This window comes from Bradyrhizobium elkanii USDA 76 (assembly GCF_023278185.1).
In the GTDB taxonomy this organism is placed as follows: domain Bacteria; phylum Pseudomonadota; class Alphaproteobacteria; order Rhizobiales; family Xanthobacteraceae; genus Bradyrhizobium; species Bradyrhizobium elkanii.
This window is the reverse complement of the sequence record NZ_CP066356.1, coordinates 6,257,566-6,372,908: the sequence shown is the minus strand read 5'-3', so window position 1 is coordinate 6,372,908 and position 115,343 is coordinate 6,257,566. Positions and strand designations below refer to the sequence as shown.

Below are 115,343 nucleotides of genomic sequence, written 5' to 3'. Positions count from 1 at the left end.
CGCGCGGTCGAGATCGGCATCGTCGAACACGATCACCGGGTTCTTGCCGCCGAGCTCGAAATGCACCCGCTTTAAGGTCGGTGCGCCCTGCGCCATGATCGCCGAGCCAGTCGCGCTCTCGCCGACGAAGCCGATCGCCTTGATTGCGGGGTGTTCGGTCAACGCCTTGCCGGCCTCTTCGCCGAAGCCGTGCACGGTGTTGAGTACGCCGTCGGGGATGCCGGCCTGTTTTGCGAGTTTGACCAGCAGATCGGCGGTGACGGGCGACCATTCGGCCGGCTTGTGCACCACCGTGCAGCCGGCCGCGAGCGCCGGCGCGATCTTCCAGGTGGAGAGCATGAACGGTGTGTTCCACGGCGTGATCACGCCGACCGGCCCGATCGGCACGCGGGTCGAGATGTTCCAGTGCTCTTCCGAAGGCGTGTTGAGGCCGTCGCGGGCCTCGCCGCATTTGTCGGCGAAGAAGCGGAAATTCTCCGCCGCGCGGATCGCGGCCTTGGCCATGAAGCGGTGCGCCTGGCCGGTGTCGATGCATTCGAGCACGGCGATGTCGTCAGCGCGCGCCTCGATCGCATCGGCGACGCGATGCAGCAGCTTGCGGCGCTGCGCCGCCGGCATGTCGCGCCAGGCCTTGAAGGCCTTGGACGCAGCGGCCGCGGCACGGTCGATATCCTCGGCATTGCCGCGTGCGACCGTCGCCAGCACCGTGCCGTCGATCGGCGATTTCGTCTCAAAAGTCTGGCCGGAGGCCGCCGGCACGATCTTGCCGTCGATCACATGGCCGATCCCTTCGGCCTTCAGCTTTGAGAGCAGCGGGCCGGCGCGATCGCGGTTGGCCTGGAACACGTCGGCTGACGATTTCGCTGTCGCTTTATCCATTGACCGTCTCCACCTTCAGTGCATCGTGGATGTTGTTGCGCTTCCAGCTGGTTTCCTTGTCGTTGATCTGCATGTCGAACGACAACGCGAATTTGCTGTTGGCGAAGACCGGATCGAGATGGGCCGACAGCGCCTTGAAGATGTGCTCGCCGGCCTTCTTGCGGGTGGCGAGATCGCGGCCTTCGCCGAGCCGCAACACCATGTCGAGGAAGCCGTAATTCTCGCGGCCGTCGGCGATCGCATAGTGCTCGCATCTGACGGCGCGGACGCGGATGCCGCCGAGCGGGAAGATGCCGGTCTCAACCGCGGCCCTGCGGACCAGTTCGACCGCCGCGCCCATGTCGACGAGATCGTCGAGATTGGCGGAGTATTCAAGCGTGAAATGCGGCATGCAGCGCTCCTGCTGAAGGCGTCAGGCGAAGTGGCAGCTTACGGAACCGTACGGTCCGTAGTCAGCCTGGATGGTGTCGCCCTTGCGGGTCTCGATCGGACGGATGAAGGAGCCCGCCAGCACGACCTGGCCGGCCTCCAGCGCCAGTCCGTTCGGTGCGATCTTGTTGGCCAGCCACGCCACCGCGGTCGCCGGATGGTTCAACACGCCAGCGGCCAGGCCGGTTTCCTCGAGTTGGCCATTGCGGAAGCACAGCGCGCCGATCCAGCGCAGATCGGCATCCAGCGGACGGATCGGCCGGCCGCCAAGCACGATGCCGGCATTGGCGGCGTTATCGGCGATGGTGTCGAAGATCTTGCGCGTCGCCTTGGTCTCGGGATCGACGCGCTCGACCCTGGTATCCAGGATCTCCAGCGCCGGCACCACGAAGTCGGTGGCGTTGAGGACGTCGAACAGCGTGCAGTTCGGCCCGGCCAGGCGATGCTTCATCACGAAGGCGAGCTCGGCCTCGACGCGGGTTGCGATGAAGCGGTCGCTTGGCACCGGGCCGCCGTCGGCGAAGAACATGTCGTCGAGCAGGATTCCGGAATCGGGCTCGTCGATATTGAGCGCGCTCTGCATCGCCTTCGAGGTCAGGCCGATCTTGTGGCCCTTGACGACGCGGCCCTGCGCCACCTTCATCTCGACCCAGGCCTTCTGAATCGCGTAGGCGTCTTCGAGGGTGATGCGGGGGTATTCCAGCGAGAGCTGGCGGATTTGCTTGCGGGTCTTTTCCGCGCCGTCGAGCCGTTCGGCGGCAGCGCGGATATCGTCCTTGGAGAGGGCCATGCGTGCTACACAAAAGTGGATGTCGGGAGATGATTAACATGTTAAGTGAATTCCCGCAAACTGAATCGAGGCATGTTGCAACGCAAAATTTCGTTGCGCAGGATTAGGTAATGGCGCGCAAAAATTCGAGCGACATTCGGCCGGGGCAGGGCGACGACGCGGCGGCGCGACGGACCCCGATGCGCGAGTTCTCGCGCTCGCTGCCGATGTCGCTGCTCCGCGCGCGCGAGGCGGTGATGCGGCAATTCCGTCCGTCGCTGCGCAATCACGGGCTGACCGAGCAGCAATGGCGGATCCTGCGCGCGCTCACCGCGGTCGACGAGATCGAGGTCACCGAGCTCGCCCACATGGCGTTTCTGCTCGGTCCGAGCCTGTCGCGAATCCTTCGCGATCTCGAGGGCCGCGCGTTGATCGAGCGCAAGGCGGCGGAGAACGACGCGCGGCGCGCGGTGGTGTCGATCTCCGCCAAGGGGTTGAAGCTGATCGAGGCGGTGGCGCCGACGTCGGAGGCGATCTATGCCGAGATCACCCGGCGCTTCGGGGCGCGCAAGCTTGCCGAATTGCAGGAGATGCTGGGCGCACTGGAAGCCAGCCTGGCCGGAATGGGCTCGGCCGATGACGCCGAGGTCGAGGCTGACGAGTAGCTGCGATCATGCGCGGCATTCGCGGCTCAGGCCATGTAGGGTACGCGCGAAATCACGTTGATGGCGCGGAATTCGGCGATCCAGCCCGCAACCTTCGAGTGGGACCATTCGATGTGGCGGAGCAAGGTCGCCGCCGCGGCGTCGCCGTCCCGCGTGCGCAAAGCCTCGATGATCACCAGATGCTCGTCCATGAAGGAATCGATCTGCGGCGCGGTCAGGGCGACCTGGATGTGCTTGCCGATCACGAACGCGCAGTGGGTGCGCTTGAGGGCTTCGATCATCTCGCGATTGGCGCCGTAACCCAGGCAGCGGATATGGAGGTCGCCTTCGATCTCATCGAGTTCGCCGACGCCGACGCGGTCGCGGTGCCGGATCCCCTCGCGCAGCCGCTCCGCCATCCGGTCGAGCAGGGCGGCAGGAATTGTCGCCGTCGCGGATTTAAGGAGCAGCGGCTCGAGCGTTGCGCGCACCTCGAAGATGTCGCGGAGGCGGTCCTCGTCCAACGGCACCACGTACCAGTGCGCCTTGGCGCCCTTCTCGAGGATGCCGATCGCCTGCGCACGTAACAGCAGGTTGCGCGCCACCGTGCGCCCCACCCGGAAATGCCGCGCCAATGCGAGCTCGCTGACGCGGAAACGTCCGAACAGCGACCGGTAAATGATCTCACGTTCGAGCTTGTAGTAGAGAGTATCCCAGGCGTCGCTGCGCACGGCGTCGACGGGGCCGTCGGTCAGCCCAAACATTTCCGGCGTGATCGGAACGCGCCGAGGGTCGACCTTGCGCTTGCCGGCGATGACGCCGCGACCGTCGAACCGGCGCACCAGGCCGATATGCTCGAGCTGTTCGAAAGCCTGCCGCACCGGAGAGCGGCTGGAGCCGAACAAGGTCGCGATCGCCGATTCGGAAAGAACCGTGCCAGGTGGTACGTCACCGGCGCGGATGTGCTTTGCCAATGCGCTCTTAATCAGCGCGTAGGCCGGCTGCTTCCGTCTGGTCTGCGATTTCGCTCTTGGAATCGACATCGATGACTGCCCGCCGGTCACACTAACACGTGATCGCGCCGTGGTCGTTGGTAGCAGGCATTTACGCACCGCTGCCAACGAACTTTTGGCTATTGCGTGCAATGTGCAATCATGGTTAGCTACGTCAAACGCCAGATCGACGGTCGCCGTTGCACGTCTTGTGCGCTGCAGCGGTGCTCACGTTTGTTCGCCGCGCCATTCGATAGCTGCGGATAGGGCAACAGATCGACGCGCGTCAGCTCGTTTCAACGCAGCCGACATGCAAGTTCGGCGCACCACAGGGAGGATTGAATGAAACTGACGAGGCGTGAGTTTTCCGCCGGCTTGGCGGCAGGTCTCGCTGCTCCGGTGCTGATGCGCAGCGCTTGGGCGCAGGGTGCGACGATCAAGATCGGCATGTGCGTGCCGGTGACCGGGCCGGCGGCGGAGCAGGGGCTGTGGGCCCAGAACGGCGCCAAGCTGGCGCTCGCCGCGGTCAACAAGGCCGGCGGCGTGCTCGGCAAGCAGGTCGAGCTCGTCATCGAGGACGACCAGACCACCAATCCCGGCATCGTTCTGGCATTCTCCAAGCTCGCCGCGCAGTCCGACATCGTCGCCTTCCTCGGCTCGATCCGTTCGACCCAGGTGCAGGCGATGGCGCCCGACGTGATCAAGGTCGGCAAGCCGGTGATGATCGGCGGCACCAATCCCGATCTCACCCATTCCGGCAATCCCTGGCTGTTCCGCTTTCGTCCGAACGATAATTATTCCGGCCGCGTGATCGCCGACTTCGGCGTCAACACGCTCGGCAAGAAGAAGTGGGCGATTGTGCATTCCACCGACGCCTTCGGCACCGCAGGCGGCAAGGCGCTCACCGAAGCGCTGACCAAGCTCGGCGCGCCGCCGGTGCTCGACCAGGGCTATGCCAACCAGAGCCAGGACTTCACCCCGGTCGTGCTGGCCGTGAAGCAGTCCGGCGCTGACGTGCTCGGCACCTACTTCACCTTCGAGAACGATCTCGGCATCTTTGCCCGGCAGCTGCGCCAGCTCGGCGTCAACATTCCCTGGGTCGGCTCGCCCTCGGTGGTGGCGGTCTCCTCGACCAAGCTCGCCGGCCCCGCGCTGTTCAACACCTACGGCGTCGCCGACTTCGCCGAGGATTCAAGCGATGCCGCGAAGGCGTTCGGCAAGGCCTATCGCGATGCCTACAAGACCGCGCCCGACAACCAGAGCGCCTGGCCGTACGATGCGATCACCATCCTGTCGGCGGCGATCAACAAGGCAGGCTCGACCGATCCGAACAAGATCCGCGACGCCATCCTGGCGACGCAGAAATTCGCCGGCGCCGAGGGTGAATACAATTTCGACAAGAACGGCGACGGTCTGCACGGCTACAACGTCGTGAAGAACGACAAGGGCAAGATCGTCTACGACAAGCACATCGACTTCAACGATTGATCGCGGTTCGGCCTCTCCGGGGCATCTCGGAGAGGCCTTTCGTCCGCGGCACAATTCTCAGATCGAGCGCTCGTCATGGATCTCGTCCTCCAATTGCTCTTTACCGGCATCGGCATCGGCGCGGTCTACGCGCTGGTCGCGCTCGGTTTCGTGTTGATCTTCCGCGCCACCAACGTGGTGAACTTCGCGCAAGGCGAGTTCTCGATGGTCGCCGCCTATCTGATGGTGGTGTTCTCGGTCGATCTCGGCTGGCCTTACTGGCTGTCGTTCCTGATCGCGCTCGCCGGCATGGCGTTGTTCGGCGTCATCTTCAATCTCGGCGTCTATTATCCGCTGCGCAATCGCACCTATCTGCCCGTGATCATCGCCACCATCGGCGCCTCGATCCTGCTGTCGAACTCGGTGCTTGCGATCTATGGTCCGCAGCCGCAGGTGCTGCAGGGCTGGTTCGATACGCCCGGCATCCAGCTCGGCCCGGTCTATCTCGACAGCCAGTATCTTCTGATCATCGGTGTCACGATCCTCTTGGTGCTGTTCAATTTCTGGTTCTTCGAGAAGACGCTGCTCGGCAAGAAGCTGCAGGCGACCTCGCAGGACAAGGAGATGGCCTCGCTGCTCGGCATTTCCGTTTCCACCATGATCATGATCACCTTCATCTATTCGGCAGTGCTCGGCGGCCTTGCCGGCATCCTGGTGGCGCCGGTGCTGTTCGTCTCGATCCAGATGGGCTCGACGATTGCGCTGAAGGCGTTTGCCGCGACCATCATCGGCGGCTTCGGTGACGTCGCCGGCGCCATCGTCGGCGGCCTCGCGCTCGGCGTCATCGAGACGTTCGGCGCAGCCTATATTTCAGTGCCGTACAAGGACGGCTTTGCCTTCCTGGTGCTGATCGCTTTCCTGGTGTTTCGGCCGCAGGGCATCTTCGGCGAACGTGTCGCGGAGAAAGCATGAGCGCCACCGACAACATGATCCCCGCGCCGGCCGTGCGCTCGAAGCCGCTGATCATCCGTCATCTGCCGTATTTCATCGGCGCCGCGGTGCTGGTGGCGCTCGCCGCCGGCATGCGGTTCGACGGTTACATCCTCAACATCCTGCTGCAGGCCACGACCTTTTCGATCGCGGTGTTCGGGCTGTCGGTCGTGCTCGGCCTGTGCGGCCAGATCAACCTGGCGCAGGCCGCGTTCTTCGGCTTCGGCGCCTATGCGGTCGGGCTCGGCACCGCCGACCTGCATCTGAACTTCTGGCTCTGCCTGGCCGGCGCTTGCGCGATCACGCTGATCGCCGGTGCGTTTCTCGGCATGTCGACGCTGCGGCTGGGCGGACACTACCTTGCGATGGTGACGATCTCGTTCCAGCAGATCGTGACGCTGGTGATGATCAACGCCATCGGCGTGACCCACGGGCCGGATGGCGTCGCCAATATTCGCCGGCCGGAGCTGTTCCAGTCCTCGCAGAGCTATCTGGCCTTCTGCGTCGCGATGCTCGCGATCGTCGGTTACCTGGTCTGGCACTTGCCGGACACCAAGCTCGGTCGCGCCATGCGTGCGGTGCGCGACAACGAGCTTGCGGCCGGCGTCAACGGCATCGACGTGTTCCGCACCAAGATCTACGCCTTCGGGCTGTGCGCGTTGCTCGGCGGTCTCGCCGGTGGCCTGTTCGCCGGCGGCTTCGCCTATGTCAGCCCGGACCAGTTCTCGTTCGCGGAATCGATCGTGTTCCTGACCATGTCGCTGCTCGGCGGCGTGGCCTCGCCGATCGGCTCGGTGATCGGCACGGGCCTCCTGATCCTGATCCCGGAATGGCTGCGCTTCCTCAAGAGCGTGCCGGGACTTTATCTGGCGATCTACGGCCTGTTCGTGATTTTGATCATCCGCTTCATGCCCGACGGTATCTGGGGTTTTGTGTCGGACGCATTCACGCGTTGGCGTGCGCACACCAAGGCGCCGCCGGCCGCGGCGGCCTTGCAGCTCAAGCCGGCGACGTCAGGCGGCGATATCGTGCTCGAAGTGACCGGGCTCTCGAAGCATTTCGGCGGCCTCAAGGCGGTCGACGGCGTCGATATCGCGGTGAAGCGCGGCAGCGTGCATGCGCTGATCGGGCCCAACGGCTCCGGCAAGACCACGACGCTGAACGTCTTGTCCGGTCTCTACAAGGCGACCGCGGGCAAGATCGTGCTCGACGGCACCGACATCACCAACATGGCGCCGCATCAGCGCACGGCCGCCGGCCTCGGACGCACCTTCCAGAACATCCGCCTGTTCCGTTCGATGACCGCGCTGGAGAATGTCGAGATCGGCGCCGAGCGGCCCGGCAACACCATGATCGGGAAGGGCGAGGATGCGCTGACCGAGCGCGCCATGGAGGCGCTGACCTTCGTCGGCCTCGGCAGCCGCGCCAACGAAATGATCTCGAGCTTCTCCTACGGCCATCAGCGCCTGATCGAGATCGCGCGGGCGCTGGCGTCGAACCCGACGCTGCTGCTGCTCGACGAGCCGGCGGCCGGTCTCAACTCGACCGAGAAGCTCGATCTGCATGAGCTGCTGAAGCGCATCGCAGCCCAGGGCCTCACCATCCTGATCATCGATCACGACATGACGCTGGTCTCGGAAGCCGCCCAGCACATCACCGTGCTGAACTTCGGACGCCGCATCGCGGACGGCGAGTCCATGGCGGTGCTGCGCCATCCCGACGTCGTCTCCGCCTATCTCGGGAGCGAATGATGCCGCTGCTCGAAATCCGCAATCTCGTGGTCCGCTACGGCGAGATCGAGGCGCTGCGCGGCGTCACCATCGCCGTGGAGCAGGGGCAGGTGGTCACGCTGCTCGGCGCCAACGGCGCCGGCAAGTCGACCACGTTGCGCGCGATCTCAGGCCTCGCCAAGCCCGCCTCCGGCGACATTATGTTCGACGGCCATTCGATCGCGGGCCTCGGGCCGGAAGCGATCGTCCGGCTTGGCATCTCGCATGTGCCGGAAGGCCGCCGCGTGTTTCCGGGCCTCACCGTGAAAGAGAACATCATGCTCGGCGCGTCGAACCGGAAGGTGTCGGCGTCGCAGATCTCGCGCGAGGCCGACGCGATGTTCGACCTGTTTCCGGACATCCGCGCCTTTTCCAACGCGCTCGGTTGGACGCTGTCGGGCGGCCAGCTGCAGATGGTCGCGGTGGCGCGCGGCTTGATGGCCAAGCCGCGGCTGCTGCTGCTCGACGAACCGTCGCTCGGGCTGGCGCCTGTGATCGTGCAAGCGGTGTTCCGCATCATTTCGCAGATCAGGAAGGACACCACGGTCTTGCTCGTCGAGCAAAATGCGCGCATGGGACTCTCGGTCGCCGATCACGGCTTCGTCCTGGAAACGGGACGGATCGTGCTGGGCGGCAAGCCCGACGAATTGTGGGGCAATGAAGCCATCGCCGCGGCCTATCTCGGCGGTCATGCCAAGACCCACGCCTGACAACGTCCCGTGCTTTACTGAGCGAGCTGGTTTTTCATGGTCACCATCAAGGTCGATAATCTCATCAACTTCGTGTCCGAGGTGTTTTCCCATTCGGAGTCCTCTCCGGAAGAGGCGAAGCGCATCGCGACCTACCTGACGACCGCGAATCTTACAGGGCACGACAGCCACGGGGTGATCCGTGTGCCTGTTTATGTCAGGTGGAAGAAGATGGGCTCGATCGTACCGAACCAGACCCCTGAGGTGGTGGTGGACACGCCGTCGCTCGCGGTGGTCGACGGCAAGTTCGGCTATGGCCAGACCGTCACGCCGGTTGCGGTCAAGCTCGGCATCGAGAAGTGCAAGAACGCGGGGCTCGCCGCGGTCGCGCTGCGCAACTCCGGTCATCTCGGCCGCGTCGGCGACTGGGCCGAGATGGCCGCCGCCGAAGGTCTTGTTTCAATTCATTTCGTGACCGCGGCTGGCTCGCTGCTGGTCGCGCCTTACGGCGGCGTCGAGAAGCGCCTGTCCACGGCGCCGTATTGCGTCGGCATTCCGCGTCAGGGCCAGGATCCGATCGTGCTCGATTTTGCGACCTCGGTTGTCGCCGAGGGCAAATGCCTGGTGGCAAGCCGCGGCGGCAAGAAGCTGCCGATCGGCGCGCTCGTCGATGCCGACGGCACGCTGAGCGAGGATCCGCACGTGCTGTATGGTCCGTACACGCCGGACGGACCGCGCGACCACACCAAGGGAACTGGCGCGATCCGCGCCTTCGGCGATCACAAGGGCTCGGGTCTCGCCTTCATCTGCGAACTGCTCGGCGGTGCGCTGACCGGCACCGGCGCGACGTCGTCGGACCGGCGCTTCGCCAACGGCATGATGGCGTTCTACATCGACCCAAAGGTGATCGACACCAGCAACTTCTTCGACGGCGAAATCACCCGCTACACCGATTTCATCCGCGCCACCAAGCCGATCGCGGGAACAGATTCCGTGCTGGTTCCGGGCGATCCGGAGCGGAAAACCCGCGCCGATCGCACCAGGAACGGCATCCCCTTGCCTGACGACACCTGGGCGGCGATAGTGAATACCGCGCGCGAAGTCGGCGTCAGCGAAGTTTCTATCCAGCGGGCGACCAGCTGAAGGCTCGTCCCCCAATAAACCGCAAAGGGAAACGCGATCAATGGCAAACAAGGTCAAGCAAGTTTGGGCATCCGGCAAGGCGGTGGTGAACGCGTGGCTCGCGATTCCCTCCGGGTTTTCAGCCGAAGTGATCGCGCAGTGCGGCTTCGACAGCGTCACCGTCGACATGCAGCATGGTGTGCAGGATTATCAGTCGATGGTGCAATGCTTCCAGTCGATGCACGCCCATCCGGTCACTCCGATGGTCCGCGTGCCCTGGAACGAGCCCGGCATCATCGGCAAGGTGCTGGACGGCGGCGCCTATGGCGTGATCTGCCCGATGGTCAACACGCCGCAGGAAGCCAAGAACCTCGTCTCCTACGCAAAGTATCCGCCGAAGGGCGTGCGCTCCAACGGCCCGATCCGCGCCGGCATGTACGGCTCGGCCGGCACCTATCAGCAGACCGCCAACGACGAGATCGTGCTGCTGCCGATGATGGAGACCAAGACCGCGGTCGAGAACATGGAAGCGATCCTCGATGTTGAAGGCATCGATGGCGTCTATATCGGCCCGTCCGATCTCGGCTTCTCCTACGGCCTGGTGCCGAAGCTCGACCGCGACGAGCCGGAGATCCTCAAGATCTACGAAAAGATCATCAAGGAGTGCGGCAAGCGCGGCCTCAACCCGGGCATCCACTGCTCCGGCGCCGAGGGCGCGGTGCGCGCAATCAACATGGGCTTCAAGCTCGTGACGCTGTCGAACGAAGTCGGCCTGATGCAGGTCTACGCCAAGATGCAGGTTAACGCGACCCGCGAGAAGTCCGGCGGCAAGGCGTAACTCTATCCTCCCCCTCTTCCCGCTCTTCGCGGGGAGAGGGTTGGGGTGAGGGGCCTCCATCCGGTGATACCGTCATTGTAATTGGCAGTGTGCATCGCCCCTCACCCGGATTGCTGACGCAATCCGACCTCTCCCCGCAAAGAGCGGGGAGAGGTGAAGAAACTCCAAAGGAGAACTCCCATGGCCTCGGCACAAGTGATCCGCCTGCACGCCGACGACAGCGTCCTGATCGCGCGCGCGAGCTTGCCGCCGGGGCTTGAGGTGACCGAGGGCGTCACCACGGTCGATCGGATCCCCGCGGGCCACAAGGTCGCGATCAGGCCGATCGCGCAGGGCGAGCCGATTAGGCGTTACGGCCAGATCATCGGCTTTGCAACCCAGGCGATCGCGCCCGGCCAGCATGTGCACACGCAGAACTGCGGCATGGGTGATTTCGCCAAGGACTATGCCTATGGCGTCGACGTCAAGCCGGTGCCGAACTTCGATCTGCCGGCGACCTTCGAGGGCATCCGCCGCGCTGACGGCCGCGTCGCGACCCGCAACTATATCGGCATCCTCACCTCGGTGAATTGCAGCGCCCATGTCGCCGGCATCGTGGCCGACATGTTCAAGAAGAACCCGTTCACCGGCGACAATCCGCTTGCCGATTTCCCCAACGTCGACGGCGTCGTCGCGCTGACTCACAAGACCGGCTGCGGCATGACCCAGGACGAACCCTTGGCGCTGCTCCGCCGCACGCTCGGCGGCTATGCGCGTCATGTGAATTTCTCCAACGTCATCGTGCTCGGCCTCGGCTGCGAGGTGAACCAGATCGGCGGTCTGATGCAGGAGCAGAAGCTTGCGGGCCGGCTGCGCGCGATGGACATCCAGGAGGTCGGCGGCACCCGCAAGACGGTGGAAGCAGGCGTTGCCTTCGTGAAGGAAGCGCTCGCCGACGCCAACAAGGTCAAGCGCGAAGCGGTCCCGGCGAGCGAGCTCACCGTGGCGCTGCAATGCGGCGGCTCGGATGGTTACTCCGGCGTATCCGCCAATCCGGCGCTCGGCGCGGCGAGCGATCTCTTGGTCCGTCACGGCGGCACCGTGATCCTCTCGGAGACACCAGAGACCTATGGCGCGGAGCATCTTCTGACTCGCCGCGCCGTCAGCCGCGAGGTCGGCGAGAAGCTGGTCGGCCTGATGCGCTGGTGGGAGGAGTACACCCAGCGTGAGGGTGCGGAGATGAACGCCAATCCGAGCCCTGGCAACAAGGCCGGCGGCCTCACCACCATCCTGGAGAAGTCGCTCGGCGCGATGGCCAAGGCCGGCAGCACCAATCTCGTCGACGTCCTCAACTATGCCGAGCCCGTCACCAAGAAGGGTTTTGTGTTCATGGACACGCCGGGCTACGACCCGGTCGCCGCGACCGGGCAGGTCGCCGGCGGCGCCAACCTCGTCTGCTTCACCACCGGCCGCGGCAGTGTGTTCGGCTGCAAGCCCGCGCCGTCGATCAAGCTCGCCACCAACACGCCGATGTACAAGCGGATGGAAGACGACATGGACGTCAATTGTGGCACCATCCTCGACGGCGAGGAGAGCGTGCAGGAATGCGGCCAGCGCATCTTCGACCTCATCCTCAAGACCGCCTCGGGCCAGCCGACCAAGAGCGAGAGCTTTGATTTCGGCGGCGCCGAATTCGCGCCGTGGGTGCTGGGCGCAACGATGTAGTTTAGAGCCACGATCTAGCCTTTCACTCCGCCGTCGTCCCTGCTTTTCGCAGCGACGACAGGGAAGTACGTTGGCGAATGTAGCTTCCCGGACTACGCTACGTTCCATCCGAGCTATGGATTGGACGGAGGAAGCATGCGCGCGCGTCCCTTGGGAATTGTTGGATGCCTCGCATTTCTCGCCGCCTTGAGCCTCGGCGCCGGTTCGGCTGACGCCGCAACCATCGTGGCGCTTGGCGCGAGCAATACCTATGGCAAGGGTGTAGCGCGCAACCAGGCCTATCCCGCGCAGCTCGAAGCGATCTTGCGGGCAAAGGGATTGAATGTCCGTGTCGTGAACGCCGGCATCAACGGTGACACCACGGAAGGGATGCTGCAACGCCTGGACCGCGCCGTCCCGAACGGGATCCGCGCGGTTATTTTGCAGCCAGGCGGCAATGATCGACGCAAGGGCAGCCCTGACCGGACAGCGGATATTCAAAGTCGCCTCAGCACCCGTGGCATCGCGGTAGTCATGCTCCCGAATGGGATGCTGGGTGGACTCCCCCATCAGCCCGACGGTGTGCATTTGACCCCCGAGGGCTATCACATGCTCGCCGAGCAACTCGCCTCGCAGGTATCCGGCGCGATCGGCCGCTAGTCCCGTAGCCCGGATGGAGCCAATGGGTCGCGCGAAAATGCGCGCCCGATGACAGGCTCCGCGAAATCCGGGACTCTTGCTGCGGATGAAGACCCCGGATTTCGCTGCGCTCCATCCGGGCTACGGATCGTGAGCTGGTCGCCCAGCTGGTGGGCACCCCGTGCCCGTTGTTAGTGCTTGATGTCGACCGGTAGCAGTGTTCTGCTCAAAAAAGCTGCTGGAGCCCTCGGTCCCGTGTCGATATCAGTCGCACTGCATCACGTCACGCACTACACATACGACCGGCCGATCGATCTCGGGCCTCAGACCATCCGGCTTCGGCCCGCGCCGCATACGCGCACGCCGATCACAAGCTATTCGCTCAAGGTCACGCCCGCCAATCACTTCGTGAACTGGCAGCAGGACCCGCAGGGCAACTGGCTGGCGCGCTACGTCTTTCCGGAGAAGACCACCGAGCTCAAGGTCGAGGTCGATTTCACCGCTGACATGACGGTGGTGAATCCGTTCGACTTCTTCGTCGAGCCCTACGCCAACAGCTTTCCGTTCGAATATCCCGGCGATCTCAAGACCGAGCTCGCGCCCTATTTCGAGACCGATGAGCCCGGGCCATTGCTGGCGGCTTACCTGAAGGAGATTCCGTGCCAGGCCGACAGCACCGTCAACTTCCTGGTCGAGCTGAACGCGCAGCTGCAAAAGAAGATCGGCTACGTCATCCGCATGGAGGCCGGCATCCAGACGCCGGAGGAGACGCTTGCCGCGGGCTCCGGCTCCTGCCGCGACTCGGCATGGCTTTTGATCCAGACGCTGCGCCATCTCGGGCTCGCCGCGCGTTTCGTCTCCGGCTATCTCATTCAGCTGCGGCCGGACATCGATCCGCTCGAAGGGCCGCGCGAGGTCGAGAGCGATTTCACCGATCTGCACGCCTGGGCCGAGGTCTATCTGCCGGGCGCGGGCTGGATCGGTTTCGACGTCACCTCCGGCATGCTGACGGGCGAGGGACACATCCCGGTCTGCGCCACGCCGCACTATCGCTCGGCCGCGCCGGTGACCGGCACCGCAGGTGTTGCCAATGTCGAGTTCGGCTTCGAGATGAGCGTCAAGCGCATCGGCGAGGCGCCGCGCATCACCAAACCATTCTCCGATGAATCCTGGGCGCGGCTCGACCGGCTCGGCGAGCTCGTCGATGCCGATCTTGCGGCGTACGACGCGCGGCTGACCATGGGCGGCGAGCCGACCTTCGTCTCGGTCGACGATCTGGAATCGCCGGAGTGGAACGTCGCCGCGGTCGGCCCGACCAAGCGCGCGCTCGCCGACGAATTGATCCGCAAGCTGCGGGCGCGGTTCGCGCCGGGCGGGTTGCTGCATTACGGCCAGGGCAAATGGTACCCCGGCGAGAGCTTGCCGCGCTGGGCGTTCGGCCTCTACTGGCGCAAGGATGGCAAGCCGATCTGGAGGAATGCCGGGCTGATCGCCGGCATCGAGAATTCGCGCAAGGCCGAGATCGCGGAGGCCCAGCGTTTCGTCGAGGCGACCGCAAGCAAGCTTGGCCTGGGCGTTGACTATGTTATCCCTGCTTACGAGGACCCAGCATTCTGGCTGCAGCGTGAAGCCGGCCTGCCGGCCAATGTGACCCCTGCGAATTCGAAACTGACCGATCCGGAAGAGCGCGCGCGCCTTGCGCGGGTGTTCGACGAGGGCCTGACCACACCGAAAGGCTACGTGCTGCCGATCCAGCGCTGGACGCCGCTTGGCGATCGCGTGCCGGCGCGGTGGCGCAGCGAGCGCTGGAAGATCCGGCGCAGCCATCTGTTCCTGTCGCCCGGCGACTCGCCGCTGGGCCTGCGGCTTCCGATTGCCTCGCTCGAATATGTGCCGCCGGACGATTATCCCTACGTCGTCGAGCGCGACCCGATGGCGCCGCGCGACGCGCTGTCCGAAGAGCTGCAGCAGGCGCTGAAGGAGATTCCCGAGCCGCTGCCGGTGCGCACCGCGATGTCGATCGAGGTGCGCGACGGCGTGCTGTGCGCTTTCATGCCGCCGGTCGAGAAGGTCGAGGATTATCTCGACCTGATCGCAGCGATCGAAGCCGCTGCCGAGGAGCTGCAGCTGCGGGTGCACGTCGAGGGCTACGCGCCCCCGTTCGATCCGCGCATCGAGGTGATCAAGGTGACGCCCGATCCGGGCGTGATCGAGATCAACGTGCAGCCAGCCCAAAGCTGGCGCGAGGCCGTCGACATCACGCTTGGCCTCTATGAGGACTCCGCGAAGACGCGGTTAGGGGCCAACCGTTTCCTGATCGACGGCCGCCACACCGGCACCGGCGGCGGCAACCACATCGTAGTCGGCGGCAGCAAGCCGGAGGACTCACCGTTCCTGCGCCGGCCGGATCTGCTGAAGAGCCTCGTGCTGTATTGGCAGCGGCATCCGTCGCTGTCCTATCTGTTCTCCGGCATGTTCATCGGTCCGACCAGCCAGGCGCCGCGCATCGACGAGGCGCGGCATGACGGGCTCTATGAGCTGGAGATCGCGTTGTCGCATGTGCCGCCGCCGGGCATGGAGGCGCCGCTGTGGCTGGTCGATCGCCTGTTCCGGCACATCCTGGTCGACATCACCGGCAACACCCATCGTGCCGAAATTTGCATCGACAAGCTCTACTCGCCCGACGGTCCGACCGGCCGGCTTGGCCTCGTCGAATTCCGCGCGCTCGAAATGCCGCCCGATCCGCGGATGTCGCTCGCGCAGCAGCTCTTGATCCGTACCCTGATCGCAAAGCTGTGGCGCGAGCCGCAGCAAGGCAACTTCGTGCGCTGGGGCACCGCACTGCATGACCGTTTCATGCTGCCGCATTTCCTCTGGGAGGATTTCCTCGGCGTGCTCGCCGAGCTCAAGCAGTTCGGCTACGACGTCGAGCCGGAATGGTATCGGGCGCAGCTCGAATTCCGTTTCCCCGCCTTCGGCCGCGTCCATCATGGCGGCGTCGGCCTCGAGCTGCGGCAGGCGCTCGAACCCTGGCATGTGCTCGGCGAGGAGGGCACCTCGGGCGGCACCGTGCGCTACGTCGATTCCTCGGTCGAGCGCTTGCAGGTGAAGGCCACGGGATTCGTCGAGGGGCGCCACGTCATCACCTGCAATGGCAGGCGGATGCCGATGACCGAGACCGGCCGCGCCGGCGAGGCGGTCGCCGGCGTCCGCTTCAAGGCCTGGCAGCCGGCCTCCGGCCTGCATCCGACCATTCCCGTGCATGCGCCGCTGACGTTTGACTTGATTGATACCTGGAACGGCCGCTCGCTCGGCGGCTGCGTCTATCATGTCGCGCATCCCGGCGGCCGCAACTACGAGACCAAGCCGGTCAATTCCTACGAGGCCGAGGCGCGGCGGCTGGCGCGCTTCCAGGAGCATGGCCACACCCCTGGCAAGATCGAGACGCCGCCCGAGGAACGCACAATTGAGTTTCCCTTGACCCTCGACTTGCGGACGCCGCTCCTGCACTAATTGTGTCAAGGGGAAGTGGAATGACCGCATCGGGTGGCCAAGGCAATAGTCAAGGCAGCAGTCAGGAGAGCAGGGCCCGTCCCGGTCAGCGCCGGATGGCGCAGTGGACCCGCGACTATGTCCGGCTGCCCGGCATTCCCGACGAATATATCGCCGAGAACGGCGCGCCGCGGCCGGCCTGGGCGCGCTTCTTCGACGCCTTTGCCGCGCTGTCGCCGGCCGATATCGAGCGCCGCTTCGCCTCCGCCGACCGCCATCTGCATGAGGCCGGGGTCACCTATCGTGCGCCCGGCGATACGTCGGACCGGATCTGGCCGCTCAGCCATCTGCCGCTGATCATCGATGCGGCGGACTGGCGGCAGCTTGCCGCTGGTGTCGCGCAACGTGCGCAGCTGCTGGAAATGGTGCTGGCCGATCTGTACGGCGAGGGCCGTCTCGTTGCCGACGGCGCGATCCCTGCCGCTGCGATCGCCGGCAGCAGCGAGTATCTGCGCGGGGTCAGCGGCATCAAGCCGCCGGGCGGCCGCTATCTGCATCTTTATGCCGCCGACATCGGCCGCGGGCCCGACGGCCGCTGGTGGGTGCTCGGCGATCGCACGCAGGCGCCGTCGGGCGCGGGCTATGCGCTGGAAAACCGCTTGGTGCTGTCGCGCGCCTTTTCCAATCTCTACAAGTCGATGAATGTCGAGCGCGTCGCGCCGTTCTTCGAGGCGTTCCGCGATTCGTTGCGCGCCAGCGCTGACCGCGACGAGCCGCGGATCGGCCTGTTGACGCCCGGTGCGTTCAGCGAGACCTATTTCGAGCACGCTACGCTGGCGCGCTATCTCGGTTTCCTCCTGGTCGAGGGTGACGATCTCGCGGTCTCCGGCGACCGCGTCCACATCCGCACCGTTGCCGGATTGAAGCGGCTCGACGTGCTGCTGCGCCGGGTCGATTCCAACATGCTCGATCCGCTCGAGCTCGACGCGTCCTCCTATCTCGGCGTGCCCGGGCTCGTCGAGGTGCTGCGCAAGGGCGGCGTCGTGGTCGCCAACATGCCGGGTTCGGGCGTGATGGAGGCGAGAGCACTGCTCGGCTTCCTGCCCAATCTCTGCCGGCGCCTGCTCTCTGAAGACCTGATGATGCCGCACATCGCGACCTGGTGGTGCGGCCAGAAATCCGCGCGCGAGCATGTGCTGTCGCGGCTCGACGACTTCGCGATCGAAGGCGCCTATGGCCGCGGTGTTGCGGATTTTCCCGGCAACGGACCGGTGCTCCCGGGCGAATTGTCGACGGCCGACCGCGACCGCCTGAAGGATGCGATCAGCCATCGCGGCATCGACTATGTCGGCCAGGAGCTGGTGCGGCTGTCGACCACGCCGGTATGGGAGAACGGCCGCATCGCGCCGCGTCCATTCGTGTTGCGGGTGTTCGCGGCGGCGACGCCGAACGGCTGGACGGTGCTGCCCGGCGGCTTCTGCCGGATTGCCGATCGGGCCGATGCGCGCGCGGTGTCGATGGGCGATGGCGCGGTGTCCGCCGACGTCTGGGTGGTCTCCGACAGGGCCGTTGCGACTTCAACCTTGCTGCCGGCGGGCGACACCGTCCGCATCCGCCGCATCGCGGGCGTGCTGCCGAGCCGTGCCGCCGACAATCTGTTCTGGCTCGGCCGGTATCTGGAGCGCGCCGAGGCCACCATCCGGCTGATCCGCGCGCTGTGCACGCCGCTGCGCGATCCTGCGCGGGCGAATTCGAACGGCTCGGCGCCGGCGATGCATTCGGCCGAGCGCATCCAGCGCATGCTGGTTGCCTGGGGCGCCGCCTCGCAGACCGCGCGCGCCAATCTCGCCAGGGTCGCGCTCGAGGCGCTGCAGAGCGAGGAGAAATTCGGCTCGGCGCTATCGCTGGTGCGATCCGCGCAGCGCACGGCGACTTCGCTCCGCGAGCGGCTGTCGCCGGACGCCTGGCAGGTCATCACCGAGATGGCCGACCGGCTCGCCATCGAGGTTCATGACGACGACGGCGTCGTCAGCGCCGCCGAACTGACCCTGCAGGAGCTCGCAAGCTTCGCCGGCCTCGCGCAGGAAAACATGAACCGCGCCGCCGGCTGGCGTTTCCTCGAGATGGGCCGCCGCGCCGAGCGCGCTGTCAACACCACGCGCTTTGCCCGTCAGTTCGCCTATGACGAAGCCGGTGACGAGGACCTCGACGTTCTGCTCACGCTGGTCGACTGCCAGATCACTTATCGCTCGCGCTATCTGGTGCAGCCGCTGCTCGCACCGGTGCGCGATCTGGCGGTGCTCGACCCCTACAATCCGCGCTCGGTCGCATTCCAGGTCGCGGCGCTGAACGAGCATATCGCCGCGCTGCCGAGCCTGAAGGAGCACGGCCTGATCGAGCGACCGCAGCGGCTTGCCGTCGCGGTCGAGGCGATGCTCACAACGGCCGAAGCCTCGAGCCTCGACGTCAAGACGCTGTTCGCGCTGGAGCAGGATCTGCTCAACCTCGCCGACGCGATCGGGCTGCATTATTTCCCGCACGGACCGAACGCCAGCCGGCCGGAGAAGCTCACGGGGCTGGCGTGATCTACGACATCCGTCACGTCACGACCTATAGCTACGAGACCCAGGTCAGCTTTGCGCGGTGCTCGCTGCGGCTGGAGCCGATCAGCGGCGACGGGCAGCAGCTGATCTCGCATTCGGTCGAGATCCGTCCGAGGCCGGCGGAGCGCACCGCGCGGCGCGACTTCTTCGGCACGCTGACCGAAAGCGTCCTGATCGAGACCGCGCATCGCAGTCTGCGCATCGATGCCCGCTCGCGGGTCTCGGTGGCGCGGCAGCCGCCGGCGCGCGACGCCGCCAGCCCGCCCTGGAAGAGCGTGCGCGACGATGCGTTCGAGGCGTTGAGCCTCGATGCGGCCTCGCCGGTCGGTTACGTCTTTGCCAGCGCGCTGGTGCCGGTGCTGAGGCCGGTGACGGCCTACGCTTCTGCGAGCTTTTTGCCTGGTGGCGGCATCCTTACTGGGGCGGCCGACCTGATGCGCCGCATCCGCGACGACTTCAAATACGATCCCAAGGCAACCGTGATCTCGACACCGCTTCGCGACGTGTTCGAGAAGCGCCATGGCGTGTGCCAGGACTTTGCCCATGTGATGATCGCAGGGCTGCGCGGCCTCGGCCTGCCTGCAGCCTATGTCAGCGGCTATCTGCGCACCATTCCGCCGCCGGGCCAGCCGCGGCTGCAGGGCGCGGACGCCACCCATGCCTGGGTCTCGGTCTGGTGCGGCAGCGCGCTCGGCTGGGTCGGGTTCGACCCGACCAACGATCTGATGGTCGGGAGCGACCACATCATTCTCGCCATCGGCCGCGACTTTGCCGACGTCTCGCCGGTCGACGGGGTCATCGTCGGCGCGCGCAAGCAAAAGCTCGCCGTTGCGGTTGACGTGCTGCCGGTGGAGTGAGCCGGGATGGGCGTGCGGCGCGCTCGACCGCGCCAATGCGGCCGCGATCAGGCGACGTGCCGCTTGCCCGATTTGTCCCACCCGATCGGGCTGACGATGACGCGGTCGCGGCCTTCACGCTTGGCTTGATAGAGCGCGAGGTCTGCGGCCTTGAGCAGATCGCGCGACGTGCGCTCGTGGTCCGGGACGAGGCAGGACAATCCGATGCTGACAGTCGGCAACTCAGGCTCGGATTCCCGCGCAGCCGCCAGCTTCGCGCGAATCCGTTCGGCAATTTCCAGGGCGCCCGTCTTGCCGATGCCCGGCAGCAACACCGAAAATTCCTCGCCGCCATAGCGGGCACCGAGATCGGTTGCACGCTTGGCGCTGCTTGCGATGCACCGTCCCACGGTGGTGAGCACGGCGTCGCCGGCCTGATGCCCGTACGTGTCGTTGTAGATCTTGAAATGATCGACGTCGATCATCAGAAGCGACACCGGCGCCTTTGCGCGCATGCCACGGCGCCATTCGACGTCAAGGGTATCGTCGAGGCGACGGCGGTTGGCGAGGCCTGTCAGTGCATCCGTGCTCGCGAGGTGCGCGAGCCGGTCTTCCGCGGCGGCCCGCCGCTTGAGAGCGGCCACCAGGTAGAACATCAGGACGATCGAGAAGCCGCAGAGCGCTGCAACCACGCTGCCGATCAGCCAGAGCTGTTGCCACCAGTCGGCATAGATGCCGTCGAGCGCGAGACCCTCGGCGATGAGCAGGCGATTGTGGCCGACTGCCTGGAAAACATAGAGCCGGCTGACATGGTCGACGATCGATTTCGTGATGTAGGAGCCGGATTGTCGTGCCGGAAACTGCTTGAAGACCAGAGAGTCCTTGATGCTTTGCCCGATCTTGCTGATGTCGAACGGGGCGCGCATCAGTATGACGCCATCGCTGTTGAACAGCGCCATGCTGTCGCCGAAGCCGAAGTTCAGCTTGCGAAACAGATTGTGGAAATAGCTGAGCCGCATGCTGCCCGCGACCACGCCGGCAAAGGAGCCGTCGTCATTGTTGATGCGGCGGCTGAGGCTGATCAGATATTCGCCATCCGAAGTAATCCACGGAGCACTGATGAACAGTCCGCTGTCCGCTCGCGTCTGATGCGCCCGGAAGAAGTCTCGATCGGCGAAATTTGCGGTCCGCGGCGTCAAGGTCCTGGAATCGAGCGTGACGTCCCCCGCCGCATTCAGCACGAGGATCGAGCCGAGATCCTTGGCTGTGGCGGCGCGGTCGAACAGCACGACCTGGCGAAGCTCCGGGCTGATCTTGCCGAGCTCCGGCAGCTTGACGCCGTCGGCGACCGCCTGGAGCGAGAGGTCGTAGAGGTCGATGTTGCGGTCGATCTCGCTGGCGATGGAGGCGACGAGGTTGGTCGCACCTTCCTTCGCATGCCGATAGTCCTTGCTCGCCATTTCCCAGAGAATGGATGCGCAGATCGCCGAAAAGCAGAGAACGAGGCCGATCCCGAGCGCAAGGAGCCGTTTGGTCGGCACCGCCTTCGGCTTTGGCAAAAGCCCGTTCATTGCTCTCTTCCACTTTCCCGCGCAGTGACGCTTTCTATGGAGGCATCAAATTGAGAAATGCGACCTGAAGCGGACGCAATTTGCGTCCGAGCGTTGGGAGAGTCTTAACCATCCAGATTGCCGAAGCCCTGTCGCGGGGCCTCGCAACATCGCGCGATCCGCTCAGGTTCCGGTCCGCTGCAGGCCGTCGGCCGCGTCGCTGCGCAGGTTGCGGAAGAACTGCTCGACCTCGCGCGACAGCGTCTCGGCGGTTGCGGTCAGATCGTTCGAGGCCGCGAGCACCGATTCCGCCGCCTTGCTGGTCTGGTCCATATCATCGCGGAGCGAGCCGACATTGGTAACCAGGGTCTCGTTGCCCTGGGCGGCCATCTGGGCGTTGGCGGAGATTTCGCGCGTCGCCGCGTCCTGCTGGCCGATCGCGCTCGCGATGTTCGCGGTGACGTTGCTGATCTCGCGCACCGCCTGGCCGATCTCGCGCACGGCGGCCACCGAGTTGCGGGTCGAGGCCTGGATCAGGCCCACGTTCTCGCTGATCTCGGCGGTTGCCTTCGCGGTCTGGCCGGCCAGCGCCTTGACCTCGTGCGCGACGACGGCGAAGCCACGGCCGGCATCGCCGGCGCGGGCGGCTTCGATGGTGGCGTTGAGGGCGAGCAGGTTGGTCTGCTCGGCGATCGCCTGGATCAGGCTCAGCACCCCGTCGATGCGCTGGGTGGTTGCGGCAAGGCCCTCGATCTCGGTGATCGAGCGGTCGGTGCGCGCACCGGCCTGATCGACGGCGCCGGACGACTGCTTGACCTGGCGGCCGATCTCCTCGACCGAGGCGGAGAGTTCTTCGGCCGCGCCCGCCACCGCGGAGACGTTGCTCGAGGCCTGTTCGGTGGCGCCTGCCGCCGCCACCGCCCGGCCGCTGGCGTCCGACGCGACGGTTGCGATGGTCTGCGCGGTTTGACGCATCGTCGCTGCGTTGTCGTGCACCGCGCGGAGCACCTCACCGATCGTGCCACGGAACGCTTCGACGAAGGTCTCGATATGCCGACCGCGCGCGTCGCGAGCCTCGGACTCCTGTACGACCTGCGCGTTGAGGCTGCGATTGCGGTCCATCGCGTCCTGGAAGACCTTGATGGCGTGTGCCAGTGCGCCGATTTCGTCGCTGCGCCCGACATGGGGTACTTCGACATGGTCGGCGCCCTCGGCGACGCGCTTGATCGTCGTGGTGATCTGCGACAGCGGCCGGGCCACCGAGCGAGCGATGATCAGCACGCCGAGTACCACCACGATCAGGGCCGCGGCGCCGAGGCCGGTCAGCACCAGCGCCATCGTGCGGTTGGTGTCGGTCTCCCGCGCCAGCTTCTTGCTGCGCTCGGCATAGACCTTGGAGAGCGCCTCGAGATCCTTGTTCAGCGCGGTGCGCACATCGCGGTTGGCGTCGTTGTCGCCCCACTCCCGCCCGGCTGCGGCGCCGATCTCGATGCCGCGGCGTACCAGCTCTTTGCGAAAATCGATGAACTGCTCGATGCGCTTCTTGAACACCGCGAACTGGGCGGCGTCGTCGGCCTGCACCAGCATTTCCCAGTTCTTGACCACGCCGAGAATGCGTTCGTTGAACGCCAGCAGCCCGTCGCCGTATTTCTTCACCGCTGCCGGATCGGTCGACATGTAGATGCCGCGGGATTCCATCACCACGGCATAGACCAGTGAATTGACCCGCTCGACATTGAGTGCGGCACGGCTTGCAAGGTCGACGGCCTTGGTCAGCTCGGCATTACGCCGCGCATTGTATTCGGACAGGAAGGTGATGGCCGCGGTCAGCGCCGCAATCAGCGCAAACGTCGAGTACAGCCGGGCAGCAAGCGAGAATCGGGATGCCATTGGAGGCCGGGACATGGAGATGGGAGATGTGACGGGGGCGGGCATTGCGGGCACTCCAAGAGGCCGGGGAGTACCTTCGGCCGATTAAAGCTTATGCAAAATTTTCATGGACAATTTCTTAACGCGCGAGATTTGTGCAGCCGCAGCCGTTAAAATCTGTAAATAATCCCAATGCCTTATGGGCCGCTTTGAGGCTGCCGGGTGCTCGCGGCTTACAGCCGAGCCGATGATGCGCCGCCGTCACCGGCAACGGCGCCAGCATGCGGGGCGAAGCCGATGGCACGCCTTTCGCAAAGAGGTGCTAGATTGCGCTGTCCCAGCCCGCGACGAACCTCCCATGCTCTATCGTCACACCATCGACGCCACCAATTACGCATTCGACGATCTGCGCATCCTGCTTGCCAAGGCCTCGCCGCCGCGTTCAGGCGACCGCCTGGCCGGCATCGCGGCCGACAGCGCGGAGGAGATGATCGCAGCCCGGCTTGCGCTGGCCAATGTTCCGCTCAAGCAATTCCTCGATGAGCCTGTCATCCCCTACGAGGCTGACGAAGTCACCCGCCTGATCCTCGACAGCCACGACGTTGTCGGCTTTCTGCCGGTGTCGTCGCTCACCGTCGGCGGATTCCGCGACTGGCTGCTGTCGGATGCCGCCAGCGGGGAAGCGATCAAGAGGATCTCGCGCGGCATCACGCCAGAGATGGTTGCGGCGGTGTCGAAGCTGATGCGCAACCAGGATCTGATCCTGGTCGCGAAGAAATGCGAGGTGACGACCCGCTTCCGCAACACCATCGGCTTGCGCGGTCGAATGAGCACGCGGCTGCAGCCGAACCATCCTTTCGACGATCCCAAGGGCATCACCGCCTCGATTCTCGACGGGCTGCTGCTCGGATCGGGCGATGCCTGCATCGGCATCAATCCGGCGAGTGACGATCCGAACGTGATCGGTACGCTGCTGCGGCTCCTGGATGACATCATCACGCGGCTCGAGCTTCCGACGCAGGGCTGCGTGCTGACCCATGTCACGACCACGCTCGGACTGATCGGGCAGGGGGTGCCGGTCGATCTCGTGTTCCAGTCGATCGCCGGCACCGAGGCGGCCAATCGCAGTTTCGGCGTCGACCTCTCGCTGCTGCGGGAGGCCCGGGAAGCCGGGCTGTCGCTGCGCCGCGGCACGGTCGGTGACAATGTGATGTATTTCGAGACCGGGCAGGGCTCGGCGCTGTCGGCCAATGCCCATCACCAGGTTGACCAGCAGACGTGCGAGGCGCGGGCCTATGCGGTGGCACGCGCGTTCGATCCACTGCTCGTCAACAGCGTGGTCGGCTTCATCGGTCCTGAGTACCTCTATGACGGCAAGGAAATCATCCGCGCCGGGCTCGAGGACCACTTCTGCGGCAAGCTGCTCGGCCTGCCGCTCGGGATCGACGTCTGCTACACCAACCATGCGGAAGCCGATCAGGACGATATGGACAATCTCCTGACACTGCTTGCGGCCGCCGGCGTGAACTTCATCATGGGCGTGCCGGGCGCGGATGACGTCATGCTGAACTATCAGTCGACATCGTTTCACGATGCGCTCTATGTCCGCGACCTGTTCGGCCTGAAGCGGGCTCCCGAATTCGACGACTGGCTCGCGCGCGTCGGCCTTGCCGGGCAAGACTTTCGCCTCCTTGCCGACGCGGGGCGGCTGCCCGATCTCGCTGCCACGCTGCTGACCTGAGGGGGATAGCGAAATTCTGCAGAGCAACTATCTCGCCGATGTGACGTTAGTAAGTGCCACAATGTTGAAGAATTTCTGGCCCAGCGTTCCACGCCATGGTTAGATTTGCGGGTGCTTCGGGGTCGATTGATGAGAGCTGAGGGCATAAAGACAATTCGGCGTATCCTCTGCGTCTTTCCGCGCTATACGTCGTCCTTTGGGACCTTCGAGCACGCCTACCCCCTCACTGACGGCGTCAAGGCGTTCATGCCGCCGCAGGGCCTGCTGCTGATCGCCGCATACCTTCCCGAGAACTGGCCGGTGCGTTTCATCGACGAGAACCTGCGTCCGGCGACGGCGGAGGATTTCGAGTGGGCGGATGCCGTGTTCGTCAGCGGTATGCACATCCAGCGCCAGCAGATGAACGACATCTGCCGTCGCGCGCATGACCATGACCTTGTGGTCGCGATCGGCGGCCCGTCGGTCAGTGCTTGCCCGGACTACTATCCCTCATTCGACTACCTCCACGTCGGCGAGCTCGGCGATGCGACCAATGAGCTGATCAAGCGTCTGGCTGATGATACCAGCCGTCCCGACGAGCAGGTGGTGCTTAAAACCATCGACCGTCTGCCGATGACGGATTTCCCGCTGCCGGCCTATGAGCTCGCCGAAACCAAGAAGTATTTCCTCGGCAGCATCCAGTTCTCCTCGGGCTGCCCCTATCAGTGCGAGTTCTGCGACATCCCCGGGCTCTACGGCCGCAATCCGCGCCTGAAGTCGCCGCAGCAGATCATCGCCGAGCTCGACAAGCTGCGCGCGTGCGGTGCCACCGACACCGTCTATTTCGTCGACGACAATTTCATCGGCAACCGCAAGGCGGCGAGCGAACTGCTGCCGCACCTGATCGAGTGGCAGAAGCGCACCGGATATGTCACGCGCCTCGCTTGCGAGGCGACGCTCAACATCGCCAAGCGCCCCGAGATCCTGGAGAAGATGCGCGAAGCCTTCTTCGTGACCATCTTCGTCGGCATCGAGACGCCCGATCCCGACGCGCTAAAGGCCATGCACAAGGATCAGAACATGATGGTTCCGATCCTCGAGGGCGTGCGTACCATCAATTCGTTCGGCATGGAGGTCGTCTCCGGCATCATCATGGGGCTCGATACCGACAAGCCCCAGACCGGCGACGCGTTGCTCTCCTTCGTCGAGGAGTCGCGGATTCCGCTGCTCACCATCAACCTGCTGCAGGCGCTGCCGAAGACGCCATTGTGGGATCGGCTCGAAAAAGCCGGGCGTCTGATCGATGACGAGGGCCGCGACTCCAATGTCGAGTTCCTGCTGCCCTATGAGGACGTGGTCAGCTCCTGGCGCAAATGCATGGAAGTTGCCTACGAGCCGAATAAGCTGTTCGCGCGCTATTTGCATCAATGCAACTACACCTATGCCAATCGCATCAAGGTGCCGGTCAGCCCGGAAATGAAGAGCTGGGCCAACATCCGGCGCGGCCTGATCATGCTCCGCAACATCTTCTGGAAGGTCGGCGTGCTCGGCGACTACAAGCGCGTGTTCTGGAGGTTTGCGCTCGGCCGGCTCAAGCGCGGCGACATCGAGGGGTTGATCTCGGCGACGCTGGTTGCGCATCATTTGATCACCTTTGCGCGTGCAGCCTCCAGCGGCCGGCAGAACGCCTCGAACTACTCGATCCGGCTGCGCGAGGCTTCCGTCCCCGCCGAATAACAGCATGACGACACCGCCGGCGCCCTTGTCCCCCTCGCTTGCCGATCTGCGCGAGCTCACACCGGCGCGCGTCGGTCTCGGCCGGTCCGGGGCCAGCCTGCCGACCGATGCGCTGCTGTCGTTCACGCTCGACCATGCCCGCGCCCGCGACGCCGTCCACGCCGCCTTTGACGTCAGCGGGATTGCGGCCGGTCTTGCCGGCCTCGGCATCACCCCGCTTGAGGTGTCGAGCCAGGCGCACAGCCGGCGCGACTATCTGCGGCGGCCCGATCTCGGGCGCATGCTGGATTCCGATTCGCGGCGCTCGGTCGAGAGCAGCGGCATCGCCGCATGTCCCTGCGCCATCGTGATCGGTGACGGTCTGTCGCCGACGGCGGTCAATGTGCATGCCGTCGAATTGATCCGGCATCTCGTGCCGCGCCTTGCGGCCGACAACATCGACGCCGGCGCGGTGATCGCAGCGTCCGGCGCGCGGGTCGCGCTCGGGGACGAGATCGGCGCCATCATCGGCGCGCGCATGCTGGTGATGCTGATCGGCGAACGGCCCGGGCTGTCCGCACCCGACAGCCTGGGCGCCTATCTCACCTTCGCGCCGCGAATCGGCCTCACCGACGCCGACCGCAACTGCATCTCCAACATCCACCACGCCGGACTGAGCTATGCGGAAGCCGCATTCAGGATTTCGTGGCTTGTGCGCGTGGGCTTGGCACGCCAGATCACAGGGGTCGCGTTGAAAGATGAAAGCGGCGGTGGATCGTCGAAGAATGCGCTACCAGGGTGTGACAAATCAGATACTTAATGGCTGATATCGGCGGTTCCCCGTCGATTTCCCTCGCCCCTCGCGCTTGCGAGCAACGGGGTGGGCAGGTAAAACCGGCGCCGGTCAATATTCGCGTGTTTTCAAGGACTAGCGCCGATCAGTTGCGCTCACCCGCCTCATTCGCGCCCCTAGACCCAAGCTAGACAGATTGAGCCGTTTTCAGAACTGGACAGGGCATGCTCGAAAAGAATTCCGAAAGTCAGGTCCACGTCGAGAAGATCGAAGAGCCGCGGTCGGGCCTCAGCATCGCGTTCGGGATCGAGCGTCTCGGCCTGATCCCGATGCGGGCGCCGATCCTGTCCTGCGTCGTCCTCGTTCTGTTGCTGATCGGCGCGGTGTTCGGCGTGCACCGGATCAAGATCGACGACTCGCTGTCGCAGCTGTTCCGCTCCGACTCCAAGGACTACAAGCAATATGAGGCGGTGACCAAGCGCTTCCCGGCGACCGAGTTCGACGTCCTCGTCGTGGTCGAAGGCAAGACGCTGCTCGCCCGCGACAATCTCGAAAAGCTGCGCGACATGGTCACCGACCTGCAGCTCGTCGAGGGCGTGCGCGGCCTGGTGTCGCTGTTCTCCGCGCGCCAGGCGCCGGAGCCCGGCAAGCTGCCGGCGGCGCTGTTCCCGAATGAACTTCCCGAGGGTGCGGCCTACGACAAGTTCGTCGAGACCGTCAAAAGCAACGAGATCATCCGCGGCAAGCTGCTGTCGGAGGACGGCACGCTCGCGCTGATCGTGCTGTCGCTCGAGCCCGAAGTGGTCGGCAGCAACAAGCTCAGCAAGGTGGTCGGCGACATCAGGAAGATCATGGCCGACGATCTCGGCGGCAGCGGGCTCAATGCCCAGCTGTCCGGCGTGCCGGTCATGCAGCTCGAGATCCGCAACGCGGTCGAGCGCGACGGCCTGACCTACAACATCCTCGGCATCCTCGCCGGCTGCATCATCGCCATCATCTTCTTCCGCAAGATATCCTTCATGGTGGCGGCGGCGTTCCCGCCGATGATCGCGATCCTGCTCGCGCTCGGCGGCCTCGGCTGGGCCAATTTCAATCTCAACATGTTCCTCAACGTGATGACGCCGCTCATCATGGTGATCAGCTTCTCCGACTCGATGCAGCTGACATTCGCGGCGCGCGACCGGCTGATCGCGGGGCAGGACAAGTTCACCGCGTTCAAGAATGCGGTGCTGGTAGTCGGACCGGCCTGCGTGCTGACGCACGGCACGGCCGGAATTTCCTTCATCGCGCTGCAGTTTTCGGATTCCGACCTGATCCGCAAGTTCGGCGAGGCCGGGCTTGCGGCGACCATCATCGCACTGATCGCGGTGCTGTCGCTGGTGCCGGTGTTCGGCGTCCTGTTCGTGCGCAACGAGAAGATCTTTGCGGTCAAGTTCCAGAGCGCGGATGCCGGCGTGCAGGCGCTGCGCAATTTCTGCTATTGGATCGCGGTGCGCATGGTCGGCCGTCCCGGGCTGTTCAGCCTGCTGGCGCTGATCGTGGTCGGCGGCCTCGGCATCATCTACGCCAATCTCGAGCCGCGCTACCGGCTCGCCGATCAGGTGCCGGACAAGCGGCAGGCGGTGGCGGCGTCGAGCCGGCTCGACGCCAAGCTGACCGGCGCCAATCCGGTCGATGTGCTGATCGAATTCCCCAAGGGACAATCGCTATACTCGCCGGAGACCTTGAAGACGATTGCCGATGTCCATGCGATGGTCGAGGACTCTGCCGGCGTCGGCAACGTCTGGTCGCTGGAGACCTTGCGGCGCTGGCTCGCCGAAAAGGCCGGCAGCAATGATGTCGCGACGCTGAAGGAATATGTCGACCTGATCCCTGAACACCTGGTGCGCCGGTTCATCGACAAGAATCAGGATGCTGTCGTGGTGTCGGGCCGCGTCCCGGATGTGGACTCGAGCCAGTTGCTTCCGGTGGTGAACAAACTCGATCATTCGCTAGACAAGGTGCGCGCCGAGCATCCCGGCTACGAGATCGCGGTCACGGGTCTGTCGGTGATTGCCGCACGCAACAGCGCCAGCATGATCGAGAAGCTCAACCACGGCCTCACCATCGAATTCCTGCTGGTCGCGATCTTCATCGGGCTCGCGTTCCGCTCGATCGTGGTGATGTTCTCTTGCATCCTGCCGGGCATCTTCCCGGTGGTGCTGTCGGGCACCGTGCTGTGGCTGCTCGGGGAGGGGCTGCAATTCGCCAGCGTTGTGGCTTTGACGGTGTCATTCGGCCTCGGCCTCAGCGCCACCATCCACTTCCTCAATCGCCTGCGGCTCGAGACCAAGCCGGGTGTCACGCCGGAACTTGCGGTGGAGCGCGCCACCGTCCTGGTCGGTCCTGCGCTGATCCTGACCACGGTGGTGCTGGCCTGCGGCCTCGTCGTCACCGTGTTCTCAGACCTGCCGTCGCTGCGCCTGTTCGGCTGGCTCAGCGCATTCTCGATGGTCGCAGCCTTGGTCGCGGACCTCTTCATCCTGCGGCCGACCTCGATGTTCCTGATCAATCTGTCGCAAAAGCTCCGCGGCAGGGGCGGCCAGCCTGCGCCGATCGAAAAGGCCTGATCGACGAGCAATCAAAGAGCCGCAGCAAAAAGGCCCGGTTCCGAAGCGTTCGGAACCGGGCCGTTGTGTCTTGTGGGCGCAATCGGCCGGGAGCGTCAGCTCTTCGTCATCGTGATCGAGACGCCGCGAATCTCGCCCTTGGAGTCGATCTGTACGACCTGCTTGGAGCCGTTGGTCTGCAGGTTCAGGTTCGCGGCAAAGCCGGACGCCTCGACGAACACGTCGATCCGCCCGCCGCCCGCGGTGCCCTGCAGATTGCCGAAGATGTTGCGGCTCGCCTCGCTCCAGTTGCCGGAGATCCGGTCGCCCTGGCTGGTGACGTCGCTGGAGAGGTCGAACTTGTAGCTGTCGCTGGCGCAATGCAGGGACTGTTTAAGGCTCATGCCCGATGGCGCGACCTTGTAATCCGCCTTGCAACGAATCCGTTCAGTCGTGCCGTTGGACAGCGCCACCGTGCCCGTTCCGGTCCACGAGCCGGCAAAACCGGCAAACGGCCCGCTGGCCTGGGCGTGGACGGCAGAGGCAGAGAGCATCAGTGCGGCGCCGACGCCCACAGCCCTGAGAGCCTGACCATAAAGGCTGGAACCAAACAGTTTCATTGTGAATTTTCCCATCAAAATCAACGCTTCCTACGCAAGAAAACGTCTCGCCGCATCGAAGGTTTAGTGTCACCGAAGAATGTTAGGTTCAAACGACAGAAACGGCGCGCGGCGCCGATATTGTCATCGAACAGAATCAGAAACCGTCGGCTTCGTGACGGCATCTAGCTTTGCGCAACTGCTGTCCGCAATAGCCGAGCGCGACAAAGTGATGGCACGAATCGTCATTGCGAATCAATGGCTTATGTAGGGGTTTACAGCGCCGCAAATTTAGCCGCATTTAACGGTGCTTGTCGTCAATCCGTTGCCGCGATACGTGGCGTCTGCAATCCCCAAAATCCGTCCCGGCCGTGCCGAAGCGCTTTTCGGGAACAGATTTTCTGCTGTCGGAAATGAAGGAATACGATGCGTAAATTTCTCTTGGCTCTTGCCCTGTTGTCGATCCCGCTCTCGTCCGGCGCCTTCGCCCAGCAGCAGACGCGCGGGACACCCGATGAGCAGAAGGCCTGCACGCGCGACGTGCAGCGTCACTGCCGCGCCGTGATCGATCAGGGCGATTTCACCATTCTCGCCTGCCTGCAGCAGAACCGCACCAAGATCAGCGCCGCCTGCGACCAGGTGCTGAAGACCCACGGCCAGTAAGGCCGCTTCAGGTCCCATGGACCGCTGCAAGGCCCGTGCTCGGCATCTGTGCCGGCCACGGGCTTGGTATGCTGGCGGTCACAGACAGCATTGGTTTTGGTGGCGTATTCCCCTATATGGGGCTCGCAAATCCCCCCGCATGCGCTGACCTCTCGCGCCTGCGTCGTGCCATGACCAGTGTAGCCCAAATTTCCCATGACCACCGCGAGCGACCTGCGATCCGGAAAGACCCACCGCGACGAGAATTTTCCGGTCGCGTCGTGGATCATTCATCCGCGGCATCGTGCCCTAATCCTGGCCTTCTATAATTTCGTCCGCACCGCCGACGATATTGCCGATCACGCCACGCTGCCCGCCGAGGAGAAGCTGCGCTACCTCGACCTCATGGAGGCCGAGCTGCTTGGCAATGGCGACACCCAGAAGGAAGCGGTCAATCTGCGCCGCGCCTTTGCCGAGCGCAGCATGCCGCCGCGGCACGCGCTCGACGTGCTGGTGGCGTTCCGCCTCGACGTCACCAAGCTGCGCTACGAGAACTGGGACGACGTGATCGATTATTGCCGGTACTCGGCGATGCCGGTCGGGCGGTTCATGCTCGACGTGCACGGCGAGGATACCTCGACCTGGGCGGCGTCGGACGCGCTCTGCGCCGGGCTGCAGATCAACAACCATCTGCAGGACTGCGGCAAGGACTACCGCAACCTGAACCGTGTCTATTTGCCGCGCGATGCCCTGGCCGCCGTGGGCGCGACCGTCGAGATGCTCGGCGAGGCGAAGTCGCAGCCGGCCCTGCTCAAATGCCTGCAGGCGCTCGCGGTGCGCACCGAGGCGCTGCTCGACCAGAGCAAGTCGCTCGCCGCGGAGGTGAAGGATTTCAGGCTGGGGCTCGAGATTTCCGTGATCCAGGCGTTCGCCGACAAGATCGTCAACATGCTGAAGGTGCGCGATCCGCTCAGCGAGCGCGTGCATCTGAGCCCGGTCGAATTGCTGCTGCAGAGCCTCGGCGGCGTCGCCGGCGAGACGGCGCGGCGTGCGACCGGACGGCGCGCGGTCTCCAAGACGGCGGCGGGCGCATGAGCGCAGAGGCGGCGGCCAACGCAAATTACGGAAGCACCGCGTCGGGCAGTTCGTTCTATGCCGCGATGCGCATCCTGCCGCACGCGCAGCGCGAGGCGATGTTCCAGATCTACAGCTTCTGCCGGCAGGTCGACGACATCGCCGATTCCGACGGCCCGCGGCCGGAGCGGCTGGCCGCCCTGCAGCAGTGGCGCGACGATATCGACGCGCTCTATGAGGGACGTCCGCCGGAGCGCCTGAAGGACTATGTCGGATCGGTGAAGACCTTCGGCCTGAAGCGCGAGGATTTCGTCGCGATCGTCGACGGCATGGAAATGGACGTGCCGCAGGATATCCGCGCGCCGGATCTTGCGACGCTCGATTTGTATTGCGATCGCGTCGCGAGCGCGGTCGGCCGATTGTCGGTGCGCGTATTCGGTCTGCCCGAAGACGATGGCATCCAGCTCGCGTACCACCTCGGCCGCGCGCTGCAGCTCACCAATATCCTGCGCGACATCGACGAGGATGCCGGTCTCGGCCGGCTCTATCTACCGCGCGAATGGCTCTGGCACGCCGGCATCACCAACAACGATCCGGCCCGCGTCACCGCCGACCGCGCGCTGCCTAAAGTGTGCGCGCCGCTGGCCGAGCGGGCCAGGATGCATTTCCAGAAATCCGACGAGATCATGAAGCGCAATTCGCGCCGCGCCGTGCGCGCGCCGCGGATCATGTCGAAATACTACCGCGCGATTCTCGATCTCCTGATCGCGCGCGGCTTCGCCGCCCCGCGTGCGCCGGTACGTGTGTCCAAGGCCGCCAAGATCGGCATCCTTCTTCGTTACGCGATCATCTGATGCAAAAGACCGTTCATATCATCGGTGCCGGCATTTCCGGCCTCTCCGCGGCCGTGCGCCTCGCCAATGGCGGCTACAAGGTGTTCGTCCATGAGGCGACCCAGCAAGCCGGCGGCCGCTGCCGCTCCTATTTCGACGCCGCCACCAATCTCACCATCGACAATGGCAACCATCTGCTGCTGTCGGGCAATCGCCATGCGTTGAGCTACGCGCGCGCGATCGGCACCGAGGCCGGCCTCGTCGGGCCAGCGCGCGCGCAATTTCCGTTCGTCGATCTTGCCAGCGGCCAGCGCTGGCAGCTCGACCTCGGCGATTCCCGCCTGCCGCTGTGGGTGTTCGACGAGGCGCGCCGCGTTCCCGATACGACCCTGCGCGACTATCTCGCCTTGGCGCCGCTGGCCTGGGCCGGCACCGGGGCGCTGGTCGGCAACACCATTCCCTGCAAGGGCACGCTGTATGACCGCCTGGTGCAGCCGCTGCTGCTCGCCGCGCTGAACGTCGATCCGCCGGAGGGCTCGGCCGGGCTCGCCGGCGCCATCGTGCGCGAGACGCTGCTCGCGGGCGGGCAGGCCTGCCGTCCGCTGATCGCGCGCGACGGCCTAAGTTCGGTCCTGATCGAGCCGGCCGTGAAGCTGCTGCAGGAGAGGGGCCACAGCGTCCAGTTCAGTCACGAATTGCGTGCGCTCGGCATGTCGGGTGATCGCATCAGTGAGCTTGATTTTGGCAATGGCGACAAGATCGCGCTGGGAGCCGACGATGCGGTCGTGCTCGCCGTGCCGCCGCGCGCTGCGGCATCCCTGCTGCCCGGCCTGAAAACCCCGACCAAATTCCGCGCCATCGTGAACGCGCATTTCCGCGTCGATCCGCCGCGCGACGCCGCGCCCATTCTCGGCGTGGTCGGCGGCCTCGTGGAGTGGCTGTTCGCGTTCCCGCAACGGCTGTCGGTGACGATCAGCAATGGCGACCGCCTGGTTGACATGCCGCGCGAGGAGCTCGCGCAGGCCATCTGGCAGGATATCTGCGAGGCGTCGGGCGTTTCGGGCGATCTGCCGCCGTGGCAGATCGTGCGCGAGCGCCGTGCCACATTTGAGGCAACGCCGGAACAGAATGCCCTGCGTCCGGGGCCCACGACGGCGCAAAAAAACCTGTTCCTTGCCGGCGACTGGACTGCTACCGGGTTGCCGGCAACCATCGAGGGATCGGTGCGATCGGGGGATCGCGCCGCCGATCTGGTTCTGGCCAGACGCTAGATTCGACCTGTTGGCGCGCTTTCGAGCGAAGTGATTACCGGTTCGCGTGAAGAAAGCGCGACCAAGCAAACGAGAGCATGATCCGAAGCAATCGGATCACACTCTGGAGCGGCCGCGGCTTTCGATCAGCCGGCCCGCGATGAAGAGGATATCGAGCGAAATGCTTGCGAGAGATCACAGCGTTGCAGTCGATCCGGTCGCGCTGGAGAAGAGCATCTCCAAGGCAACCGAAGCGCTGCTCGGCTACCGCCAGTCCGACGGACATTGGGTGTTCGAGCTCGAGGCCGACAGCACCATTCCGGCCGAGTACATCCTGCTGCGTCACTATCTGGCCGAGCCGATCGATGCCGGGCTGGAGGCCAAGATCGGCAACTATCTGCGCCGCGTCCAGGGCGCGCATGGCGGCTGGCCGCTGGTGCATGACGGCCCGTTCGACATGAGCGCCAGCGTGAAGTCCTACTTCGCGCTGAAGATGATCGGCGATTCCGTCGACGCGCCGCACATGGTGCGGGCGCGCGAGGCGATCCGTTCGCGCGGCGGTGCTTCGGGCAGCAACGTGTTCACGCGCTTCCTGCTTGCGCTCTATGGCGTCGTGACCTGGCGCGCGACGCCGGTGCTGCCGATCGAGATCATGCTGCTGCCGATGTGGTCGCCGTTCCACATCAACAAGATCTCCTACTGGGCGCGCACCACCATGGTGCCGCTGATGGTGCTTGCCGCGCTGAAGCCGTGTGCGAAGAATCCGAAAGGCGTCGGCATCGACGAGCTCTTCCTGGAGGATCCGAAATCGGTCCGCATGGCGCCGAAGGCGCCGCATCAGAGCCCGAGCTGGTTCTATCTGTTCCGCTCGCTCGACGCCGTGCTGCGGGTGATCGAGCCGATGTTTCCGAAGCGCCTGCGCCAGCGCGCGATCGATGCCGCGCTCGCCTTCACCGAAGAGCGGCTGAACGGCGAAGACGGCATGGGCGCGATTTATCCGCCGATGGCCAACATCGTCATGATGTACGAGGCCCTCGGCAAGGACGAGAGTTTCCCGCCGCGCGCCATCACCCGCCGCGGCATCGACAAGCTGCTCGTGATTAGCGAACACGAGGCCTACTGCCAGCCCTGCGTCTCGCCGGTGTGGGACACCGCGCTGGCCAGTCATGCGCTGCAGGAGGCGGGCGGCGACGACACCCTGGCCAAGGCCAAGCAGGGCCTCGACTGGCTGAAGCCGCGCCAAGTGCTGGAGCTGAAGGGCGATTGGGCGGTCAAGGCGCCGGACGTCCGCCCGGGCGGCTGGGCGTTCCAGTACAACAACGACCACTATCCCGATCTCGACGATACCGCGGTGGTCGTGATGGCGATGGACCGCGTGCGGCGCCACACCGGAACCAGGGAATATGACGAGGCCATCGCGCGCGGCCGCGAGTGGATCGAGGGGCTGCAGAGCCGCGACGGCGGCTGGGCCGCGTTCGACGTCAACAACCTCGAATATTACCTCAACAACATCCCGTTCTCCGATCACGGCGCATTGCTCGATCCGCCGACCGAGGATGTCACCGCGCGCTGCATCTCGATGCTGGGCCAACTCGGCGAGACCGCGGAGAGCAACAGGGCGATGGCTGACGGCGTCGCCTATCTGCGGCGCACCCAGCTTGCCGAGGGCTCCTGGTACGGCCGTTGGGGTCTGAACTACATCTACGGCACCTGGTCGGTGCTGTCGGCCCTAAATGTCGCAGGGGTCGATCGCAACGACCCGATGATTCGGAAAGCGGTCGACTGGTTGGCGTCCGTCCAGAATCAGGACGGCGGCTGGGGCGAGGACGCCGTCAGTTACCGGCTGGATTACAAGGGTTATGAAGTTGCGCCTTCGACCTCCTCGCAAACGGCATGGGCTTTGCTTGGATTGATGGCGGCCGGAGAGGTCGAAAATCCCGCTGTTGCGCGGGGGGTGGAGTACCTAAAGGCAACACAGACGGAAAAAGGGCTGTGGGACGAGCAGCGATACACAGCTACGGGGTTTCCGCGGGTATTTTACTTGCGATATCATGGCTACTCGAAGTTCTTTCCGCTCTGGGCGCTGGCGCGGTATCGAAATTTGAGAAGCACCAATAGCAGGGTGGTAGGGGTCGGGATGTGATTGTTGAGGCGGGGGCCGCCGAGACCGTGGGCAGTAGAATTGATCCTCGGCCGGTATTGATTGTGACTGGATTGGTGCAGGAGGCCCGCATCGCGGCAGGCCCCGGCATGATCGTAATCTGCAGTTCGAGCGATCCGCAGCAGCTGCGTGAGTTGCTGGCGACGCTGGATCCGACCACCTTCCGTGGCGTGATTTCGTTCGGCGTGGCCGGCGGGCTTGACCCGTCGCTCAAGTCGGGCGACGTCGTGGTCGCGACCGAGGTGATGTCGGGCGATACCCGTTTCCTGGCCGCATCCGCGCTGAACGAAGAGATGATCGCCAGTGCCGCGCTGAAGCGGCGCAGGATCGTCCGCGGCGGTCTCGCTGGCGTGGAAGAGGTGATCGCGGCGAAGGCCTGCAAGGCCGCTCTGCGCTCGATGACCGGCGCAGCCGCGGTCGACATGGAGAGCCATATCGCGGCGGCCTATGCCGCCAAAGCCGGCATTCCGTTCGCCGCGTTGCGCGTAATCAGCGATCCCGCGCACCGGGCGCTACCGGAACTTGCGAAATCCGCGGTGAAGCCGAACGGCGACATCGACCTGCGCAAGGTGCTGCGCGGCATCGCCCGCAACCCGCGGACGCTGCGCGCGCTGGTGTCGACCGGAATTGACTTCAACCGCGCGCTGCGTTCGCTGCGCAGCTGCCGCGGCTTCCTGCTCGGCAACGAGGTGTTGATGCCGGTGGAAGACGTTCTGATCACGGCGAAGGCGGCCTGATCCGCTGCGCCGGTCCGGGACCGGGTTTCTCCCCGCATCAAGCTCAACACAAAGGCCCGGTCGCATCGCGATCGGGCCTTTTGTTTTGATGCCTGAAGGTTTCGCTTACTGCCACGCTGTTCCGGTCCCGCGCGCTCAGTGGGACGTGCGCGTCGGCTGTGCGGTAAGACCCAGCGTATCCCTGTTCCTCGCGCCCCTGCGTCGCGCCGCAGCCTCTGACGGCCGCCGGCAGCGTGTCGGCGCCCCCGGAACGGCCCTGCGGCCGGAGGGCGCTTTGGTCGATGCTTGACAGGCAGGGCTATTCATCCGAAAATGAATTATGATCCTTTATTCATGAATTACGGTTCATTATGGCAATCGCTGCCGTTCGCCTCAACCAACTGGTCGAAACCAAAGCGCGCATTCTCGATGCCGCCAGGGAGGCCGTGGCGCTGAGTGGCTGGAAGGACGCCCAGATCGCCCTGATCGCCTCACGGGCCGGCGTGGCCACGGGCAGCGTGTATCGCTACTTCGACTCCAAGGCGGACCTGTACGCGCAGGTGCTCGCCCTGGTGTCCGAGCGCGAGGTGGCCGTGGTCGCCGCGATCGTCGAGGCGGAAGGATCTGCATCCCAGTGCCTGGTCGACGCAATCTACACTTTCGCGGTCCGGGCGATGCGCGGCCGCCGCCTGGCCTACGCGTTGATCGCCGAACCCTGTGAACCCGAGATCGACGCGGCGCGCCTGAAATACCGGGCGGCCCTGGCCGATCAGATCGCAAGGCTGGTCCGGCGCGGCATCGCCGGCGGTGAGTTCGTCGAGATCGACGCGAACGTCGCGGCATCCTGCGTGACCGGCGCCTTCATGGAGGCGCTGGTTGGTCCCCTTGCGCCCGAAGCGGCCCCGGATTCCGACGCGGCGAAGGCGATCGCACAGTCGATCGCAGGGCTTTCCGCGCGCATGCTGTTTCGCCACGCCACGCCTGAACTCACCCCTGTATCGCGAGTCTCCGCATGAACGCGCGCGTCCAGCCGGTTGCCGTCGCCGAAGCGCAAGGCGCTCCGTTTGCGACCCATGAAGTGCGCAATCAGGCGCGGCCGGCGCTCGGCTTCAATGCGTTCGATGACGACCGCGCGCTGAGTGGCCTGATCGCAACGATCGCGCCGTGGGCGACAGACAAGCTTTCCGCGCTAGGCGCCCATGCAGGCAGCGAATCCGTGCAGGAGGCGGCACGGCTGGCCAACGAGCACGAACCGACGCTCTTGACCCATGACCGGTATGGCAACCGCAATGATTGGGTCGAATTTCACCCGGCCTGGCATGAATTGATGGCGCTGGCGTTCCGGAGCGAGGTGCATAGCCTCGCCTGGTCGACGCCCGAACCACACGGCCATCTGGCGCGCGCGGCGCTGAGCTATCTCTGGAATCAGATCGAGAACGGCGTCGGCTGCCCCACCGGGATGGCGTACGCCGCGATCGCCGGATTCTCAGGCAAGCCGCAATTCAATTTGTGGCGGGAGCGAACGCTGGCGGCGGACTACGATCCGCGGCGGCTTCCGATCGAGGCCAAGTGTGCGGCGGTCATCGGCTATGCGATGACCGAGAAGCAGGGCGGCTCCGATCTGCGCGAGACCCAGACCACCGCGCGCTTCGTCGAGCGGGGGGCGCATGGCGAGATCTATGCGATCACCGGCCACAAATGGTTCTTCTCGGTGCCGGTGGCCGACGGATTCTACACGCTGGCGCGCACCCAGTCCGGCGTCAGTTGCCTGTTCGTGCCGCGTCTGCTGCCCGACGGCAGCGCCAACCGCATCCACATTCAGCGTCTGAAGGACAAATGCGGCAACCGCTCGAACGCGTCGAGCGAGATCGAATACCACGATACGTGGTCGATCCTGGTTGGCGAAGAGGGGCGCGGCATCGCGGAAATCCTTTCGCATGCCCATCTGACGCGGCTGGATTTCGCTGTCGGCTCCGCCGGGCTGATGCGCCAGGCGTTGAGCCTCGCCCTCAACCATGCGCAAACGCGAACGGCGTTTGGCAAGCCGACGTCCGAGCTTCCGATGCAGCGCAACGTGCTCGCCGACCTCGCGCTCGAGAGCGAGGCGGCGATGCTCGGCGCATTTCGGGTCGCGCGTGCAACCGACGAATTGCAAACAAGCGAACACGAGCGGCTGCTGGCGCGGGTCGCGACACCCGTGATGAAGTTCTGGAATTGCCAGCGCGCGCCGGCCTTCACCTATGAATGCCTGCAGGTGCACGGCGGCAACGGCTTCATCATGGAGAATCCGATGGCCCGGCTCTATCGCGAGGCGCCGCTGAATTCGATCTGGGAAGGCACCTCGAACATGATGTGCATGGACGTCCTGCGCGCCATGCAACGCGATGCGAATTGCCGGGATGCGTTCGTCGACGAGTTGCGTGCGAGCAGGGGCCTCAATCCGGTCTATGACCGAAGCACGGATGACCTCGCCGATCGATTACGTGCAAAATATCCGGACGACGGGCACGCAAGAGCGCTCGTCACCCGCATGGCGCATGCGCTGCAGGCTGCCGAGATGCTGAGACATGGCGACGCCGCTGCTGCCGATCTGTTCGTGCAATCCAGGCTTGACGCGGACGGGATGCATGTATTCGGCGGGCTTCCACCGTCGGAAGGCCTCAGCCGTATCGTCGCGCGCGCCTCCGTCATCCGACACCAAGGGCCCCAGTAACATGCGTCAGATCGAAGTTTGTGCCGTCAACGATATCAGGGCCGTCGTGGGAGAACAGGAGTGGGCAACCCGCGTCGATCTTGCGGCGTGCTACCGTCTGGTCGCGCTCTACGGAATGACCGACCTGATCTACAACCACATCAGTGCACAGGTCCCGGGGCATCACGATCAGTATCTGATCAATCCCTATGGCATGCTGTACGAGGAAATCACCGCATCGAGCCTCGTCAAGATCGACATCGAGGGCCGCACCCTGCTGCAGCCCGACCACGGCTACAACGTCAACGTCGCCGGCTTCTATCTGCACGCCCCGATCCATCGCGCGCGGCCCGACGTGAACTGCGTTCTCCATACCCACACCAGGGCCGGCACCGCGGTCAGCACGCTTGCCGAGGGGCTGCTGCCGCTGTCGCAGACGGCGATGCGGTTTCACGGACGGATCGGCTATCACGATTTTGAGGGGCCGGCGATCGATCGGGACGAATGCGACCGGGTTGTCGCCGATCTCGGCCGCAACAATGTGCTGGTGTTGCGCAATCATGGCCTCCTGGTTTGCGGCAACACGATTCCGCAGGCGTTCAATGCGATCTACTGGCTGGAGCAGGCCTGCCGGATCCAGGTCGACGCGCTCGGCTGCGGCCGGCCGCTGCATGCGCCGACCGAGATGGCGATCGGCAACACGGTGACCTGCTTTGCCGGCACCGAGATCACGCTGGACAATGAGCGCGACACCAATCCGGTGCTGAATGAAGCTGCGCAAAATCTGCAGGCCGGCTACGGCCTGCTGGAATGGCCGGCGCTGCGGCGCAGGCTCGATCGCATCGACGGGAGCTACGCGCAATGAGCAGGGCGCTGGCGGCGTTGCGGATCGGCTTCATCGGCGCCGGCCGTGTGGCGCAAACGCTTGCGCCAGCCTTCGCCCGCGCGGGGCTGAACGTCGCGGCGTTCCACAACCGCAGTGCCGATGCCGCGCAGCGGCTCGGATCCCGCATCCCGTCGGCGCTGCCGATGACGGACGCGCAGCAGGTCGTCGACAGCTGCGACATGGTTTTCCTCACCGTGAGCGATGACGCGATCCTGCCGGTGTGCCGCGATTTGCGCTGGGAGCCGCGGCACCGCGTGGTTCATTGCAGCGGCGCGACCGAACTGGCCGCGCTCGATCATGCGAAATCCGCAGGCGCCGCGACCGGCGGATTTCATCCGATGCAGATGTTTGCCAATCCCGACGTCGCGCTCGAGGGATTGCGCGGATGCACCGTCGGCATCGAGGCAGAGGGCGACTTCAGGCGTGACCTGGAATTGCTTGCGACCCGGATCGGGTGCGAACCGCTGGCGCTGCCGGCCGGTGCGCGGGCGCTCTATCATGCGTCGGCATATTATGTCGGCCCGTTCCTGATCGCGCTGCTCAAGGAAGGCGTCGAGCTCTGGAAGAGCTTTGGCGCCAGCGAGGCCGACGCGTTGCGCGCGATGATGCCGCTGCTGCGCGGGACGGTCGCGGCCGTTCTCGACGGCGGACTGGCCAATGGCATGGGCGGGTGCGTGGCGCGCGGCGACGTCGGAACGATCCTCAAGCACCTCCGGGCGCTGGACGAGGGCTTTCCTCTATCCGGCGCGCTGTATCGCGAGCTCGCTTTGCGCAATGTCCCACTCGGGATCGAGCGTGGCACACTCAGCGCGCCGCGCGCGGCGGAGATCGAGAAATTGCTTCTGCGCACGAGACTGGAAGAGCAGGCGGCATCCTGATCCAAGATGAAAGCCCGGGTTCGCTGAACCGGGGCTTTCATGTTCTGCTTTCGCTCACATCGCGCGTCAGGCGGCGGTGGAAGCCTTCGCTTGCTGCTTGGCGGCGGCGGCCGCAGCCTCGTCGCGGCGGATCTCCGAGAGCTTCTTCTGGACCTGCTCGGCGAAGATGTACTGCGCCGGACGCTGCTTCGACATGTCGATCTCGGGCGCCATCGGGCCTGATGTCCTGATGCCGCGCAACGCAACCCACATCGCCTTCAGCGGATTGTTGATCGCCGCGGTCGCCGCGGTCGGCTCGTAGCCGCAATGGGCCATACAGTCGGCGCACTTCTCGTACTTGCCGGTGCCGTAGGTGTCCCAGTCGGTGGTGTCCATCAGCTCCTTGAAGGTCTTGGCGTAGCCTTCACCCAGCAGATAGCAGGGCTTCTGCCAGCCGAAGATGTTGCGCGCCGGCATGCCCCAGGGCGTGCACTCGTATTCCTGGTTGCCGGCGAGGAAGTCGAGGAACAGGCCGGAATGCATGAAATTCCACTTCTTGCCCTTGCCGAGCGCAAAGACGTCGCGGAACAGCTTCTTGGTCTTGGTGCGGTTGAGGAAGTGCTCCTGATCGGGCGCACGCTCATAGGCGTAACCCGGCGACATCGAGACGCCGACGCCGAGCTCGGTGGTCAAGTCGAGGAACTTGGCGATCTCCTCGGCCGGATGGCCATCGAAGATGGTGGCGTTGACGTTGACCGTGAAGCCGCGGGCCTTCGCCGCCTTGATCGCCGAGACGGCGCGGTCGAACACGCCCTTCTGCGACACCGCCTTGTCGTGGTGATCCTTCAGGCCGTCGAGATGCACCGAGAAGAACAGATAGGGCGACGGCTCGAACAGGTCGAGCTTCTTCTCGAGCAGCAGCGCATTGGTGCACAGCGAGACGAACTTCTTGCGCGCCACGAGGCCGCGCACGATCTCGCCGATCTCCTTGTGGATCAGCGGCTCGCCGCCGGGGATCGCCACCATCGGCGCGCCGCACTCATCGGCGGCATCCCAGCATTCCTGCGCCGTCATGCGGCGGTTGAGGATCGCATCGGGATAGTCGATCTTGCCGCAGCCGACGCAGGCGAGGTTGCAACGGAACAAGGGTTCCAGCATCAGCACGAGCGGATAGCGTTTGCGGCCAAGCAGCTTCTGCTTGATCAGATAACCGCCGATACGCATTTCCTTGAAGAACGGTATAGCCATTAGACGATTTCTTTCTGCACTTATCAAAGGGATGTGGGTTCAGATCAGCCCGCAGTCAGTTCGGCTGGCAGCTGGAATTCGATATTCTCTTCTCGGCCCGGAACGACCGAGACCGACACCGGTCCGATCCGCCGCAGAGCCTCGATCACATCGTCGACCAAAACTTCGGGCGCAGAAGCGCCCGCGGTAATGCCGACGGCCTTCGCATCCTTGAGCCAATCCGGATTGAGTTCGCTCCCATCGGCAATGAGATAACTCGCGACACCGACCTCGGTGCCGATTTCACGAAGCCTGTTCGAGTTGGAACTGTTGGCGGCCCCCACCACCAAAATGACGTCAACCAGTTTGCTGAGGTCCCTTACCGCAGATTGGCGGTTCTGTGTCGCATAGCAGATATCCCTGATATCCGGGCCTTGAATATCTGTAAATTTTGCCTGAAGGGCCGCGATAATGTCCCTGGTGTCGTCCACGGACAGGGTGGTCTGGGTGATGTAGGCGACCGGCGCATCGCTCGGCAGCCTCAATTCCGCCACATCCTGGACGCTCTGGACCAGCAGAACCGGCCCCGGAACCTGTCCCATGGTTCCCTCGACCTCGGGATGGCCGGCGTGCCCGATCAGGATCAGGGCGCGGCCCTTCGAGATATAGCGCTTGCCTTGGTTGTGGACCTTGGTGACGAGCGGGCAGGTGGCATTGAGCACCGGCAGGTCGCGGGCTTCCGCCTCTTCCTCGACGCTCCTGGCAACGCCATGGGCGCTGAACACGGTCACAGCCTTGGCCGGCACTTCCGAGAGGTCCTCGACGAAGATCGCGCCCTTCTTCTTCAGGCTCTCGACGACGTGTTTGTTATGCACGATCTCGTGGCGGACATAGACGGGCGGGCCATACTTCTCGAGCGCGCGTTCGACGATCTCGATCGCACGCACGACGCCCGCGCAAAAGCCGCGCGGCTGAGCAAGAAACACTTCCATCGGACGTCCGTTACGCAAATTGCACCAATCTCGTTCAATGCCCTGCGGCCTTTTCGGCAACGCACTCCACACGTCGGACGTCGCAACGTCAGTTGCAATGTCCGCGCCATCACAGTTCCTGGAAGGGATCTGTGCCCCAAGCGCATGGAAATACAGCGATTTGTGGCAAAAAGGTAGCGTTTCGAGTGGGGACAGGATCACGAAGGAGGGGTGTTGGAGGTAATATAGTGTGGATTTTGGTCTCTGCGACCGTCCGTCTCCCTCACTTGTTCGTCACTTTATCGCCCACTCATGGGGTTTATACCGGCCATTCGTGGCCGTTCCTGTGGTTTGGAACCTCCTCGCCGTCCCGTCGAGGAAGATAACCAAAACAACATTAGATCGGTCCCGGGAACTCCGCTACAGAGCGGGCGTTTTCGGCCATGCTTCCCCGAGATTAGAAAGAAACGAAGTGCTGACAAATATTGTCGTCTCCGTTGTTAGGACCTGTACGCGTTTTGCCCTTCCGGTTGTGATTTTCTCTGTCCTGTTGTCGATCGGCGCCGGCTTCTACACGGCCCGCAACTTCTCGATCAACACCGACATCAACAAGCTGATCTCGCCGGATCTGGATTGGCGCAAGCGCGACAACCAGTTCGAGGAAGCGTTTGATCGCGAGCGCCTGATCCTGGCGGTGGTCGAGGCAGCGACGCCCGAGCTGACCAGCTCGGCCGCGAAGGCGCTCACCGCGAAGCTGCAGGCCGACAAGAAGAACTTCGAGGCGATCACCGCGCTCGGCTCCGGCGAATTCTTCGAGAAGAACGGCCTCTTGTTCCTGCCGACCGAAGAGGTCGGCAAGGTCGCGGGCCAGCTCGAATCGGCCGCGCCGTTGATCGAGATCATGGCCGGCGATCCCTCGATTCGCGGATTGACCGGCGCGCTCGAGACCGGTCTTGCCGGCGTCAAGCGCGGGCAGGTCAAGCTCGACAATGCCGCGCCGCCCTTCAACCTGATCTCCGAGACGGTCGAGACCGTCCTCGCCAAGGGCGACGCGACCTTCTCCTGGCGTGAGCTCACCAGCGACAAGCCGCTGACCGATTCGGACAAGCGCGCCTTCATCGAGATCAAGCCGATCATCGACTATTCGGCGCTGGAGCCGGGCAAGGCCGCAACCGATGCGATCCGCCAGGCGGCGGCCGATCTGAAATTCCCGACCGAATATCACGCGCGCGTTCGCCTGACCGGACCGGTGCCGATCGCCAACGAGGAATACGCCACCGTGCAGGACGGCGCGATCACCAACGGCATCGGCACCGTTGTGATCGTGCTGGTCATCCTCTGGATGGCGCTGCATTCCGGCAAGATCATCTTCGCCGTGTTCGTGAACCTGTTCATCGGGCTTGCCATCACCACGGCGGTCGGCCTGATGATGGTCGGCTCGCTGAACCTGCTCTCGATCGCCTTCGCCGTGCTGTTCATCGGCCTCGGGGTCGACTTCGGCATCCAGTTCAGCGTCCGCTACCGCTCCGAGCGCTTCAAGAACGACAATCTGACGCTGGCGCTGGAAAACGCCGCGCGCCGCTCCGCGGTGCCGCTGTCGCTCGCGGCGATGGCGACCGCCGCCGGTTTCCTCTGCTTCCTGCCGACCGACTACAAGGGCATCTCGGAGCTCGGCAAGATCGCCGGCGCCGGCATGCTGGTGGCGTTCGTCACCAGCATCACGGTGCTGCCGGCGCTGCTCGATCTGCTCAATCCGCCCGGCGAAAAGGAGCCGGTCGGCTACGCCTTCCTGGCGCCGCTCGATCTGTTCCTGGAGAAGCATCGCGTTCCGATCATCGTCGGCACGCTGCTGGTCACGGTCGCGGGCCTGCCGCTGCTCCATTACATGAAGTTCGACTTCAACCCGATCAATCTGCGCAATTCCAAAGTGGAATCGATCGCGACCTTCCTCGACCTGCGGAAGGACCCGAACACCGGCGCCAACGCTATCAACGTGATGACGCGCTCGGAAGCCGACGCCAAGAAGATCGAGGCCAAGCTCGAGAAGCTGCCGGAAGTGTCGCGCGTGATGTCGCTCGACAGCTTCGTGCCCGACGACCAGCCGGCCAAGCTGAAGTTGATCGGGCAGGCGGCCAGGACGCTTGGCCCCGCGCTCAACCCGGATTCTGTCGATCCGGCGCCGTCGGATCAGGAGAATGTCGAGTCGCTGAAGAGCTCGGTCGACAGCCTGCGCAAGACCGCGGGCGACGGCAAGGGGCCGGGCGCGGTGGCCGCGCGCCGGCTCGCCGACGCCCTGCAGAAGCTTGCCGGTTCGAACCAGGCGACCCGCGACAAGGCGCAGGACGTCTTCGTCGCGCCGATGAAGATCGTGTTCGATCAGCTCCGCAATACGCTGCAGGCGCAGACCGTCACGCTGCAGAACCTGCCGCCGGAACTCGTCGACAGCTGGAAGACCAAGGACGGCCTGATGCGTGTCGAGGTGGAGCCGAAGGGCGATCCGAACGACAACGACAATCTGCGCCGCTTTGCCGACGCCGTGCTCGCCGCCGAGCCGACCGCGATCGGCGGGCCGGTCTCGATCCTGAAGTCGGGCGACGTCATCGTGAAGGCGTTCATCCACGCCGGCATCCTGGCGCTGGTCACGATCGGCCTGCTGCTGTGGCTCACGCTGCGCCGCGTCGTCGACGTGCTGATGACGCTGGTGCCGCTCCTAGTCGCCGGCATCGTCACGCTGGAGATTTGCGTCTTGATCGGGCTGCCGCTCAACTTCGCCAACATCGTCGCGCTGCCGCTGCTGCTCGGCGTCGGCGTGGCGTTCAAGATCTACTATGTCACGGCGTGGCGCCAGGGCAGGACGAATCTGCTGCAGTCGAGCCTGACGCGCGCGATCTTTTTCAGCGCGCTGACCACGGCGACCGCGTTCGGCAGCCTGTGGCTGTCGAGCCATCCCGGTACCGCGAGCATGGGCAAGCTGCTGGCGCTCTCGCTCGTCACCACGCTCGCGGCGGTGTTGCTGTTCCAGCCGGCGCTGATGGGCAAGCCGCGCGAGGTCAAGGAGGAGGACATCGCCAACGACGTCACCTGACGCGCTGGCGGTTCGCTGTCGAACCGGCTTGGCGGCAGGCGCCGCCGAGCCACGATGTCAGCGGACGGTGTTCCCCGCCGACTTCCGCTAATGCGTCGGTCGCGCGATGTCCGGGAGCAGGCAGATATCGCCCACGGCGTCAGCCTGCGCATTGGCGTTGCCGGGGGCCTGCTTTTGAGCCGGCTTGGTGGCCGGCGCCACGGCGCCGGTGGTTTTCTGCGGCGCTGTTGACTTGGGCTGGGTGCCCTTCGCCGCCGGGCTGCCGGCGGCGCTCACCGGAATCGGCGGACCGACGCGGGTCCAGGTCTCGCCGCCGCACAGGAAGCCGAGCACGCAGCCCTGGATCTCGAGCTGATCGGTGCCGACGGGCTTGATGGTCGAGCTGTAGAGCTGGCCATCCTTGGCGTTGTAGACCTGACCTTCCCACGCATCGGCGCCGGCCTTCTTCTTCATGTCGATCAGGATCGGCATGCCGAGCGTCGGCCTGCTCTGCTTTGCAGGATCAGGATTGTTCTTATCCTTGCCGCCTGGGGTTTTTTCCCAGGCCACCGCACCCCACATGTTGCCATTACACTGGGCGACGCGGATGGTGGCGACACCGTCAGCGACCTTCCAGTCGCCGGTCGGGTCCGCTGCAAGCGCCGGTGATAATACGGTGGCCAAAAATAAACCTGAAAAGGCTATTGTACGCGCGAAAGTTCTTGGGCAGTGCAACATGGTCCAAACCTGTGCTTAACTGGACGATCCGAGCGGGGGTCAAAACGCCGCTAGCGAGCGTTTTAAGTTGACGAGATGGCCATCAACCGACGTATGTAACGAATGGTAAGTTCCAATCTAGACGTTTCCGAGATTTTTGTGGAGCGCGAGGGGCAGCGCGGTGCCATGCACACGCGTCACCTCAACGAGCAGCTCGTTCGCGTTCTCAAGACCATCGGCTACGACGTCGGCTTCCAAAAGGGGCAAGGCCAGTACCTCTTCGATCGTCAGGGGGCTCGTTACCTTGATCTATTGAGCGGATTTGGCGTTTTTGCGATTGGCCGCAATCATCCGGCCCTGCGCCAGGCGCTGAAGAGCGTGCTCGACGCCGATCTGCCCAATCTTGTGCAACTCGATGTCTCGACGCTCGCCGGCGTGCTCGCGGAACGGCTTCTGGAGCATGTTCCATATCTGGACAAGGTGTTTTTCGCCAATTCCGGCGCCGAAACCGTCGAAGCCGCGATCAAGTTCGCGCGCGGCGCGACCGGCCGCCCCGGTATCGTCTATTGCGGGCATTCGTTCCACGGCCTCTCCTACGGTGCGCTATCGCTGACGGATGATTCGAATTTCCGCGGCGGATTCGAGCCGCTGCTGCCGGGCTGCACCCCGATTCCGTTCAACGATCTCGAGGCGCTGGAGAAGGCGCTGTCGTCGCGCCAGGTCGGCGCGTTCATCGTCGAGCCGATCCAGGGCAAGGGTGTCAACATGCCCACCGACGAGTTCCTTCCCGGCGCGCTGGCGCTGTGCCGCAAATACGGCACGCTGTTCATCGCCGACGAGATCCAGACCGGCATCGGCCGCACCGGAAGATTCCTCGCGATCGAGCATTGGGGCATCGAGCCTGACATGGTGCTGCTGGCGAAGGCGCTGTCCGGCGGTCACGTGCCGATCGGCGCGCTGCTGACGCGCAAGAACATCTTCGACAAGATCTTCAACCAGATGGACCGCGCGGTCGTGCATGGCTCGACCTTCGCCAAGAACGATCTCGCGATGGCCGCCGGCATTGCCACGCTCGACGTCATCAAGGCCGAGAAGCTCGTCGAGAACGCCGCCAAACGCGGCGCCGAGCTCCGTCTTGCGCTGACGCGCATGGTGCCCGGCTACGAACTGATGAAGGAAGTGCGCGGCAAGGGCCTGATGATCGGCGTCGAGTTCGGTCCGCCGAAATCGCTGCGGCTCAAGGCGTCGTGGAATCTGCTGGAGACCGCCAACAAGGGCCTGTTCTGCCAGCTGATCACGGTGCCGCTGTTCAAGGATCACAAGATCCTGACCCAGGTCGCCGGCCACGGCCTCCACACCATCAAGCTGCTGCCGCCGCTCATGATCACCGAAGAGGACTGCACCTGGATCGAGAAGTCGTTCGACGACGTGATCGCCGGCAGCCACAAGGTGCCCGGCGCGATCTGGTCGCTCGGCAAGACGCTGGTCGACAACGCGGTGCGCAAGTCGGCCTAGTTTCGAACCTGTAGCCCGGATGCAGCGAAGCGAAATCCGGGGGTCTCACAGCGGGTAAGACCGTCCCCGGATTACGCTGCGCTGCATCCGGGCTACAAGACTCACCCCTCCTTGTTCGCGCGCATCGCGCCCTCGAACTTGTCGCCGAACTCCGTAAGCTCGTCGGCGCCGAGATCGCTGACCGCCCAATAATTCAAGCCGCGGTCGCTCCAGCGGCGGATGTTGAAGCCCTGCAGCGTCGAGATCTTCGCCGCCTTGCGTTCGGTGTTCGCGGTCTGCGCGACGAACAGGTTGATGACGTGCTGGCGCCGCTTGTAGACCACGGCGCCGATCTCGCGGGCGTTGACGTAGTCGAGCCGGCCGCCGATCAGCGTGAAGCCCTGCGCGGTGAGATCGATCACCGGCGGCGAGACGTCGAGCTTGCCGTTGAACCAGGGCTTGACCGTGTGCTGATCCGTCGAGATCACGTCGGTGAGGTGGCCGGCCTGCAGCGAACGCAGATGCGCCGACACGACCTCGTTCTCGATGCGCTGCTCGTCATCGTTGCGCAGCACGATCGCGACAAGGCCGGTCGCCGCCATCGCCGACACCGCGGAGCCCAGCGCGAAGCCGCGCAGCACCGAGCGCCGGGTCGGCGCCGCCTGCGCTTGTGGTTGCGGCAGTGACTTCTCGATCTTGCGGCGCAGCTCGAGCGGCGCCTTGTAGCTCAAATCGCTCTCGGCGATCGCCTGGCGGATCTCCTGATACTCCTTCATGAGCGCGGCACAATGCGCGCACCCCTCGACATGGGCTTCCACTTCGCGCGCATGGCCGGCGTCGAGTTCGCCGTCGATCAGCGCGTGGATCAGCACTTCTGCTTCCTCGCAGGTCATTTCGCTTGCTCCTGTTCCGCAAGCCAGGCCGATCGCAGCATGGCGCGGGCGCGCGCGAGGCGGGACATCACGGTGCCGACCGGCACGGCGGCGACATCGGCGATCTCGCGGTATGAAAGATTCTGGATTTCCCTGAGCACGAAGGTCTCGCGGAACGGCTCGGCAAGCGCCGCGACCAGCTTGCGCACGGTCTCGCCGTCGAAGCGGCGCAGCAGCTGCTTTTCCGGGGTCTCCGGGGCTTCATTCCACAGCGGGGTCTGCTCGCCGCCTTCGGGCAACTCCTCGACCGCGGTTGGAGCTGTCTTGCGCCTTGCGTATTCGGCGCGGCAGACATTGCGCAGGATCGCGAACAGCCACGGCTTCATCGCAGGTCCGCGGTAGCTGTCGAAATGCTTGTAGGCGCGCAGATAGCATTCCTGCACCGCATCCTCGGCGTCGGCGGCGTCGCGCAGCAGATAGCGGGCCAGCGTATAGGCGTCGTCAAGATACGGCAGCGCGGCCTCGCGGAAGCGCCGCGCCTTTTCGGGATCGTCTTGCGACGCGTTGACAACCATCGTGTTCTGCCCGGCATGTCGAGAGACGGCTCGTGCCCGGCCGGGGGCGGAGGGCCACCGGCCGGGCATGGTTGTGATTGTATGGGTTGTCACGTTACCCAACCTTGACACTGCCTGTCATGTGCGGATGCAGCGAGCAGAAATACTTGTACTCGCCGGGCTCCGTGAAGGTGAACGAGAAGGTGCCGTCGGTATCCATGGTCTTGGAGCGGAATTTGCCCGCACACACCACGGTGTGCGGGATGTCGTCGCGGTTGGTCCAGGTCACGGTCGTGCCGACCTTCACGTCCAGCTGGGGCGGGGTGAACGAGAAGTTGTCGATGTGAATCGCGGTGTCCTCGGCGCGGGCCGCCGTGACCGGCAGCAGCATGGTCGCGACCACAGCGATGCCGAAGTCGCGTCGATTGATCGAACTCATCGGTCTTGTCCCTCAGCCTTGCAGCGGCGTGTCGATGATCGCCAGCGGCTGGCTGTTCTGCTTGAAGTTGATGCTGGCGACGCCGAGCATGCTGCGCAGCTTGGCATCCTCGACCTTCATCGGGCCGGGCGAGGGGGCGGAGCCCGGCGCCGGCTGCGGGAAGGCGGTCGAACGCGCGGTGTGGAAGGTGACGTTGCCCTCGACCTTCTGCATCACCTGGTGGATATGGCCGTTGAGCACGGTGACCGAGCCGAAGCCCTTGACGTATTCCAGCGCACGGGCGCCGTCCTCGGTGCCCCAGCCCCATTGCGGATAGACCGTCCACAGCGGGATGTGGGCGAACAGCACGATCGGCGTCGACTTCGAGCGGCCCTTGAGGTCGTTCTCCAGCCATTCGAGCTGCTCATTGCCGAGATTGCCAAGGCCGCCGCCCTTGAGGTCGACGACGTTGACGAGGCCGATGAAATGCACGCCGCCGGCATCGAAGGAATAGTAGCCCGGACCCTTGGTGCCGCGGCCGTAGCGCTCCTTGTAGAGCTTGACCTCCTCGTCGATGAAATCGTGCTCGCCCGGCACGTAGTGCACGTCGAGCTTGGCCTGCGAGATGATGCGATCGGCGTCATCGAATTCGGACGCCTTCGACAGATGCGTGATGTCGCCGGTGTGGATCATGAAGGACGGCTTGACCTGCATCGCCCGGACCTTGTTGATGGCCTCTTCCAGCGTGCCGATGGTGTTCGGGTTGGCCGGCTTGTCGAATCCGACATGGCTGTCGCTGATCTGCATGAAGGTCATGCCGGGCGCCGCTTCGGCGGCCGCGGCCGAGCCGACGATGCCGAGCGAATGCGGCACGCCGCCGGTGACGGTCCACAGCATGCCGGTGCCGGCCCAGGTCATGCATTCCAGCACCTTGCGTCGGCTGACGCCTTTTTCCTCATCGCGATGGTCGTGATCGTGTCCGCTCATGGCAAGTCTCCCGTGGGCCCAGGGATTGGGTTCCGGGGAGATGATCGGCGGGGCCGGGGCTTTATTCCCGGGGCTTTGGCGGGGCCGAGGGCAGGGATGACGATTTCGTGAGGGCCGCAGCGGCCCGCATGATCGGGGGCGCAGGGGACCGCGCGACAGCTCGACGCAAGGGCAAGATGCGCAATTGAAGCGTTGGTGCTTGCAGCGTTATTGACCCGGCAAGCCACTGATCGAGCGGAGGAAAACATGGCTGACGTCACCGGCGGCTGTCACTGCGGCGAGATCCGTTACGAGGTGACCGGCGAACCGGTCGTCCATGCGCTGTGTCACTGCACCGATTGCCGGCGCCACGCCGGCCCGCCGATGGTTGGCTGGGTGACAGTTGCCGAGGACATGGTCAAGGTGACCAAGGGGCAGCTTGGCCTTATTCGTCCTCGTCGTCCGGACCGCCACGCTGCTCGATCGCGTTTCGCACGCCGCGCATGACAGCGAACGACACGAATGCCATCCTTCGCTTCTGATCATCGCTCAATGTCTTGTAGAGCGGCTCCCAGGCATCGGAGAGCTTCTTGAGATCGGTCCCGCGCTGAATCAGCCGATCTGCCCTGCGTTGCATCATCTCGACCGGATTGCTTCCACCAAGGACCTCCATCGGTCCGTTCTCCTGGAGTTCGGCAATCCGTTCCAACCGAGCCTGCCGGTTTTTCGCTCGCGCACGGATGGCATCCTCGATGGCCGGCCAGTATTTCTCCTGGTCGGGTGTCAGCTGCAAGGCGGCCTTGACGATGCCGACACGCATGTCCGTCAGGCTCTTCAGGTCGGCGGCGCTGGGTTGCGCAGCTCCGACCGTCGTGGATGTCTCTGCTGCGAAAGCGAGAGACGAGGTCGTCACCAAAAATGCAATCGCTGCGACAGCTGCGTTTCTCGTCATTGTAAGCTCCTGAGCTGCTCATCAAGGATGTCCGCGAGAACAACCGCAATCTGGTCGGCCACGGGTTGATCTAGGTCAAAAGGGGGAGGGAGCCTGAAAATATGGACGCGCTTCTGACCGTTCGGGAAATTCCGTGAGGCTCCGGATCGGCCGGTCCGGCTCAGGTCGTGACTGGCGCGGCGGTGGCGCCGGATTGAGATAGATCAAGGTTCAGCGGACCGCGGTGTTCAGAAACTGCCGTCGACCTCGTTGCGACCGGGCGGTACCATGCACCATTTGCTCAAGGAAATTCGACATAATCCACTGCTCTGGATGCTGGTCTTCGTGCCGATCGTGCTGGCGGTCGAGACGGCAGCTCCGTCCGCCCACACCGCCCTGTTTGTGCTCGCTGTCCTTGCCATCGTGCCGTTGGCCGCCCTTCTCAGCCACGCGACGGAAAGCGTCGCAGCGAAAACCGGCGACGCAGTCGGAGGCCTGCTCAACGCAACTTTGGGCAATCTGACCGAGCTGATCATCGCGATCGCTGCGCTGCATGCCGGAGAGTACATGCTGGTCAAGGCATCGATCGCTGGTGCCATCGTCACCAATTCACTCTTCATGCTCGGCGCATCATTCCTGCTCGGTGGGCTCCGCCATCACGTTCAGGAGTATAATCGCGCCGGCGGGAGGATGTACGCAGCGCTGCTGCTGATGGCCACGATTGCGTTGCTTGCGCCCTCGGCTGTTGCCGACCTCGATCCGGCGCGCGGCGAAGCCATGGCGCTGTCGCTCAGTACGGGCCTCGCTGTGCTGTTGATATGTGCCTATGGGCTCGGCTTGCTGTTCTCGCTCAAGACACACAAGGAGCTGTTCGCAAGCGAGGAGCATGGCGAAACCGGTGGCGACGGCTGGCCGATCGGATTTGCGTTGGGCACTCTTCTCGTGGTCACGGTGCTGGTTGCACTGGTCAGCGAAATATTCGTGAGCTCGGTGCAGAAAGCGGGCGAGACGCTGGGATTGAGTCCGGCGTTCGTCGGTTTCATCATCGTCGCGCTGGTCGGCGCCGCGGCAGAAATGGCGGTCGCGTTTTCCGCGGCACGCAAGAACCGTCTCGATATGAGCGTCAGCATCGCGCTCGGCAGCGCGTCTCAAATCGCCTTGTTTGTCGCGCCGGCGCTGGTGCTTCTGAGCTACGTCGTCGGTCCGAAGCCGATGGATTTGCAGTTCTGGCCGGGGGCCGTGACGATGGTCATGATCGCCTCCGTGACGTCCTGCTTCATCACCAACAGCGGACGGTCGGCATGGTTTATCGGTGCCTTGCTCGTGCTCATCTATGTGATTTTCGCCATGACCCTGTACATGGTGCCACCGGGATCGCACGGCCCGGTTTGACCAAGAGATCGTGCCAGCAACGATCCGGACGAGGGCGCGTTATTCCTCGTCGCGTTCACGCGGACCCCTGATGGCTTTTACAGCGGTAGCTCGCTCTGACCGCGCGTCCAGTCGATGATGTCGATCTGGAGCCCCCGTTTCAGAATCTCGGCCTCAAGATTGCTGGCATGCCGCTTCCATTCGGCCGTCGACCGGACCCGGAATTTTGGCTCTTCACCGTTTGCCTCGAACTCGTCGTCGGCTTCGAGCGCGCCGCGAACAGCCTCGTACATCATCTTAAGGCTCGCGTCGGTGAAGGCGTCGTACTCCATCGAGTCGTCTCCTCGGGAACGCAAATTCGAGGGACCGCCACGATGGCCATCGTGGCGTCCCGTTGCGGTCGATCCATTCAACATGGACATGCCGGTGCCTGACCGAAGCTCGACAGCGAGCCGGTGCGGTGCAATCGCATGTCCATCGACTGCTGCTCAGCCGGATCAATATCGATACGGGTACTGCGGGCAGACCATTTGCCCGTATTCATTGTAGTAGCAGCCTTGGTTGCCGTAGTAGCCATAGGCGCCATACGCGCCGGCCGCGGCCGCTGCGCCGACGGCAGCAGCACCATAGCCCCAGCCTGGCCGATAGTAGCCTCTGCCGTAGCCGGGATAGCCGGCGACCGGGCGGCCAGGGCGCCCCGCAATCGGTCGACCGGGATAGCCCGGACGCCCTGCAATCGGTCGGCCACCTGGACGGCCGGCAACGCGATATCCTCCACCGTGTACCCTTCCACCACCTACATGCATGCCACCGCCACGCATTCCGCCGCCGTGAAAACCGCCTCCGCCGCCGCGGAAGCCGCCGCCTCCTCCACGGCGGGCATAGGCGTCATCAGGAATCAGGCAGACAGCGACGAGAACCAGAGCCGCCAGAGCGGCGAGGATGCAACGAAGCATGGCGTGTCCTCCCTCACGGACGATTTTGCGAGCTGCGAAGCTGCGACAATTTCGGCGCGCGAGCTTGACGTAGATCAACGGAATGCAGCAGGGCGCGCGTTCGAAAAGGTCAGGCAGCTGTCATCAATCACGCCAGGCACAATCTGCACTTTGCTGCCGAAGCATCTTGCCTGGAATGCGAACGTGAGCCCCATGACATTTGCTTTCGCCTCGGTCAGGCGACAGCCATCGTTTCTTTGCCGAGTTCACCTGGTGTTTTTACGTCCTGCAGAACGCAGCCAAGAGGATCAACGTGCGGAAAGCGGATGTCACGTGCGCGTGCTGTGGCGCAGGTTTCCGGCGGTTGGAGCTATGGTCCGAACCGGGCGCCAAAGGTGAGTATCACTGTCCCGTTTGCGACTACTTGCTCGAGGCATTCGATGGCACCAACCTGATCGCCTATCGGCTGACGATCCAGCCGGCGCGCGCGCCGGCCCACTCGGTCAAGCCGTTCGAAGATCAGCGATAGCCGGACGATCGGTTGCCACCGGCGCGCTTCGGTTTTCGAGGTGACGGCTGACGCCATGCCTGTCCGGCCGTGTCACTGCACCGATTGGCGCCGCATCCCGGCGGGCCGTTGGCCGACCCGGTGATGGCCGCAGAGGACACAGTCAAGCTGACCCGGAGTAGATCTACCCGTCGTCGGAGCAGCCGGGAGCGGGTCGCTCGCACCCGCGTCGGATGGTCTCGGTGCTTGCTTGCTCGTGCGCCGGCTAGTTCTTGACGGCATACAGAGGCGTTCTGAACGTCAGTTGATAGGCGGGGTTCGGCACCCACATGATTTCGGCTGTGATGCCAAACAGTCGGTTGTCATTATCATCCATGCGGTCGAGATCGAGCCGCACGATCGGTTGTGCAAAGGGCTGGATCGATGCGAGGTTAAGAAGTTGCGCGCCTTCGAACGATTGCACGCCCACGCGGCCGGTAAATTTCCAATCGTTCGGCCATTGATAGTAGCCGCCGACATAGGCAATCGTGTTCGGGTTGATCCTTCCCAGCGCACTGTCGACGTCGGTTCGCGTGTATTGGAAACCGCTGAGGAAGCCTCTGGTCTCATCGGAATCGAGCGCATAGCCAAATTCGAGAATGTTGTTGAACGAGGTTGTCCCCAGCGGGCCATTGGGAATCGACTGTGTGATGGTCGATTGCAGCGTCACGGTAGGAAAGGTCCCGCCGTTCTGCTCATAAAGGTCGGCCTGGAAGCCGATGTTCCAGCTCGTGATTTGAAAGGACGAAAAGCCGGCGTTTCCGAAGTTCGTCGAACTGCCGGAGACGCCGGCATAGAGCGAGACGCTTTCGGTGACATCGACCGTCAGCGGAAAATCCATGTTGAGGGACTTCGCTGCTGGCAGGCCTGCCGGAAATGCCACACCGCCCGATGTCGCAAGCGTCTGCGTATTGAACAGCGTTGGACGTCCAAAGCCGAACGCGAGCGATCCTGCCGGTACCTGTGCGTAGATCGTCCTGAGGTCGAGATAGATCGTCGGCACTGCCGGTTTGATTGCGTCGTCGTCTGCGCCAAGGGCTGTCCCGGCAGGGAGGGTCAACAGCGCGCACGCTCCTGCCATCAGGATTGATCTGAAAGCCGAAAAGCCTTCGCTGCTACGCGGGCACGCGTCCAAGGCCAACCCCTTCGCTAGAAATGATCATCATGGTGAGGCGGGGCGATCGATATTGGTTTGTCGGCCCCTCGATCGTTGTCGAAGCTCGCGACAGGGCGGCAGGCCCACAGGAAGGACAAGTTGCTCGAAACGCACAGCATCGAGGGAGCGATGACGTTCTCACGTTCTCCTTTGCTCGCGAAACTGCCGCGGCGTAACACCGGCGATCCTGCGGAAGGCGCGGGTAAAATGGGCGGGATCCGTGTAGCCTGAAGCGAACGCAACCTCGATGATCTTGGAGTCCGTGTTTTGCAAGAGCGTTCTAGCGTTCTCAAACCGAACGGTATCCAGCAGGCCCGAATATGTAATGCCGGCGCGCGACAGGTTGCGTTGAAGGCTACGTGTACTAACGCCTGCCATTTCCGCGATCTCAGCGAGCGTCGGAAGTCCTTCGTCCAGGTAGGATGGCAGCATTAGCTTGAGTGTTTCGATGATGTCATAATTGGCAAATTCGATCTTCTCGTCCTTCGGAGGAAGATTTTCGTTCGCCCTATTGGGGAGGGCCAGGAACGAAATAGGCACGTCGATCCATGATGCTTCTTGGCCGGACAAGAATCGAGAATTTGGCCAGAATGACTGGCACGCCGGAGTCGGCGTGTAGCGAGCTTCAAAGGCGATAGTTGCTGGAGCCCAGTCCGGCCCGGCGAATTGTCGGACGACGTAAATCGGAAAAATGTTCTGAAGCCACTGTGAATGCTCGAGATGCTGAAGTCCTTTGGTTCCGGCGAGCCTGCTGCAAATTCTCACGTGATCGTCGTAGCGCTCAAGCCAGTTGCTCAAGTTTGAGTCTTCGAGCGATGCCCATTTGCAGGTCTGTTGTAGCGCGACAAGCAGTGTCGGAGAATGACCAATGAGATTCCGGGTTCTTTCGCTCAGGTGGCCGAAATGTAGCTGCCGAGCAGCATGAAATCCGAAATCATCGATGCCCTGCGATCTTCGCGCGAATTCCGCAAAGTCGATCGCAGGCAAAATTGGGACGTAATGATTGGATTTTTCTTCCAACGAGGTGGGTAGGCGAAACTTTTCCAGGAGCGAAGCGGTTGGTGCTCCAAGACTATTCAGAATGTCTGCGAAAGGACTAAGGTGTTGGCAGCGCGTCAAATGAATGTTTGCCATCGGCCGGACCTGAATTCCTACGAACTTAAGATCTTAAGTAAAAAGAGCCGCATGGGCGATAGTGCAACTACGTGCCTGCCCAACAATTTTAACGTGAGTCCAGACTATCAGGCCGCCACGTCTGTTGCCCAATTTTATCCCGCGCCATGCTTGAGAAGGGATGGTGGGCATCGGCCAATTCCATTTGACAAAAATTTTGGCGGCTGGTGGCCAGACGTGCCTTCGAAGCGCCCTTAACCTCGAAGACCGGTTTTTCTATTGAGGGACCATGGGCTTCTCGCCTGACGCCAGCCGATGAGAACCGTCCGTTTGCCTTCATCCCAGGCGATCCGTGAGGCCATTGTCGCATCACTGCGGCATGGTGACGCGGCAACCCTTGATGGCACGGCTCGTGCGCTCAAGATCAGCCGACGTACGTTGCAGCGTCATTTGGGACGCATGGGCACAAGCCATAGCGAAATACTTGCCGAGATTCGCTTGAAGGTCGCGTGCCGACTGCTCGCCGATTCAAGCAAGCGGTTGTCGGACATCGCCAAATTCCTCGGTTATACCAACGCAAGCAGCTTCAGCCGTTCCTTTGCGCGTTTGATGAAAATTCAACCCGTTGTCTACCGGAAGCAGCAACGTGCCCGCAAACACGATCCGGCAAGTCCCCGCGGACGGCCTCATGTGATTGGCCGCTGAACTAATCCGGATGATTGGCGCGAAATGGCAAGACGCGCGATTTGAATTGGCGCGAAATGCTTAGCGAAGCTGATTGCCAGATTGCGCTCCCCCAAAGGAATAACAAACATGACCCTTCGCTCAGCTCTGTTGGTATTTTGCGTCGCCGGATTGATTGCCGCTCCCCATAAGGTGTTTTCCCAGTCTGCACCCGAGAGCAAACCACACGTACCGCTTGAGAAGTCGATAGGTCAGGCAAAGCCGGAAGTCGTGCCATCGCTCTTCGTCCTCAACTCGCGCGGTGCGAGCTTGAAGGACGGGAAGCTTGTGCTGACGGGGGTTTCACCGAATGCGATCGTGTTCGCCGATCGGCCCGTGAGGGCGGCTGGTCACGATCTCACGTCGCGAATTGTCGAGGATTGGGGCAATGGCAGTGACAATTTCGCGAAGGATCCTCCAAACGCCACCGTGTCCGGGTTCAGGAAAGACGGATCATCGGTAGCCGACGCCGTCGTCGTCCTGAAATCGCCCAAGCTCGAAGGCGACAGGCTGACTTTCGATGTCGATATGCTCGAAGGTGACCTTGCCGGAGCTGATGGACCGGCGTCGATCTTTATCGACATCATCGGTCGTCCATTCACGCCGCTGTCTTTTGCCGGCGTTGCTCGCCGCACCGCCTGGCGAGGTGCTTACTACCGCGGCGCTGCAGTCGCGGGTGCGGCCGCCCTTGGAGCTGCGGCAGCTTATCCCTATTACGCCCCGCGGTGCGGATACTATCCGTATCCGCCTTGTTACTGAGCAACGCGACCGTCGCGTCACAGCCGCTCGGCCGACAGGTGGAAGATTGGCCGCGATCTAACCCGGGCACACGAGCTCACAGGAGGGGATCATGAGACGAACCGCCATGATTGCAGCATCGCTGATCGTCGCCGGCATTCAGTCGGCACACGCGCAGACAGACCTGAGCGCCTACGCCAACGCCGAAGGCTATCTGGACGTTCAGAAGCTGACCTGCGCGCAACTCGCCGGAACATGGCAGGGAGACGCCGATCTTCTCACTGCTTGGTACAGCGGTTGGTACAACGGGCTTGCGCGCAAGCACTACCTCGACATCAAGAAGTCCCGCGAGGCCGAGCATGAAGTAATCCAACATTGCAAGGCGCATCCTGATCAACTCATCATCGAGGCCATCGCAGTGGTCTTCAAGGATATGAGAGCGGCGCTCGGGATCAGGATGCAGCCCTGACCCACGGGATCGGACGCCTGTCACGGCCGGCCGACAGTCGAAGCAGCCAGGCGATTGTTTGAAGACCATTCGATTTGCACACAAGGGAGAGAACAATGGAGATCACGCGACGCAATCTTGCGCTTGGCGGAATGGGTCTGCTCACCGGAGCGGCGATAGGTCGACCAGCCGTCGCCGAGGAGGGAGCCTTCCTGGGGGTCGGTCAGGGCTTGGAGGACTTCTGGCTCGCGAGCGACGCTTACATATTCGGCTATCCATTGGTGACGATGGAGATGACGCGCAGGATCATCACCAACGTCGCGGAGCCCGTGGGCACGCGAGGGCCGATGGGCCATATCATCAAGCTGCGCCAATATCCGGACGCGTCGTTCCGTGATGTCACTGCGCCCAACGCGGACACGCTCTACACCACGTCCTTCTTCGACGTCGGGAAAGAACCGTGGGTCCTCAGCATCCCGGACATGAAGGGGCGCTATTTCCTGATGCCCATGCTTGATGGCTGGACGACGGTGTTCCAGGTGCCGGGAAAGCGCACCACCGGCACGGGAGCACAAACCTATGCGATCACCGGGCCCGGCTGGAAGGGCACGCTGCCGGATGGCGTGAGGGAGTACAAATCGCCTACCAACATCGTGTGGCTGCTCGGCCGCATCTATTGCACCGGAACGCCGGAGGACTATGCAGCCGTCCACAAGCTGCAGGACGAGTGCAAGCTCGTTCCGCTCAGTGCTTACGGCAAGCCGTACACACCACCTCCGGGAAAGGTCGATCCGTCGATCGACATGAAGACGGCTGTCCGCGAACAGGTCAATCGCATGGACGCGGTGTCCTATTTCAAGCTGCTCTGCGAACTCATGAAAACCAACCCGCCATACGCGGCAGACGCGGCCCAGCTCGCCAAATTTGCCCGCATCGGCATCGTACCCGGACGCGACTTTGACGAGACCAAGCTGAAGGCGGACTTCCTGAAGCGTGTCCCCGAGGTGTCGTTCGACAGGATCATGCTTCAGTTCAAGGTCAACAAGGCCGTCAAGGACGAGAACGGCTTTGCGTTCACGACGAAAACCGGCATCTACGGGACCGACTATCTGATGCGGGCCCTGGTAACCGCGATCGGACTCGGCGCCAACCGCCCGCAGGATGCGGTCTATCCGACCTCGCAAAAGGATGCGGATGACCGCAAGTACAATGGTGCGAACAAGTACGTCATGCGGTTTCCCAAAGGCCACTTGCCTCCGGCCGAGGGATTCTGGTCGCTCACCATGTACGACAGCGGCTACTTCTTCGTGAACAATCCGCTCAACCGATATTCGATCAGTGCGCGGGAAAATCTGAAGGAAAATCCGGACGGCTCGACCGATCTCTACATTCAGAAGGACTCGCCCGGCAAAGACAAGGAATCCAACTGGCTTCCTGCGCCCGAGGGAGATTTCATACTCATGCTGCGCATGTATTGGCCGCAGGAAACCGATCCTTCGATCATCAACGGCACCTGGACGGTTCCGGCCGCCAAGAAGATCGGGGCCTGAGAAACTGGATTCTTGCCGGCTCCAACCGGGCCGGCAAGAATCAACGTGCTACAATTTGCGGGGGCGAATCGTGCGCTCGAGCGAGCCGTACAGGTCGTTCCGCACACACCAAAGGGGGGTGTGACATGCGGCTTCGCGGTCTTTCGATGAGGCGGCAACCAAACGGGCGAGGCAAGACGCTCAGGGATGTCGGCATCGCCATGATACTGGTCATGGCGTCAGTTTCGTCTGAGGCCGCCCGGGCCGACGAGGGCGGCGTCTCATATTGGCTTCCCGGCCGCTTCGGCAGCCTCGCTGCGACCCGGCAGGTCCCCGGCTGGTCGATGGCGGAGGTCTACTATCACACCAGCGTAAGTGCATTCGGCAATGCCGCGGCGCCAGGGAAATCCAGGTCGGCAGAATCCCCGCCGCGGCAAACGTCAATCTAAACCTGCATCTCAACGCGCAGGCGGATCTCATCCTTCTCAATCCCACTTATACGTTCGCAACGCCGGTGCTGGGTGGCCAACTTGCCATCGGCGTGACCGGGCTGTTCGGGCGGTCGAGCGCGGATCTTGCGGGGACGCTGACGGCGGCCGTCGGTCCGCTGGCGACAACGCGCACCGGCAGCTTCGGCGATTCGATCACATCGGTAGGCGACCTCTACCCGCAGGCGACGCTGAAGTGGAGTGCCGGCGTGCACAATTTCATGACCTATGTAACGGGAGACGTTCCGGTCGGAGCATACAGTCCGAGCAGCCTCGCCAATCTCAGCATCGGTCACGCCGCCATCGATGCAGGCGGCGGCTACACCTACTTCAACCCGCAGGCGGGCCATGAATTTTCTGCAGTCGGGGGCTTCACCTACAATTTCAAGAATCAGGATACGCAGTATCAGAACGGGATCGACTTCCATCTGGATTGGGGCGCCTCCCAGTTTCTGTCAAAGCAGGTTTTCGTTGGCCTGGTTGGATATGCCTATCAGCAGGTCACCGATGATTTCGGCCAGCACCCTGTCCTGGGTGGCTTTCGGTCCCGCGTGGTGGGCGTTGGTCCGCAGATCGGCTTCCTGTTTCCCTTGGCGACATGCAGGGTTATCTGAATCTCAAGGGGTATGGAGAATTTGCAGCAGAGAATCGCCCGGCCGGCTGGAATTCCTGGTTGACGTTCTCGATCTCTCCGATGGCGCCGACCAGCACTGTGACGCCGACCCGACGGATCGTGACAAAATAGCAGTGTTGTGCGTGCCTTCAATTGTGCCAAGATCACGCCACGATGCGCCGCACTCGCGCGAGGCCGTCGATGCCGACCGTTCGGACGCCGGCTGGACAATCGTCGCCGCTGCCGGTTCGATACTTCGGAGGCGTGATGGCCAGGCTGCTGGGTCCAGGTCGCCAATGTCCGGCTGATTGGTTTCGGCCGCGCTAACCCGAAAGTCGAGTCGATGTTGCCGGATACGCCGTCGGTCAGTCAGCTTTCTCAAGTGATTTCTCAAGCGTCTGCGCCCGCATTTCTGCTCGGCGCATTGGCGGCTTTTATCGCGGTGCTGATTTCCCGCCTCAACCGGATCATCGACAGATCGATTTACCTGAACCAAATTTCAGATCAGGATCAGGCGAGGTGCCGGCTCAAGGCGGACCTGCCGCGTCTTGCTCGGCGCGCCACCATGATCAATCGTGCGATCTTCTGGTCCATCATGGGAAGCATCTCGATCAGCGTTGTCATCGTCGTCGGCTTTGTGAGTGCGTTCCTTCACATCCAGCACGAGCGAGGCGTTGCCATTCTCTTCCTTGTTGCCGTCGCGGCTTTCATCGTATCGTTGGTGGATTTCGCGCGAGAGGTCCGAATTGCCCTGAGCGAACTTGATCACTACGGCTAGGCGCAACGCATTGATACGTTCACGCCTTAACACGTACGCGCGGCGAACGTCGTGAGCGCTGCGACCAGCAGCTTCGGCGCTTCCTGCGCGACGCAATGGCCGGCGCCGTCGAAGGTCCATCGACTCGCATGCGGGATCAGTGCCGCGGCGCGGCCTGCCATTTCCTTATAGATCGGCCATGACTGCTCGGCGGTCGCGATGCAGACCGGGCAGGCAATGTCGGAGAACCACGGGAACGGATTGCCGCGGGCGTCGCCGGTGTAGATCTGCTCCATGGCCTGGAAGATCGGCCCGAGCAGGGCCGACTCGATTTCCGGCGTGCAAAGCAGCCGCATGCGGCCGTCGTCGAGCCGGGCAAAGCCGTGATGGACATAGGCCCACAGCGACCGTTCGGTCCATGGCGCGAAGGCCGGTGCGGCGCGCAGCCGCTGGAACAGGTCGTCGGCGCTGTCGAACTCGGCCCGGCGGCGCAGCACGCCTTGCACGGATCCGCGCGCGATGTCGCTGAGGCCGCCGGCGCGCGGTGCGCGCGGATCCATCGCGGTCGGCTCCGTGACATGCAGGCGCGCGAATCGGCCGGGCATCAGTCTGGCTGCGAGCAGCAGGTCGGTTGCGCCGGCACTGTGACCGATGCCGTCGATGTCTTGGAGGTCGAGGCGCTCCACCACCATGCGGACGTCCTCGGCAAAATCCTGGAAGTGATAGCGATTGGCCGGCGGCTTGTGGCTCAGGCCGTGGCCGCGGCGGTCGAGCGCGTAGACCGTGTAATCGGCTGCCAGCGCCTCTGCGACCTCGGTCCACACCTCCGCGACGAAGCCCGTGCCGTGCAGCAGCAGCGCCGGCGGCTTGTCGGAGGCCGGCTCGCCCCATTGCGCCACCGCAACCTGAGCGCCGGCATCGCCGACCAGAAACCGCTTCGGGGCGTTCATCGTCGTTCTATCGCGCATCCTGCAGGATCATCGCCGCGGCCTTTTCGGCGATCATCGCCGTCGGCGTGTTGGTGTTGCCTGAGGTGATGGTCGGCATCACGGAGGCATCCGCGATGCGCAGGCCGTTGAGGCCGTAGAAGCGCAGCCGCTCGTCGACCACGGCCATCGGATCGTTGGCCGTTCCCATCTTCGCGGTGCCGACGGGGTGGAAGATCGTGGTGCCGATGTCGCCGGCAGCCTTGGCGAGCGAGGCATCGTCGTCGCCGACCGAGGGGCCGGGCAGGAATTCCTCGGGATGATATTTCTCCAGCGCCTTCTGCTTCATCAGTCTGCGCGTGGTGCGGATGGCGTCGGCCGCGACCTGGCGGTCGTCGTCGGTCGACAGATAATTCGGCGCGATCAACGGCTTGTCGTCGGGAACGGACGATTTGATGCGCACGGTGCCGCGCGAACTCGGCTGCAGATTGCAGGCGCTCACCGTGATCGCGGGGAAGCGGTGCAGCGGATCGCCGAACTTGTCGAGCGACAGCGGCTGCACGTGGAACTGGATGTTGGCGCGCGAGCGCGTCGCGTCCGAGCGCGTGAAAATGCCGAGCTGCGACGGCGCCATGGTCAGGGGACCGCGGCGGCGAAACGCGTAATCGAGGCCCATCAGGCCGCGGCGAATCAAGTTGTAATAGGTCTCGTTCAGCGTGCGCACGCCGGATACCTTGTAGATCGCGCGCTGCTGCAGATGGTCCTGCAGATTATGGCCGATGCCCTGCACGTCGAGCACGATGTCGATACCGAGCGGCGACAGCCATTCGGACGGACCGATGCCGGAGCGCTGCAGCACCTGCGTGGTTCCGATCGAGCCGGCGCAGAGGATCACTTCGCCCCTGGCGCGGGCCTCGACCACCTCATCGCCCTGGCGGAACAGCACGCCGGCGGCGCGGCCGCTCTCGATGATCAGGCGGTCGACCAGCACGTCGGTCTCGAGCCGCAGATTGCCGCGGTTCAGCACCGGCTTGAGGAAGCCGCGCGCCGACGACCAGCGCCGGCCGCGCTTCTGGTTGACGTGGAAATAGCTGGTGCCTTCATTGTCGCCGGTGTTGAAATCCGGGATGCGCTTGATGCCCATCTCCTCGGCGGCATCGCCGACCGCATCGAGGATCTGCCACGACAGCCGCGGCGCCTCGATGCGCCAGCCGCCGCCGACGCCGTGATGCTCGCTTTCACCGAGGAAATGATCCTCCAGGCGCCTGAACGCCGGCAGCACGTCGCTGTAGCTCCAGCCGGTGAGGCCGAGCTGCCGCCAGTGGTCGTAGTCCGCGGCTTGGCCGCGCATCGAGATCATGGCGTTGATGGCGGAGGAGCCGCCGATCACCTTGCCGCGCGGATAAGCGAGTGATCGACCGTTGAGGCCCGGCTCGGCCTCGGTCTTGAACATCCAGTCCGAGCGCGGATTGCCGATCGCGAAGAGGTAGCCGACCGGGATATGAAACCAGATCCAGTTGTCCTTGCCGCCGGCTTCCAGCAGCAGCACGCGCGTCTTCGGATCGGCCGACAGGCGGTTGGCCATGATGCAGCCCGCCGTGCCTGCGCCGACGATAATGTAGTCGAAATCACCCTCGAGCCTTCGCGGCATGTCCTCGTTCCCGGCAAGCGTCTTTTGTTGACGTCCTTCTATAGCGTTTTCGAGCGAAGTGGAGCCCGGTTCGCGTGAAGAAAACGCGTCAATACAAGAAAATAAAACCCGGTTCTGACAGAGTCAGAACCGGGTTCTATCCAGACGCAGCGGGCCGGCACAAGCCCGGCGGCGCGTGCCGGGCGTGCGCTGGATGCTCAGGGGCGGCTCGGCTCGGCCAGTGCGACCTCATGTCTCGCGCGGGGAACGCAGACGATCAGCGTCAGCATGCCGATGCCGAGCACGGCGCCGACCAGGGCGAGCGGTGCGTAGATGCTCCCGGTTGCGACATTCATCCAGCCGATCAGGGCAGGGCAGACCGCGCCGCCGAACGAGCCGATCGCTGAGATCAGCGCAATGCCGCCGGCCGCGGCGCTGCCCTCCAGCATCGCGTTCGGAATCGTCCAGAACAGCGACAGGATCGCGAAGATGCCGATCGAGGCGACGGCAAGCAGCGTCACGGTCAGGAGCACGCTGTCTTGCGCGGCCTGCAAGGCGATGAAGCACGCCGCCGCGACGAGGCCGCAGCAGACCACGTGCCAGCGCCGTTCCCGTGTGCGGTCGGAGCTGTAGCCGATCGCCACCATGCCGATCGCGGACGCAACCGAGATCGCGCCGCTCAGCCAGCCGATCTCGGTGGTGGTCGCCACGCCGACGTGTTTCAGCAGCGTCGGCGTCCACAGCAGGATGGTGTTGAGCGAGCAGAAGAACGCGAAGTAGATGAAGGAGAGCAGATAGACGCGCGGCTCGCGCAGCGCCGCCGCGAAGCTCCGCGTGGTGCCGGGAACGGCGGCGCGGTCGCGGGCGAGGTCGCTTGCGACCTGCCGCCGCTCGTCGGCGCTCAGCCAGCTCGCGACCTGCGGTCCGTCGGCGAGGTAGAAATAGGCGGCGATGCCGAGCAGCACGGCCGGGCCGCCTTCGAGGATGAACAGCCACTGCCAGCCATGCAGGCCATGGACGCCCTGCATGTGATCCATGATCAGGCCCGACAGCGGTCCTGCAATGACGCCGCCGAGCGGCACCGCCATCACGAACAGGCTCGTCATGCGGCCGCGCACGCGGTCAGGGAACCACAGCGTCAGATAATACAGGATGCCGGGGAAGAAGCCGCCCTCGGCGGCGCCGAGCAGGAAGCGCAGCAGATAAAGGTGATACTGGTTCTGCACCAGCGCGAGCAGCATGGTGACGACGCCCCACAGCACCATGATCCGCAGCAGCGTCTTGCGGACACCGACCTTGACCAGCAGGAGATTGCTCGGCACTTCGAGCGCGACATAGCCGACCGAGAAGATGCCGGCGGCAAGCCCGAACACGGCGTCGTCGATCTTGAGGTCGTGCAGGAACTGGAGCTTGGCAAAGCCGATGTTAAAGCGATCGATGATCGCCACCGTGTAGCACGCCAGCAGGAACGGGATCAGGCGCCAGGCGATCCGTCCATAGAGCTGCGAATGAGCCGCATCCTGCATCGAAACCTCCAAGTGTAACTTTGTTTTGATTGTTAGGTCGAATGGCGCCGCGCGAGAGCCACGCTCCCTCGCCCCGTTCTTACGGGGTCGAGACGAGCGAAGCTCGCTCTCAGAGGGGTGGGGTGAGGGGCTATCTCCGCACAACGCGGTGGTAGCTGAGCCCGCGGAGACTCCCCCTCACCCGGAGCGCATTTGACGATGCGTTCCGGCCTCTCCCCGCACGCGGGGAGAGGCGAAGTGGGAGCCCCCGAGTTGCGTCCCGCCAGCCCGCCTTAGCCCGCCTTCGCGTTCGGCGGAAACTCCAGCATCGCTTCGCCGGCCGCGACCGTCTCGCCGCGCTGGTTCTGTACGGCGACGTCGACCAGCACCCAGCGCGACTTCGCGGTCGTTTGCTTGGCCTTGATGGTACCGGCCGGGCGGATGGTGTCGCCGGGCTTCACCGGCTTCAGCCAGCGCGTCTCGAGCCTGCGATGGATCGCGCCCGCGGGAAGCGCCCAGTCGGTCAGCATGCGCGAGATCAGGCCGAAATTGTTCATGCCGTGCATGATGATGCCGCCGAAATTGGTCTTGCCGAAATCGCCCTTCATGTAGTTGTCGTCGAGATGCAGCGGGTTGTAGTCGAGCGACGCATCGCAGAACAGGCGGATCGATTCGCGCGAAACCGCGAATGTCGGCCCGTCGATGGTGTCGCCGGCCTTGAGAGATTCGAAATTCGCCGTGGTCATGGTGATCCTCCTTACATCGGACGGATGGTCTGGCCGCGACCCGAGCAGATCACGTCGCCATGCTGGTTGAAGAAGACGTTGTCGTGCACCACGAACAGCCGCTCGCGCTTGATGAATTTGTCGAGCGCGCGGGCCTGCAGGGTGATGGTGTCGCCGGGGCGGGCCGGGATGTTGTAGCTCCACGACTGCCCGGCATTGACCGTGCCCGGCGAGCGCATCCAGTCGTCGGCCGGCGTGCAGGCGAACATCAAGAGGATATGGATCGCGGGCGGCGCGATCAGCCCGCCATAGGGCCCGTCCTTCGCGGCGGCTTCGTCCAGATAGATCGGATTGGTCTCGCCGACTGCGCGGCAGTACAGCGCGATCGCTTCCTGGGTGAGCTTGTAGGGCAGCGTCTTGCGCGGCTCGCCGGGGACGATGTCGTCCCATACCTTGCGCAGCTTCGCGTCTTTCCAGAAATCGGTTTCGAACGGGGTGGCCGCAGAACTTTCCGCTTGCGCCATCGTGCATCCTCCTGCTATTGAGTTCGCCAGGCGAACAATTCATTCGCTGTATGAATTCACGCTAGCGCGGTCGGGAGCCCCTGACAAGCGCGCAGAGCCGCGTCATGTGCAGGCAGCCATGCGGGCTGCGATGTCGTGAGCGCGATGACGGAATCAGCCAGGCGCCCGCCATGAGCAAAGAGAGTGACGGCTTCGTGCGCGCGATTGCGCGCGGCTTCTCGATCATCGAGGCGCTCGGCAAGCCGCCGGGGCGGCACACGCTGGCGGAGGCCGCGGACACTGCCGGCCTCAACCGCGCCACCGCGCGGCGTATCCTCGCGACCCTGGTGGCGCTGAAATATTGCGCCTCCGATGGACGCTATTTCAGCCTGCGGCCGCGCGCGCTCGGGCTCGGCCTGTCCTATCTCAACGCGCTGCCATACTGGGGTCATGCGCAGCGCGCGCTGGAAAACCTGCGCAACGAGATCGGCGAGTCCTGCGCGATGGCGGTGCTCGACGAGGACGAGATCGTCTATGCGCTGCGCCTGCCGGCGCGGCGGATCCTCTCGGCCAATCTCGGCGTCGGCAGCCGGCTGCCCGCGCATCTGGTGTCGCTCGGCCGGGTCATGCTCGCCGCGCTGCCGCCTGGCACCCGCGAGGCTTATCTCGCGACCGGGGGCTTCAGGCAGGTCACGCCGCGCACGGTCACCGATCCGGAGCGTCTTGGCGAGTTGCTCGCGCGGGTCGAAAGCGACGGCTATGCCTGGGTCGATGGCGAGCTCGATCCGGCGATCTGCGGCATCGCGGTGCCGTTGCGCGATCCCGCGGGCGCGGTGGTCGCCGCGCTCAGCGTCAACACGATCTCGGGGACGGTGAGCGAAGCCGGCGCGCGCAAGAAATTCCTGCTGCCGCTGCGCCGCACCGCGCAGGAGATCCGCAGCCAGATGCTCACCTCGGGGTAGGGAACGGCCGTCATCGACGCCTTTTCACCCGCTTCGGACCTGGGTGGCTTTCCACGCCCATGCCGAATGAATAGTCTTTCGCTTTGCTGGCCGGGTGAACTGCCAAGGAAAATCCCGGCCACGTCAAAGTGCAGATCGATTGCTCAGCTTGCCGGAGGATTGCCGTGGCCGACCCAGTCCGCGCCCCTTTCTACCACGACGGAATGCGTGAGTTGCAGGACCGCTTCGACGGTCGTCGTGTCGCCGACGGCCTCGAGAAGCATCGCCTCCACTTCGAGTTCTGGGAACAGGACCGCAAGCTCATCGAGGAAACGCGATTCTTTTTCATCGCGACCAGCTATCAGGATAGCGTCGATTGCTCAATGCGTTCCGGCGATCCCGGCTTCGTGAAGATCACCGGGCCCGATACGCTTGAATTCCCTGAGTACGACGGCAACAACATGTATCGGACGCTCGGCAACATTCACCGCAATCCGAACGTCGGGTTGTTGTTCGTACGGCTCGACGGCAAGACGTTTCGCACGCGCATCCGGGGCAAAGCGACGATCCACGACAGCGCAGAGGCGCTTGCCGGGCATCATGGCGCGAAGGTCGTCGTGCGCGTCAAATGTGAAATCTTCCCGAATTGCCCGCGCTACGTTCCGGACCTGATGGGCGCTTCAGCAGACGTACCGGCGAATCTGTACGTACCTCGGCCCGGGTACGAGCCGCCCGCTCCGGAATGGAAAAGCCGGGATTACCTCAAGGACGTTCTTTCGAAGTACGATCCGCATCGGAAACGTGACGCATAGCGACGGCCGGGAACCGCATCCGGACGAGCGATCAGGGCAGCGGTGCCATGTAAGGAATGCTGCCGACCAGAACGAACACCTGCACCGCGTTGCACAGCATGCCGCCCCAATGCAGCTGGCGCAGCCGCCGCACGGCGGTGGGATCGCCGGCGTCTCTCGCGTCCGCCTCTGCATCGAGCCGCCGCAGAAACCATTGTCGCGCCAGCACCGCGAACCCCGCGATCAAGGCGATGCCGAGCGCAACGGAAAACCGGCCGGCCGTGGCAAAGGCGAGCGTGCCGATCACGCCCGAGACAGTAAGCACGACGAAGTAGGCATTGAACATGCCGCGCAGCAGCCGCGTGACCGGCGGGACGTCGAGCTTCACAAGCAGGAACGCCGGTGCCGCCAGCAGGAAGTATCCCATCGGCACCAGCAGGATGATGGTGGAAAACAGGACCGCTTGATCCGGCGTCATGCAGCCGCTCCTTGTTGGAAGGCGAGAGGATTTCGGCGCGGAAAACCTGGGGTAGTATCTGTGCGGGATATGTCCCGCACCATTAGGCTTTGGTCGGATGCGATGATATCAGGCCTGAGGTCTGCGCAAAGTCCAGCAAGGGACGGCCTGCATCCCGTTTGCGAATGCAGGCCCCAGCCGCGAGCATGCCACATCTGTTTGGGTGGACCGGCTCTTGCATGCTAGAGATCACTTACGTCCAACCTCTGAGGCCAGAATTCTCATGCCCATCGTGAACCGCGTCGCCGATCTGCAACCCGATATCCAGGCCTGGCGCCGCGACATCCATGAAAACCCCGAGCTGCTCTACGATGTCCACCGCACTGCATCATTCGTCGCCGACCGGTTGCGCGAGTTCGGCTGCGACGAGGTCGCGACCGGGCTCGGCACGACCGGCGTGGTCGGGGTCATCAAGGGCAAGAAGGGGCCGGCCAAGGGCGACGTCAAGGTGATCGGGCTGCGCGCCGACATGGATGCGTTGCCAATTCACGAACAGACCAATTTGCCCTACGCCTCGAAGACGCCGGGCAAGATGCACGCCTGCGGCCATGACGGCCACACCGCGATGCTGTTGGGGGCGGCGCGCTATCTCGCCGAGACGCGCAATTTCGCGGGCGACGCGGTCGTGATCTTCCAGCCGGCCGAGGAGGGCGGGGCCGGTGCGGCCGCGATGATCAAGGACGGCCTGATGGATCGCTTCGGCATCGAGCAGGTCTACGGCATGCACAACGGTCCGGGGATTCCGATCGGCTCGTTCGCGATCCGCACCGGCCCGATCATGGCCGCGACCGATGCGATCGACATCAAGATCGAAGGGCTCGGCGGCCATGCCGCGCGGCCGCATAAATGCATCGATTCCGTGCTGGTCGGCGCGCAGCTCGTCACAGCCTTGCAGCAGATCGTCGCGCGCACCGTCGATCCGCTCGACTCCGCCGTGATCTCGATGTGCGAATTCCACGCCGGCAACGCCCGCAACGTGATCCCGCAGACCGCGGAGCTGCGCGGCACCGTGCGCACGCTGACCCGCGAAGTGCGCGACCTCATCGAGAAGCGCGTACGCGAGGTGGTCGACGGCGTTGCGAAGATGACCGGCGCGAAGATCGATCTGACCTATGAGCGCGGCTACCCCGTCACCGTCAACCATGAGGCGCAGACCGAATTCGCGAGCCGCATCGCGCGCGAGGTCGCGGGCGCAGCCAACGTGCACGAGATGCCGCCGCTGATGGGTGCCGAGGATTTCTCCTACATGCTGGAGGCGCGGCCGGGTGCCTTCATCTTCTGCGGCAACGGCGACAGCGCCGGCCTGCATCACCCTGCCTACAATTTCAACGACGAGGCGATCGTCTACGGCACGTCGTATTTCGTGAAGATCGTCGAGAACGCGCTGGTGGCGTGAGGGCTCTGTCGGGTCGTCATCGTTCGACGAATGCGTCATGCCCGGGAGAAGCCCGGGCACGACCACGTTAAAATGCTGCGATCCGGGTCCTTAAACGTCCCATCGCACCGGCAGCGTCACCGGACCGCGGAACACCCAGCCGCGCACGACCGGCGGCGCCTCCGCGCGGAGGCGCAGATTGCGCAAGCGCGCGAACAGCATCGGCGCCACGATCTTGCCGACGGTGAGCCGTGACACCCAGGTGCCGGCGCAGAAATGCGGTCCGGCGCCGAATGCCAGATGCGATTGCTTGGGCCGCGTCACGTCGAAGCGGTCGGGCTCGGCGAAGCGGCTGCCGTCGCGGTTCGCGGCGCCGACGCAGAGGCCGATCTGAAGGTCTTGCGGCAGCGTGATGCCGGAAAGATCGACATCGCGGGTGACGCGGCGCGGATACATGCCGATCGGCGAGATCCAGCGCACCGCTTCCTCGAGCGCGGCCGGCCACAGCTCGGGCTTCGCCAGCACGCCGTCCTTCTGCGCCGGGTTTTCCAGCAGGCCGAGCACAAGCGTCAGGATCGCATCGCGCGGCTCGTTGAGGCCGCCGCCGATGATCACCTTGATGTTGGCGCGGATGCCCTCGATCGGCATCGGCGGATCGGCATTGACCATCGAGGACAGGATCGAGGGATTGAGGTGGCTGCGGTGATCGTCGAGCACCGCGTCGATCGCGGCATCGACATCGGCGCTCGCCTGCATCGCCTTGCGCTCGACCTCGGCATCGGCGGCGTAATTGCCCGCGCCGTCGATCAGCGCCTGCGACCAGTCGGCGAGGGTCTGCCACGGCATCCTGCGAAACCCGATCATCGCCATCAGGCTGAGCGAGGCCATCGGCGCGGCAAGGGCGGAGAACAGATCGGCCTCATCGCTTGCCGAGAGGTCGTCGATCAGCCTTTCTGCGGCGCCCAATGCTCCTTGATCGTCGCCGGGCGGAACGAGGGCTCGATCGCCTTGCGGCCGATCGCGTGCTCGGCGCCGTCCTTGCGCATGAAGGTCGGCCCCATCACCTTGTTGACCAGCGAAGCCGGATTGTCGGCCGAGTAGGTCGCGGGATCGCGCTCGATCCGCATGATGTCGTCGAAGCGAGTCACCAGCGTCAGCTTCGCGGGCGCGACAAAGACCGCCGGCGCGATCTCGCGCAGGCGGCGGAAGATCGGATACGGGTCGTCGAGCAGATCCTGATACGCGATATCGGTGACGACAGGCACGGCGCTGGTCATTGGTCCTCCCGGGAGCGCTTTTTCGCCAAGGCTAGCTCCGGGTGCACGATCGCTCAATTCGATGGGATTGATCCAATCCATCGAAATATTCCATGACCCTGTGCTAGGCTGGGCCGCCAGCAATGCAGGGAGGTGCAGCATGGCGGCCAATTCCTCGATCGATCCGGTCGACATCGGGACTCTGCGGACCCTCGTGCTGGTCTATGACCTGCAGTCATTCTCCGCCGCCGCCAAGCGGCTCGACGTCAACCAGTCCACCATCAGCTATGCGATCGAGCGGCTGCGCGGCGCGCTGCATGACCCGCTGTTCGTCCGCGGCGGCAACGGCGTGACGGCGACCGAGCGCTGCGCGGCGCTGGTTGCCTGGGCGCGGGACATGATCGTCGAGATCGACGGGCTTGCCTCACGGGTGGAATTCGATCCGGCGACGGCGCAGGGCAGCGTGACGATCTCCTGCAACTATCACGAACGCCAGACCCTGATCCCGCAGTTCAGCACGCGGCTGCGTGCCGGCGCACCAAAGGTCCGTCTCGTCCTGCTCGATGCCGCGGGCCACGGCGACGTCCATCTCAAGCAGAACCAGTGCGACATCGTGCTCGGTCCGGTCGGGATCGCCGGCGAGAGCTTCTTTCGGCGCCACATCCTCACCGATCACTATGTCTGCGTGATGGATCCGGCCAATCCGCTGGCGCGTGGCCGGATCGCGCTGTCGGCCTATGCCAGGGCCGAGCATGTCTTCATCACCCATAGCGGCGAGTGGCAGCCGCTTTATCTCGAGGCACTGAAGGCGAGGGAAATCGAGATAGAGCCGGTGGTCAGCCTTCCGAACCACGACAGTCTGGAGCGCATCATCACAGGCACCAGGCTCGTCGCGACTATCCCCTATCATCTGGCGCGGGCGATGCGCGGCGGCCTCCATGTCGCCGCGCTGCCGTTTCGCGTGCCGATCTCGATCGACATGTACTGGAGCGCCAGGACGGCCAAATCCGGCTTGCACAAATGGGCGCGCGGCCTGCTGGCCGAGGTTGCGAGAGCTTGCGCCGCCTGAGCGAGGAGCCGGGCTGCAGGTCCAAAACAAAAGGCCCGCACCGGAGTGCGGGCCTTTGTCCGGCGCGTTGCCGCGCCGAAAGCGTGAAGCGTCAGAACAGGTGGTAGAAGACGTAGTAGAGAACGCCCGAGATGATCATCGCGGCCGGCAGCGTCAGCACCCAGGCCATCGCGATGTTGCGGATCGTGGCCCATTGCAGGCCGGAGCCGTTGGCGGCCATGGTGCCCGCGATGCCTGACGACAGCACGTGCGTGGTCGAGACCGGCAGGCCGTAGCCGTCCGCCGCCGCGATCGTCGCGGCCGCCGTGATCTCGGCGCAGGCGCCCTGCGCGTAGGTCAGGTGGGTCTTGCCGATCTTCTCGCCGACGGTGACGACGATACGCTTCCAGCCGACCATGGTGCCGAGTCCGAGCGCGATGGCGACGGCGAACTTCACCCAGCTCGGGATGAACTTCGTCGCGGCATCGAGCGAGCCCTTGTACTGGTTCAGCGTGGCGATGTCGGCAGCGGTCAGCTCGGCTTCCTTGTCCTTCATCAGGAAACGGATCGCCTCGGATGCCAGGTACATGTCGTTACGGGTGTTGCCGACCGCGTCAGCCGGGAACTTGGCCAGCGATCCATACTGGGCAACCTGCTGGCCGATGTCGCGCACCAGCACCGCAAGCGACGGAAAGGTGCCTTCGTTGATCTGGTGCTGCGCGACATAGTTGGTCACAGCCGGGCGCGGGTTGCCGATCACGTTGTAACCGGCGGCCTTGCCTTCGATGACCTTGCTGGCCGCGGTCGAGTGCGCCGTGAACTGCTCGATCTGGCTCGAGGGCATTGCGCGGTTCAGCGCATAGGCGGTCGGCACGGTGCCGATCAGGATCAGCATGATCAGGCCCATGCCCTTCTGACCGTCGTTGGAGCCGTGGAAGAAGCTGACCAGCGTGCAGGTCAGGATCAGGATGCCGCGGATCCACCACGGCGGCGGCTGGTCGCCGACCGGTTCGCCGAACAGCGCCGGGGTCGCGCGCTGCAGCGCGATCTTGAGGAGGTAGAGCAGGCCGGCGGCGAGCGCGAAGCCGAACAGCGGCGACAGCAGCAGCGCCTTCGCGATGTTGGTCGCCTGCGACCAGTCGACGCCCGAGGTGCCGTCACGGCCGCGGAGCAGCGCGTTGGTGATGCCGACACCCATGATCGAACCGATCAGGGTGTGCGAGCTCGAAGCCGGCAGGCCGAGCCACCAGGTGCCGAGATTCCAGATGATGGCGGCGATCAAGAGCGCGAACACCATGGCAAAGCCGGCACTGCTGCCGACCTGCAGGATCAGCTCGACCGGAAGCAGCGAGACGATGCCGAACGCGACGGCGCCGCTGGAGAGCAGCACGCCGATCAGGTTGAACATGCCCGACCACACCACGGCGACATGGGCCGGCAGCGAGCGGGTGTAGATCACGGTGGCGACCGCGTTTGCGGTGTCATGGAAGCCGTTGACGAATTCGAAGCCGAGCGCGATCAGCAGTGCGACGAACAGCAGGATATACGGCAGGAACGAAGTGATGCGCGTGCCGGTGGCGTCGACATCGGCATAGATGCTGTAGGCAACGAACAGCAGCGCGGCCGCAACCACGCCCAAATAGATAACCCCGGTGAGAGGATGAAAGCCCTTGTCGAGGTCCGGACCCTTCTTTAGGGCGGGCTCGATCGAGCCGGGTAACGCCATATCGCTCATGGTAAACTCCTGTCCCAATGCGCCCGATTTTGATCGATGCATATGACAAGCAATTGAAATCCGGCCCCGCGGGATGAGCCGGTTGGCGGTGACGGTGGACATCGAGCCGAATTTTTGTGCAACGCATTGAACGCGCACGTGGCTTCGCGGCCTCGTGGCAATCTCCAGCAACTACGGATCGCCGATCACGACGGGAGGCTGCAGCCTGCGTTTCGCAGGACGAGACAATGTGCGGATAACCACACCGGCATCCGGCGGGGCCGGCAGCCGGAGAATTCGGCGCGCGCGTGCGAGTGGGAGGATCGCGAATGAGGGGGAGGATTGCGAGATGAGGTGGCGCGCCGCACGGTCGGGGCTAGCAAACCGCGCAGCGCGCCCGCCTCAGGGTACGTCATGGCGTGAACATGACGCCCGATACCTGCGGAACATGCTACGCTACCACGGATCAATTAAAGGTTGTAGGTATTTGTCTGCGTTTAGAACAATTTCTCGTTGCGATGTAGTTCCTCCGGTTCCGCTGGTTTTGCGGAACTCAAGCCGCATCGGCTGATCTGCGCAATTGATGTGCGGCGATTTTCAGGTCGTCGACAAAGCGCTGATATTCCAGCGCCTTGGCTTTTTCATCCGGCAGCCGCAACAGATAGGATGGGTGCACGGTGACGAGCACCTTGGTTCCGTCGTGGTCGATCAGATGGCCGCGGTTCTTGTTGATCGGCGTGACCTTGCCGAGCACGCTCTGCGCCGCGGTGGCGCCGAGCGCCATCACGAGATCCGGCTTGATGGTGGCGAGCTCGCGCTCATACCACTGGCGGCAGGCGCGGATCTCCGGTGTGCTCGGCTTCTGGTGCAGCCGGATCTTGCCGCGCGGCACGAATTTGAAATGCTTCACCGCGTTGGTGACATAGACCTTGCGGCGATCGATGCCGGCTTCCTGCAGCGCGCGATCGAGCATCTGGCCGGCCGGTCCGACGAAGGGGTGGCCTGCGAGATCTTCCTTGTCGCCGGGCTGCTCGCCGACCAGCATCAGCGTTGCGCTCTGCGGTCCCTCGCCGAACACGGTCTGGGTTGCGTCTTTCCACAGCGGGCAGGCGCGGCAATCGGCGGCCTCGTCGCGCAAGGCCGCGATCGTGTCGTGAGCTTGCCTGTCTTGAACTTGCTTGCCTTGAGCTTGCTTGCGGGGCATCGGCGTATCCTGCCGCTTCTGCGGCTCGGCCGCCTTGCGTGCGATGAAGGGGCCGCTGGTCATGCGCATTGCGTCTTCGATCAGAGGCTTAATGATCGAGTCCTCGGGCAGGTTCCTCCAATAGGCTTGCGGCATCTCCATCACTTTCAGCCGTGCGGGATTGAAGCGGCCGTTGTCGTGACGTCGCCAGACCTCTTCGAGCCGGTCCTCGGTCGGCACTTCGGATTTGGCGACGCCCGGCGTGATCGAGATCGCGTGCCCGTCCCAATGTGCGCAGACGTCGGGGGTCAGGATCGACCACGGCATGTCGGCGAAGCGGCCGGCGAAGAACGGCGCGGCGAGCTCGACGATGCGATGCTCCGGCTCGAACCAGGCGACGTAATGCGCCGTCCGCTCGCGGCCGATCTCGCGGAAGCGCAGATGCGCGTGCATCCTGTCGATATCGACATAGACCGCGCGCGCCATCGCGTGGACCTCGGCGACATCGGGATCATCGGTCGCACCGAGCAGATCGTGATGGCTGCGCAGCCGCCACAGCAGGCGATAGAGCAGGGCAAAGCGTTCGTCACTGCGATGCAGGATCGCGGCCTTGGCGAGCTCGACGAATTTGGCCGACACATTGAACCGCGCCTGCGGCGTATCCGGCAATTCATTCACGCAGGATGCCGACGATAATTCGTCGTCGCTGCGTACGGTCCACATGATCTCCGCGGGCTTTACATCGTTCAGCGCCAATCGCCGCGCGGCCTTGCGCCAGCCCTCGAAATCGGTGTCGTTGTCGAGCACGATGATGCGCATGCGATTGCTCCGTTTCCGTCACGCCGCCAATTTCGGGGCCTGCGTGCCTGACACAGCGGAAGACCAGGGCCCGTCCGGTTCGGCGGCTGCTGAATCCCATTGATTCCACTCATGAATCGATGAGCTCACCAATCCGATTGACTCCGCGGGCCCTGTTAGCTTTATATTAGAACATATCATGAACAAATGAGCCAGTCCCTGGTTCTCTGTTCAGACCAGTGGCGGCCTCAAATTTTGGTTGGAAGGAGCGGCGCATATGAACGGCGCACGCATGGGTACGCTTGCGTCTCTGCGCGGCAGCATCGCGCGCATCGAGGCGCCATCGGATGCGGCGATGCCGAACCGCATCGCGCTCGGCCATGCCGGCGCCGATGCGATGTTGCGCGGCGGGCTTGCGCCGGCAGCATTGCACGAGGTGTTCGCGGCCGGCCATCAAGGAGGCGCGGCGACCGGCTTCATTGCAGGGCTCGCCGGACGGCTGTCGGCACGCAAGCCGCTGGTTTGGGTGCGGCAGGATTTTTCCGATCGCGAAAACGGCGCGCTGTCGATGCGCGGGCTTGCCGAGCTCGGCCTCGATCCGCGCCTCTTGGTCACGGTGCGCGCCGCCGATGTCGACAGCGGTTTGCGTACCGCGGCCGACGCGCTCGCCTGCGATGCGCTCGGTGCGGTCGTGCTCGAGGTCTGGGGGCAGGCGCGCCAGCTCGATCTCGTCGCCAGCCGCAAACTGACCCTGGCCGCGCAGGCCTCCGGCGTCACCGCGCTGGTGCTGAGGATCGCGGCAACTCCGATCCCCTCGACCGCGGAGACGCGCTGGATCGTGCGCGCGGCGCATTCGCCGCCGGGCAATGCCGCGAGCGTGTGGGGCACGCCGCGCTTCGAGGCCGAACTCGTGCGCAATCGTCATGGCCCGGTCGGGCGATGGATCATGGAATGGAAATGTGATGAGTGCCAATTCAGTGAACCGTCGGCGTATCCTCAGCCTGTGGCTGCCACGCCTGCCCATCGACCGCATCAAGCGCAAGCTCGCGCAGGACATCGCCTCGCAAGCTGAGCTTGTTGCAAGCGAGCCAGATGACCCCTCATGTGAGGTGAGCACATTGGCAGGGCTCTCTCCCCCCTTGCGGGGGAGAGTTGGAGAGAGGGGTACCACAGACGCCGGCGTATGCGGCTTACCCCTCTCCCTAGCCTCGAGAGCGAGCTCCGCTCGCCTCGGACCCCGCAAGGGGGGAGGGAACCCATCCGCTAAAGCGTCCCTTACAAATGAGTTAGGCAACTGCCTCCCCAGCGTCGTCGTTGCAAAAGACCACAACGCGATCCTGCTGCACGCGATCGACGAGGCGGCGGTGCGGGCCGGGCTGTCGATCGGGCTGCCGCTCGCCAATGCGCGGGCGATCTGTCCGGAGCTCACGGTCTATGACGCCGATCCCGCCGCCGATCTGAAGACGCTGAACGACATCGCCGACTGGTGCGACCGCTTCACGCCGCTGGTGGCGCTCGATCTGCCCTACGGTCTGTTTCTCGACATCACCGGCTGCGCGCATCTGTTCGGCGGCGAGCGCGCGCTGCTGCAGACCGTGACGGGGGCGCTGAGCCGACGCGGCTTTGCCGTCAGCGCGGCGATTGCCGGCACCTCGATCGCGGCGCGTACGCTGACGCGCACCGCCTCGGGCAGGATTGCCGCCGATGGCGAGGAGGCGGCGGCGGTCGGCCCGCTGCCGGTGTCGGCGCTCGGTGCCGATGCCGCTGTCACCACCGGCCTGCGCCGCGCCGGCTTGAAGACCATCGCCGATGTCGCCTCGCGCGCGCCGCATGAAATCTCGGCGCGGTTCGGTGCGGCCTTCACCACCTTGCTCGGCCACGCGCTCGGGCAGGGCGATGCCCCGATCAGCCCGCGCAAGCCGCTGCCCGATTACATCGTCGAGAAGCGTTTCCCCGAGCCGGTCGCGACCGACACCGTGATCGCGCTGACGCTCTCGAGCCTCGCCAAGATGCTGGTTGCGGCGATGGACAAGCAGGGCAAGGGCGCGCGGCAGCTGGAAGCGAGCTTCTTCCGCACCGACGGCGCGGTGCGCGCGATCATGGTCGAGACCGGGCGTCCGGTGACGCGGCCCGAGATGATCGACCGCCTGTTCCGCGAGCGGCTCGATGCGCTGAATGATCCGCTCGATCCCGGCTTCGGCTTCGATCTCATCCGCCTTGCCGCAGGGCGTACCGAGATCGTGGTGCAGCAGCAGCGCGATCTCGACGCCACCATACACGACAATGACGAGCTCTCGGCGCTGATCGACCGCATCGCCGCGCGCATCGGCGGCAAACGCGTCGTCGTGCATCTGCCGCTGGAGAGCCACATCCCCGAACGATCGGCGCTGGCGCTGCCGGCGCAGCATCATCTGGCCGCGGCGGGCGCCGCCGCCTGGCCGGAGCGCGTTGCGGGCGAACCGCCGCTGCGTCCGCTCAGGCTGTTCGAGCGGCCCGAACCGATCAAGGTGCCGTTCGCGACCGTGCCCGACGGTCCGCCGCATCAATTCACCTGGCGGCGCGCGCAGCACGACGTGGTGCGGGTCGAGGGTCCCGAGCGCATCGCGATGGAATGGTGGAAGCAGGACGGCGCGTCGCTGACGCGCGATTATTTCCGCGTCGAGGACGCCGAGGGCCAGCGCTTCTGGATCTTTCGCGACGGCCTCTACGAGAGCGAGCTGCGCGACGAGGAAGGCAGGCCGGTTCCGGCCAACTGGTATGTGCACGGGCTGTTCGCATGAGCGCACCTCCACCCGACTATGCCGAGATCGGCATCACCAGCAATTTCTCCTTCCTGCGCGGCGGTTCCGATCCACGCGCCTATGTGCATCAGGCGAGCGAACTCGGGATTCCCGTGATCGGGCTCGCCGATCACAACACGCTGGCCGGCGTGGTGCGCGCCTGGAAGGAGCTCGACAGCGAGAAGGTCGCCCATCCGCCAAAGCTTTTGATCGGCGCCCGCATCGTCTTCATCGACTCTACGCCCGACATCCTGGTCTATCCGCGCGATCGCGCCGCCTATGGCCGGCTGTGCCAGCTCTTGACCCGCGGCAAGCGCGGCGACGACATCGAGCGCATCGAGAAGGGCGACTGCCGGCTTACCCTGTCCGATCTCATCGACTTCGCCGAAGGCCAGCTTTTGGTGCTGGCGCTGTCGCACCGCTTCGAGGCGCCTGTTGCGCTCGATATCCTTGCGCAACTGAAGGCAAGCGCCGCCGACGGCGTCTGGCTTGCCGCAAGCCTGCTCTATCGCGGCGACGACAAGCGCCGTCTCGCGCGGCTGCATGGCCTCGCCACTGACGCCGGTGTGCCGCTGCTCGCCACCAATGAGGTGCTCTATCACCATCCGGCGCGGCGCCCGCTGCAGGACGTGCTGACCTGCATCCGCGAAAAGACCACGATCGAGGCGGTCGGCCGCAGGCTCGAGGCCAATGCCGAGCGGCATCTCAAGCCGGCGCATGAAATGATCAGGCTGTTCCGCGATCTGCCTGACGCGATCGCGGAAACCATGCGCTTTGCTGCGCGCATCTCTTTCTCGCTCGACCAGCTCAAATATCAGTATCCCGACGAGCCGGTGCCGCCGGGCAAGACCGCGCAGCAGCATCTGGAAGATTTGACCTGGGCCGGTGTCGACAAATATTTCGGCGGCGAGATCGACGAAAAGCTTCGCACCACCCTGAACAAGGAGCTCGCGCTGATCGCCGAGCTGAAATACGCGCATTACTTCCTCACCGTGCATGACATCGTGCACTATGCGCGCAGCCAGAACATCCTGTGCCAGGGGCGCGGCTCGGCGGCGAATTCCGCGGTCTGCTTCGTGCTCGGCGTCACCTCGGTCGATCCGACCAAGGTCGATCTGTTGTTCGAGCGCTTCATCTCCAAGGAGCGGCTGGAGCCGCCCGACATCGACGTCGATTTCGAGCATTCGCGGCGCGAGGAGGTGATGCAATATGTCTACCGCCGCTACGGCCGCCACCGTGCCGCGATCATCGCCACCGTGATCCATTATCGCCCGCGCAGCGCGATCCGTGACGTCGGCAAGGCGCTCGGGCTGACCGAGGACGTCACCGCGGCGCTCGCCGACACCGTGTGGGGCAGCTGGGGCAAGGGCCTCAACGACATGCAGGTGCGCCAGGCCGGGCTGGATCCTAAAAATGCGATGATCAACCTCGCGGTCGAGCTTGCCACCGAGCTGATCGAGTTTCCGCGCCATCTCTCGCAGCATGTCGGCGGCTATGTGCTGACCCAGGACCGGCTCGACACCTATGTGCCGATCGGCAACGCCGCGATGGACGACCGCACCTTCATCGAATGGGACAAGGACGACGTCGACGCGCTTCACATGATGAAGGTCGACGTGCTGGCGCTGGGCATGCTGACCTGCATCCGCAAATGTTTCGACCTGATCGCCGACCACAAGGGCGAGCGCCGGGAGCTCGCCACCGTCCCGCAGGACGAAAAAGAGGTCTACGACATGTTGTGCCGCGGCGAGTCGCTCGGCGTGTTCCAGGTCGAGAGCCGCGCCCAGATGAACATGCTGCCGCGGCTGAGGCCGCAGACCTTCTACGATCTCGTTATCGAGGTCGCGATCGTGCGCCCCGGGCCGATCCAGGGCGACATGGTGCATCCTTATCTCAGGCGGCGTAACAAGCAGGAGCAGGTGACTTATCCATCGCCGGCGCCCGACCAGGGCGACAAGGACGAGCTCTACAACGTGCTGCACAAGACGCTCGGCGTGCCGCTGTTTCAGGAGCAGGCGATGCGGATCGCGATCGAGGCGGCCCATTTCACGTCGGAGGAAGCCAATGGCCTGCGCCGCTCGATGGCGACCTTCCGCAATCTCGGCACCATCGGCAGCTATGAGGAGAAGCTGGTCGGCAACATGGTGGCGCGCGGCTATTCGCCGGACTTCGCCCGCAGCTGCTTCGACCAGATCAAGGGCTTTGGCAGTTACGGCTTCCCGGAAAGCCATGCCGCGAGCTTTGCCCAACTCGTTTACATCTCCTCATGGTTGAAACACCATCATCCCGATGCGTTCTGCTGCGGCCTGCTCAACTCGCAGCCGATGGGCTTCTATGCCCCGGCGCAGATCGTCGGCGACGCCCGCAAGAACGGCGTCACGGTGCGCGAGGTCGATGTCTCCCATAGCTTTGCGCAGAACACGCTGGAGGAGAAGGTCGGCGATCATTGCGCGGTGCGGCTCGGCTTTCGCCAGATCGACGGATTTCACTGGCTGGATGAGGACGAGGAGCGGTTGAAGCAGTTACAGTTGTCATTCCGGGATGTGCGAAGCGCAGATGTACATGAGTCAGGGAGGCACGAACGGATGGGCTCTCTCTCCCCTTGCGGGGGAGAGTTGGAGAGAGGGGTAAGCCACGACCACCGCCCGTGCGGCTTACCCCTCTCCCTAACCTCGAGAGCGAGCTTCGCTCGCCTCGGACCCCGCAAGGGGGGAGGGAACCCTCCCACCTCCCGAGCGGCCTTGGACGGAGAACTCGACTGGGCCGACCGCATCGTTGCCGCGCGCAACCGCCGGCCGTTCACCTCGCTGGAAGATTTCGCGCGCGACACCGGCCTGCCCAAGCGCGCGCTGATCCTGCTCGCCGACGCCGATGCGTTCCGCTCGCTCGGGCTCGACCGCCGCGAGGCGCTGTGGGCGGTGCGGCGGCTGCCCGACGACGTGCCGCTGCCGCTGTTCGAGGCCGCCACCGCGCGCGAGCAGCCGGATGAGGGCGCCAAGCCGCTGCCGGAGATGCCGCGTCCGGAGCAGGTGGTCGCCGACTATCAGACCATCCGCCTGTCGCTGAAGGGCCATCCGATGGAATTCTTGCGCGAGATGTTCACCAGAGAGCGCGTCGTCGCCTGTCACACCATCAACCTGAGCAACGACCGCCGCCGCGTCCGCTGTGCCGGCGTCGTGCTGGTGCGGCAGCGGCCGGGCAGCGCCAAGGGCGTCGTGTTCATGACGCTGGAGGACGAGACCGGCATCGCCAACATCGTGGTATGGCCGAAGGTGATGGAGCAGTACCGCAAGGAGGTGATGGGCGCGCGCCTGATCCTGGTCGAGGGCTATATCCAGAGCAGCCCGGAGGGCGTGACGCATCTGGTGGCGCAGCGCATGACCGATCGCTCCCACGATCTGATCGGCCTCGCCAATGAATCCTTGAGCCGCAAGCATCCGGTGCCGGCGGGCCCCGCGCTGATCGAGCCGCTCAACGACGACAGGCGCGATCACGGCGACAACTCGCCGCAAAAGATCCGCCACCCGCGCAACGTCCGCATCCTGCCGCCGTCCCGCGATTTCCATTGAACCGCGTGCGACGGCTCTCTCACCGTTACCCTGAGGAGGCCGCGGAGCGGCCGTCTCGAAGGGCGACGGCCCGGCTTTCTCCGCGCGACTGCCAGCGGGGCCGTGCATCATTCGAGGCGCGCAAATAAGAGTAGGGCGCATTGTGCGGTGTGCCGGAGCATGCGGCCGACCACCGTTTATCGTCGCTGCATCAGTGCGCGATTCTCACGGGTGCATCACGCAAGCTGTCTCCTCGCGCTGGCGGCGCGAGGTTCTGCACCGAGTCCGAAAGATAGGTTCCGAGATAGCGCGCGGCTTCGCTGCGCGTGGCCCCGGCATAGAGCGCGATCTCGGTGTCCGGCAGCGCGGGCAGCCCGTCGGCCGCGCCTAGAATTTCGAACTCAGGCAGCACGGTGCTTTCCGCCAAGGCGGTGATGCCAATGCCGGCGGAGACCGCTGCCTGCACGCCCGCGAGGCTGGTGCTGGTGTAGACGATCTCCCACGGTCGCGCGCAGGCGCGCATCCGCCGCAGGACCTCGGGACGATAGACGCAACCATGCGGAAACATCACCAGCGGCAGCGGATCTGCCGCGAAAGCGCGGCCGCGTGCACCCACCCAAACGAGCGGCTCGCGCCACAGCGCATCGCCGTCAGTCGCCTCGAATTCACGGCGCGCCAGCACGATATCGAGATCGCCGTTGCCGAGATCCCGCATCAGTTCTGCCGTCAGCGCGCTGCGCACCTCAAGGCGAATCGCGGGATGCGCGGCAGTGAAACGGCGCAGCACCAGCGGCAAATGGCGCGTGGCGAAATCCTCCGGCAGTCCGAGCCGCACCGTGCCGGTCACCGGCGGTCGCCGCAGCTTCAACAGTGCTTCGTCGTTCAACTCGAGCAACGCTTCCGCGTAGGTTCGCAGCACCTCGCCCTGTTCGGTCAGGGCGACGCCACGGCCCTGACGGTCGAACAACGGCCGCCCGACGATCTCCTCCAGGCGACGGATGTGCAGGCTGATCGTGGACTGCGTCTTGTGCAGCCGACCGGCAGCGCGCGTGAAGCCGCCCTGCTCAATCACCGCGAGAAAGGTGCGCACCAGCTCGAGATCGAGATTCATGGCCGATCCATCTATAATTCCGATGGGTTTCCATCGAAATAACTCGTTTCACTAATCAGAGGTCGAAATGTAGCGTCCCTTCCGTCGCCAAACAATGGCTGCCGATCGATTGCAGCAAATACATCGGGATGGACGATGGGTGAGCTACCGCGGCAAGCGGATGATCGGGGAGTGGCGGCACGCTGGCTTGCTCCGCATCCGCGGGTCGCCATCGTTCACGCGCCCACCGCGCTGGAACGGCTCGATCGGCTTTCCCACGCCCTTGACGGACCCACGGTGTGGGTGAAGCGCGATGACTGCACCGGCCTGGCCGGCGGCGGCAACAAGGCGCGCAAGCTCGAATTTCTCGTTGGTGAGGCGCTGGCGGATGCTGCCGATACGGTGATCACAGCCGGCGCGGTTCAGTCCAATCATGCGCGGCAGGTCGCGGCCGCCGCGGCGCGCTTCGGTCTGCGCACGATCCTGCTGCTCACCGAGACCGTCACAGGGCGCGGCGATGCTTACCAGAACAACGGCAATCTGCTGCTCGATCGCCTGCTTCGCGCCGAGATCCGCCGCGCCGGCGATGTCGAGAGCGCACCAGTGCTGGCTCGCATCGCCGAGGAAGAGCGCGCGCAAGGGCGGCGACCTTGTGTCATACCCGTGGGCGGGTCCAACGCCGTAGGCACGCTTGGCTATGTCGCCGGCGGCCTGGAGCTGCTGGCCCAGCTTGGCACCCTCGGCGTCAACGCGACCACGGTCGTGCATGCCACAGGCAGTGGCGGCACGCAGGCGGGGCTGTTGCTCGCCACGCGGATGGCTGGCGCTGCGCTCGATGTGCTTGGCATCTCGGTCGGTGCGCCGGTGGAGCGCCAACGAGGGCGGGTGCTGCAGGCGCTACGCGCGGCAGCCGCGCGGATCGGCATCAGCGACCTGCACGCGGTGGATGCCGCGGTCGCGGTGGACGACCGCTTTGTCGGTCCGGGCTATGGCCGGCCAGCGGCCGAGACGATCGCTGCCATTCGCATTGCCGCCGAGACCGAGGGACTGCTGCTTGATCCCGTCTACAGCGGCAAGGCGATGGCGGGTTTGATCGCGCTGATCCGCGCGGGTCGGTTTCGGCGCGGTCAGCACGTCGTGTTCTTGCACACGGGCGGGGCGCAGGCGCTCGGCGCCTATGCCGACGACTTCGCATCATAGGGGAGGGACAACATGGTCACCATGACGGACAACGATGTCGTGCCGGAGGCTGCAGCGTCGCGGCGGCTGGTTATCACCGCCGCATCGCTCGGCACCATCTTCGAATGGTACGATTTCTACATATACGGCGCGCTGGCGGTGTTTTTCGGTGCGCTGTTCTTTCCGCCCGGCAACGACACGGCGGCCTTCCTCGCAAGCCTCGCCACGTTCGGTGCGGGCTTCGCCGTGCGCCCGCTGGGCGCGCTTGTGTTTGGCCGCCTCGGGGATATGGTCGGGCGCAAATACACTTTCCTCGTCACTATCCTGATTATGGGCCTGTCGACCGCTGCGGTGGGCCTCCTGCCGACCTATGCCGAGGTCGGCCTGCTGGCGCCGGTGCTGCTGGTCGGCCTGCGCTTGTTGCAAGGGCTTGCGATCGGTGGCGAGTACGGTGGCGCGGCGATCTACGTCGCCGAGCATGCGCCGGATCACTTGCGCGGCCGTCACACCAGTTGGATCCAAACCACGTCCACCGTCGGTCTTCTGCTGTCGCTCGGTGTCATCCTGGTCTGCCGCCAGACAATGGACGCGGCGTCGTTCGCGGCCTGGGGCTGGCGAATTCCATTCATCCTCTCGGTTGCGCTGCTCGGCATCTCCGTCTACATCCGGCTGCGGCTGGAGGAATCGCCGGTTTTTGCGGCGATGAAACGTACCGGCGCAGTCTCGCGCGCGCCGTTCCGCGACAGCTTCGGCAACTGGACCAACCTGAGCCGCATTCTGGTCGCGTTGTTCGGTGCGACCGCGGGGCAGGCGGTGGTCTGGTACACCGGCCAGTTCTATGCGCTCTACTTCCTCACCGCGACGTTGAAGCTCGATTATGTCAACGCCTACCTGCTGATCGCGCTTGCACTCGTCGCCGGCACGCCACTTTACATCTTGTTTGGCGCGCTATCCGATCGCATCGGCCGCAAGCCGCTGATCGTCGGCGGCTTCCTGCTCGCGGCGCTCACCTATTTCCCGCTGTTTCATGCGCTGACCGCTGCGGTGAACCCGGCGCTCGATACCGCTCAGCGCAACAGCCCCGTTACCGTCGCAGCGCACGATTGCAACGTCAATGTGTTCGCCAAACCGGTAACGTCATGCGATCTCGCCAAGGATTTTCTCTCCAAGGCCGGTGTCACCTATGCCAGCGTCCCGACCACCGATCCGGCCGGCGTGGTGGTGCGCATCGGTGTCGCCGAGATCAGGGGCTACGACGCCACCGCCTATGCCGCGGCGCTCGCCGCAGCCGGATATCCGAAGGCCACCGATCCCTCGCAGATCCGCTGGGTGCCTGCGACGCTGCTGCTGACTGTGATGATGGTGTGGGCCACCATGGTCTATGGGCCGATGGCAGCGTTTCTGGTCGAGCTGTTTCCGGCGCGCATCCGGTACACCTCGCTGTCGCTGCCGTTCCATGTCGGCAACGGCTTGTTCGGCGGCTTTCTGCCGTTCGTCGCCTTCGCCGTCGTGGTGGTCACTGGCGATCCCTATGCCGGGCTCTGGTATCCGGTCGGCGTCGCCGTGGTGAGTTTCGTGGTTGGTCTGCTGTTCATCCGCGATCGCACCGGTTGCCGCGTCGCCGACTAACCTCGCCCATCGATCTCGTTACGCGATCCGCATCTTGCGGATCGGTCATCTCTCAAGGAGTGTGTCCATGCGCACCGATCCCAAGCACGTCGCCCCCGGAACGCCACATGCAGAGCGAACAGGAACCATCAATCATTTGCGGCTCACCGTGTCTGACATTGCGCGCGCGAAAGCCTTCTATCATCCGGTCATGGAGCGGCTGGGCTATCTGCTCGTGGAGGAGAGCCGGACGCGTCTCGCTTGGGCGAGTTGGGCGCCGCACGGTACGCTGCACTGGTTCATCATGAGCGTCGCCAATCCGGACAGTCCGAACAAGGCGCATGATCGTTATTCGGCGGGCTTCCACCATCTTGCCTGGAACGTCGGTTCGCGCGCCGAGGTCGATGGCTTCCACGACTTCCTGCTGGCGCGCGGCGTGCAGATCCTCGATCCGCCAGCCGAGTATGACTATGAGCCTGGCTACTATGCTTTCTTCTTCTCCGACCCGGATGATCTCAAGCTTGAGATCATGCATGTCGATGTCGCCGGAAGCCTCGCGTACTGGCGCCGGTTCTCGAAGGCGGGGGCACCACTGACGCCGCTGGAAATCTCCGAGCCGCTGTTCATACGCGCAGCGCTTGCGAAGCAGGAATGAGCGGGCGTGGGGTGATCTCCGAGATTGATATCGCGGTGATCCGGCGTACTGCGACAAAACAACCCGACGGGCAACTCAGCAAAAACCTGTCAAGCCTCGCTCGCGAAAATTTTTCGCTTTATCAGAAGTGCAGCTTAGTATATGGTTCGTCCGTCTCACCCGATCGAGAGGCGCTTCGCGGTCGTCACGAACGTGGGTCGAGATGCGGTGGACGCTGCGCGTGGTACTGACGAGAGCACGCAAGGTGGACGGCGAAATCGTGCAGGCCTGACGCCCTAGTGGTAGGTGTCTTTTCGCATTGCGCGACGCGCGTTGCGAAGACGGTGACAACAAAGCCCAGTCTCGCCGGGGAGAGCACGTATAAGTCGTAAGCCATCGCGCAGGGAAAGCCGGATTGCTCCGGTTACACCTGTGGTCCTACCCCCGAGCTTTCTACCTATTGCTCGGGGCCCATGGGTGCGATCGGCACCCGGCTTTCCCTGCGCCCTCTGTTCAAGAGAGGGCGGAACGAGATGCAAAGCTCGGACAAAACATGTCGCGAGAACGCGGAAGCATGACTCACATACCGCGCCACACACTCATCGTCGTCCTGGCGAAGGCCGGGACCCATAACCACCGTTGCAAATGGTTACGCGATGCTGGAACGACGAGTGCCATCCACCACATCCGCTGCGGCGTATGGGTCCCGGCCTTCGCCGGGACGACGCCTGGGACTTAACCACCGAAGCAAATTGCTATGCACTCTTGCAACGGCGAGTCCCGCCTACAACATTCGCCGCGGCGTATGGGTTCTCTGAGTCCAGCGGCGCGAACGCGCCATCGTCCATCCAATCGGTTCATCGACTGATGTCGCGCGAATGCGAACGTGCAGCCTACACGCGAATGCTGACACGCAGCTTACAATTGGCCGCTATCGGACGGGTCTCACCGTCGCATCGACGACGGATGACTTCCTCAGCCGCTGCATGCTACTCCACCGCGGCGCCGACCGGCGGTCCGCCGGGTGGGCGGTGCAGGAAGGTGATCGATGCGTAAGCGCCGACCCACGAGCCGAGGGCGGCGAAGGCGACGTAGAGCCAGTTTTCGGTGTAGCTGATCACCGCATAGGAGGAAAGCACATACCAGACGCTGCTCCAGGTCGCCGCCGGCACGCGCTTGCGTGCCACGACCGCCGAGGTGAACATGACATAGACCGCGTCGGTCGCTGCGGTCGCGAGGAAGACAGCGCCGGCGGTGAGGGGATCGATGGCAGCCATTGCAACTCCTGTGTGGGTCAGGCAGAGCTAGATATAGGCAGGGCTGGAAATGACAGTTGGGATCGGGCACCGCCTTTTTGTCATCATGCTCGGGCATAGAGTAATCGCAAACGGGTATGCGCATGCAGGACATTCGTGAAATCCTTTCCGATGTCTGGACCGGCGCCGGCGGCGCGCCGGCCGCGCTCGATGCGGTCGCGCTGACCGGCAGCGAGCCGCAGCTGCCGTCGTCGTTTCGGGTCGCAGCCGCAGCGCAGGCGCCGATCGCAGCGGCCGGCCTCGCGGCGGTCGAGATCTGGAAGGCCCGCGGCGGCGAGCAGCAAGAGGTCGCGGTCGACATCCGCCATGCCGTCGTCGAATGCCGCAGCGAGCGCTATTTGCGCGTCGACGACAAGCCGCCGCCGCCGGCCTGGGACAAGATCGCCGGCGTCTATCGTGCCAAAGACAATCGCTTCGTCCGCCTGCACACCAATTTCCCGCATCATCGCGACGCTGTCTGCAAGGTGCTGGGTTGCAACGCCGAACGTGACGAGGTCCAGGCCGCGCTGCTGCGATGGGACGGCGAGGCGTTTGAGACCGCGGCCTACGCCGCCGGCGGCGTCGTCGCCTTGATGCGCTCGCGCGACGAATGGTCGGCGACGCCGCATGCCAAAGAACTGGCAAAGCTGCCGCTGGTCTCGATCGAGAAGATCGGCGAGGCCGCGCCGAAGCCGTGGCCCGCCGGCAACCGGCCGCTGGCCGGCATCCGTGTGCTCGATCTGTCGCGCGTGATCGCCGGTCCCGTCGCCGGCCGCACGCTCGCGGCGCATGGTGCCGACGTGCTGCTGATCTCCGGTCCCGATCTGCCGGCGATCCCCTGGCTCACCATCGACACCGGCCGCGGCAAGCTCACGAGCTTCCTCGAGCTGCGGAGCGAGCAGGGGCGGGGCGTGATGCGCGGTCTCGTGGCGCAGGCCGATATTCTCTCGCAGGGCTATCGTCCGCAGGCGATTGCGCGGCTCGGCTTCTCGCCGGACGAAGCGGCGCGGATCAATCCCGGGATCGTCTATGTGACGCTGTCGGCCTATGGTCATGCCGGACCGTGGGCCGAGCGCCGCGGCTTCGACTCGCTGGTGCAGACCACGACCGGCTTCAATCACGCCGAAGGACGGGCGGCCGGCACCGATGGGCCGAAGGAATTGCCGGCCCAGATGCTCGACCACGCCACCGGATATTTCATGGCGTTCGGCGCCATGATGGCGAAGGCCCGCCAGGCCCGCGAAGGCGGCAGCTGGCACGTCCGGGTATCGCTGGCGCAGACCGGGCGCTGGCTGTGGAATCTCGGCCGCCTCGAGGGAGGTCTTGCGACCGAGGACCTGAAGGCGGATGCGGTGCAGCCCTTCATCGAACGGCTGCCGTCCGGCTTCGGCGCGCTGAGCTCGGTCCGCCACGCGGCGGTTCTGTCGCGGACCCCGGCCCATTGGTCCCGTCCGGCCATGCCGCTCGGCAGCCATCCTCCGGAGTTTCCTCCCCCGGAGTTTCCCGGATGAGACATTCAGCTGCCGTTCAGGCTATCCAAACTTTAACGACTGGCATCGCCGAAGGGCGATTTTTAGGTTGTTTGATACGCCAATTCAGCACTATTAGCGCACCGCTGGGGCTGTCCCGCCGGACGCTGCAACGATCGACCCCGCGGACCGCATGGTGAAAGAGTTTACCAAGAGAATGCAGAGCTTTAGCCGCCCGCGCCTGGTCGTGGCCGCGGCGCTGCTGGCGGTTGCCTGCGCGGGTGCCTATGGCTACACGCGTTTCGGCACGGAAAAGCAGACATCTTCGGAAGTCTCCAGCCAGTCCCGCAAGGGCGGCGCGCGCTATGCGCCGTCGGCGGCCGAGTGGGCCAGCCTGACCTTCCAGACCGTGAGCGAGCGCACCTTCCGCTCCGAGCTGGTGACCGAGGGCAAGATCGGCATCGATGAGGACCGCTCCACCCCGGTCTACTCGCCCTACACCGGGCGCGTCACCCGCCTCATGGTGCGGCCGGGCGATGCCGTGGTGAAGGGCCAGCCGCTGTTCGTGATCGAGGCGGCCGACACCGTGCAGGCGCAGAACGATTACGTCGCGGCGATGACCGGCCTCAACAAGGCACAGTCGGCGCTCGACCTGGCGCAGATTCAGGAGAAGCGCGCCAAGGATCTGTCCGAGGGCAAGGCGATCCCGCTGAAGGATTATCAGCAGGCGCAGGCGGCGCTGGTGCAGGCGCAGAACGATGCGCGCTCGGCGCAGACGCTTTTGGAAGCGGCGCAGAACAAGCTGCGCATCCTCGGCTTCAGCGACGACGACATCACGACGCTGCGACAGAAGGGCCGCCTCAATCCGGAGACGACGGTGTTCGCGCCGATCGGCGGCACCGTGGTTCAGCGCAAGGCCGGTCCGGGCCAGTATGTCTCGACCGGCGCCAGCGACCCGGTCTACGTGATTGGTGATCTGTCGACCGTCTGGCTGATCGCCTTTGTCCGCGAATCCGACGCCGACAGCGTCGCGGTCGGGCAGGACCTCACTTTCAGCGTGATGGCGCTGCCGGGCAAGGTGCTGAACGCCCGGGTCAACTATGTCGCCGCGGCGATCGACGCGACCTCGCGCCGGCTCCTGGTCCGCGCCACCATCGACAACGCCGACAAGCGGTTGAAGCCCGAGATGTTCGCCAATGTGACGCTGTATTCGAAGGGCGATCATCCGGCGGTCGGCGTGCCGAAGCAGGCGCTGATCTACGAGGGTGATCAGGTTCGGGTCTGGGTCGCGAGGCCCGACGACAAGACCATCGAACTGCGCCAGATCAAGCCCGGCCTCATCAATGGCGACCTCGTCGAGGTCGCCGGCAACCTCAAGCCGGGCGAGCAGATCGTGACGAAGGGAAGCCTCTTCATCGACCGCGCCGCATCAGGCACCTAAGCGCATGATCCGGAAACGTGGGAAGCGGTTTTCCCTCGCGACAAACGCGCAACGCGTTTGCGCGGAGATCACGCTCAATAAGAAAAGTCCCTTCCAGTTGAAAGCGCCGATCTGAATGGATCGCCTCGTCGCCCTTGCCGTCAATCGCCGCTACTTGATGGTGGCCATGTTCGTGGCCGTCTTCATCGGCGGCCTGCTCGCGTTCAAGCAGCTCAACATCGAGGCCTATCCCGATCCGACCCCGCCGATGGTCGACATCGTGACGCAGAGCCCGGGTCTCTCGGCCGAGGAGATCGAGCGCTACATCACGATCCCGATCGAGACCCAGGTCGCCGGCATCAAGAACCTCAAGACCATCCGTACCATCTCGCTGTACGGCCTCTCCGACGTCAAGCTGCAGTTCTCCTTCGACTACACCTATGACGAGGCGCTGCAACAGGTGCTCAACCGCCTGTCGCAGCTCGCGCCGCTGCCGGGCAACGTGCTGCCCGGCATCTCGCCGCTCAGCCCGATCGGCGAAATCTTCCGCTACCGCCTGAAGGGACCGCCGAACTACAGCGTGCTCGACCTCAAGACGCTGCAGGACTGGGTGCTGCAGCGCCGCTTCCGCGCCGTGCCCGGCGTGATCGACGTCACCGGCTGGGGCGGCAAGACCAAGACCTATGAGATCCAGGTCGACTTCAACAAGCTGGTCGCCAACGGCCTGACGCTGCCGCAGGTGCTGCAGGCGGTTTCCAACGCCAACATCAATGTCGGCGGCAACACCGTGAACATCGGCTCGCAATCGGCCGTGGTGCGCGGCGTCGGCCTGATCCGCTCGATCGACGACCTCGCCAACACCATGGTCTCGCAGTCCGGCGGCAATCCGGTGCTGGTGCGCGACATCGCCCATGTCACGATCGGCGAGAAGCCGCGGCTCGGCATCGCCGGCCTCGACAATGACGACGACATCGTGCAGGGCATCGTGCTGATGCGCCGCGGCGAGCAGAGCTCGCCGACGATCTCCCGCGTCGAGCAGCTGGTCCACGACATCAACCATTCCTCGATCCTGCCGCCCGGCGTGAAGATCGAGCGGATCTACGACCGCAAGGACCTGATCGAGCTCACCACCCACACCGTGCTGCACAACATGGTGGTCGGCATCCTCCTGATCGTGCTGTTGCAGTGGATCTTCCTCGGCGACCTCCGCAGTGCGCTGATCGTCGGCGCGACGATCCCGTTCGCGCTGTTCTTCGCCGTGATCATCCTGGTGCTGCGCGGCGAATCCGCCAATCTGCTGTCGGTCGGCGCGATCGATTTCGGCCTGATCGTCGATGCCACCGTGATCATGGTGGAGGCGATCTTCCGCCGGCTGTCGCAGACCACGGCGCTGTCGGAAGACGAGCGAAGCCACATCTCCGAGGACACGGTGATGGGGATGAAGAGTCATGCGATCCTGTCGGCGGGGGCCGATGTGTCGCGTTCGATCTTCTTTGCCGCGGCGATCATCATCGCGGCGTTCCTGCCGCTGTTCACGCTATCCGGTGTCGAGGGCAACATCTTCGGCCCGATGGCGCGCACCTATGCCTATGCGCTTGCCGGCGGCCTGCTTGCGACCTTCACGGTGACGCCGGCGCTGAGCGCGATCATCCTGCCGGCGCACATCCACGAGACCGAGACCTGGATCGTCAAGAAGCTCGACGCGATCTACGTGCCGGTGCTGAACTGGGCGATCGCCAACCGCAAGATGGTGATGACCGGTGCGGCCGGCCTCGTGGTCATGACCATCATCTTCGCGCGCTTCCTCGGCCTCGAATTCCTGCCGAAGCTGGAAGAGGGCAATCTGTGGATCCGCGCCACGCTGCCGCCGACGATCTCGCTGCAGGAAGGCAATGCCTATGTCAACGAGATGCGCAAGCTGATCCGCAGCCGTCCCGAGGTGCTGTCGGTGGTGTCGCAGCATGGCCGTCCCGACGACGGCACCGACGCGGCAGGCCTGTTCAACGCCGAGTTCTTCGCGCCGCTGAAGCCGGCCAGCGAATGGCCTACCACCCACGACAAGGAAGTGCTTACCGCGCAATTGCTGGCGCAGTTGCAGGAGAGATTCCCGGGCGTCGAATTCAATTTCTCGCAATATCTGCAGGACAACGTGTCGGAAGCGGTGTCCGGCGTGAAGGGCGAGAACTCGATCAAGCTCTACGGCAATGATCTGCAGGCGCTGACCGACACCGCCAACAAGATCAAGTCGGTGTTGTCGACCGTGCAGGGTGTCACCGACCTCGCGGTGTTCACCTCGCTCGGCCAGCCGACCATCCAGATCGACGTCGATCGCGCCCGTGCCGCGCGCTATGGCCTGTCGCCGGGCGACATCAACGCCACGATCCGGGTCGCGGTCGGTGGCGATAGCGCCGGCGACCTCTATGAACCCGGCAGCGACCGGCACTTCCCGATCATCGTCCGCCTGGCGCCGGAATACCGCAAGAGCGCGGAGGCGATCCAGAACTTGCGGATCGGGGTGGCCAACGCCAATGGCGGCATCACGCAGATCCCGCTCTCTGAAGTAGCCTCGATCAACCTGATCTCCGGCGCGGCCTATATCTACCGCGAACAGCAGGAACGTTACCTGCCGATCAAGTTCTCGGTGCGCGAGCGCGACCTCGGCAGCGCGATCCGGGAGGCGCAGCAGAAGATCGACGAGCAGGTCCAGCTGCCGCCGGGATCGCGTGTCGAGTGGGTCGGCGAATTCGGCAATCTGCAGGATGCGATCAGGCGGCTGTCGATCGTGGTGCCGATCAGCCTCGCGCTGATCGCGGTGCTGCTGTTCTTCAATTTCGGCTCGATGGTCGACACCATGCTCGCGATGAGCGTGATCCCGATGGCGATCTTCGGCGGCGTGCTCGGGCTTCTGATCTCGGGAATTCCGTTCAGCGTGTCGGCGGCGATCGGATTCATCGCGCTGTTCGGCATCGCCGTGATGGACGGCATCATCATCCTGTCGCAGTTCAACCAGCTGATCGATGAAGGCTACGACCGGATGCGCGCGGTGATCCGCACCGGCGAGCTGCAGCTTCGTCCGGTGCTGATGACCTGCGTGGTGGCAGGCGTCGGCCTGTTGCCGGCGGCGATTTCGGAAGGCATCGGCTCGCAGGTGCAGAAGCCGCTCGCCATCGTCGTCGTCACCGGCATGATGCTGGCGCCGCTGGTGATCCTGATCACGCTGCCGGTGCTGATCTTCTATTTCTCGCGCCGGCCGCGCGAGCGCTAGCTAGCTCAGAAGGGATCAGGTGAAGCCGTAGAGCCGTGCCGGGTTGTCGACCAGGATCGCCTTGCGGACCGCGGCATCCGGCGCCCAGACCGGAAGCTGGTTGAGGAGGCGGCCGTCGTCGATCTGAAACAACGGTGTCACGTCGGTGACCTTCTTGCCTTGCGGCGTCACCGAATCCGGATGCGGCCAGTCGGTGCCCCAGACGATGCGCTCGGCATTGGCCGCGATCAGCGCCTGCGCCAGCGGCGTGGCGTCGGCATAATCGGGCGCGAGCTTGGAGGCGCGGTAGGCGCCGGAAATCTTGACATAGGCCTTGCCGGACTTGACCAGCGCGAGCAGGTCGGCAAATCCCGGCTGGCCGGTGCCGAGCGCGGCCTCGGCGCCGCCGAAATGATCGAACACGACCGGCACCGGCGCTGTGGCGACGAGGTCCTTGATCGCGGAGATCATGGCGAGGCTGGTGAACAGCTGCACATGCCAGCCGCGCGCCTTCATCCGCTCGATCGCGGCCGAGAAGCGCTGCCGGCCGACATTGGGATCGTTGACGCCGCCGGTCGCGAGGTTGAGGCGGATGCCGCGGAAGCCGGCCTTGTTCATGGCATCGAGATCGCTCTCGCTGGTCTTGTCGTCGATCACGGCGACGCCGCGCGCTGTCGGCCCGCGGGCCGTGATGCCGAACAGGGTCGACGAATTGTCGGGGCCGTAGACGCTTGGCGTCACGATCACCACGCGCTCGACATGGAGCGCCTTGTGCAGCGCGCTCATCTCCTCCGGCGAGGCCGGTTCCGGCGTGTAGACGCGGCCGGCGAAGAACGGGAATTTCTCGGGGTCGCCATGGATGTGGGTGTGGCAGTCGCACGCCCCGGCAGGCACGTCGAAATTCACCGCGGTCGATGGTTGCGCTGCCTTGGAAAATGCGTTGCTGCTGGTCATGGTCACTCCGGCTGCGATGGAAGCCAGCATCATATCGCGTCGCGTCAGCATTGGACGTCTCCCTGCGTGCTCGGCTGTTATGCGCGTCATACGCGCGCCGGCATTATGGCTTGCCGGCGGAGGCGGAGGTTATCGGCGGAGGGAGCGGGCGGGAAGGGCCAGTTCGCGGAGCGAACGGTTCCACAACACCTATTGTCCCGACGGCGTGCGCAGGCCGTGCCAGGCGTCGCGCACCTGATGGTAGTGCACCTCGGGCAGATAGTCCGGCGTCTTCAGGTTCAGCGTCTTGACGTCGAGCCGCCCGGTCGCGCTGAGCAGCGTGTAGGAGGCAATCACGCGGTCGCGCTGCGCACCGATCAGCCGCGCCCGCGCGGTGATCAAATCCTGCTGCGCGTTGAGCACGTCGACCGTGGTGCGCTGGCCGCCCGCGGCTTCCTTCTGCACGCCGGCGAGCGCAACTTCCGCGGCCTTCATCTCGGACTCCGAGGCCGACACCGCGATCTTGGCGCCCTCATTGGCGACCCACGCGCTGACCACGGCGGTCTTGGCTTGATTGCGGACCCGATCCAGCACCAGCCGGCTCTGCGCCGCGACTTCCTTGGCCTGCCGGGTCTGCGATGCGGCGGTGCCGCCGTCATAGATCGGCTGCGTGACCTGACCGATCACCGAGGCTTGATCGGTGCCGAAGCTGCCGAGCGTGGTGTCGGTGTCGCGGCTGCGGCTGACGCTGCCCTGCACCGAGACATTCGGCATCAGGCTGCTCTCGGCGACGCGGATCGAGGTCGAGGCGACGTCGACGTCGAAGCCTGCCGCGGTGACGGCGGGATGCTCGCGGAGCGAGAGCGCGATCGCATCCTCGCGGCTGCGCGGCAACAGCCGGTCGATGGTCTCGGCCGGACGCAACTGGGATGGCGCAGTGCCGACCACCTGCGCATAGGTAGCCTGGCTGACCGCGTAATTGACCTCGGCGGCGTTGAGGTCGGCGAGGCCGCGGTTGAGCCGCGCCTCGGCCTGGGCGGTATCGGTCGGCGTCACGTCGCCGGCATTGAGGCGCCGTTCGGTGATTGCCCGGGTCTCCTTCAGGAAGGCGACGTTGGCGCGCTGCGCCTCGACCAGGGTCTGGTTGGCCAGCACATTGGTGTAGGCGGTGACGGCGTCGAGCAGCACGCCCTGGCCGACATTGCGCAGGGCCTCGCGGCCGGACTGCACCTGCAACTCGGCGACGCGGACGCTGTTGGTGGTCTTGAAGCCGTTGAACAGGGTCTGCGTCACCGTGACGCCGATCTGCCACGGCTTCAGCGTTGCGGTCTGGATCACATTGCCGGGCAGCTGGTCGCGCACCGCCTGCAGGCCGACCGACAGGCCGGCGATGATCTGGGGACGGTAGCCGGCCAGCGCCTGCGGCACGTTCTCGTCGGTCGCCCGCTGGCGCGCCCGCTCGGCATTGAGTTGCGGATTGGTCTGATACGCCTTGACCAGGGCTTCCGGCAGGCTCTCGGCGCGGGCCTTAGTCTCCGTCAGCAGCGCGCATGCCAGCACGCCAAGGCCGATGCCCGACAAAAGCACGCGCCTCGTAACATCGCCGACCCTCGCGGCACGCTCAACCATGTGATCCCGCAAACCAAAAACCCCGGCAGTGCGCCCCCGCCGCCGCCGCCGACACATCTACCTGTTTACGGGGCGGTGCCGCCACAGACAAACCGCCGCGCGACATCTGCACATCATTTCAGTTCTTGTCTGTTGCCGGTTCGTCACAGGCGCACGTACCGGTCATATGAAGTATAAGTTTGAACCGCCGGCCGTCGATTCAACGATGCCGGTTATCCACCGTCTCCTCCGGGTCCATTGCTGATGCCCATCTTCTTCTCCGACCCCGAGGCGATCGCGGAGCACATCATTCGTGACGTCGGAACCGAGCTGGTGGTCGGGCTGCCCTCGGCCTCGGCAAGGCCAACCACATCGTCAACGCGCTGTATGCGCGAGCTATCCGGATCTCGCCTATGCCGATGCACTGCATCGCGGCGCGTTCCCGCCCAACATCAAAATGATCGAGTTCTTCTTCCTCGCCGGGCAGTGGCTGCACCAGCCATTCGCGCAACAGTACTACATTTCCGCCAACTACACCCGTGCGGCGTCATACTTGTTGTCGCGCGGACTGAATGTCGTGCCTCAGCTCGTTGCCAAGCGCGTGGTAGACGGCGCGCCGCGCTACAGCCTGAGCTGCAACACCGACACCACGCTCGACGCGCTGCGCGCTCGTGTGCAGGGGCGGGCGTCGTTCAGGCTGATCGGCCAGGTCAATTCCGAGCTGCCGTTCATGCCCGGCGCCGGCGACCTGCCGGCGGATGAATTCGCCGCGGTGCTCGACAGTCCCGAGACCGATTTCCCGCTGTTCGCGCCGCCGTCCGAGCCGATCAGCGACACCAAATATGCGATCGGCTTGCACGCCGCCGGTCTGGTCCGTGACGGCGGCACGTTGCAGATCGGCATCGGGCAGGTCGGCGACGCGCTGGCGCAGGGGCTCGTGGTCCGCCATCGCGACAACGCCCAATTCCACGGCATCATGCAGCAGCAGCTGGCGCGAATCCAGATGATGCCGGTTTCCTTCACCAACGAGATCTTCGGCGACGAGGACGGCAAGCGTCGCGCCCGGGTCGATGCGCGCTTCGTCAACAACGCGATGATGGCGACGCTGCTCGGCGCTGCGATCTCGGATGGTCTGGAGAATGGCCAGGTCGTGAGCGGGGTCGGCGGCCAGTATAATTTTGTAGCGCAGGCATTCGCGCTCGAGGGCGCACGTTCTGTGCTGGCGTTGGAGGCGACCAGTCAGTCCGGCAAGCAGGCGCAGTCGAACATCCGCTGGTCCTATGGACATGAGACCATCCCGCGGCATCTGCGCGATGTCTTTGTCACGGAATATGGCGTCGCCGACGTCAGGGGGAAATCCGATGCCGACATGATCGCCGCGATGCTGCAGGTCTCGGACTCCCGCTTCCAGAGCGAATTGATGCGGCAGGCCAAGGACGCCGGCAAGCTGCCGCGCAGCTACGAGATTCCCGCGGCGCATCGCGAAAATTATCCCGAGCGCATCGGCGCTGCGCTGAGGCCCGCGCGTGACGCCGGGCTGCTGCCGTCATTCCCGTTCGGCAGCGACTTCACCGATGTCGAGCAGCGGCTGATTCCGCCGCTGCAACTCGCCGGCCTGCTGTGGCAAGGCATGCGGCATCCGCCCGATGCCGCCGACCGCGAATGCCTGGCGCGGCTCGGTCTCGACAAGCCGACGCATTTCGCCGAGCGCGCCTATCGCGCGCTCGTCACCGCGGCCTTGCAACGGAGCCCGAAGGGATAAAGCGCGATGAGATCATCACGCTTTAGCCTGTTGTCTGCGCATGATCTTGTCCGGAAAACCGCTTCGCACTTTTCCGGATCATGCTTTAGCGGTTCTTGTTGACCGGCTTGCGCTTCTCGATGAACGCCGCCATGCCCTCGGAGCGATCCTCGAGCGCGAAGGTCGAGTGGAACAGGTTGCGCTCGACATTCATGCCTTCCGCGAGCGGCGTTTCGAACGCGCGGTTGACGGCTTCCTTGGCCATCGCGACTGCCGGACGCGACATCGAGGCGATCTTCTCGGCCGCCGCGAGCGCCTCCTCGAGCAGCTTGTCGGCCGGCACGATCCGCGACACGAGGCCCGAGCGCTCGGCTTCCGCCGCATCCATCATCCGCCCGGTCAGGCAGAGATCCATCGCCTTCGACTTGCCGATCGCGCGGGTCAGGCGCTGCGTGCCGCCGATGCCGGGAATGGTGCCGAGGGTGATCTCCGGCTGGCCGAACTTGGCGGTGTCGGCCGCGATGATGATGTCGCACATCATCGCGAGCTCGCAGCCGCCGCCGAGCGCATAGCCCGCGACCGCGGCGATGGTCGGCTTGCGGCAACGGGCGACGCGGTCGCCGCCGATCGCGGTGAAGTCGCTGTTGAACATGTCGATGAAGCCCTTCGGCTGCATCTCCTTGATGTCTGCGCCGGCCGCGAAGGCCTTCTCGCTGCCGGTGATCAGGATACAGCCGATCTTGTCGTCGGCCTCGAGATCGTCGACCGCCGCGGCGATCTCGCGGAACACGCCGAACGAGAGCGCATTCAGCATTTTCGGCCGGTTCAGCGTGATGACGCCGACCGGTCCCTTGCTTTCGACGATGATGAATTCGAACGTAGCCATGGACGCAAACCCCGTGCCTGATTTGCAGGGCAATGTGCCCGCTGACGGGATGCGCTTCAAGTGGCTGAAACGAGGCTTTGGGCCGCGGTGCGGCGCCCCCCGCGCCGCACCGCGAGCGCCTCCGCTAGGCCATGAACATGCGCGCGGCGGAGGCCACCGTGAGCAGGGCGCCGAAGCCGATGAAGATCTTCCCGATCAGCGAGGTCTGGTCCCAGCTCGCGCTGTCGCTGCTCGCCAGAACCGGGGCGGGCTTGGGTGCCGCCACGGCAACCGGCGGCTGCGCAGGCGGCGCCTCCAGCTGGGCGGTCTGCGGCTGAGCCGGCTGCGGCTGTTCCGCCGGCTGCTCCTGCTGCAGGGCGCGGTCGACGTCGTTGAGCTGGTCGGATGCGACCACATTACCGTCGGACTGATCCGCGGGCTTGTCGGCCGCTGCGATCAACGCATTGGCTTTCACCGGCGTCGCCGCCGCATTGTCGTCGCCGGAGGTCAGCTCTGCATTGGCGTTGGCGACCGTGGCGGGAATGCCTGCCGAGGTGACGCTGCCGGCGTCGCTACCGGTGGCCTTCTTGCTCTCGGATTTATCGGCCGTCTTGGAGGACTGGCGACGCGCATGGCGCCGGCCATGCCGGGGGCTCTGTTGCGCGGACTTGTCGGTCGTTGCGCTGTCGGATTTCGATGCTGATGTGTCCGAACCAGCCGCATGTGCCGGCAGCGGACCGGCGAGACCTACGAAAAGCCCTGTCAGTCCTGTCGCAACCATCAATGCCAAGCGCCCGCTGGCTTCGATCTTCATTTTGATGATCTCCCCATGTCGCCCGCCCAAGGGCGAAAAGAGACCCCGCTGCGTGTCCACACCGGGGCAGAAAAAGGGAATCTTCGGGCATCCGGCGGCAAAAGCTGGGCAATTTCGTCCTAGTGGTCGATCGGGCGAGCAGCAGCACCGATGCTTGTCGGACCGATCGGTGTTATGAGCCGTGACGTCTGGAAACCCGCCGGAGCGATTCTTTGAGGCCGATCCTCGGCGCGGTCATGCCGGAGAATGGATATCACGAATTCGTGATCGTCTGGCGTGCCGCGTAACGAACTGAAAGATCGGCCGAATTGCAATTCAGGAGCCTGCGTGCGCGAACGTGAGGATGAATGGACCGGCCTGATGCGGTCGGCCATTTCAGGCGATGACGCGGCGTATCATCGCCTGCTCAAGGCCATCACGCCGGTACTCCGTGCCGCGGCGCGCCGCGGCCTGGCGCGCGCGGGACAGCCGGTCGATCAGTCCGAGGACATCGTGCAGGACATCTTGTTGGCGGTGCATTTGAAGCGACAGACCTGGGACACGAGCGCGGCGTTCGCGCCGTGGCTGTTCGCGATCGCACGCAACAAGCTGATCGACGCGCTGCGCCGCCGCGGCAAGCGGATCTTCGTCAACATCGATGATTTCGCCGAGACGCTGCCTGGGGAAACACCGGAACCGACGGCCTTGCCGAGCGAGGTGAGCGCCCAGCTGCAGGCGTTGCCCGCGCGGCAGCGCGAGGTGCTGCAATCGATCGCGGTCGAAAGCGCCTCGATCAAGGACACCGCGGCGAAATTCTCGATGACCGAGGGCGCGGTGCGGGTCGCGCTCCATCGCGGGCTTGCCAGCCTCACTGCGAAATTACGGGATCAATGAGCATGGACACCGATCAACTCATTCGAACCCTGGCCGCCGACAATGCCTATCACGCGCGTCCGGTCGGTCTTGCGCTGATGCTGGCATTGCTGGCGGCGGCGCCAGTCTCGCTCCTGATCTTCTTCGCCGAACTCGGCGTGCGGCCCGACGTGATGAGCGCGATGCGCAATCCGTTCTTCGACCTGAAATTCGCCGTGACGCTGGCGCTCGCCGCCTCGGCGATCGCGGTCAGCCTGCATCTGTCGCGTCCGGAGGCCTCGCTGCGCGGCTTCGGCTGGTGGCTGCTGATTCCCGCCGGCATCCTCGTCGCCGCCATCAGTGGCGAGATGATGATGCCGCAGCGTACGCCGATGATGACGCGGCTGATCGGCAAGAATTCGATGGCCTGCATGACCGCAATCCCCGCGATGTCGCTGCCGCTGCTGGTCGGCGCGCTGTACGGGCTGCGGCAGGGCGCGCCGGCGCGGCCGGCGGTCGCCGGCGCGATAGCCGGCTTGCTCTCGGCAGGGCTCGCTGCGACCGTCTACGCGTCGCACTGCACCGATGACTCGCCGCTGTTCGTTGCCACCTGGTACACGCTGGCGACCGCGATCGTCGCGAGCGTCGGCGCGCTGATGGGAAACCGGGCGCTACGCTATTAGGCCGCGGGCGCGGACTGCTGCATGCGATGGAAGCGCAGCACCTGCTGCGCGGTCGACGGCCGCAGCCGTTCATAGGTGTCCTTGCAGGCCTGCAGATCGGTCGGCTCGCCGCCCGAGATGTCGTCGCGCAGGTTGATGATCGCCCGCACCGTCGACCATGACAGGCCCGAGACCTTGGCCAGGATCATGACGCCCTCGGCGCGGGTTTCGATCATCATGTTCTCGGCGACGCTGACCGAGACGTTGGCGAGCGCGGCCAGCGAGGCATTGGTCTCGTCGAACTTGCCGGCCTCGGCGAAGGCTGCGAGCTGGAATTCGTCGAGCCGGCCGTCCTGGTAGAGCGACTTGACGAGGGCATGCGCGATCGTGGTGTCCGGCGTCACGGCGGCCGGCGCCGAGCGCGCGCGTCGCGTCGCTTCCTTCACCGCGATCGGAATCTCCTTGGCCTGCTGCGGATTGGCAGCCTCGAGCCGCTGCCTGACCGCGTCCGAGGCCTTGGCGACCAGCTTGAGATAGAGATGCCGCGGGATGTTCGGGCGCAGGCCGACGCAGGTCGACAGATTGTCGTCGCCCTCGGCGCGGCTGACCAGGCGGGTGAAGCCGCGCTCGGTGAACTCCGCGCCGGGATTGTTGACCGCGCTCTGGATCACCTCGTCATTGCCGCGCAGCACCAGCACGTCGGTGACGGCGCCGCTCAGCGTCTTGCGGTTCGAGATCGCGAGCAGATGCGCCTGACTCTTGCTGCGCGCCGTTTCGATCAGGGTATCGTCGTCGAGCCGCGGCGACAGCGTCAGCACGGGGCCCGCGACCTCGATCAGGTCGTCGAAGGCAAGGGTGCGGATGGTCTGCGGCGGCGCGGTGTCGATCGGGGCGAGGCGGTTGGCGAGCAGTGCCTTGGCCGAGCTCTCGATGTGCTCGAGCAGGCATTGGAAAACGTCGTCGAACAGCACGATCTGCTGGTCCGAATAGTTGACCGAGCCGTTGATGAAGAGGTCGGTCACGCGGCGCAGCGTCTCGACACGGCGCGCGACGGTGCCGTGCGCGAGGGTCGTCTGCAACTCGTCGAGCAGACTTTCGGGGGCGGTCTCGGGCTTCGAACTCATGACTCTGTCCTGGAGCGGTGGCGACGGCTTCTCCGGCGCCGGATAGGGAAGCGAAAGGGTTAGGCGCTGGCGATGCGGTTGCGTCCTCTCGCCTTGGCTGCGTAAAGCGCGCCGTCGGCGCGGGCGAGTAACGTGTCGGAGTTTTCGTGCGGCTTGAGCGTCGTGACGCCTGCGGAGATCGTCACCTGCATGCCGGGCGAGAAGGCGCTCCAGTCGAGACCGGCAATGATCGCGCGCAGCCGCTCGAGCGCGCGCATCGCCTGATCTTGCGACAGGTCGGGCAGCACCAGCAGGAATTCCTCGCCGCCGTAACGGCCGAAGCGATCGACGCTGCGGAGATTGGCGAACATGCCGATCGCGAAGGTGCGCAGCGCCTCGTCGCCGATCGGATGGCCGTAGACGTCGTTGATGCGCTTGAAATGATCGAGGTCGATCAGCGCGACCGCGCAGGAGCTGCCGTTGCGGGCGCAGCGCGCGATCTCCTCCTCGAGCGTGCGCATGATGCTGCGGCGATTGGAGGTGCCGGTCAGCTCGTCGAGCTCGGCGAGCTCCTCGATGCGCCGGTAGGCCTCCTTCAGCTTCACGCCGCTCTGATACAGCGATTGCTGCATCGAGCTCGAGAAGATGCCGAGATACATGCAGCGCCCGATCGTCAGCGCGAACACCAGCATGGTGGCGAGGCGATCGATCCGGGTCGCGTTCGGCATCCCGATCGCCTTGTCGGTGCCGAGGAACAGCACGGCGAGGCCCAGCACCATGACGGTCCAGACGATCGCGGTCTGCCGCGCCGAGGTGCGCAGCGCACCGAAGCCGAACACCACGAACAGATTGCAGAGGAACAGCACGCCGACTTCCGGCGCGATGTAGGTGAACACCAGCAGGTTCACCATGTTGATCGCCGATTGCGGCGCGACCAGATAGTGGTCGCGGAAGCGCTCGTGAAAGCCGCGCTCGGAGAGCACCACATAGACGGCGACCAAACAGAGGCCGGTCAGCGCGTAGCCCGCCGCCACCCAAACGGACGTAGTGCCGGCATGCGTGTAGATCAGCAGCACAACGGCATCGAGCACGAAGCAGGCCGCGATCATCGACTGGATCTGGCGGCGCTGCTTGACCCGTCGCGCCAGACGCTCGGCCGTCAGCCTGGAACGGCCGCTTTCCGATGCGCCCGCGATCGGGCCGGGAAGTGACGACGCAGCGCTGCCCATGGTCCCGCCATTGGTGAAATCCGGCGAAAATCTACGTGGGAAAGCCTTTAGGTTTGGTATCTTTTGGAACCGAATCTACCCGGTGTAACCCTGTCATCGCCCTTGTTTCGTAAGGGGAATCCGTTCGCCGAGGCGGGACGGGAGCGATGTTCCGCAAGCCTGCGCCGTGGCGGACTTCGTGACGGTGCTGGCGTGCCGATAAAGCCTTGGTATGGTCGCGCCGGATGGCGCCTATCCGCGAGAGTTCTCACTATTATGGTACCGTTTATCGAGTCTCGGCCGATTTTTCCTCATTTGAATCGCCGACTGTGGCATAGATCACACATGCAGTGCGGACATTGCCGTAATGTGAAGAATCTTGGCTCTCGCGTCGAACCACGCACCGCCCCCTTCAGACCAACTTTGCGAGACGGCCATTGAGCGCGACACAGGCGGCTTCAGACGACGTTCTGATCGCTCGGATCGCTCAAGGCGACCGGCTTGCCATGCAGGTGCTGTACGGGCGGCACCATGTCAGGGTGTACCGCTTCGGGCTTCGGCTCGTGCGGGACGAACAGGTGGCGGAAGATCTTATCAGCGAGGTCTTCCTGGACGTGTGGCGTCAGGCGGGCAAGTTTGAGGGACGATCCGCCGTTTCGACCTGGCTTCTGGCGATTACCCGGTTCAAGGCGTTGTCTTCGCTGCGGCGGAGGAAGGACGCTGAATTGGACGATGAGGCCGCTAACGCGATCGAGGACACGTCCGACGATCCGGAAACGGTAGTGCAGAAGAAGGACACCGGTGACACGCTGCGTAGGTGCCTGACGGGACTATCGGCGGAACATCGGGAAATTGTCGATCTTGTCTACTATCACGAGAAATCCGTGGAAGATGTCGCTGAGATCGTGGGGATTCCGGAGAATACCGTGAAGACGCGCCTGTTCTATGCGCGCAAGAAACTTGCCGAGTTGCTGAAGGCAGCCGGTGTCGAGCGAGGTTGGCCATGATGGCTGCGAGAAAAAAGGTGCAAGAGCCCGACGATATCGAGATGTTGCTGCCCTGGCACGCGGCCGGCACGTTGAACGCGCGTGACACGCGCCGCGTCGAGGACGCGCTTGCGCGCGATCCGGAGCTTGCCCGGCAATATGCCGTCATTCGCGAGGAATATGCCGAGACCATCGGCCTCAACGAGAGCCTCGGTGCGCCCTCGGCGCGCGCGATGCAGAAGCTGTTCGCCGCGATCGATGCCGAGCCGGAGCACAAGCCGTCGATGGGTGCGCGCATGTCGGCCTCCGTCTCGGAGTTCTTTTCGAAATTATCGCCGCGGACGCTGGCCTGGTCGTCCGGCCTCGGCGCGGTCGTGGTGTTGTTGCAGGCAGGCGTGATCGGCACGGTGCTGATGCGCAGCCAGCCGGCTTTGTTCGAGACCGCCTCGCTCGATGTCGCCGAGCGCAGTGCGCCGGTCGCGCCCAGCGCGCCGATCACCCGCGACCTCGGCGCCAGCGTGGCGGCGACGCCGACCCGGCTGCTGGTGCGCTTCACACCCGATGCCAGGATCGCCGACATCACGTCGCTGCTCGACAATTACCAGGCCTCGATCCTCGACGGGAAGGGCGGGATGTTCCGGTTGCAGTTCCGCGCAATGGACAAGGGCAGCGTCGCTGCGCTGATTGCGCGCTTGCAGAAGGAGAAGATCGTCAGCCTCGCGGTCGAAACGCCGTAATCGGCGGCTGACGGTTCTGCGCCGAATTGAGGTCACCATGGCCGCCAACGGCCGGACCAGATCGACGAACCACGCGATCGCCGCGGCCGCAGCATTGTTGCTGGTCTGTGTTACCGGCTCCGCCTCCGCCCAGAATTTCATGCGATCGCCGACCGGTGGCGCGCCACAGGTCTCGCTCGGGCAGCGGGCCAATCCCGGTATGGGCCGTGTTGGCGGCAATCCCGTCGGCGGGACGGTTGACCGCGTGCCGCCGTTGGTGGACCGCGGCGCGGCCGCGTCGTGGACCGACGATGCGCCGCGATCGCGCCTGCCGCCGCCCCCTGTGCGCCCTGCGCCCCGTATCTCCGCCAGCTGCGACGACGGCGATCGCGGCCAATGCTTCGACCGGCCGGTCGCCGTCCACGGTGGTGGCAAAGGCGCAGCGCGGAAGGGCAGGGCCGGCGGTGGCGGCAGCATGCGCGCGCAGGATGCGGCCGGCACCCGAACCGTGCCGAACCAGCTCATCGCCGAAATCGATGGCGCCTTGACGGAGGCGGAGGCCGATGCGCTCGCGCGCCGCCATGGGTTGAGGCGGATCGCCTCGCAGAATATCGCGCTGCTGGGTGCGACGGTCGGCCTGTTCCGCATCTCGGGCAATCGTTCGGTCGAGGTCGTGGGCCGCGAGCTCGCAAGCGATGCCGGCGTCCGCTCCGTGCAGCCGAACTACCGTTACGCGCTGCAGGACAAGGCGTCGGGCGGCAGCGATCCGGCGCAATATGCCCAGACACAGCTGCATCTGCCCGCGGCCCACAAGCTGGCGCGCGGAATGAATGGCACCATTGCCGTGATCGACTCCGGTGTCGATGCCGCTCATCCGGAGCTGGCGAACACGGTCGCGGATACGTTCGATGCGCTCGGCAGCAAGGATGGCCCGCAAGCCCACGGCACCGCCATTGCCGGCGCGATTGCGGCGCGCGTCAGGCTGACGGGGAGCGCGCCGGAAGTGCGGATCCTGGCGATCCGCGCCTTCGGTGCGGTCGCAGGCGGCGCCGGGAGCACCTCCTATGTGATCCTCAGAAGCCTCGACTACGCAGTGGCGCACGGCGCGCAGATCGTGAACATGAGCTTCGCCGGACCGCGGGACGCACTTGTCGGGCGCGCGGTGGCCGCCGCCGCGGCGAGGGACGTCGTGCTGGTCGCCGCCGCCGGCAATGCCGGTGCGACATCGCCGCCGCTGTATCCGGCCGCCGATCCCGCGGTGATCGCAGTGAGCGGCACCGATGCCGGCGACCGGCTGATGGCGGCCTCGAACCGCGGCAGCCATATCGCGTTGGCGGCCCCGGGCGCCGACCTCCTCGTGCCGGTGCCGGACGGCAAGTACCAGCTGATGTCGGGCACCTCGTTTTCGGCCGCGTTCGTCAGCGGCATCGCGGCCTTGGTGCTGGAACGCAATCCGGCATTGAAGCCCGTCGAGGTGCGACGGATCCTGACCAGCACGGCGCGCGATCTCGGGACGCCGGGACGTGACGATCTGTTCGGTGCGGGGGCAGCGGATGCGCTTGCCGCGGTGATGGCGGCGACCAGTGCTCCCGTCGCCTCTGCCGCGGACAAACCGTCGCAGCCTGCACAGCAGGCCGACGGCAATAACACTTCCGTGAGCCGCACGTCGAATGAACCCGCGCCGTCGATCGCATCGGAGGATTCCGCTGCAAATCGCCGTGCTGCGCAGTGATTTTCGACACCGAACGCGGGCAACGGTGCGATGGAACCGCGGCGCGACAAGGTTAAAAAAATCGCCGGCGATTTGAACGTCCGCCTTCCTCTCACGACTTATGTGTGTGGGAGCGGTTTATCCCTCCCCGGCTATATCAGGCGCGAGCGCCCATCCACCCCAAGCGCCCATATGGCTTTGACCCGTCCGGTTGTCCCCCCGGACGGGTCTTTCATTTTGAGGCACCCTTGCATGACGGACTTGACCGTGCGCGGCGCGATGGCGCCGACCGATCGCGCGGGATGGACATATGCGTGCGCGACGGCGGCGACGGTTTGCTGTGGATCATTCCGCCCCGGGAGCGGTGCGCATCGCCACCACGGCAAGTCGATGACTTGAGGCAGTTCGAGCGCGAAACTCCGTAGTCGAGCGGACTTCTTCGATCGCCCCTTCGCGATTAAGAATTTAGTTAGACTTTATTTACCTTTTCCACAGAATATCGGCGTCACGTCCAGTTGATTCGGTTCGGTTGCGTCTGCGTCCGTTTCTTTTCCTGCGGGCAACTTGAATGACACATCGGACCGACGTGGCCAGAGGCCAGGAGATCGTTGCACGCTGGTGCAACCTCGCCGAGCAAAGGCTGGAGCACCTTACCGAACTGTTCGAGACCGGGCGCTGGCGCCGCTATCACAGCGAGCAGGCTTTTCTCGAGAACATCAGGGAAGCCCGCGCCGCGGTCGACATCTGGCGCGAATTGCTGTCGCGCGAAGCCTCGCTCGACAATTCGCCGATCGATCTGTCCTGGCTCGGCCGCGGCAGGTCGAAACTGCCGCCGCGCGATATCTCGCCAGTGCCGGAGCGGCGGTCGGAGGCCGCGACATTGGCGGAGGCCGCCATGACCGCGGTCGCGGCCGCGCTGGAGACGGCGACGGAAGTGCTGGAGCAGCCGCTCACCGTGGCCGACGCGCCGCCGCTGGAGATGCCCCCTCCGGCGGTGCGGCCGCCGGTGCTCGATCTCGACACCATCCAGCGGCGCTATCCGCTGCTGCGCAACGCGCTGTAGGCGACCGCTCTCGCTTATTTTTTGAGCATGATCCCCGCGCAAACGCGTTCCACGTTGGTCGCGAGGGAAAACCGCTTCGCGCTTGTCCGGATCATGCGCTAGCGCCGCACCGCGTTCGCGCCGACCACGAGCTGCGCATATTGCTGGGCGCCGCCGGCCGACAGGTCCGGCGTGACCGGGCGGGCGTGGTCGAGCCCGACCACCGCGCCGCGCGGGGTTTCCGAGATCATGTTGTTGTTGATCAGCGCGGTGCCGGCGCCTGGCACCGCCGAGACGCCGATGCCGACGAAGGCGTTGCGGACCACGTTGCCCGATATCGCGACGTCGCGCAGGTACTTGCCCCAGCCGGCGACGATGCCGAAGGTCGGCGCGTTCTCGATCACATTGCCGATCACGGTGCTGTCGGCCTCGACATAGATGCCGATGCCGGCGCCGTCGTTGGGATCGGTGCCTTCAGGGCGCTTCGGCAGCAGGTTGCGGATGATGTTGCCCTGGACCACCGCGATGCGGCCGCCCTCGTTGAAATTGCACACGGAGACGCCGATCGCGGCGCCGTCGACGGTGTTGTTGGCGATCACAGCGGCCTCGAACGAGAACTCCGAATACAGCGCCACCTCGCGGACATTGCTGACGCTGTTGTCGGTGATGTGGATGTTGGAGGCCGAGTTGCCGCGCACCGCCGAGAAGTCGCAATTCTTGATGCGGTTGCCGCGCACGATCACGTTGCCGGCGCGGAAGGCGTTGATGGCGTTGCCGTACTGCCCGGAGCCGCCGGGGCCGGCCTTGATGTCCTCGATGCGGTTGTCGGCGACGATCGAGCCGTCGTCGCCGATCGCGGTGCGCAGGATCTCGATGCCGTTGTCGTTGGTGCCCTTGATGGTGTTGCGCGACACCATCAGGCCGAGCGCGTCGAACGACACCAGCGCCGTGGTCGCGATGTCGGTGAACACGTTGTTGCTGACGTCGCCCGACATCTGCTCGAACCAGATGCCGTTGCCGCCGCTGCCGGTGAAGCGGCAATCGGTGATGCGGATGTCGCGGCCGGACAGGCAATGCACGAGGCCGCGCCGGTTCGGCAGCGGAATGTTGCCGCCGTCGAAGGTGAGGCCCATCAGGACGATGCCGCCGGCACCTTCGCCTTCCAGCAGCGAAGCGCCGCCGTTGAACACCAGACGGCTGGCGCCGCGCACGCCGATCAGCTGGCTGCCGGGGGCAAGCCGCAACAGGCCGGTGCGGTAGACGCCGGGCGGGAAGGCGAGCGGCACCTGCGCCCGCGCGGCGTCGTCGATCGCGCGCTGCAGATTGCGAGTCTGGTCGTCGGGGCTGCCGGGGCGCACGCCATATTGCGTGACGTCGCGGCCGAGCGAGCCGGTCGATGGCGCGGCGGCACGCGCAGCGTCAGGCGACATCGCAAGCGCGCCGGCTGCGCCGGCGGCGGTTGTTCCGATCAGATGGCGGCGGTTGACGTCCATGGGCAAGGCCCTCGCAACATTCGCGAGCGGTGACGTTCGCGGGTCGAGTGGTAGCGCGAAATGCGGCGCGGCATGGTGAACACGCCGACGCAGCGGGGCGATTGTTGGCGGTAGGGTTAATCGCGGGTGCAACCGCTTCGCGTTGTCAAACAGTCGTTCCTCGGTGTCATCACGCGCGCAACAATGATCTTTCGTGGTTATGGATCCCGGCCTTCGCCGGGACGACACCAAATGGCCGTTGCAGACCTCGTCATTCGATCCAATTTTAGCATTTGTTGGAGTCTACGGGTGACGCGTGAGTTGGAGGATACCAACTAGGGCGTGCACTTGCACCGCCCGATCCGCACGCTCACGCGCGCGAGGCCTGCCGGGTCAGTTTCACCAGCTCCATCAGCATCGCCTCGCCGGCATCGACGAGCGCTTCCAGCGTGATGTGTGATTTGCCGGGTGCAGCCGTTCCGTCATGGGCGAGCGGCGGAACGTGGACGAATTGCGCGAGGCGCAAGTCATTGTCGCCGTTCACGGCCTCGATCGCCCGCCAGCTCAGGTAGTTGCAGAGATAGCTGCCGGCGTCGCGCGAGGCTCGCGCGTCGATCCCGGTCGCCAGCGCGGCGCGCAGCAGCTTTTCGGTATGCGGCCCGAACATGCGCGCATCGGCGCTGCCCTCGATCGATCCTTTCCGCGCATGCTGGCGGCCGGCATCGGGGAAGCGCGTGGTCACCGCGTTGCGGGCGCGGCTTTCGATCCGCAGATAGCCGGTGCGGCCGGCGAGGCCGAACATCAACAGCGCCTGCGGGCGGTGTTTTGCGATCAGCTCCGGCAATTCGCGATCGACGGCCGCGTAGGTGACGTCGAAGATGTGGCTCGACAGCGCGACGTCGTCGAAGGCCGGGCGGCGCAGGGCGCTCAGGCGCTTCACCAATGGCATGGTCGGGTTGAACGGCGCACCCGGAAACGGCCCGAAGCCGGTGACGAGGATGCGCAGCCTGCCGCTCAATGCAGCATCTCCGCGATCTGTTCGGCGGCGACCGCGGGCGAGATGCGGCCGGCCGCGACCTCGGCCTCCATCTTCTTCACCCTGGCGCGGATCGCGGCATCCGACCGCAGCCGCGCCATCATCCGGCTCTCCAGCATCGACCACATCCACTTCACCTGCTGTTCCCTGCGGCGGCCGGCGAACTCGCCCGAGGCATTCATCGCGGTGCGGTGGTCGAGGATCTTCTGCCAGAGCCGGTCGAGCCCCGCGCCGGTCAGGGCCGAATAGGTCTCCACCGGCGGATGCCAGTGCTCGGAGCGCGGCGCGAGGATGTGCAGCGCGCTGCGATAGTCGGCGGCGGCGAGGTTGGCGCGCTTGAGGTTGTCGCCGTCGGCCTTGTTGATCGCGATCATGTCGGCGAGCTCGACGAGGCCCTTCTTGATGCCCTGCAGCTCGTCGCCGGCACCCGGCAGCATCAGCGCCAGGAAGAAGTCCGTCATATCGCAGACCGCGGTCTCGGATTGGCCGATGCCGACGGTCTCGACCAGCACGACGTCGAAGCCGGCGGCCTCGCAGAGCAGCATCGCCTCGCGGGTCTTTGCCGCGACGCCGCCGAGCGTGCCCGAGGAGGGCGAGGGGCGGATGAAGGCCTGGTCGGAGACGGCGAGCCGCGCCATCCGGGTCTTGTCGCCGAGGATCGAGCCGCCGGTGCGCGCCGAGGAGGGATCGACCGCCAGCACTGCGACCTTGTGGCCGCGCTCGATCAGGAACATGCCGAGCGCATCGATCGTGGTCGACTTGCCAACGCCGGGCGAGCCGGTGATGCCGACCCGCACCGCCTTGCCGGTGTCGGGCAGCAGGGCCTGCACCAGCTCGCGCGCCGCCGCCTGGTGATCGCCGCGCCGGCTCTCGACCAGCGTGATCGCCCGCGCCAGCGCGGCGCGGTGGCCGGCGCGGAGCTCCTTGGCGAGGGCACGGATGTCGGGAGAGGTGGGCTTCGAGGCGGTCATGGTCTTGGTTTACAACGGCTGGGCCATGGCAGGCGAGAGGAACGCGGATCAGTGCCGGCGCGGCCTGTTGATGAAGCACTATTGCCGATCGTCGGTGTCGGCCTTCGGCCGCGCGCCGCCGAAGATATTCGCGCCTTCCGCCGTCAGATACGGCTTCAGCGTCTCCCACGGCACGAAGACGACATACTGGCCTTCGGCGTAGGGGCCGACGGCATAGGGCGGGTAGTGGAAGGTGAGGCCGGAACTCTTGCCTGATACGGTCGACGGCGCCAGCGTCACGGCGCCGATCTTGAGCAGGGTCGGCTTCAACTCCTTGTACCATTCGGTGGTCGCCGTCTCGCCGGCGCCGCGCCGCTTCTTCTCGGTGTTCAGCGCGGCGATGACGGCCTTGCGCATCGCTGTCAGGGTCGGGCCGTTGTCCGCTGTCTCGGTGAAGAAGGGACGGATGCTGATGCGCTTCTTCGCCGTCGTGTCCCACAGGATGGTGTTGACGTCGGAGTTCGGATGCGCGCCGTGGGTGTCCATGTAGTCATCGCGCAGCACGCTCACATAGCGACCGTCGACGACCGAGCGCTCCGAGTATTTGCGTTCGAACGAGTAGCCGCCGCGGTCCCTGAAAAGCTCAGGCTCATTCTTCCGCGCGGACGCCGCCTCCGCCGCGTTCTTGTCGATCCATTTCCGGCCTTCGGCGAGGCAATCGGCCGCCAGCGCCGCGTCCGCCTTGATCTTGTCGTCGAGATAGACGCTCGCCTCGATGCTCGCATTCTTGATCGTGGCGTCAGGCTTGGGATCGGCGGCGCGTGCCGGAAGCCAGAGGAAGGCGAGCACGCCGGCAAGACCCATGATGCGGACAGGCGTCATCGAGCGAGCGGCGCGCATGGAAAGCTCCTGAAAGGAGAGGGGATGCGGCAGCGCTACTCCGCCGCCGCGCTGTGGCCGAGCCGAGCATTGAGCTTGTGGATCAGCTCCTCAGCGGCATCCGAGATCACGGTGCCCGGCGGGAAGATCGCCTCGGCGCCGGCCGCATACAGCGCGTCGTAATCCTG

The 115,343-nt window shown here is 64.7% G+C and carries 95 protein-coding genes and 3 pseudogenes (2 of these 98 only partly in view); 57 read left to right on the top strand and 41 right to left on the bottom strand.

Features of this window, described 5'->3' with window-relative positions; translation table 11 throughout:
• The 3 genes in view from hpaE to hpaH are tightly spaced (at most 21 nt apart) and all read right to left on the bottom strand, a layout consistent with a single transcriptional unit that may run on beyond the window.
• A protein-coding gene (gene hpaE, locus JEY66_RS30720; protein ID WP_018270566.1) for a 5-carboxymethyl-2-hydroxymuconate semialdehyde dehydrogenase crosses the window boundary here: on the bottom strand, positions 1–879 show its 5' portion. It extends 666 nt beyond the left edge of the window; only the first 879 of its 1,545 coding nucleotides appear in the window; it begins with the start codon at positions 877–879; its stop codon lies off the left edge, out of view.
• On the bottom strand, positions 872–1,270 hold the full coding sequence (locus JEY66_RS30715) for a 5-carboxymethyl-2-hydroxymuconate Delta-isomerase (protein WP_016841146.1): 399 nt from the start codon (positions 1,268–1,270) through the stop codon (positions 872–874). Before JEY66_RS30715 ends, hpaE begins: the two co-directional genes overlap by 8 nt.
• 21 nt (positions 1,271–1,291) lie before the next feature.
• Positions 1,292–2,098: a 2-oxo-hept-4-ene-1,7-dioate hydratase gene (hpaH, locus tag JEY66_RS30710; protein ID WP_018270567.1), complete on the bottom strand. Its 807-nt coding sequence runs from the start codon at positions 2,096–2,098 to the stop codon at positions 1,292–1,294.
• Positions 2,099–2,208: 110 nt separating this feature from the next.
• On the opposite strand from hpaH, the gene hpaR reads away from it, so the two are divergent.
• Positions 2,209–2,742, top strand: coding sequence for a homoprotocatechuate degradation operon regulator HpaR (hpaR, locus tag JEY66_RS30705; RefSeq protein WP_016841144.1), 534 nt, complete (start codon positions 2,209–2,211; stop codon positions 2,740–2,742).
• Between the two features lie 26 nt (positions 2,743–2,768).
• Here hpaR and JEY66_RS30700 read toward each other — a convergent pair whose 3' ends face one another.
• Positions 2,769–3,764 (bottom strand): GntR family transcriptional regulator, encoded by a 996-nt coding sequence (locus tag JEY66_RS30700; RefSeq protein WP_018270568.1) that lies wholly within the window; start codon positions 3,762–3,764, stop codon positions 2,769–2,771.
• A gap of 291 nt (positions 3,765–4,055) precedes the next feature.
• Here JEY66_RS30700 and JEY66_RS30695 point away from each other — a divergent pair, with 291 nt between their 5' ends.
• The 11 genes from JEY66_RS30695 to JEY66_RS30645 all read left to right on the top strand — a co-directional run bounded on the left by JEY66_RS30695 (position 4,056) and on the right by JEY66_RS30645 (position 19,862).
• Entirely contained in the window at positions 4,056–5,201 is a 1,146-nt protein-coding gene (locus JEY66_RS30695; protein WP_018270569.1) for an ABC transporter substrate-binding protein, read from the top strand.
• Between the two features lie 75 nt (positions 5,202–5,276).
• Positions 5,277–6,152 carry a branched-chain amino acid ABC transporter permease gene (locus JEY66_RS30690; protein WP_016841141.1) on the top strand — a complete coding sequence of 292 codons (876 nt, stop codon included), beginning with the start codon at positions 5,277–5,279 and terminating at the stop codon, positions 6,150–6,152.
• Positions 6,149–7,921, top strand: coding sequence for a branched-chain amino acid ABC transporter ATP-binding protein/permease (locus JEY66_RS30685; protein ID WP_018270570.1), 1,773 nt, complete (start codon positions 6,149–6,151; stop codon positions 7,919–7,921). Before JEY66_RS30690 ends, JEY66_RS30685 begins: the two co-directional genes overlap by 4 nt.
• The gene (locus JEY66_RS30680) at positions 7,921–8,649 is read left to right on the top strand and encodes an ABC transporter ATP-binding protein (RefSeq protein WP_026192494.1); all 729 of its coding nucleotides are present in this window, start codon (positions 7,921–7,923) and stop codon (positions 8,647–8,649) included. Before JEY66_RS30685 ends, JEY66_RS30680 begins: the two co-directional genes overlap by 1 nt.
• 36 nt (positions 8,650–8,685) lie before the next feature.
• Positions 8,686–9,771 (top strand): malate/lactate/ureidoglycolate dehydrogenase, encoded by a 1,086-nt coding sequence (locus tag JEY66_RS30675; protein WP_018270572.1) that lies wholly within the window; start codon positions 8,686–8,688, stop codon positions 9,769–9,771.
• 40 nt (positions 9,772–9,811) lie between these two features.
• The gene (locus JEY66_RS30670) at positions 9,812–10,588 is read left to right on the top strand and encodes an HpcH/HpaI aldolase family protein (RefSeq protein WP_018270573.1); all 777 of its coding nucleotides are present in this window, start codon (positions 9,812–9,814) and stop codon (positions 10,586–10,588) included.
• A 180-nt stretch (positions 10,589–10,768) separates the two neighbouring features.
• A complete protein-coding gene (locus tag JEY66_RS30665; protein WP_016841136.1) occupies positions 10,769–12,292 on the top strand; it encodes a UxaA family hydrolase in 1,524 nt (507 codons plus the stop codon).
• A 135-nt stretch (positions 12,293–12,427) separates the two neighbouring features.
• A complete protein-coding gene (locus JEY66_RS30660) occupies positions 12,428–12,931 on the top strand; it encodes a GDSL-type esterase/lipase family protein (protein WP_026192495.1) in 504 nt (167 codons plus the stop codon).
• Between the two features lie 234 nt (positions 12,932–13,165).
• A complete protein-coding gene (locus JEY66_RS30655) occupies positions 13,166–16,423 on the top strand; it encodes a transglutaminase family protein (protein ID WP_018270575.1) in 3,258 nt (1,085 codons plus the stop codon).
• Positions 16,424–16,443: 20 nt separating this feature from the next.
• Complete coding sequence (locus tag JEY66_RS30650; RefSeq protein WP_026192496.1) at positions 16,444–18,987, top strand: circularly permuted type 2 ATP-grasp protein; 2,544 nt, start codon at positions 16,444–16,446, stop codon at positions 18,985–18,987.
• A complete protein-coding gene (locus tag JEY66_RS30645; RefSeq protein ID WP_018270577.1) occupies positions 18,984–19,862 on the top strand; it encodes a transglutaminase family protein in 879 nt (292 codons plus the stop codon). Before JEY66_RS30650 ends, JEY66_RS30645 begins: the two co-directional genes overlap by 4 nt.
• A 47-nt stretch (positions 19,863–19,909) precedes the next feature.
• On the opposite strand, the gene JEY66_RS30640 is transcribed toward JEY66_RS30645, so the two are convergent.
• Together JEY66_RS30640 and JEY66_RS30635 are read right to left on the bottom strand one after the other, a co-directional pair.
• On the bottom strand, positions 19,910–21,412 hold the full coding sequence (locus tag JEY66_RS30640) for a sensor domain-containing diguanylate cyclase (protein ID WP_016845422.1): 1,503 nt from the start codon (positions 21,410–21,412) through the stop codon (positions 19,910–19,912).
• Positions 21,413–21,574: 162 nt separating this feature from the next.
• Positions 21,575–23,281: a methyl-accepting chemotaxis protein gene (locus JEY66_RS30635; RefSeq protein WP_018270578.1), complete on the bottom strand. Its 1,707-nt coding sequence runs from the start codon at positions 23,279–23,281 to the stop codon at positions 21,575–21,577.
• 337 nt (positions 23,282–23,618) lie between these two features.
• Here JEY66_RS30635 and JEY66_RS30630 point away from each other — a divergent pair, with 337 nt between their 5' ends.
• The 4 genes from JEY66_RS30630 to JEY66_RS30615 all read left to right on the top strand — a co-directional run bounded on the left by JEY66_RS30630 (position 23,619) and on the right by JEY66_RS30615 (position 30,098).
• Complete coding sequence (locus JEY66_RS30630; RefSeq protein WP_016845411.1) at positions 23,619–25,001, top strand: ethanolamine ammonia-lyase subunit EutB; 1,383 nt, start codon at positions 23,619–23,621, stop codon at positions 24,999–25,001.
• Between the two features lie 129 nt (positions 25,002–25,130).
• Positions 25,131–26,717 (top strand): B12-binding domain-containing radical SAM protein, encoded by a 1,587-nt coding sequence (locus JEY66_RS30625; RefSeq protein WP_018270579.1) that lies wholly within the window; start codon positions 25,131–25,133, stop codon positions 26,715–26,717.
• A 4-nt stretch (positions 26,718–26,721) separates the two neighbouring features.
• A complete protein-coding gene (eutC, locus tag JEY66_RS30620; protein WP_018270580.1) occupies positions 26,722–27,516 on the top strand; it encodes an ethanolamine ammonia-lyase subunit EutC in 795 nt (264 codons plus the stop codon).
• Between the two features lie 197 nt (positions 27,517–27,713).
• Positions 27,714–30,098 carry an efflux RND transporter permease subunit gene (locus JEY66_RS30615; protein WP_018270581.1) on the top strand — a complete coding sequence of 795 codons (2,385 nt, stop codon included), beginning with the start codon at positions 27,714–27,716 and terminating at the stop codon, positions 30,096–30,098.
• A 95-nt stretch (positions 30,099–30,193) separates the two neighbouring features.
• Here the strand turns inward: JEY66_RS30615 and JEY66_RS30610 are convergent, their stop codons facing one another.
• On the bottom strand, positions 30,194–30,697 hold the full coding sequence (locus JEY66_RS30610) for a hypothetical protein (protein WP_026192497.1): 504 nt from the start codon (positions 30,695–30,697) through the stop codon (positions 30,194–30,196).
• 405 nt (positions 30,698–31,102) lie between these two features.
• Between JEY66_RS30610 and JEY66_RS30605 the strand changes: the two genes are divergently transcribed.
• The 10 genes from JEY66_RS30605 to JEY66_RS30560 all read left to right on the top strand — a co-directional run bounded on the left by JEY66_RS30605 (position 31,103) and on the right by JEY66_RS30560 (position 41,808).
• The gene (locus tag JEY66_RS30605; RefSeq protein ID WP_026192498.1) at positions 31,103–31,339 is read left to right on the top strand and encodes a hypothetical protein; all 237 of its coding nucleotides are present in this window, start codon (positions 31,103–31,105) and stop codon (positions 31,337–31,339) included.
• A gap of 195 nt (positions 31,340–31,534) precedes the next feature.
• A complete protein-coding gene (gene hpnC / locus JEY66_RS30600) occupies positions 31,535–32,413 on the top strand; it encodes a squalene synthase HpnC (RefSeq protein ID WP_018270582.1) in 879 nt (292 codons plus the stop codon).
• On the top strand, positions 32,410–33,246 hold the full coding sequence (hpnD, locus tag JEY66_RS30595; protein ID WP_016845403.1) for a presqualene diphosphate synthase HpnD: 837 nt from the start codon (positions 32,410–32,412) through the stop codon (positions 33,244–33,246). The genes hpnC and hpnD overlap by 4 nt, the downstream gene beginning before the upstream one ends.
• Positions 33,246–34,496 (top strand): hydroxysqualene dehydroxylase HpnE, encoded by a 1,251-nt coding sequence (gene hpnE / locus JEY66_RS30590; RefSeq protein ID WP_018270583.1) that lies wholly within the window; start codon positions 33,246–33,248, stop codon positions 34,494–34,496. Before hpnD ends, hpnE begins: the two co-directional genes overlap by 1 nt.
• 160 nt (positions 34,497–34,656) lie before the next feature.
• Complete coding sequence (gene shc / locus JEY66_RS30585) at positions 34,657–36,618, top strand: squalene--hopene cyclase (RefSeq protein WP_018270584.1); 1,962 nt, start codon at positions 34,657–34,659, stop codon at positions 36,616–36,618.
• Positions 36,615–37,373: a phosphorylase gene (locus JEY66_RS30580; RefSeq protein ID WP_038375998.1), complete on the top strand. Its 759-nt coding sequence runs from the start codon at positions 36,615–36,617 to the stop codon at positions 37,371–37,373. The genes shc and JEY66_RS30580 overlap by 4 nt, the downstream gene beginning before the upstream one ends.
• A 350-nt stretch (positions 37,374–37,723) precedes the next feature.
• Positions 37,724–38,368, top strand: a complete 645-nt coding sequence (locus JEY66_RS30575) for a TetR/AcrR family transcriptional regulator (protein ID WP_018270585.1) — start codon at positions 37,724–37,726, stop codon at positions 38,366–38,368.
• Complete coding sequence (locus JEY66_RS30570; protein WP_018270586.1) at positions 38,365–40,065, top strand: acyl-CoA dehydrogenase family protein; 1,701 nt, start codon at positions 38,365–38,367, stop codon at positions 40,063–40,065. Before JEY66_RS30575 ends, JEY66_RS30570 begins: the two co-directional genes overlap by 4 nt.
• A 1-nt stretch (position 40,066) precedes the next feature.
• Positions 40,067–40,909, top strand: coding sequence for a class II aldolase/adducin family protein (locus JEY66_RS30565; RefSeq protein WP_016845397.1), 843 nt, complete (start codon positions 40,067–40,069; stop codon positions 40,907–40,909).
• Positions 40,906–41,808: a Rossmann-like and DUF2520 domain-containing protein gene (locus tag JEY66_RS30560; protein ID WP_018270587.1), complete on the top strand. Its 903-nt coding sequence runs from the start codon at positions 40,906–40,908 to the stop codon at positions 41,806–41,808. The genes JEY66_RS30565 and JEY66_RS30560 overlap by 4 nt, the downstream gene beginning before the upstream one ends.
• Before the next feature lie 66 nt (positions 41,809–41,874).
• On the opposite strand, the gene hpnH is transcribed toward JEY66_RS30560, so the two are convergent.
• Together hpnH and ispH are read right to left on the bottom strand one after the other, a co-directional pair.
• On the bottom strand, positions 41,875–43,035 hold the full coding sequence (gene hpnH / locus JEY66_RS30555) for an adenosyl-hopene transferase HpnH (RefSeq protein ID WP_026192500.1): 1,161 nt from the start codon (positions 43,033–43,035) through the stop codon (positions 41,875–41,877).
• Between the two features lie 44 nt (positions 43,036–43,079).
• A complete protein-coding gene (gene ispH / locus JEY66_RS30550; RefSeq protein ID WP_018270589.1) occupies positions 43,080–44,006 on the bottom strand; it encodes a 4-hydroxy-3-methylbut-2-enyl diphosphate reductase in 927 nt (308 codons plus the stop codon).
• A 451-nt stretch (positions 44,007–44,457) separates the two neighbouring features.
• On the opposite strand from ispH, the gene hpnN reads away from it, so the two are divergent.
• Positions 44,458–47,070 carry a hopanoid transporter HpnN gene (hpnN, locus tag JEY66_RS30545; protein WP_026192501.1) on the top strand — a complete coding sequence of 871 codons (2,613 nt, stop codon included), beginning with the start codon at positions 44,458–44,460 and terminating at the stop codon, positions 47,068–47,070.
• A gap of 87 nt (positions 47,071–47,157) precedes the next feature.
• On the opposite strand, the gene JEY66_RS30540 is transcribed toward hpnN, so the two are convergent.
• Complete coding sequence (locus JEY66_RS30540) at positions 47,158–47,787, bottom strand: DUF2147 domain-containing protein (protein ID WP_051110086.1); 630 nt, start codon at positions 47,785–47,787, stop codon at positions 47,158–47,160.
• A gap of 102 nt (positions 47,788–47,889) precedes the next feature.
• Between JEY66_RS30540 and hpnO the strand changes: the two genes are divergently transcribed.
• Complete coding sequence (hpnO, locus tag JEY66_RS30535) at positions 47,890–49,281, top strand: aminobacteriohopanetriol synthase HpnO (RefSeq protein WP_026192503.1); 1,392 nt, start codon at positions 47,890–47,892, stop codon at positions 49,279–49,281.
• A 101-nt stretch (positions 49,282–49,382) separates the two neighbouring features.
• Here hpnO and JEY66_RS30530 read toward each other — a convergent pair whose 3' ends face one another.
• The 4 genes from JEY66_RS30530 to JEY66_RS30515 form a co-directional block, all read right to left on the bottom strand.
• Positions 49,383–50,153 carry an anti-sigma factor family protein gene (locus JEY66_RS30530; RefSeq protein ID WP_018270593.1) on the bottom strand — a complete coding sequence of 257 codons (771 nt, stop codon included), beginning with the start codon at positions 50,151–50,153 and terminating at the stop codon, positions 49,383–49,385.
• Positions 50,150–50,707, bottom strand: coding sequence for a sigma-70 family RNA polymerase sigma factor (locus JEY66_RS30525; protein ID WP_018270594.1), 558 nt, complete (start codon positions 50,705–50,707; stop codon positions 50,150–50,152). The genes JEY66_RS30530 and JEY66_RS30525 overlap by 4 nt, the downstream gene beginning before the upstream one ends.
• 94 nt (positions 50,708–50,801) lie before the next feature.
• The gene (locus JEY66_RS30520; RefSeq protein ID WP_018270595.1) at positions 50,802–51,125 is read right to left on the bottom strand and encodes a cupredoxin domain-containing protein; all 324 of its coding nucleotides are present in this window, start codon (positions 51,123–51,125) and stop codon (positions 50,802–50,804) included.
• 12 nt (positions 51,126–51,137) lie between these two features.
• The gene (locus JEY66_RS30515; RefSeq protein WP_018270596.1) at positions 51,138–52,091 is read right to left on the bottom strand and encodes a metallophosphoesterase family protein; all 954 of its coding nucleotides are present in this window, start codon (positions 52,089–52,091) and stop codon (positions 51,138–51,140) included.
• Positions 52,092–52,337: 246 nt separating this feature from the next.
• On the opposite strand from JEY66_RS30515, the gene JEY66_RS45725 reads away from it, so the two are divergent.
• Positions 52,338–52,577, top strand: coding sequence for a GFA family protein (locus JEY66_RS45725; protein WP_080650337.1), 240 nt, complete (start codon positions 52,338–52,340; stop codon positions 52,575–52,577).
• Here the strand turns inward: JEY66_RS45725 and JEY66_RS30510 are convergent.
• Positions 52,516–53,022 (bottom strand): Spy/CpxP family protein refolding chaperone, encoded by a 507-nt coding sequence (locus JEY66_RS30510; protein ID WP_026192504.1) that lies wholly within the window; start codon positions 53,020–53,022, stop codon positions 52,516–52,518. The two genes, JEY66_RS45725 and JEY66_RS30510, sit on opposite strands and share 62 nt — an antisense overlap.
• A gap of 267 nt (positions 53,023–53,289) precedes the next feature.
• Between JEY66_RS30510 and cax the strand changes: the two genes are divergently transcribed.
• On the top strand, positions 53,290–54,393 hold the full coding sequence (gene cax / locus JEY66_RS30505) for a calcium/proton exchanger (RefSeq protein ID WP_026192505.1): 1,104 nt from the start codon (positions 53,290–53,292) through the stop codon (positions 54,391–54,393).
• 77 nt (positions 54,394–54,470) lie between these two features.
• On the opposite strand, the gene JEY66_RS30500 is transcribed toward cax, so the two are convergent.
• On the bottom strand, positions 54,471–54,704 hold the full coding sequence (locus tag JEY66_RS30500) for a hypothetical protein (protein WP_018270599.1): 234 nt from the start codon (positions 54,702–54,704) through the stop codon (positions 54,471–54,473).
• Between the two features lie 447 nt (positions 54,705–55,151).
• Here JEY66_RS30500 and JEY66_RS30495 point away from each other — a divergent pair, with 447 nt between their 5' ends.
• Positions 55,152–55,706, top strand: coding sequence for a hypothetical protein (locus JEY66_RS30495; RefSeq protein ID WP_170198516.1), 555 nt, complete (start codon positions 55,152–55,154; stop codon positions 55,704–55,706).
• Between the two features lie 374 nt (positions 55,707–56,080).
• Here the strand turns inward: JEY66_RS30495 and JEY66_RS30490 are convergent, their stop codons facing one another.
• Together JEY66_RS30490 and JEY66_RS30485 are read right to left on the bottom strand one after the other, a co-directional pair.
• Positions 56,081–56,935, bottom strand: coding sequence for a hypothetical protein (locus tag JEY66_RS30490; protein WP_085964802.1), 855 nt, complete (start codon positions 56,933–56,935; stop codon positions 56,081–56,083).
• Positions 56,936–57,148: 213 nt separating this feature from the next.
• On the bottom strand, positions 57,149–58,144 hold the full coding sequence (locus tag JEY66_RS30485) for an AraC family transcriptional regulator (protein WP_080650339.1): 996 nt from the start codon (positions 58,142–58,144) through the stop codon (positions 57,149–57,151).
• Between the two features lie 294 nt (positions 58,145–58,438).
• Between JEY66_RS30485 and JEY66_RS30480 the strand changes: the two genes are divergently transcribed.
• The 6 genes and pseudogenes from JEY66_RS30480 (at position 58,439) to JEY66_RS30455 (ending at position 63,440) form a co-directional block, all read left to right on the top strand.
• Positions 58,439–58,828, top strand: coding sequence for a helix-turn-helix domain-containing protein (locus JEY66_RS30480; protein ID WP_080586197.1), 390 nt, complete (start codon positions 58,439–58,441; stop codon positions 58,826–58,828).
• Positions 58,829–58,936: 108 nt separating this feature from the next.
• The gene (locus JEY66_RS30475) at positions 58,937–59,605 is read left to right on the top strand and encodes a hypothetical protein (protein ID WP_210291366.1); all 669 of its coding nucleotides are present in this window, start codon (positions 58,937–58,939) and stop codon (positions 59,603–59,605) included.
• Positions 59,606–59,711: 106 nt separating this feature from the next.
• Positions 59,712–60,053 carry an HdeA/HdeB family chaperone gene (locus JEY66_RS30470; RefSeq protein WP_018270606.1) on the top strand — a complete coding sequence of 114 codons (342 nt, stop codon included), beginning with the start codon at positions 59,712–59,714 and terminating at the stop codon, positions 60,051–60,053.
• A gap of 95 nt (positions 60,054–60,148) precedes the next feature.
• Entirely contained in the window at positions 60,149–61,582 is a 1,434-nt protein-coding gene (locus tag JEY66_RS30465; protein WP_018270607.1) for a DUF1254 domain-containing protein, read from the top strand.
• Between the two features lie 200 nt (positions 61,583–61,782).
• Positions 61,783–62,794, top strand: a pseudogene (locus tag JEY66_RS30460) (SphA family protein).
• 211 nt (positions 62,795–63,005) lie between these two features.
• On the top strand, positions 63,006–63,440 hold the full coding sequence (locus JEY66_RS30455) for a DUF2721 domain-containing protein (RefSeq protein ID WP_018270608.1): 435 nt from the start codon (positions 63,006–63,008) through the stop codon (positions 63,438–63,440).
• Positions 63,441–63,466: 26 nt separating this feature from the next.
• On the opposite strand, the gene JEY66_RS30450 is transcribed toward JEY66_RS30455, so the two are convergent.
• The 5 genes from JEY66_RS30450 to JEY66_RS30430 all read right to left on the bottom strand — a co-directional run bounded on the left by JEY66_RS30450 (position 63,467) and on the right by JEY66_RS30430 (position 68,729).
• Entirely contained in the window at positions 63,467–64,369 is a 903-nt protein-coding gene (locus JEY66_RS30450) for an alpha/beta fold hydrolase (RefSeq protein ID WP_018270609.1), read from the bottom strand.
• Positions 64,370–64,376: 7 nt separating this feature from the next.
• Positions 64,377–65,996 carry a GMC family oxidoreductase gene (locus JEY66_RS30445; protein WP_018270610.1) on the bottom strand — a complete coding sequence of 540 codons (1,620 nt, stop codon included), beginning with the start codon at positions 65,994–65,996 and terminating at the stop codon, positions 64,377–64,379.
• A 197-nt stretch (positions 65,997–66,193) separates the two neighbouring features.
• Entirely contained in the window at positions 66,194–67,501 is a 1,308-nt protein-coding gene (locus tag JEY66_RS30440; RefSeq protein WP_041482626.1) for an MFS transporter, read from the bottom strand.
• A 272-nt stretch (positions 67,502–67,773) separates the two neighbouring features.
• Positions 67,774–68,226, bottom strand: coding sequence for a MaoC family dehydratase (locus JEY66_RS30435; protein ID WP_018270612.1), 453 nt, complete (start codon positions 68,224–68,226; stop codon positions 67,774–67,776).
• Positions 68,227–68,237: 11 nt separating this feature from the next.
• Positions 68,238–68,729, bottom strand: a complete 492-nt coding sequence (locus JEY66_RS30430) for a MaoC family dehydratase (RefSeq protein WP_018270613.1) — start codon at positions 68,727–68,729, stop codon at positions 68,238–68,240.
• Positions 68,730–68,899: 170 nt separating this feature from the next.
• Between JEY66_RS30430 and JEY66_RS30425 the strand changes: the two genes are divergently transcribed.
• Positions 68,900–69,670: an IclR family transcriptional regulator domain-containing protein gene (locus JEY66_RS30425; protein ID WP_018270614.1), complete on the top strand. Its 771-nt coding sequence runs from the start codon at positions 68,900–68,902 to the stop codon at positions 69,668–69,670.
• A 164-nt stretch (positions 69,671–69,834) separates the two neighbouring features.
• Positions 69,835–70,461, top strand: coding sequence for a pyridoxamine 5'-phosphate oxidase family protein (locus tag JEY66_RS30420; RefSeq protein WP_129964912.1), 627 nt, complete (start codon positions 69,835–69,837; stop codon positions 70,459–70,461).
• 31 nt (positions 70,462–70,492) lie between these two features.
• On the opposite strand, the gene JEY66_RS30415 is transcribed toward JEY66_RS30420, so the two are convergent.
• On the bottom strand, positions 70,493–70,918 hold the full coding sequence (locus JEY66_RS30415; protein WP_018270616.1) for a hypothetical protein: 426 nt from the start codon (positions 70,916–70,918) through the stop codon (positions 70,493–70,495).
• Positions 70,919–71,180: 262 nt separating this feature from the next.
• On the opposite strand from JEY66_RS30415, the gene JEY66_RS30410 reads away from it, so the two are divergent.
• Positions 71,181–72,353, top strand: a complete 1,173-nt coding sequence (locus JEY66_RS30410; protein ID WP_018270617.1) for a M20 aminoacylase family protein — start codon at positions 71,181–71,183, stop codon at positions 72,351–72,353.
• Positions 72,354–72,443: 90 nt separating this feature from the next.
• Here the strand turns inward: JEY66_RS30410 and JEY66_RS30405 are convergent, their stop codons facing one another.
• Positions 72,444–73,298: a cytochrome P450 gene (locus JEY66_RS30405; protein ID WP_244620852.1), complete on the bottom strand. Its 855-nt coding sequence runs from the start codon at positions 73,296–73,298 to the stop codon at positions 72,444–72,446.
• Positions 73,277–73,609: a cytochrome P450 family protein gene (locus JEY66_RS30400; protein WP_244620851.1), complete on the bottom strand. Its 333-nt coding sequence runs from the start codon at positions 73,607–73,609 to the stop codon at positions 73,277–73,279. Before JEY66_RS30400 ends, JEY66_RS30405 begins: the two co-directional genes overlap by 22 nt.
• Positions 73,610–73,748: 139 nt before the next feature.
• Between JEY66_RS30400 and JEY66_RS30395 the strand changes: the two genes are divergently transcribed.
• Complete coding sequence (locus tag JEY66_RS30395; protein WP_018270618.1) at positions 73,749–74,657, top strand: LysR family transcriptional regulator; 909 nt, start codon at positions 73,749–73,751, stop codon at positions 74,655–74,657.
• A 91-nt stretch (positions 74,658–74,748) separates the two neighbouring features.
• Here the strand turns inward: JEY66_RS30395 and JEY66_RS30390 are convergent, their stop codons facing one another.
• Together JEY66_RS30390 and JEY66_RS30385 are read right to left on the bottom strand one after the other, a co-directional pair.
• The gene (locus JEY66_RS30390; protein ID WP_018270619.1) at positions 74,749–76,371 is read right to left on the bottom strand and encodes an inorganic phosphate transporter; all 1,623 of its coding nucleotides are present in this window, start codon (positions 76,369–76,371) and stop codon (positions 74,749–74,751) included.
• A gap of 532 nt (positions 76,372–76,903) precedes the next feature.
• Complete coding sequence (locus JEY66_RS30385; protein ID WP_018270620.1) at positions 76,904–78,352, bottom strand: UdgX family uracil-DNA binding protein; 1,449 nt, start codon at positions 78,350–78,352, stop codon at positions 76,904–76,906.
• A 256-nt stretch (positions 78,353–78,608) separates the two neighbouring features.
• On the opposite strand from JEY66_RS30385, the gene JEY66_RS30380 reads away from it, so the two are divergent.
• The 3 genes and pseudogenes from JEY66_RS30380 (at position 78,609) to JEY66_RS30370 (ending at position 84,680) form a co-directional block, all read left to right on the top strand.
• Positions 78,609–79,403, top strand: coding sequence for an ImuA family protein (locus tag JEY66_RS30380; protein WP_018270621.1), 795 nt, complete (start codon positions 78,609–78,611; stop codon positions 79,401–79,403).
• 217 nt (positions 79,404–79,620) lie between these two features.
• Positions 79,621–81,111, top strand: a pseudogene (locus JEY66_RS30375) (Y-family DNA polymerase); the annotation flags it as partial.
• Positions 81,108–84,680 carry an error-prone DNA polymerase gene (locus JEY66_RS30370; RefSeq protein WP_018270623.1) on the top strand — a complete coding sequence of 1,191 codons (3,573 nt, stop codon included), beginning with the start codon at positions 81,108–81,110 and terminating at the stop codon, positions 84,678–84,680. The pseudogene JEY66_RS30375 and the gene JEY66_RS30370, both read left to right, overlap by 4 nt.
• A gap of 190 nt (positions 84,681–84,870) precedes the next feature.
• Here JEY66_RS30370 and JEY66_RS30365 read toward each other — a convergent pair whose 3' ends face one another.
• The gene (locus JEY66_RS30365; protein ID WP_018270624.1) at positions 84,871–85,770 is read right to left on the bottom strand and encodes a LysR substrate-binding domain-containing protein; all 900 of its coding nucleotides are present in this window, start codon (positions 85,768–85,770) and stop codon (positions 84,871–84,873) included.
• Positions 85,771–85,941: 171 nt separating this feature from the next.
• On the opposite strand from JEY66_RS30365, the gene JEY66_RS30360 reads away from it, so the two are divergent.
• The 3 genes from JEY66_RS30360 to JEY66_RS30350 all read left to right on the top strand — a co-directional run bounded on the left by JEY66_RS30360 (position 85,942) and on the right by JEY66_RS30350 (position 89,191).
• On the top strand, positions 85,942–86,949 hold the full coding sequence (locus JEY66_RS30360; protein ID WP_018270625.1) for a D-cysteine desulfhydrase family protein: 1,008 nt from the start codon (positions 85,942–85,944) through the stop codon (positions 86,947–86,949).
• Between the two features lie 12 nt (positions 86,950–86,961).
• Entirely contained in the window at positions 86,962–88,557 is a 1,596-nt protein-coding gene (locus JEY66_RS30355) for an MFS transporter (RefSeq protein WP_018270626.1), read from the top strand.
• Positions 88,558–88,624: 67 nt separating this feature from the next.
• A complete protein-coding gene (locus JEY66_RS30350; RefSeq protein WP_018270627.1) occupies positions 88,625–89,191 on the top strand; it encodes a VOC family protein in 567 nt (188 codons plus the stop codon).
• A gap of 968 nt (positions 89,192–90,159) precedes the next feature.
• On the opposite strand, the gene JEY66_RS30345 is transcribed toward JEY66_RS30350, so the two are convergent.
• Positions 90,160–90,447 carry a hypothetical protein gene (locus JEY66_RS30345; RefSeq protein ID WP_018270628.1) on the bottom strand — a complete coding sequence of 96 codons (288 nt, stop codon included), beginning with the start codon at positions 90,445–90,447 and terminating at the stop codon, positions 90,160–90,162.
• Positions 90,448–90,569: 122 nt separating this feature from the next.
• On the opposite strand from JEY66_RS30345, the gene JEY66_RS30340 reads away from it, so the two are divergent.
• The 3 genes from JEY66_RS30340 to JEY66_RS30330 all read left to right on the top strand — a co-directional run bounded on the left by JEY66_RS30340 (position 90,570) and on the right by JEY66_RS30330 (position 96,619).
• Positions 90,570–91,976, top strand: coding sequence for a CoA transferase (locus tag JEY66_RS30340; protein WP_026192510.1), 1,407 nt, complete (start codon positions 90,570–90,572; stop codon positions 91,974–91,976).
• Positions 91,977–92,127: 151 nt separating this feature from the next.
• Entirely contained in the window at positions 92,128–93,375 is a 1,248-nt protein-coding gene (locus tag JEY66_RS30335; protein ID WP_018270630.1) for an efflux RND transporter periplasmic adaptor subunit, read from the top strand.
• Positions 93,376–93,490: 115 nt separating this feature from the next.
• Positions 93,491–96,619, top strand: a complete 3,129-nt coding sequence (locus tag JEY66_RS30330) for an efflux RND transporter permease subunit (RefSeq protein WP_018270632.1) — start codon at positions 93,491–93,493, stop codon at positions 96,617–96,619.
• Positions 96,620–96,634: 15 nt separating this feature from the next.
• Here the strand turns inward: JEY66_RS30330 and JEY66_RS30325 are convergent, their stop codons facing one another.
• Positions 96,635–97,603, bottom strand: a complete 969-nt coding sequence (locus JEY66_RS30325; protein ID WP_026192511.1) for an amidohydrolase family protein — start codon at positions 97,601–97,603, stop codon at positions 96,635–96,637.
• Positions 97,604–97,741: 138 nt separating this feature from the next.
• Positions 97,742–99,160, bottom strand: coding sequence for a TolC family outer membrane protein (locus JEY66_RS30320; protein WP_018270634.1), 1,419 nt, complete (start codon positions 99,158–99,160; stop codon positions 97,742–97,744).
• Between the two features lie 243 nt (positions 99,161–99,403).
• On the opposite strand from JEY66_RS30320, the pseudogene JEY66_RS30315 reads away from it, so the two are divergent.
• Positions 99,404–100,901, top strand: a pseudogene (locus JEY66_RS30315) (acetyl-CoA hydrolase/transferase C-terminal domain-containing protein).
• Positions 100,902–100,986: 85 nt separating this feature from the next.
• On the opposite strand, the gene JEY66_RS30310 reads toward JEY66_RS30315, so the two are convergent.
• On the bottom strand, positions 100,987–101,766 hold the full coding sequence (locus JEY66_RS30310; RefSeq protein ID WP_016843234.1) for an enoyl-CoA hydratase: 780 nt from the start codon (positions 101,764–101,766) through the stop codon (positions 100,987–100,989).
• A gap of 124 nt (positions 101,767–101,890) precedes the next feature.
• Positions 101,891–102,559: a hypothetical protein gene (locus JEY66_RS30305; protein ID WP_018270636.1), complete on the bottom strand. Its 669-nt coding sequence runs from the start codon at positions 102,557–102,559 to the stop codon at positions 101,891–101,893.
• Between the two features lie 327 nt (positions 102,560–102,886).
• Between JEY66_RS30305 and JEY66_RS30300 the strand changes: the two genes are divergently transcribed.
• Both JEY66_RS30300 and JEY66_RS30295 read left to right on the top strand, forming a co-directional pair.
• Positions 102,887–103,432 carry a sigma-70 family RNA polymerase sigma factor gene (locus tag JEY66_RS30300; protein WP_016843232.1) on the top strand — a complete coding sequence of 182 codons (546 nt, stop codon included), beginning with the start codon at positions 102,887–102,889 and terminating at the stop codon, positions 103,430–103,432.
• 2 nt (positions 103,433–103,434) lie between these two features.
• On the top strand, positions 103,435–104,073 hold the full coding sequence (locus JEY66_RS30295; RefSeq protein ID WP_026192513.1) for an NrsF family protein: 639 nt from the start codon (positions 103,435–103,437) through the stop codon (positions 104,071–104,073).
• Here the strand turns inward: JEY66_RS30295 and JEY66_RS30290 are convergent.
• Entirely contained in the window at positions 104,070–105,176 is a 1,107-nt protein-coding gene (locus tag JEY66_RS30290) for a DUF2336 domain-containing protein (protein ID WP_018270638.1), read from the bottom strand. The two genes, JEY66_RS30295 and JEY66_RS30290, sit on opposite strands and share 4 nt — an antisense overlap.
• Positions 105,177–105,235: 59 nt before the next feature.
• A complete protein-coding gene (locus tag JEY66_RS30285) occupies positions 105,236–106,384 on the bottom strand; it encodes a GGDEF domain-containing protein (protein ID WP_018270639.1) in 1,149 nt (382 codons plus the stop codon).
• 416 nt (positions 106,385–106,800) lie between these two features.
• On the opposite strand from JEY66_RS30285, the gene JEY66_RS30280 reads away from it, so the two are divergent.
• The 4 genes from JEY66_RS30280 to JEY66_RS30265 all read left to right on the top strand — a co-directional run bounded on the left by JEY66_RS30280 (position 106,801) and on the right by JEY66_RS30265 (position 110,839).
• Positions 106,801–107,370, top strand: a complete 570-nt coding sequence (locus JEY66_RS30280) for a sigma-70 family RNA polymerase sigma factor (RefSeq protein WP_016843228.1) — start codon at positions 106,801–106,803, stop codon at positions 107,368–107,370.
• Positions 107,367–108,086: a hypothetical protein gene (locus JEY66_RS30275; protein ID WP_018270640.1), complete on the top strand. Its 720-nt coding sequence runs from the start codon at positions 107,367–107,369 to the stop codon at positions 108,084–108,086. Before JEY66_RS30280 ends, JEY66_RS30275 begins: the two co-directional genes overlap by 4 nt.
• A 37-nt stretch (positions 108,087–108,123) precedes the next feature.
• The gene (locus JEY66_RS30270) at positions 108,124–109,797 is read left to right on the top strand and encodes a S8 family serine peptidase (RefSeq protein ID WP_018270641.1); all 1,674 of its coding nucleotides are present in this window, start codon (positions 108,124–108,126) and stop codon (positions 109,795–109,797) included.
• 547 nt (positions 109,798–110,344) lie between these two features.
• Complete coding sequence (locus tag JEY66_RS30265) at positions 110,345–110,839, top strand: TIGR03809 family protein (protein WP_016843224.1); 495 nt, start codon at positions 110,345–110,347, stop codon at positions 110,837–110,839.
• A 98-nt stretch (positions 110,840–110,937) separates the two neighbouring features.
• On the opposite strand, the gene JEY66_RS30260 is transcribed toward JEY66_RS30265, so the two are convergent.
• The 5 genes from JEY66_RS30260 to scpA form a co-directional block, all read right to left on the bottom strand.
• The gene (locus JEY66_RS30260) at positions 110,938–112,311 is read right to left on the bottom strand and encodes a TIGR03808 family TAT-translocated repetitive protein (protein ID WP_018270642.1); all 1,374 of its coding nucleotides are present in this window, start codon (positions 112,309–112,311) and stop codon (positions 110,938–110,940) included.
• Between the two features lie 349 nt (positions 112,312–112,660).
• On the bottom strand, positions 112,661–113,308 hold the full coding sequence (locus JEY66_RS30255; RefSeq protein ID WP_018270643.1) for a pyroglutamyl-peptidase I: 648 nt from the start codon (positions 113,306–113,308) through the stop codon (positions 112,661–112,663).
• Complete coding sequence (meaB, locus tag JEY66_RS30250) at positions 113,305–114,297, bottom strand: methylmalonyl Co-A mutase-associated GTPase MeaB (RefSeq protein WP_018270644.1); 993 nt, start codon at positions 114,295–114,297, stop codon at positions 113,305–113,307. The genes JEY66_RS30255 and meaB overlap by 4 nt, the downstream gene beginning before the upstream one ends.
• A 78-nt stretch (positions 114,298–114,375) precedes the next feature.
• The gene (locus tag JEY66_RS30245) at positions 114,376–115,158 is read right to left on the bottom strand and encodes an RsiV family protein (protein ID WP_051110145.1); all 783 of its coding nucleotides are present in this window, start codon (positions 115,156–115,158) and stop codon (positions 114,376–114,378) included.
• Between the two features lie 53 nt (positions 115,159–115,211).
• A protein-coding gene (gene scpA, locus JEY66_RS30240; protein ID WP_016843218.1) for a methylmalonyl-CoA mutase crosses the window boundary here: on the bottom strand, positions 115,212–115,343 show its 3' portion. Its footprint extends 2,025 nt past the window's final position; the window shows 132 of its 2,157 coding nt (coding positions 2,026–2,157); its start codon lies beyond the right edge, outside the window — the gene reads right to left on this strand; the stop codon is at positions 115,212–115,214.

What these genes read in the sequence shown, in the direction of transcription:
- JEY66_RS30715 (WP_016841146.1), bottom strand. Translation starts at nt 1,270, where the DNA reads ATGCCGCATTTCACGCTTGAATACTCCGCCAATCTCGACGATCTCGTC.
- hpaH (WP_018270567.1), bottom strand. Translation starts at nt 2,098, where the DNA reads ATGGCCCTCTCCAAGGACGATATCCGCGCTGCCGCCGAACGGCTCGAC.
- hpaR (WP_016841144.1), top strand. Translation starts at nt 2,209, where the DNA reads ATGGCGCGCAAAAATTCGAGCGACATTCGGCCGGGGCAGGGCGACGAC.
- JEY66_RS30700 (WP_018270568.1), bottom strand. Translation starts at nt 3,764, where the DNA reads ATGTCGATTCCAAGAGCGAAATCGCAGACCAGACGGAAGCAGCCGGCC.
- JEY66_RS30695 (WP_018270569.1), top strand. Translation starts at nt 4,056, where the DNA reads ATGAAACTGACGAGGCGTGAGTTTTCCGCCGGCTTGGCGGCAGGTCTC.
- JEY66_RS30690 (WP_016841141.1), top strand. Translation starts at nt 5,277, where the DNA reads ATGGATCTCGTCCTCCAATTGCTCTTTACCGGCATCGGCATCGGCGCG.
- JEY66_RS30685 (WP_018270570.1), top strand. Translation starts at nt 6,149, where the DNA reads ATGAGCGCCACCGACAACATGATCCCCGCGCCGGCCGTGCGCTCGAAG.
- JEY66_RS30680 (WP_026192494.1), top strand. Translation starts at nt 7,921, where the DNA reads ATGCCGCTGCTCGAAATCCGCAATCTCGTGGTCCGCTACGGCGAGATC.
- JEY66_RS30675 (WP_018270572.1), top strand. Translation starts at nt 8,686, where the DNA reads ATGGTCACCATCAAGGTCGATAATCTCATCAACTTCGTGTCCGAGGTG.
- JEY66_RS30670 (WP_018270573.1), top strand. Translation starts at nt 9,812, where the DNA reads ATGGCAAACAAGGTCAAGCAAGTTTGGGCATCCGGCAAGGCGGTGGTG.
- JEY66_RS30665 (WP_016841136.1), top strand. Translation starts at nt 10,769, where the DNA reads ATGGCCTCGGCACAAGTGATCCGCCTGCACGCCGACGACAGCGTCCTG.
- JEY66_RS30660 (WP_026192495.1), top strand. Translation starts at nt 12,428, where the DNA reads ATGCGCGCGCGTCCCTTGGGAATTGTTGGATGCCTCGCATTTCTCGCC.
- JEY66_RS30650 (WP_026192496.1), top strand. Translation starts at nt 16,444, where the DNA reads ATGACCGCATCGGGTGGCCAAGGCAATAGTCAAGGCAGCAGTCAGGAG.
- JEY66_RS30640 (WP_016845422.1), bottom strand. Translation starts at nt 21,412, where the DNA reads ATGAACGGGCTTTTGCCAAAGCCGAAGGCGGTGCCGACCAAACGGCTC.
- JEY66_RS30635 (WP_018270578.1), bottom strand. Translation starts at nt 23,281, where the DNA reads ATGGCATCCCGATTCTCGCTTGCTGCCCGGCTGTACTCGACGTTTGCG.
- JEY66_RS30630 (WP_016845411.1), top strand. Translation starts at nt 23,619, where the DNA reads ATGCTCTATCGTCACACCATCGACGCCACCAATTACGCATTCGACGAT.
- JEY66_RS30625 (WP_018270579.1), top strand. Translation starts at nt 25,131, where the DNA reads ATGAGAGCTGAGGGCATAAAGACAATTCGGCGTATCCTCTGCGTCTTT.
- eutC (WP_018270580.1), top strand. Translation starts at nt 26,722, where the DNA reads ATGACGACACCGCCGGCGCCCTTGTCCCCCTCGCTTGCCGATCTGCGC.
- JEY66_RS30615 (WP_018270581.1), top strand. Translation starts at nt 27,714, where the DNA reads ATGCTCGAAAAGAATTCCGAAAGTCAGGTCCACGTCGAGAAGATCGAA.
- JEY66_RS30610 (WP_026192497.1), bottom strand. Translation starts at nt 30,697, where the DNA reads ATGAAACTGTTTGGTTCCAGCCTTTATGGTCAGGCTCTCAGGGCTGTG.
- JEY66_RS30605 (WP_026192498.1), top strand. Translation starts at nt 31,103, where the DNA reads ATGCGTAAATTTCTCTTGGCTCTTGCCCTGTTGTCGATCCCGCTCTCG.
- hpnC (WP_018270582.1), top strand. Translation starts at nt 31,535, where the DNA reads ATGACCACCGCGAGCGACCTGCGATCCGGAAAGACCCACCGCGACGAG.
- hpnD (WP_016845403.1), top strand. Translation starts at nt 32,410, where the DNA reads ATGAGCGCAGAGGCGGCGGCCAACGCAAATTACGGAAGCACCGCGTCG.
- hpnE (WP_018270583.1), top strand. Translation starts at nt 33,246, where the DNA reads ATGCAAAAGACCGTTCATATCATCGGTGCCGGCATTTCCGGCCTCTCC.
- shc (WP_018270584.1), top strand. Translation starts at nt 34,657, where the DNA reads ATGCTTGCGAGAGATCACAGCGTTGCAGTCGATCCGGTCGCGCTGGAG.
- JEY66_RS30575 (WP_018270585.1), top strand. Translation starts at nt 37,724, where the DNA reads ATGGCAATCGCTGCCGTTCGCCTCAACCAACTGGTCGAAACCAAAGCG.
- JEY66_RS30570 (WP_018270586.1), top strand. Translation starts at nt 38,365, where the DNA reads ATGAACGCGCGCGTCCAGCCGGTTGCCGTCGCCGAAGCGCAAGGCGCT.
- JEY66_RS30565 (WP_016845397.1), top strand. Translation starts at nt 40,067, where the DNA reads ATGCGTCAGATCGAAGTTTGTGCCGTCAACGATATCAGGGCCGTCGTG.
- JEY66_RS30560 (WP_018270587.1), top strand. Translation starts at nt 40,906, where the DNA reads ATGAGCAGGGCGCTGGCGGCGTTGCGGATCGGCTTCATCGGCGCCGGC.
- hpnH (WP_026192500.1), bottom strand. Translation starts at nt 43,035, where the DNA reads ATGGCTATACCGTTCTTCAAGGAAATGCGTATCGGCGGTTATCTGATC.
- ispH (WP_018270589.1), bottom strand. Translation starts at nt 44,006, where the DNA reads ATGGAAGTGTTTCTTGCTCAGCCGCGCGGCTTTTGCGCGGGCGTCGTG.
- JEY66_RS30540 (WP_051110086.1), bottom strand. Translation starts at nt 47,787, where the DNA reads ATGTTGCACTGCCCAAGAACTTTCGCGCGTACAATAGCCTTTTCAGGT.
- hpnO (WP_026192503.1), top strand. Translation starts at nt 47,890, where the DNA reads ATGGTAAGTTCCAATCTAGACGTTTCCGAGATTTTTGTGGAGCGCGAG.
- JEY66_RS30530 (WP_018270593.1), bottom strand. Translation starts at nt 50,153, where the DNA reads ATGACCTGCGAGGAAGCAGAAGTGCTGATCCACGCGCTGATCGACGGC.
- JEY66_RS30525 (WP_018270594.1), bottom strand. Translation starts at nt 50,707, where the DNA reads ATGGTTGTCAACGCGTCGCAAGACGATCCCGAAAAGGCGCGGCGCTTC.
- JEY66_RS30520 (WP_018270595.1), bottom strand. Translation starts at nt 51,125, where the DNA reads ATGAGTTCGATCAATCGACGCGACTTCGGCATCGCTGTGGTCGCGACC.
- JEY66_RS30515 (WP_018270596.1), bottom strand. Translation starts at nt 52,091, where the DNA reads ATGAGCGGACACGATCACGACCATCGCGATGAGGAAAAAGGCGTCAGC.
- JEY66_RS45725 (WP_080650337.1), top strand. Translation starts at nt 52,338, where the DNA reads ATGGCTGACGTCACCGGCGGCTGTCACTGCGGCGAGATCCGTTACGAG.
- JEY66_RS30510 (WP_026192504.1), bottom strand. Translation starts at nt 53,022, where the DNA reads ATGACGAGAAACGCAGCTGTCGCAGCGATTGCATTTTTGGTGACGACC.
- cax (WP_026192505.1), top strand. Translation starts at nt 53,290, where the DNA reads ATGCACCATTTGCTCAAGGAAATTCGACATAATCCACTGCTCTGGATG.
- JEY66_RS30500 (WP_018270599.1), bottom strand. Translation starts at nt 54,704, where the DNA reads ATGGAGTACGACGCCTTCACCGACGCGAGCCTTAAGATGATGTACGAG.
- JEY66_RS30490 (WP_085964802.1), bottom strand. Translation starts at nt 56,935, where the DNA reads ATGGCAGGAGCGTGCGCGCTGTTGACCCTCCCTGCCGGGACAGCCCTT.
- JEY66_RS30485 (WP_080650339.1), bottom strand. Translation starts at nt 58,144, where the DNA reads ATGGCAAACATTCATTTGACGCGCTGCCAACACCTTAGTCCTTTCGCA.
- JEY66_RS30480 (WP_080586197.1), top strand. Translation starts at nt 58,439, where the DNA reads ATGAGAACCGTCCGTTTGCCTTCATCCCAGGCGATCCGTGAGGCCATT.
- JEY66_RS30475 (WP_210291366.1), top strand. Translation starts at nt 58,937, where the DNA reads ATGACCCTTCGCTCAGCTCTGTTGGTATTTTGCGTCGCCGGATTGATT.
- JEY66_RS30470 (WP_018270606.1), top strand. Translation starts at nt 59,712, where the DNA reads ATGATTGCAGCATCGCTGATCGTCGCCGGCATTCAGTCGGCACACGCG.
- JEY66_RS30465 (WP_018270607.1), top strand. Translation starts at nt 60,149, where the DNA reads ATGGAGATCACGCGACGCAATCTTGCGCTTGGCGGAATGGGTCTGCTC.
- JEY66_RS30455 (WP_018270608.1), top strand. Translation starts at nt 63,006, where the DNA reads ATGTTGCCGGATACGCCGTCGGTCAGTCAGCTTTCTCAAGTGATTTCT.
- JEY66_RS30450 (WP_018270609.1), bottom strand. Translation starts at nt 64,369, where the DNA reads ATGAACGCCCCGAAGCGGTTTCTGGTCGGCGATGCCGGCGCTCAGGTT.
- JEY66_RS30445 (WP_018270610.1), bottom strand. Translation starts at nt 65,996, where the DNA reads ATGCCGCGAAGGCTCGAGGGTGATTTCGACTACATTATCGTCGGCGCA.
- JEY66_RS30440 (WP_041482626.1), bottom strand. Translation starts at nt 67,501, where the DNA reads ATGCAGGATGCGGCTCATTCGCAGCTCTATGGACGGATCGCCTGGCGC.
- JEY66_RS30435 (WP_018270612.1), bottom strand. Translation starts at nt 68,226, where the DNA reads ATGACCACGGCGAATTTCGAATCTCTCAAGGCCGGCGACACCATCGAC.
- JEY66_RS30430 (WP_018270613.1), bottom strand. Translation starts at nt 68,729, where the DNA reads ATGGCGCAAGCGGAAAGTTCTGCGGCCACCCCGTTCGAAACCGATTTC.
- JEY66_RS30425 (WP_018270614.1), top strand. Translation starts at nt 68,900, where the DNA reads ATGAGCAAAGAGAGTGACGGCTTCGTGCGCGCGATTGCGCGCGGCTTC.
- JEY66_RS30415 (WP_018270616.1), bottom strand. Translation starts at nt 70,918, where the DNA reads ATGACGCCGGATCAAGCGGTCCTGTTTTCCACCATCATCCTGCTGGTG.
- JEY66_RS30410 (WP_018270617.1), top strand. Translation starts at nt 71,181, where the DNA reads ATGCCCATCGTGAACCGCGTCGCCGATCTGCAACCCGATATCCAGGCC.
- JEY66_RS30400 (WP_244620851.1), bottom strand. Translation starts at nt 73,609, where the DNA reads ATGACCAGCGCCGTGCCTGTCGTCACCGATATCGCGTATCAGGATCTG.
- JEY66_RS30395 (WP_018270618.1), top strand. Translation starts at nt 73,749, where the DNA reads ATGGCGGCCAATTCCTCGATCGATCCGGTCGACATCGGGACTCTGCGG.
- JEY66_RS30390 (WP_018270619.1), bottom strand. Translation starts at nt 76,371, where the DNA reads ATGAGCGATATGGCGTTACCCGGCTCGATCGAGCCCGCCCTAAAGAAG.
- JEY66_RS30385 (WP_018270620.1), bottom strand. Translation starts at nt 78,352, where the DNA reads ATGCGCATCATCGTGCTCGACAACGACACCGATTTCGAGGGCTGGCGC.
- JEY66_RS30380 (WP_018270621.1), top strand. Translation starts at nt 78,609, where the DNA reads ATGAACGGCGCACGCATGGGTACGCTTGCGTCTCTGCGCGGCAGCATC.
- JEY66_RS30370 (WP_018270623.1), top strand. Translation starts at nt 81,108, where the DNA reads ATGAGCGCACCTCCACCCGACTATGCCGAGATCGGCATCACCAGCAAT.
- JEY66_RS30365 (WP_018270624.1), bottom strand. Translation starts at nt 85,770, where the DNA reads ATGAATCTCGATCTCGAGCTGGTGCGCACCTTTCTCGCGGTGATTGAG.
- JEY66_RS30355 (WP_018270626.1), top strand. Translation starts at nt 86,962, where the DNA reads ATGGTCACCATGACGGACAACGATGTCGTGCCGGAGGCTGCAGCGTCG.
- JEY66_RS30350 (WP_018270627.1), top strand. Translation starts at nt 88,625, where the DNA reads ATGCGCACCGATCCCAAGCACGTCGCCCCCGGAACGCCACATGCAGAG.
- JEY66_RS30345 (WP_018270628.1), bottom strand. Translation starts at nt 90,447, where the DNA reads ATGGCTGCCATCGATCCCCTCACCGCCGGCGCTGTCTTCCTCGCGACC.
- JEY66_RS30340 (WP_026192510.1), top strand. Translation starts at nt 90,570, where the DNA reads ATGCAGGACATTCGTGAAATCCTTTCCGATGTCTGGACCGGCGCCGGC.
- JEY66_RS30335 (WP_018270630.1), top strand. Translation starts at nt 92,128, where the DNA reads ATGGTGAAAGAGTTTACCAAGAGAATGCAGAGCTTTAGCCGCCCGCGC.
- JEY66_RS30330 (WP_018270632.1), top strand. Translation starts at nt 93,491, where the DNA reads ATGGATCGCCTCGTCGCCCTTGCCGTCAATCGCCGCTACTTGATGGTG.
- JEY66_RS30325 (WP_026192511.1), bottom strand. Translation starts at nt 97,603, where the DNA reads ATGCTGACGCGACGCGATATGATGCTGGCTTCCATCGCAGCCGGAGTG.
- JEY66_RS30320 (WP_018270634.1), bottom strand. Translation starts at nt 99,160, where the DNA reads ATGGTTGAGCGTGCCGCGAGGGTCGGCGATGTTACGAGGCGCGTGCTT.
- JEY66_RS30310 (WP_016843234.1), bottom strand. Translation starts at nt 101,766, where the DNA reads ATGGCTACGTTCGAATTCATCATCGTCGAAAGCAAGGGACCGGTCGGC.
- JEY66_RS30305 (WP_018270636.1), bottom strand. Translation starts at nt 102,559, where the DNA reads ATGAAGATCGAAGCCAGCGGGCGCTTGGCATTGATGGTTGCGACAGGA.
- JEY66_RS30295 (WP_026192513.1), top strand. Translation starts at nt 103,435, where the DNA reads ATGGACACCGATCAACTCATTCGAACCCTGGCCGCCGACAATGCCTAT.
- JEY66_RS30290 (WP_018270638.1), bottom strand. Translation starts at nt 105,176, where the DNA reads ATGAGTTCGAAGCCCGAGACCGCCCCCGAAAGTCTGCTCGACGAGTTG.
- JEY66_RS30285 (WP_018270639.1), bottom strand. Translation starts at nt 106,384, where the DNA reads ATGGGCAGCGCTGCGTCGTCACTTCCCGGCCCGATCGCGGGCGCATCG.
- JEY66_RS30275 (WP_018270640.1), top strand. Translation starts at nt 107,367, where the DNA reads ATGATGGCTGCGAGAAAAAAGGTGCAAGAGCCCGACGATATCGAGATG.
- JEY66_RS30270 (WP_018270641.1), top strand. Translation starts at nt 108,124, where the DNA reads ATGGCCGCCAACGGCCGGACCAGATCGACGAACCACGCGATCGCCGCG.
- JEY66_RS30265 (WP_016843224.1), top strand. Translation starts at nt 110,345, where the DNA reads ATGACACATCGGACCGACGTGGCCAGAGGCCAGGAGATCGTTGCACGC.
- JEY66_RS30260 (WP_018270642.1), bottom strand. Translation starts at nt 112,311, where the DNA reads ATGGACGTCAACCGCCGCCATCTGATCGGAACAACCGCCGCCGGCGCA.
- meaB (WP_018270644.1), bottom strand. Translation starts at nt 114,297, where the DNA reads ATGACCGCCTCGAAGCCCACCTCTCCCGACATCCGTGCCCTCGCCAAG.
- JEY66_RS30245 (WP_051110145.1), bottom strand. Translation starts at nt 115,158, where the DNA reads ATGACGCCTGTCCGCATCATGGGTCTTGCCGGCGTGCTCGCCTTCCTC.